This window comes from Saccharothrix sp. ALI-22-I, assembly GCF_001984175.1.
Classification (GTDB): Bacteria; Actinomycetota; Actinomycetes; order Mycobacteriales; family Pseudonocardiaceae; genus Actinosynnema.
The window spans coordinates 173015-288357 of sequence record NZ_MTQP01000069.1 but is presented as its reverse complement, the minus strand read 5'-3'; the positions used below and the strand labels follow the sequence as shown (position 1 = coordinate 288357).

Below are 115343 nucleotides of genomic sequence, written 5' to 3'. Positions count from 1 at the left end.
GCCTCCGCCCGCGTCCGCACGGCCGACATCCCGGTCGCGCCGCGCGACGGGGCGCTGCCGCTGTCGTTCGCCCAGCAGCGGCTGTGGTTCCTCGACCAGTTCGAACCCGGCGGCGTCGACTACCTGACGCCGTCGATCCTCCGGCTGCGCGGCCCGCTCGACGTGGCCGCGCTCGACACGGCGCTGACCGCGCTGGTGGCGCGGCACGAGTCGCTGCGCACCTCGTTCGACACCGTCGACGGCCGCGGCGTGCAGGTCGTGCACCCGCCGCAGCGCGTCCGGGTGCCGCTGGTCGACCTCACCGGGCGTCCCGAGGCCGAGTTGGAGCGCGTGCTCACCGAGGAGACGACCACCCCGTTCGACCTGCGGCACGCCCCGCTGCTGCGGGCGCGGCTGGTGCGGCTTGCCGACGACGACCACGTCCTGTCGCTGGTCCTGCACCACATCGTCACCGACGGCTGGTCCAACGGCGTTCTGCTGGCCGAGCTGGGCGCCTGCTACGAGGCCGCCACGCTCGGCACCGAGGCCAAGTTGCCGGAGCTGCCCGTGCAGTACGCGGATTACGCGGTGTGGCAGCGGCAGGCGTTGACCGAGGAGGCCCTGGAGCAGCACCTCGCCCACTGGCGGCGTGCGCTCGACGGCGTCCGGCCGCTGGAGCTGCCCACCGACCGGCCCCGGCCCGCGACGCGCGGAAAGCAGGGCGCGTTGGTGCACTTCTCGGTGCCCGCCGAGGTTGCCGGGCGGCTCAAGGCCCTGGCCCGGCAGCAGGACGGCACCCTGTTCATGGTGCTGCTGGCCGCCTGCCAGGTGTTGTTCTCGCGCTGGTCCGGGCAGCGGGACGTCGCCGTCGGCACCGTCGTGTCCGGCCGCGACCGCACCGAGCTGGAGGGCTTGGTCGGCTTCTTCGTCAACACGCTGGTGCTGCGCACCGAGGTCGACCCGCGGCGCCGCTTCACCGAGCTGCTGCGCGGGGTTCGGGAAACCGCGCTGGACGCCTTCGCCCACCAGGACGTGCCGTTCGAGCGCGTCGTGGACGAAGTGCACCCGGTGCGCGATCCCAGCCGCACGCCGCTGTTCCAGGCCATGGTGGTCCTGCAGAACACCCCGGACGACGGCCCCCGCCTGCCCGGCCTGCGCGTCGAGGAGGTGCCGCCGCCGTCGGTGGCCGCGGGCTTCGACGTGTCGTTCCAGTTCCAGGAGCACGAGGGCGGGCTGGAGGCGGTGCTCACCTACGACACCGCGCTGTTCGACGCCGCCACGGCCGAGCGGATGGCCGCCCACGTCGGCGTGCTGCTCGACGGTGTCGCCGCCGACGCCGACCGCACCGTGTCCGCCCTGCCCCTGCTGACCGACGACGAGCTGCGGCACGTGCTGGAGGACTGGAACGACACCGGTTCCGGCGGTGGCGCACCGGCCTACCAGGAGGTCTTCCAGGCGCAGGCCGCCCGCACGCCCGACGCGACGGCCCTGGTGTCCGGTGACCGGTCGTGGACCTTCGCCGAGGTCAACACCGACGCCAACCGCCTGGCCCGGCGCCTGGTCGCCGCCGGTGTCGGTCCCGAGTCCGTCGTGGCGCTGGCGCTGCCCCGCTCGCCGGAGGTGGTCGTGTCCGTGCTGGCCGTGCTCAAGGCCGGCGGGGCGTACCTGCCGGTGGACCCCGGGCACCCGGCCGACCGCGTCGCGCACCTGCTGGACGACGCGCGGCCCGTGCTGGTGGTCACCACCGGCGACGGCGGCAATGTCCCCGAAGGGCTGCTCCGCGTGGTGCTCGACGACCCCGCCACGCGCGCCGCCGTCGACGCCCTGCCCGCCACCGACCCGACCGACGACGACCGCGCCGCCCCGTTGCGGCCGGAGCACCCCGCGTACGTGATCTACACGTCCGGGTCCACCGGCAGGCCCAAGGGCGTCGTGGTCGAGCACCGCAACCTCGCCAACCTGGTCGCCGACCACCACGCTCGCCTGTTGCCCGGCGACGGGACGCGGCTGCGCGGCATCGCCACCGCCGTGTTCTCCTTCGACGCCTCGTGGGAGGGCCTGCTCCTGCTCGCCGCCGGCCACGAGCTGCACCTGGTGGACGACGCGGTGCGGCTCGACCCGCGGGCGATGGCCGAGCACCTGGTCCGGAACCGGATCGACTTCCTGAGCTGCACCCCGTCCTACTTCCGCCAGTTGCTGCCCGAGGGCGTGCTGACCCACCCGGACCACCGGCCGCGGCTGGTGGCCCTGGGCGGCGAGGCCGTGGGCGAGCCGCTGTGGCGGGCGCTGGCCGACGCCGACGGCGTCATCGGCGTCAACCTCTACGGCCCCACCGAGTGCACCGTCGACTCGGTGTGGAGCACGATCACCGACCGCGACCGCCCGGTGATCGGCGCGCCCGGCCGCAACCTGCGAGCCTACGTGCTGGACGAGGACTTCCGGCCCGTCCCGGTCGGCGTGCCCGGCGAGCTGTACCTGGCGGGCGACCAGGTGGCACGCGGCTACCTGAACCGGCCCGGCCTGACCGCCGAGCGGTTCGTCGCCGACCCGTTCGGCGCGCCCGGCAGCCGCATGTACCGCACCGGCGACGTGGTCCGCTGGACCGCGGACGGCGTGCTGGAGTACCAGGGCCGCGCGGACGACCAGGTCAAGGTCCGCGGCTACCGCATCGAGCCCGGCGAGATCGAAGCCGCCCTGACCGGTCACCCCGACGTGGCCGAGGCGGTCGTGGTCGCGCGGGAGGACGACCCCGGCCACCTGAGGCTGGTCGGCTACGCGGTACCCGCCGGCGCGACCGCGCCCACCGCCGACGACCTGCGGGCCTGGCTCAAGCGGGACCTGCCCGACTACATGGTGCCGTCGCTGTTCGTCGTGCTGGACGGGTTGCCCAAGACCGACAGCGGCAAGGTCGACCGCCGCGCCCTGCCCGCGCCCGACGCGCGCGGCGGCGTGCAGGAGGGCTACGTGCCACCCCGCACGCCCGTCGAGCAGGAGCTGGCCCGCGTGTGGGCCGAGGTGCTGCGCGTCGAGCGCGTCGGCGTGCACGACAACTTCTTTGGCCTCGGCGGCGACTCGATCCTGAGCATCCAGCTCGTCTCCCGGGCCCGTCAGGCGGGCCTGGAGCTGGTCACCAAGGACGTCTTCACCCACCAGACCGTCGCCGAGCTGGCCACCGTCGTGCGCACCCGCGCCGAGCGGACCGCCGAGCGGACCGCCGAGCGGCCCGACATCGCCGGACCCGCGCCGCTGACCCCGATCCAGCGCTGGTTCCTCGACTCGGCGCCGGACCCGCACCGCTTCACCATGTCGTTCCACCTGGAGCTGGAGGAGGACGTGGACCCGGCGGCGCTGTCGCGTGCCGTGGACGCGGTCGTCGCCCACCACGAGGCGCTGCGCACCCGGTTCACCCGGGTGGACGGCGAGTGGCGTCAGGAGCCCGCGCCGATCGGCCTCGGCGGGCACCTGAAGTACCACGACCTGTCCGGCCTGGACGAGAGTTCCCGCGCCGAGGCCGTGGCCGCTGTCGTCGAGGCGGCCCGGACCGGCCTGGACATCGCCCAGGGCCCGCTGCTGCACGCCCTGCTGTTCACCGGCGGGGACCGGCCGAGTCTGTTCCTCACCGTGCACCACCTCGTGGTGGACGGCGTGTCGTGGCGCGTCCTGCTCGGCGACCTGGAGACGGCCTACCGCCGAGTCGCCGCCGGCGAGGAGGTGGACCTCGCACCGGTCGGCACCCGCTTCACCCAGTGGGCGCACCGGCTGGCCGAGCACGTGCGTTCCGGCGCGTTCGACGACGAGCTGGCCCACTGGAGCGCCGTGCTCGACGGTGAGCCCGGTGCCGTGCCGGTGGACCGCGACGGCCCCAACACCGCCGGGTCCACCCGCGTCGTGTCGGTCCGGCTCGACCGAGACCACACCGACGCCCTGCTGCACCGGGTGCCCGACGCCTACCGCACGCAGGCCAACGACGTGCTGCTCAGCGCGCTGGGCCGGGCGCTGGCGGACTGGACGGGCCTGGACCGGGTGGCGGTCACCATGGAGGGCCACGGCCGCGAGGACGTGCTCGACGGCGTGGACACCTCCCGCACGGTCGGCTGGTTCACCACCCAGTACCCGCTCGCGCTCACCGTGCCCGACGGTGGCTGGGACGCGGTGCTCAAGTCGGTCAAGGAGCAGGTGCGGGCCGTGCCGCGCCGCGGCTTCGGCTACGAAGCGCTGCGGCAGCTCGGCCAGGTCGGCGCGGCGGTGCTCGGTGGCGCCCCGCTGCCGCCGGTCAGCTTCAACTACCACGGCCAGTGGGACGTGGCGTCGGCCGAGGGGAAGGGCCTGTATCGGGCCCGGCGGGACACCCCCGGCGACGAGGCGCCCGCCGGCAGCCCGCGGGCGTTCCTGCTCGACGTCGTCGGCGGCGTCGAGGACGGTGAGCTGGTCCTGTCGTGGTTCTACTCCGACAACGTGCACGACGAGTCGACCGTGCTCTCGGTGGCCGAGGCGACGATGACCGCGCTGCGGGAGATCGTGGAGCACTGCGCGCGGCCCGGTGCCGGTGGTCGCACGCCGTCGGACTTCCCGCTGGCCCGGCTGGACCAGGCCTCGGTCGACCGCCTGGTCGGCGACGGCCGGTCGGTCGAGGACCTGTACCCGCTGACCCCGTTGCAGGCGGGCATGGTGTTCCACACGCTCGTGGACGACACCTCCGACGCCTATTTCAACCGGTTCCGGCTGCGGCTGGCCGGCGTCACCGACCCGCACGTGCTGGCCGAGGCGTGCCGCCGCGTCGTGGACCGCACCACCGTGCTGCGCAGCACCGTCGTGTGGGAGGGCGTGGAGGAGCCGCTCCAGGTCGTGCACCGCCGCGTCGAGGTGCCGGTCGTCCACCACGACTGGCGCCACCTCTCCGAGCAGGAGAAGGACGCCGCGCACGACCGGGTGATCGCCGAGGACGCCGACGGGCTGGACCTGACCCGGCCGCCGCTGCTGCGCTTGGCCGTGGCGCGGCTGACCGACGACGAGGTCACCCTGTTCTGGACCGCCCATCACGTCCTGATGGACGGATGGAGCCTCGCCCAAGTGCTGGCCGAGGTGTGCGAGCAGTACGCCGCCCTCGCCGACGGACGGGCGCCGCGGTTGACCCCGCGCCGCCCGTTCCGCGACTACCTGCGGTGGCTCGGCGAGCAGGACACCGCGGCGGCCGAGCGGCACTGGCGGCAGGTACTCGCCGGCGTCGAGTCGCCCACCCCGCTGCCCTGGGACCGGCCGCCCGTCGAGGCGCACCGCGCCGCGTCCAGCGCCTCGGCCGGGGCCGAGCTGACCCCGGAGCGGTCGGCGACCCTGGACCGGGTCGCCCGCACCGCCGGGTTGACGGTGAACACGGTGGTGCAGGGTGCGTGGGCGTTGTTGTTGTCGCGTTACAGCGGTGAGTCGGATGTGGTGTTCGGTACGACGGTGTCGGGTCGTCCGGCGGAGTTGCCGGGTGTGGAGTCGATGGTCGGCCTGTTCATCAACACCGTGCCGACCAGGGTCCGGGTCGACGCGAGCCGGGGCGTGCTGCCGTGGCTGCGGGAACTCCAGGCCGAGCAGATCGAGTCCCGCCGGTTCGACTTCGTGTCGCTGGCCGATCTGAGGTCGTGGAGCGACGTGCCGGCGGGTGCGAACCTGTTCGACAGCGCCGTGGTGTTCGAGAACTACCCCGTCGACGAGCTCGTCGACGCCGAGCAGCAGGTCCGCGTCCTGGAGGTCGAGGGCGCCGACACCACCAGCTTTCCGCTCGCCCTCAGCGCCAACCTCGGCGACCGGCTGCGCTTGGAGCTGGACTACGACCCCCGCCTGTTCGACCCCGCGACCGCCGAACGCCTCGCCGCCCGCCTGATGGTGCTGCTGGAGGGCATCGCGATCGACCCCGACCGGCCAGTGGCGGAACTGCCGCTGATGACCGAGGAGGAGCGTCGGCAGGTCGTCGTCGAGTGGAACGACACGGCCGGCGACGTGCCGGTGGTGACGTTCACCGACGTGTTCGAGGCGCGGGTGCGGGCGACGCCGGACGCGACCGCCTTGGTGGTCGGCGACCGGTCGTTGACCTTCGCCGAGCTGAACGCACGCGCCAACCGCGTCGGGCGCTACCTGGTGTCGGTCGGTGTCGGCCCCGAGCGCGTGGTCGGGTTGTCGCTGCGGCGCTCGGTGGAGTTCGTGGTGGCGCTGTTGGCGGTGTGGAAGGCCGGCGGTGTCTACCTGCCGATCGACCCGGACCTGCCCGCCGACCGCGTGGAGTTCCTGACCACCGACGCGAACCCGGTGCTCGTGATCACCGAATCGCTGCTCGGCTCGCCGGAGGTCACCGCCGTCACCGACCTCTCCGACCTGACCGACGTGGACCGGCTGTCGCCGCTGTGCCCGGAGCATGCGGCGTATGTGATCTACACGTCGGGGTCGACGGGCAAGCCGAAGGGTGTGGTGGTGGAGCACCGCAGCCTGGTCAACCTGGTGGTCAACCACCGCGAGGGTTTCGTGGCCGACGCCGGTGGCGGGCGGTTGCGCGTGGCACTGTCGGCGGTGTTCTCCTTCGACACGTCGCTGGAGGGCTTCGTGCTCATGGCCGACGGCCACGAGCTGCACGTGCTGGACGAGGACCTGCGCCTGGACCCGCCGGCGCTGGTGGACTACGTCGTGGAGCGGCGCATCGACTTCCTCGACCTGACGCCGTCGTACGCGCAGCAGTTGTTGGCGGTGGGTCTGTTGGACCGTGAGCACCGGCCGAGGGTGCTGATGCTCGGTGGTGAGGCGATCGGGGAGTCGCTGTGGCGGCGGCTGGCGGAGGCGCCGGGCACGGCGAGCTACAACTTCTACGGTCCCACCGAGTCCACTGTGGACGCCCTGTCGTGCCGCATCGCGCCGGGCTCGCCCGTGGTGGTGGGCCGTCCGCTGCGCAACGTGCGGGCCTACGTGCTGGACGAGGACTTCCGGCCGGTACCGGTCGGTGTGCCGGGCGAGCTGTACCTGGCGGGCGCGCAACTGGCGCGCGGCTACCTCAACCGCCCCGGACTGACCGCCGAGCGGTTCCTGGACGACCCGTTCGGCGTGCCGGGCGAGCGCATGTACCGCACCGGCGACCGGGCGCGGTGGCACGCGGACGGTCGCATCGAGTACCTGGGCCGCACCGACGAGCAGGTCAAGATCCGCGGTTTCCGCATCGAACCCGGCGAGGTCGAGGCCGCCCTGACCCGGCACCCGGACGTGCGCGACGCGGTCGTGGTCGCCCGGGAGGACGGGGACCACAAGCGCCTCGTGGCCTACGTCGTCCCGGCCGGCCCGAGCCCGGCGGAACTGCGGTCGTGGCTGGCCGAGCGCCTGCCCGACCACATGGTCCCGACGGCGTTCGTGGGGCTCGACGCGGTGCCGATGACGCCCAACGGCAAGGTCGACCGCCGCGCGCTGCCCGCGCCGGACGTGCTCGCCGACGCGGGCACGGCGTACCGGGCCCCGCGCACGCCCGTCGAGGAACGGGTCTGCCGAGCCTGGGCCGACGTGCTCCGCGTGCCCCGCGTCGGGCTGGACGACAATTTCTTCGAGCTGGGCGGCGACTCCATCCTCAGCATCCGGGTCGTATCCCGGCTGCGCGCCGAGCTGGACGTGCCGGTGTCGCCGCGGGTGCTGTTCACCGCGCCCACCCCGGCCAGGCTGGTCGAGGCGCTGGCCGCCGAGACCGGGGCGGACGAGGTCATCCCACGCGCCCCGCGCGACGGGGCGCTGCCGCTGTCGTTCGCACAGCAGCGGCTGTGGTTCCTCGACCAGTTCGAACCCGGCGGCGCGGACTACCTCTCGCCGTCGATCCTCCGGCTGCGTGGCGAGCTGGACGTCGACGCGCTCGCCGGGGCGCTGACCGCGCTGGTCGCCCGGCACGAGTCGCTGCGCACCACGTTCGACACCGTCGACGGCCGCGGCGTGCAGGTCGTGCACCCGCCGCACCCGGTGGACCTGCCCGTGGTGGAGGTGCCCGGCGGCGAGGCCGGACTGGGCGGGGCGCTGGCGGCGGAGACCACGCGCCCGCTGGACCTGGCCCGCGGCCCGCTGCTGCGCCCGGTGCTGCTGCGCCTGGTCGACGACGACCACGTGCTGCTGCTGGTGATGCACCACATCGTCACCGACGGCTGGTCCGCCGGGGTGCTCACCTCGGAGCTGGGCGCCCTCTACCGGGCGGAGCTGTCCGGCGTGGACGCCGAGCTGCCCGAACTCCCGGTGCAGTACGCGGACTACGCGGTGTGGCAGCGCGAGCGGCTGGCCGGGCCCGAGCTGGAACGGCAACTCGGCCACTGGCGTGAGCGGCTGGCGGGCGTGCCGCCGCTGGAGCTGCCCACCGACCGGCACCGGCCCGCGGTCCGCGGCACCCGCGGCGCGGTGCACGCCTTCACCGTGCCCGCCGGGGTCGCCGACCGGCTCAAGGCACTGGCCCGGCAGCAGGACGGCACCCTGTTCATGGCGCTGGTCGCCGCGTGCCAGGCGCTGTTCGCCCGCTGGTCCCGGCAGGACGACATCGCCGTGGGCACCGTCGCCTCCGGGCGTGAGCGCACCGAGTTGGAAGGGCTGATCGGGTTCTTCGTCAACACGCTGGTGCTCCGGTCCTCAGTGGACGGTTCGAGTACCTTCCGCGAGTTCCTGGGGCAGGTGCGCGGCACCGCGCTGGACGCGTTCGCCCACCAGGACGTGCCGTTCGAGCGCATCGTCGACGAGGTGCGGCCCGAGCGGGACACCAGCCGCACGCCGCTGTTCCAGGTCATGGTGGTCCTGCAGAACAACCCCGAGCCGGCGTCCGACCTGCCCGGCCTGCACGTGGAGGACCTCGGGCTGCCGGTGGTCGCGGCGAACTTCGACCTCACCGTCGAATTCCAGGAGGCCGACGACGCCCTGTACGGCGCCGTCAGCTACAGCACCGACCTGTTCGACGCCGCCACCGTCGAACGGCTGACCGGCAACCTGGCCGTGCTGCTGGAGGCCGCCGTCGCCGACCCGGACCGCCCGCTGGCCGAGCTGCCGCTGATGGCCGACGACGAGCGGCGGCAGGCCCTGGAGGTCGGCAACGACACCGCGCACGCCGTCCCCGACGCCACGCTCCCCGAGCTGTTCCGGGCGCAGGTGGACCGCACGCCCGACGCGGTCGCGCTGGTCGGCGACGGCGTGGCGCTCACCTACGCGCAGCTCGACGCCCGCGCCAACCGGTTGGCGCGGCGGCTGGTCGACCGGGGCGTCGGCCCCGACCGGTACGTGGCGATCTCGCTGCCGCGCTCGGTGGAGCTGGTCGTGGCGGTCTTGGCCGTGCTCAAGGCCGGTGGCGCGTACGTGCCGATCGAGCCGGACCACCCGGCCGACCGGGTCGCGTTCGTGCTCGACGACGCCCGCCCCGTGCTGGTGCTGGACGACCCCGCGCGGGTGCGCGACGAGTCCGACTCCGACGTCCCGGACCACGACCTCACCGATCACGACCGCACCCGACCGCTCACCACCCGCGACGCGGCGTACGTGATCTACACGTCCGGGTCGACGGGCCGCCCCAAGGGCGTCGTGGTCGAGCACCGGTCCGTGGTCAACTACCTGACCTGGGCGGGCGAGGTATATCCGGGCCTGCGCGGTGCGGCGGTCCTGCACTCGCCGGTGTCGTTCGACCTCACCGTGACCACCCTGCTCGGCCCGCTGCTGGTCGGTGGGCGCGTCCTGGTCCAGGAACTGGCCGAGGACGCGACGCCGACCGAGCGGGCGACGTTCCTCAAGGCCACGCCCAGCCACCTGCCGCTGCTGGGCGCCGTCCCGGCGGAGCTGTCGCCGACCGGGGACCTGGTCGTCGGCGGTGAGCAGTTGCTCGGCGAGGTGGTCGACGAGTGGCGCCGGGCCAACCCCACCGCCGCCGTGGTCAACGAGTACGGACCCACCGAGGCGACCGTCGGCTGCATGGAGCACCGCGTGGAACCCGGCGCGCCGCTGGCACCCGGCCCGGTGCCCATCGGCCACCCCGCCTGGAACACGCGGCTCTACATCGTCGACGACCTGTTGCGACCGGTGCCCGTCGGCGTGCCCGGCGAGCTGTGCATCGCCGGTGCCGGGCTGGCCCGCGGCTACCTCAACCGGCCCGGCCTGACCGCCTCCCGGTTCGTGGCCTGCCCGTTCGGGGAGCCGGGGGAGCGGATGTACCGCTCGGGTGACCTGGTCCGCCGCCGCGCGGACGGCACGGTCGAGTACCTGGGCCGCATCGACGACCAGGTCAAGATCCGCGGTCACCGCATCGAACCCGGCGAGATCGAGGCCGCGCTGCTCGGGCACCCCCGTGTGGCCGAGGCCGCGGTCGTGGCCAGGGACACCGGCCAGGGCCACGACCGCCTGGTCGCCTACCTGGTCCACGCCGACGCCGAACCGGCGGCCGCGGAACTGAGGGAGTTCCTGGGCCGCACCCTGCCCGCCTACATGGTGCCCTCGGCGTTCGTGGCGCTGCCCGCGCTGCCGGTGACGCCCAACGGCAAGCTGGACCGGGCCGCCCTGCCCGCGCCGGAACCCTCCGCCGACGACGAGGGGCGCCACGTCGCCCCGCGCACCCCGGTGGAGGCGGCGCTCGCCGAGGTGTGGGCGTTCGTGCTCGGCGCGGACCGGGTCGGGGTGCGGGACAACTTCTTCGAGCTGGGCGGTGACTCGATCCTCGTCATCCAGGTCGTGTCCCGAGCACGCAAGGCGGGGTTGGCCCTGACGACCAAGGACCTGTTCCGCTACCAGACCATCGAGGCGCTGGCCCCCGTGGCCACCGAGGTCGCCGACACCCCGGCGGACACCGCCGAGGTCGTGGGCGACGTGCCGCTGACCCCGATCCAGCAGTGGTTCTTCGACACCCGCACGGTCGCGCCGCACCACTTCAACCAGTCCATGCTGCTGGAACTGGACCCCGAGGTGGACGAACGCGCCCTGGAGCGGGCACTGGACGCCCTGCTCAGCCACCACGACGCGCTGCGGATGCGCTACGAGCGGGTCGACGGGCGGTGGCGCCAGCACAACGCCCCGGTCGAACCGGTCACCGTCCTCGACCGGCACGACCTCACCGCCGTCGAAGGGCACGACCGCGAGGCGCGCATGGTCGAGGTGGCGGACCGGGCCCACACCGGCTTCGACCTCGCCCGCGGGCCGCTGCTCAAGGCCGTGCTGTTCCACGCCGACGGCGCACCGCCGCTGCTGTTCCTCGCGGTACACCACCTCGTCGTGGACGGCGTGTCGTGGCGCGTGCTGCTCGACGACCTCGACACCGCCTACCGGCAGGCCGCCCGCGACGAAGAGGTCGACCTGGGTGCCAAGACCACGTCGTTCCGGGAGTGGGCGCAGCGGCTGGGCCGGCACACCGCCGAAGGCGGCCTCGACCACGAACTGGAGCACTGGGAGGCCGCGCTGCGGGCGGAGCCGCTGCCGGTCGACCACGAGCAGCCACGGCCGGGCACCCCGGCCGGCACGGTGCACGTGGCCCTGGGCGCCGAGGACACCGACGCGCTGCTGCACCTGGCCCCGGCCGCCTACCGGACCAGGGTCAACGACGTCCTGCTCACCGCCCTGGCGCATGCCCTGGCCCGGTTCACCGGGCGCTCCACCGTGTCGCTGGACATGGAGGGCCACGGCCGCGAGGACGTCCTCGGCGCGGATCTGTCCCGCACGGTCGGCTGGTTCACCACGCTCTACCCGGTCGCGCTCACCGTGCCCGATGCCGACGAGCCGAGGTGGCGCGACCGGGTCAAGGCGGTGCGGCGGCAGTTGCGCACCATCCCCGGCAACGGCCTCGGCTTCGGGGCGCTGCGCTACCTGGGGTCGCCGCAGGCGCGCGAGCGGCTGTCCGGACCCGGCCCGCAGATCGTGTTCAACTACCTGGGCCAGTCCGACAGCGCCACCGACCAGACCGGCGACTCGCTCTACCGCGCGGTGCACGACCCGATCGGGCAGGACGGCGACCCGACCGACCGCGGACCGCACCTACTGGAGGTGGTGGGCGGCGTCGCCGCCGGCGAACTCCGCTTCACCTGGTACCACCAGCCGGACCGGCACGACGAGGCCACCGTGCGCCGGGTCGCGGAGGACTTCCTCGACGCGCTGCGCGGCATCGCCGCGGACTGCCGGGGCGGGAGGTGACCGCCCCGCTGTCGCGCAACCGCGACTACCGGCTGCTGTGGGTCGGCCAGGCACTGTCCGAGGCCGGCTCGAGCGCGTCCACCATCGCGCTCCCGCTGCTGGTGCTGGCGTTGACCGGTTCGGCGGCGGCGTCCGGCCTCGTGCTGGGCGCCGGCGCCGCCGCCCAACTCCTCGCCGGGCTCCCGGCGGGCGCCCTGGTGGACCGCTGGGACCGCCGGCGGGTGATGCTGATCTGCGAGGCGGTGCAGGCGCTCGCGGTGAGCGGGCTCGTCGCCGCCCTGTGGTTCGACCGCGCCGGCGTGCTCCTCGTGGTGCTCGTGATCGTCGTCCTCGGGGTGTGCCGGTCGCTGTCCGAACCCGCCGAGGACGCCGCCCTGCCCGCCCTCGTGCCGGAGAGCCAGTTGTCCACGGCCGTGGCACTCAACGCGGCCCGCGGCTACCTCGGCCAGCTCGCCGGCACCGCGCTGGGCGGCCTGCTGTTCGGGCTGCGCCGATGGCTGCCGTTCGCCGTGGAGGCGCTGGCGCACGTGGCGACGTTCGTCGCGCTGCTGTTCATCCGCATCCCCACCCGCACCAGGGAGCGCGCCCCCGCACGCCACTTCCGCCGCGAGGTGGCGGAGGGCCTGAAGTGGGTCTGGGCGCAACCGGTGGTGCGGGTGGTCGCGGTCTGCGCGATCGGCCTCAACCTGTTCTTCCAGGCGTTCTACCTGCTGGTCATCGCGGTCGCGCAGCAGCGCGGCGTCCCGGCCGGGCAGATCGGCGTCATGGCGGCCATGCTCGGTGCGGGCGGTATCCTCGGCGCGCTGGTGGCGCCGCGCCTGCACCGGGCGCTGCGCCCGCACACGTCCATCGTCGGCGTCTTCTGGGTGATCACCGCCCTGATGCCGCTGGCGGCGATCGCCGAGGGTGGTTACCAGACCGGCGCCCTGTTCGCCGCGATGGCGTTCCTCGCGCCCACCGCCAACACCACCATCACCACCTACCAGCTCCTGCTCACCCCCGACGAACTGCGGGGCAGGCTCAGCAGCGTCATGGGCGTGACCCTCGGCACCGCCGCGATCGCCGGTCCCGCAGTCGGCGGGTTCCTGGTGGAGCTGCTGCCCGCCACCCACGCCGTCCTGGCCTGCGCGGCCGGCACCGCCCTGCTCACCGTCTACGCGACCGCCAACCCCACGCTGCGCCGCCTGTCCCGCCACGAGCCCGCCGCTCCCGCCGCGGCGGGAGCGGGGGAGTAGCGGTCGGCTCTCGCGGGCGTCGCGGAACATGACCACGTGGATCCGACGAGGACCACCTCCTCGGACGACTCACGCGTAGACCTCGAACTCGTAGATGCGCGTGGTGGTGCTGCCGCCCTTGTTCCGCGGTCAGGGCGTCGAGCTTGCCGTAACGCCTGTGGGACGTCGAAGTCGGCCATGTGGTCTGACTGTGAGTATGGCCCGACCGGTCCGTTGATGGTGGGCTGGTAGCCGGAGGCAGTGGGCGTGACTCTTGGCCTGACTGGCGTGATGCCTTTGGCGGGACTTGTCCGCCCGCCGCTGTCGGTGCCGGCCCGATCCCGGCGTCCTCGGGCCGCACGGTGCGCCGCCGGCTCAACCGCTCCGGCGACCGCCAACTCAACCGCGCCCTGCACACCGTGGCCCTGTGCCGACTGCACCACGCCCCACGCCCCACGCACCCGCGCCTACGCCGACCGCCGCCGCGCCGAAGGCCGAACCGACCGCGAGATCAAACGCTGCCTCAAGCGCTATATCGCCCGACAGCTCTACCGACAACTCGAATCACCACCGGTCACCCCTTGACCGAACATAGGAGCGTCCTGCGCGTTGGACTGCCGCGGGTTCGTACTCGTTGATCAGTCCGAGGATGGGCCCCCGTAGAGCCCCGACAGGAGGTTCCCTCCCAGCCGGGATCGCCTTTCCACCCCGAGGGCCGGCGGTGGGACTTCGTCGAACCATCCGGGCGCACAACCGTTCATCCGTGGCATGTATCGGCGATGCAAGAACAGCCGCAGGTGGAGGAGACGGCCGCGGGCCGTGCGAGAGGCCGCTTGCCGGAGCGGAAGTGGTCGACGAACGCCTCGATCTCGGCGGCGGTCCCGTCCACGACGGTGATGACCTCGGCGACGCCGGCGCGTAGCGACGGGCCGAGCCATGCCAGGCAGCCGACCACGTGCCGTCAGCCGAGAGCGCGTACCCGTTCCAGCGGTGGTTGCCCGACCGCCGCCGCGCCCTACGCGACGACGCCGCTGGCCTGTGTACGGGCTCACAAGCCTGCAGACAACGGCCGCGACCGAATTGCCGCTCTCGGAGCCCTTGCGACCTCGCGGCATCGATTGGCGTAGCAGAGGGTGATTGAGGTTCACCCCGAACGGTGGACAGGGGCTTACGAGGTTCAGGCAGCCGCTCGGAGTGACTTCTCATAGTCGTCGGGACTGAGCATCCCCAGCGCGGAGTGCCGCCGCACACTGTTGTAGAACTCGATCCAACTGTCAACCGCGGCAACGAGTTCGGCCTTCGTGCTGCTCGGCTTCGCGGGCATCGCCCTGTTCGTCGGCATCTTCATCATCCTCAACACGTTCTCCGTCATCGTCGCGCAGCGCACCCGGGAACTGGCGCTGCTGCGGGCGATCGGCATGCGCCGCACCCGCCGCGCGGGCGATCTCACCGACCCGGTCGACGCCGTCGCACCGGTGGCGCGAGTTGGAGGGTGGTCAACTGTTCTCCTTCAGTCGCTTGAGGACGGAGGTGGTGATACCCGGTTCACCGGAGCCGGCGGATCTCCTGTGCGAGTACTGGCGGCGCCGACGCGGGCAACGCCTTGACATCGGCGGGACCCACGATCGCGTCCAGCAACGTCATCGTGTCCTCACCGCGGCCGGCAGGGTGAACTGGATGGTCTCCCGTGCCGTCTCGCGGATCTGCACGTCCCACGCGCCCAGCGCTTCGATCACCTCGTCCACCAGCCGCGGCGGCGCGGACGCCCCCGCGCTCACCCCGACCACCCGCGCCTCGACCAGCCACTCCGGCAGGATCTCGGACGCGTCCTCGATCAGGTGCGCGGGCGTGCCCACCCGGCGGGCCAACTCCACCAGCCGCACCGAGTTCGACGAGTTCGCCGAACCCACCACCAGCACCAGATCCGCCTCGCCCGCGACCTCGCGCACCGCGTCCTGCCGGTTCGTGGTGGCGTAGCAGATGTCCGCCGACGAAGGCCCCCGCAACTCGGGGAACTTCGCCCGCAACGCCGCCAACACCTCGGCCGTCTCGTCCATCGCGAGCGTCGTCTGGGTCAGGTAGGAGACCCTGGTCGGGTCCGGCACCTCCAGCGCCTCCACGTCCGCGACGCTCTCCACCAGCACCATCTGGCCGGGCGCCTCACCGAGCGTGCCGTCGACCTCCTCGTGCCCGGCGTGCCCGATCAGCACCACCGTGTCACCGCGCGCGGCGTACCGCTTCGCCTCCGCGTGCACCTTCGTCACCAGCGGGCACGTCGCGTCGACCACCTCCAGCCCACGCCGCGCGGCCTCCTCCCGCACGGCGGGCGACACCCCGTGCGCGGAGAACACCACCGTGGCCCCGTCCGGCACCTCGTCCAGCTCGTCCACGAACACCGCGCCACGCGCCTCCAACTCGGCCACCACGTGGGTGTTGTGCACGATCTGCTTGCGCACGTGGATCGGCCCACCGCGTTGGTCCAGCAGTCGATCGACGATGTCGATGGCGCGTTCCACCCCAGCGCAGAACGACCGGGGTGACGCCAGCAGCACAACAGGAAGGGCCATGCGAACGGCTCCTCGTCAAGTGGGCGGTCAAGTGGACGGTCGGGTTTGAGCGGCAGGCGGGGGCGAGGGGATCAGTGGTCGCGGCGGGTGGCTAGGCGGGCTACGGCGTCTAGTTCTTGGGCGGCGCGTTCGGTGGGTTGGGCGGCGCGGAGGTGTTCCCGTGCGCTTGCGAGTAGGTCGTCGGCTCGGCTCTGGGCCCATGCGCGTGCGCCGGAGGTCTCGATCAGGTCCGCGGCGTGGGCCAGGTCGGCGGGGGTGAGTTGGCTTTCGGTGTGGTAAAGGGAGTGCAGTTCGCGGGCGGCCGGTGTGTCGGAGGTCAGGGCGGCTACTACAGGTAGGGACTTCTTGCGGTTTTGGAGGTCCGAGTACACCGGTTTGCCGGTCACCTCGGGATCGCCCCAGATGCCGAGGAGGTCGTCCACGAACTGGAACGCCAAGCCGACCTGTTCGCCGAACGACCGCAGGTGCTCCACCTGGTCGGGCCGGCCGTCGCCGAACATCGCGCCCAACGCGCACGACGCGCCCAGCAGCGCGCCCGTCTTGCCTTCGGCCATCCGCACGCACTCCGCCAGCCGCACGTCCGCGCGCTCCTCGAACGCCAGGTCCGCGCTCTGCCCGTCCAACAGCCGCTGCACCGCGCCGGACATCACCCGGATCGCCTGCTGCGCCTTCGGGTGCCCACTACCGGCCAGCACGTCCAGCGCCAACGTCAGCAACGCGTCACCGGCCAGGATCGCCGGGTTCACGCCGAACGCGTGCCACGCCGTCGCCCGGTGCCGCCGGGTCGTGTCGCCGTCCATCACGTCGTCGTGCAACAACGAGAAGTTGTGCACCAACTCCACCGCCACCGCGGCCGGCAGCGCGGCGTTCACCGCGCCGCCCACCGCCTGCGTGCCCAGCAGCACCAGCGCGGGCCGGATCGCCTTGCCCGCGTCCGCGTCCGTCGGCCTGCCGCTCTCGTCCCACCAGCCGAAGTGGTAGCCCGCGATCGCCCGCATCGAGTCCGGCAACCGGTCCACCGCCGCCCGCATCGCGGGGTCCACCCCGGCACGGCTCCAGCTCAACACCTCGTGCGCGGACCGGTGCTCGAGGCTCACGTCCAGGTCGGTCATCGCCACAACTCCTGTTCGGGGGATGCGCCCGAGCCCGCAAGGCCGTGGGGACGGGCAGCGGAGGACGGGCAGCCGGGCGCGGCGGCCCGGCTGCCATCGACTCCGGCGTGGTCAGGACCGACCGATCTCCACGTGCTCCAGGATGCCGAGCGCGTCGGGCACCATCACCGCCACCGAGTAGTAGGCGCTGACCAGGTAGGAGACGATCGCCTTCTCGTTGATGCCCATGAACCGCACGTTCAGGCTGGGCTGCACCTCGTCCGGGATGCCGGGCTGGTGCAGGCCGATCACGCCGTTGTCCTGCTCGCCGACCCGCATGGCCAGGATCGAGCTGGTGCCCTGGCGCGTGATCGGGATCTTGTCCGACGGCAGCAGCGGCACACCCCGCCAGGTGACGACCTGCGTGCCGTCCACGAGATCCGTGCCGGGGTACAGGCCGCGCTTGCTGGCCTCCCGGCCGAACGCCGCGATGGTGCGCGGGTGGGCCAGCATGAACGCCGTCTTGCGCCGCCGGGACAGCAGTTCGTCCAGGTCGTCCGGAGTGGGGGGACCAGTCCGGGTGTGGATGCGCTGCTTGAGGTCGGCGTTGTGCAGCAGCCCGATCCGGCGGTTGTTGATCATCTCGTGCTCCTGCCGCTCGCGCAGGGCCTCGATGGTCAGCCGCAACTGCTGCTCGGTCTGGTTCATCGGGTGGTTGTAGAGGTCGGCGACGCGGCTGTGCACGCGCAGCACGGTCTGCGCGACTTCCAGCTCGTACTCGCGCGGCGACAGCTCGTAGTCCACGAACGTGGCCGGCAGGTCCGGCTCGCCCTCGTGGCCGGAGGCGATCTCGATCTCCGCCTCGCCGTGCTTGTTCTGCGGCTTGCCGTTGTTGCGCAGGACCGCCTCGATGTGCGCCCGCAACGCGTCGGCCTGCCCGTTCAGCTCCTGCACCGAACGCCACGGCAGCACCAGGGCGATCACCGGGGTGACCGCCTTGATGGTGAAGTCCCATTCGGTCGCGTCGCCGATCAGGACCTCGTCGCCGAAGCGGTCACCGTCGGCCAGCGTGTCCAGCACGGTCTGGGCGCCGTACTCGCCCTGGCCGATCTTGTTCACCTTGCCGTGCGCGATGAGGTAGACCTCGTCGGCCCGGTCGCCGGAGGTGACCACGACGTCGCCGGGCTGGAACTCGCGCTGCTGGAACCGGTCCGCCAACGCGACCAGCACGTCGTCGTCCGGGAAGTCGCGCAGCAGGGGCAGTTCGCGCAGTTCCTGCGGGATCACGCGGATCTCGGCGCCGGTGCTGGTGAAGCTCACCCGACCGTCGCCGAGCGCGTAGGTGAGGCGTCGGTTGACCCGGTAGGTGCCTGCCTGGGTGGACACCCAGGGCAACTTTCGCAGCAGCCACCGAGGTGAGATGCCCTGCATCTGAGGGGTGGACTTGGTGGTGCTGGCCAGGTTCCGCGCGCCCGCGGTGCTCAGGCTCTGCCGCTGCTGCTCGGCCTCTTCAGGGAGGAGGCCGGGGTCTGTCACGGTCACTTCAGCTGCCAATCTGGTCGAGGGACTAGTCTTCGCGGCCGATTTCGACGTGTTCCAGCACACCCACCGCGTCCGGCACGAGGATCGCGGTGGAGTAGTACGCGCTGACGAGGTAGGAGATGATCGCCTTCTCGTTGATGCCCATGAACCGCACCGACAGTCCGGGCTGGTACTCGTCGGGCAGGCCGGTCTGGTGCAGGCCGATGACGCCCTGGTTCTGCTCGCCGGCGCGCAGCAGCATGATCGAGCTGGTGCGGGTCTTGGTGACCGGGATCTTGCTGCACGGCAGGACCGGCACACCGCGCCACGCGGGCACGTGGTGCCCGTTGATGTCGATGGTGGACGGGTAGATGCCGCGCTTGCTGCACTCGCGGCCGAACGCCGCGATGACCCGCGGGTGGGCCAGGAACGCGGTCGGCTCCTTCCACACGGTGGCCAGCAGGTCGTCCATGTCGTCCGGGGTGGGGGGACCGCTGCGGGTGTGGATGCGCTGCTTGAGGTCCGCGCTGTTGAGCAGGCCGAACTCGCGGTTGTTCACCATCTCGTGTTCCTGGCGCTCGCGCAGCGCCTCGATGGTCAGCCGCAACTGCTGCTCGACCTGGTCCATCGGCTGGTTGTAGAGGTCCGCGACGCGGCTGTGCACCCGCAGCACGGTCTGCGCGACGCTGAGCTCCAGTTCGCGCGGCGCGACCTCGTAGTCGACGAACGTGCCGGGCAGGTCCGGTTCGCCGTCGTGGCCGGAGGCGATGTCGATCTCGGCTTCACCGTAGGCGTTGGACCGGCCGTTGCCGGTCGCCATCGCCCGCTGGATGTGCGCGCGCAGGCCGCCCGCCTCGCCGTTGAGCTGTTCGAACACGGCCCACGGCAGCACCAGGGCGATCACCGGGGTGACGGCCTTGATGGTGAACTCCCACTCGCCCTGCGGGCCGGCGAGCACCTGGCCGCCGAAGTGCTCCCCGTCGGCCAGCGTGCCGAGCACGGTCTGGGTGCCGTACTCGCCCTGGCCGATCTTGTTCACCTTGCCGTGCGCGATGAGGTAGACCGAGTCCTGCGGCTGTCCGGACTCCACCAGCACCGCGCCCGGCTCGAACTCGCGCTGCTCGAAGCGGTCGGCCAGCGCGGTGAGCGCTTCGACGTCCTCGAAACCGCGCAGCAGCCCCAGTTCGGTGAGTTCCTGGGGGATGACCCGCACGTCCGCGCCGATGTTGGTGAACGTCAGCCGCCCGTCGCCGACGTTGTAGCTGAGCCTGCGGTTGACCCGGAAGGCACCGCCCTTCGCCTCCACCCAGGGCAGGATCTTGAGCAACCACCGGGAGGTGATGCCCTGCATCTGGGGCACGGACTTGGTCGTGGTCGCGAGGTTCCGCGCCGCAGCCGTGCCGAGGCTGAGCCGAGGTCGCTCGGTGTCCAAGTCCGAATCGGTCACAGTCACCGCGTACACCGCCAATCGGATTTCGTTCATTGGTCCGGATCGACGGTAGTGAGGCCGAATGCATTACGGGAAGCGGCCGATGTGAGGACACTCCTGAGGGTCAATAGGTCCCCTAATGAGTACTCACTGTGAAAGTTGTCCACCTCAAGGGTGATAACGGGTGATCTTGCGGGCGCTGGTGAGACGATTCGTTATGGAGGGGAATCATTAGCTCGTTTGGCCCAGTGATTTTCACCGGAAAGTGGCCTTGACGACCATCTGGAGTATCGCTCCGGTGGTCATTCCGCATGTTTGCGGACAAAAGATCAGCCTTGGGCGGGTACGCCGACGCGGTGTCTCGCGCCTGTCTGTCGGCAAGTGTCCGCCCCGGTGGTTCCGCACCAAAAAATGGAACGGGCGTGCTGTCGCGAATGGTCACGGCAGCACGCCCAGGTCTTGCCTCGTGCGGATCAGGCAGTATGCGGACAGGTGTCCCGGTACTCCTCGATCAGCGTGCCGCGCGCCGGCGCCGGGCACAGGAACTGCTCGTAGCGGGTGTCGTTGTCGATGAACCGCTTGAGCCACGCGATGCTGTACTTCGCGATCGTGGTGTTGGAACTGCTCGGTGCCGAGTGGCTCGCGCCGTTCAGCTCCAGGTACGCTTTGTCCATTGTGGACGGCATCGAGGTGTAGAACGGCTCCGAGTGCGACGAGACCGGCGCGGTGGAGTCGTTCTCGGCGCCGATCACGAGCGTCGGCGTCTGCACGCCCGGCCACGTCTTGTCGGTGTGCCAAGGGGTCAGCGGGATGGCCGCTTGCAGGGCGGGCCGCTGCTCGGCGGCCCGCAGGCTGCCGCCGCCGCCCATCGAGTGGCCCATGACGCCCAGTCGGGACGCGTCGATCCGGGTCCGCACCGTGCTGCGCTGGGTCAGGTAGTCCAGCGCGGCCAGCAGCTGCGTCGCCCGGCTGTCGGGCGCGTCGAGGGTGGAGTTGGTGTCGATGGTGATCACCACGAAGCCGTGTGACGCCAGCCGGGGGCCGTACCACGAGATGCTGGACTGGGTGCCGGTGAAGCCGGGTGAGATGGCGACCGCGCCGAAGGTTCCCTCGGCGGTGCTCGTCGGGTAGTAGATCGTGCCGCCGCCGAAACCGGAGGCCGACGAGCGGGAGACCGTGGTGGTCTCCGCGGTGAACGGGCCTCGGGGGGCCTCGATGCCCGCCGTTGTCGGGTCGGGTCCGCGCCGGTACTCGGCCTCGGCCGCGGTCGCCGGCGTCACGCCGGCCAACGACAGGGCCAATACCGGTATCAGGGAAGGTATGAGTCTGCGGAGTCGCACGTCGGTGTACACCTCGCTTGGCAGGGGTTACGTACAGCGATGACCCTGCGCCACTGAGTGAGCACTCCGCATCGGTGCAACCACCGGTCCGACCCGGAAACCTAACGCTGGTAGATAATTTTCGGCCCACCCCTTCCGCCGCGCGTCGATCTCCGGCCAGACTGGCCGCATGCTGCGCGGACGTGAGCGGCAGCGCGTCGCCGTAGACGCGTTGCTCGCCCGCGCCCGGACCGGTCGCGGCGGGGCGCTGGTGCTGCGCGGCGCCCCCGGATCGGGCAAGACCGCGATGCTCGCCGCCACACGGGAGGTCGCCACCACGACCGGCCGGGAAGTGCTGCTGTGCGTGGACGACGCGCACCTGCTGGAGGACACCGACTGGCTGGTGGAACTGGCCGGGAACGTCGCCGACGAGCCGGTGGCCGTGCTGATCGCCACGGAACGTGAGCCCTACGGCCTGCCGTGGCTGCGGTTGGACCCGTTGGACCACGCCGACAGCCTGCGCGTGCTGCGCGAACTGCGGCCCGGCTTGGCGCCCGGTCTCGCCGACGACGTCGCCGACCTGGCCCGCGGCAACCCGCTCGCGCTCACCGAGTTGGCCCGCGCGCTGACCTCCCACCAGCTCGGCGGCACCGCGCCCGAGCCTGACGCGCTGCCCGAGGACAGCTCCCTGCGGGTCCGGTTCAGCGCCCGCTTCCACGACCTGTCACCGCAAGCGCGGTTCGCGACGGTGTTGAGCGTGGTGGACGACGAGGTCGACGTGGACACCCTGGCCCGGATGCCGGACCTCGACCTGGCCGCGATCGAGGAGGCCGACGCCCTGCTCGGCGGCGGGCCGCTGGTCCGGTCCGCGTTGAGCACCGAGATCCCGCCGGTCCTGCGCTACGCCGCGCACGCCGCGTTGGCCGATGCCCTGCCGCCCGGTCCGCGCCGCACCTGGCACGAGGCCGCCCGCGTACCCGGTGTGCGGGACGCGTTCGCCGAACGGCTGGTCGACTCCGCCGGCCGCGCCCGCCGCTGCGGCGACTACCGGGGCGCCGCCCGCGACCACGACCGCGCCGCCGCGTTGACCGCCGACCCGGACGCGCGGGCCCGGCACCTGATCGCCGCCGCCACCGACCACTGGGCGGCCGGCGCGCCACGCCGGGCCCGCGTCGCGCTCCGCACGGCCGCCCGGCTCACCCACGACGACGAACTGCGGGCGCGCACCGAACTGCTGCGCGGCGGCCTGGACCTGGGCAACGGCCTGCCGGACGTCGCGGTGCGCCGACTGCTGCGCGCGGCGGGCGAACTCGTCGGCACGCACCGCACGCTGGCCATCACCGCGCTCGGCTTCGCCGGTGAGGCGGCCAGCATCGCGGGCGACCACGTCCGGTACGCCGAGACCGCCGCGTTCGCCGCCGCCCTGCGCCGCCCCGACGAGCCGGACGAAACCCGGATCACCCTCGATCACCTCGCCGGCATGGCCGCCACGTTCGCCGGACGGCACGAAGAGGCACTGCCCGTGCTGCGCTCGGTGGTGGAGTTGGCCGAACGGATGCCGCACCCGCAGGCCAAGATCTGGGGCGGCCAGGCCGCCTACATCCTCGGTGACGCGACCAGGGCGCACGAACTGGGGACCAGCGCGGTGACCGCGGCACACGAGTACGGCCTGACCGCGCTGGTGCCGTGGGCGCTGGTCTACCGGGCGTTGTCGGCGTTATTGCTCGACCAGCACTCGGTGGCGCTGTCGGCCGCGTTCGAGGGCGTGCACGCGGCCACCGCCATCGGCCAGCACAACGCCGTGGTCGACCACCTCACGATCCTCGCCCTGCTCGCCGCGCTGCGCGGCGACACCGAGACCGCCGTGCACCGCATCGAAGCCGCCGCCGAGCAGATCGCCGAACGCGGTCTCGGCCGCTCCGGCACGTTCGGCGCGTGGGCGTTCGCCTGCGTCGACCTCGTGCTGGACCGCCCGGCCGACGCGCTGGACCGGCTGCGGCTGATGGCCGCCGGGTCGGGCGGCGTGCACACCGGCATCAAGGTGATGGCCGCGCCGCACGTGGTGGAGGCCGCCGTCGGCTGCGGCCGGCCGGGCACCGCGGACCGCGCGTTGCGCCGGTACGAGAAGTGGGCGGGCACCACCGGCAGCGCGGCGCGGCTGGCGTTGTCGCACCGCTGCCGCGGTCTGCTGGCCGACGGCCCGCGCGCCGACGAGCACTTCCGCGAGGCGATCCGGCTGCACCGGGCCAGCGGCACCGCCATGGAGATGGCCAAGACCGAGCTGTTCTACGGCCACCGGCTGCGCCGCGACCGCAAACCGCGGGCCGCGCGGGAACTCCTGCGCGACGCGGTGAAGATCTTCCAGCGCTACGAGGCCGACCGGTGGGTCGCGCGGGCACGGGCCGAGCTGCGCGCGGCGGGTGAGGCCATCGGGCCGTCGCAGGCCGACCGGACCGCCGACCGGGCGGCCAACCGCGCCGCCGGCCGGTCCGAGGTGGACCCGACCGCCGCGCTGACACCGCAGCAGGCGCAGATCGCCCGCCTGGTCGCCGAGGGCGCGACCAACCGGGAGATCGCCGCGCGGCTGTTCCTGAGCCACCGCACCGTCGAACACCACCTGCGCAACATCTTCGCCAGGCTCGAAGTGCGGTCCCGGGTGGAGCTGACCAGGATGCTGGACTGACACAGGAGGCTAGGTGAGCAAGGACTACCGGCACTGGCAGCGGATTCCGACCCGGTGGCACGACAACGACGTGTACGGGCACGTGAACAACGTCGTGCACTACGCCTTCATGGACACCGTGATCAACACGTGGCTGATCACCGAGGGCGGGCTGGACATCCACCACGGGCAGGCCATCGGGCTGTGCGTGGAATCCCACTGCAACTACCGCGCGTCCATCGCGTTCCCCGAAGCCGTCGACGCCGGTCTGCGGATCGGGCACCTCGGCCGCTCCAGCGTCCGCTATGAGATCGGCTTCTACCCCGAGGGACGGGACGACGTGGTCGCCGAAGGGCACTTCGTGCACGTGTTCACCGACCGGGGGACCCGCAAGCCGGTGGCGATCCCGGCCGGTCTGCGTGCCGCGATGGAAGGGCTGGTGGTCGCGTGAAGGGCGCCGTGTTGACGGAGGTCGGCGGTCCGCTCCAAGTGTTCGACCTGGAACTGGACCCGCCGGGGCCGGGTGAACTGCTGGTGCGGGTGCGCGCCACCGGGCTGTGCCACTCCGACCTGTCGGTGATCGACGGCTCCCGGATCCGGCCGCTGCCGATGCTGCTGGGCCACGAGGCCGCGGGCGAGGTGGTGGAGACCGGGCCGGGCGCGTCGGACTTCGCCGTCGGCGACCACGTGGTGCTGTCGTTCGTGCCCGCGTGCGGGTCGTGCCGGCGGTGTGTGTCCGGTCGGCAGGCGCTGTGCGAACCGGGTGCGGCGGCCAACCGTGACGGGACGTTGTTGAGCGGCGCGCGGCGGCTCCGGCTGCCCGACGGCACGCGTCCGCACCACCACCTCGGCGTGTCCGGGTTCGCCGAGTACGCCGTGGTGTCGGAGAAATCGGCCACGCTGGTGCCCGCCGACCTGCCGTTCGAGATCGCGGCCCTGTTCGGCTGCGCGGTGCTCACCGGCGCGGGGGCGGCGTTCTACAGCGCGGGCGTCACGCCGGGGGACCGGGTCGCGGTGTTCGGGCTCGGCGGGGTCGGGCTGGCCGCGCTGTTGGCGGCACGGGCGGCCGGGGCGTCGCAGATCGTCGCGGTGGACGTGGTCGGGCACAAGCGCGCGTTGGCGCGGAAGCTGGGTGCCACCGATGACGTCGCCGGTGGGCCGGACGCGGTGGCGGAGGTGCGCTCGTTGACGGGTGGCGGTGCGGACAAGGTCATCGACACGACCGGTGTCGCGGCGGTGCTGGAACAGGCGTACCTGGCCACCGGCGCGGGCGGCACCACGGTGACCGTCGGCCTGCCGCACCCGGACCGCACGATCACGCTGCCCGCGTTGAGCCTGGTCGCCGAGGAACGGACGTTGAAGGGCAGCTACCTCGGCTCGTGCGTGCCGCGCCGGGACGTGCCCCGGTTCGTCGACCTGTACCGGGCCGGCCAGCTGCCCGTGCACGAGCTGTTGTCGGGACAGCTCACGTTGGAGGAGATCAACACCGGATTCACCCGTTTGGCAGCGGGGGAAGCCGTCCGGCAGATCATCGTTTTGTGATCACGTAGCCGGTACGGTTGCCCGAATCGGGTGACAGTGCGGCAGAGGAGTGGTCGGCAGTGCGGAGACGGTCGATGCTCGCGGGTGTGGCTACGGCGGTGGGCGGCATGATCGCGGCGGGCAGTGGGTCGGCGGGCGCTTCGGGTCGGTCGCCGCTGTCCGGCTACCGGTTGGTGAACCTCGCGCACGTCAACGACCCGGATCGGACCAACGTCTACCCGGGCGACCCGGCGTTCACCCTGACCACGGTGACCACCGTGCCGGAACACGGGTTCTACCTGCAATACGCGCAGCAGGGCGAGCACACCGGCACGCACTGGGGCGCGCCCGCGCACTTCAACGACGACCAGCCGTACGCCGACGAACTCGACGCCGAGGACCTGTTCCTGGCCGCGGTGAAGATCGACGTGCGTCAGCAGGCCGCGCGTGACGCCGACTACGAGGTGAGCGTCGCCGACCTCCAGCGGTGGGAGAAGCAGCACGGCCGCATCCCGAACGAGGCCGCGGTGGTGCTGTGGACCGGCTGGGAGGACCGTTGGGGCACGCCCGCGTTCTTCAACTACGACGCCGCCGGCCAGATGCACCAGCCGGGGTTCTCCCTGGAAGCCGTGCAGTGGCTGGTGAACACCGGCCGCCTCGGGCGCCGCGGCGCGCTGGGCACGGACACGTTCAGCCCGGAGTCGGCGCTGGATGCCGAGTACCAGGTCTCCAAACTCCTGTACCGCGAACACCGGATCAGCCTGGAGATCCTGGCGAACCTGGCCGAACTGCCGCCGACCGGCGCGCACATCCTGGTCGGCGGCACGGTCAACCGCCGCGGCTCCGGCTCGCCCGCCAGCATCTACGCCTTCGTGCCCAAGCGCTGACCGGCCCGCGGGCCGACGAGTTGTCCACAGGCTCGGGTCCGACGGCCGGAAATGTCGGTGCCGACTGGCAGGATCAAAACAGGGGGACCCTCTGGCGGGGACGCCTGCGAAGCACTGCGTCCGCCGGAACCGATGAGCGTCGACTTCGTTTAGACGGAGTAATTCCCAACTGGGTCAGCGGTCGTAGGCGGTCGGGGATCGGGTGGCCGGTGGCGCGGTTGTGCCAGATGGCGGCGGTGAGGGCGAGGAGTCGTTGGGCGATACGGACTCCGACGCCGTCGAGTTCGGCGGAGACGTAGCCCTTGTCCGCGATGATCAGCAGTCCCGGCCGTTCGGCGGGCAGGTGGGGCTCGTGGTCGCAGATGGCCATGAGCACCTGCCGCTCGTCGATCTTCGGGTCGGCTAGGGCCCAGGTGATCGGCAGTCCGGCGGGGGGTGCAGGCGCAGGCCCCAGAACCAGCGGGAGTGCGAGCGGCAGTAGCTGTAACCGGCTCAGCCGGCCAACTCCGAGTGCTTCACCGTCGGCCGGGAGCGGGCGTTCCGCGCTTGGAATCTCACTCCATGGCGGTATGCCGTGCGTGCTGAAGACCGGTCGACGGACCCTGCCCCGGGCGGCGGGCCAGAGACGCGAGGACGATCTCCCGCGCCGCGCGGACCGTGGCCGCGAAGGCGGCCGGGTCCCGGCCGATGCGTTCGGCGCTCGCGCGCATGACACCGGACAGCAGCTCCACCGCGAGGTGCACGTCGCCGACGTCGCGGAACTCCCCGCGCGCGATGCCGTCCCGGACGCTGCGCGGGCTTCGAAGGGTGTTCAGGTCGGTCGTCGCAACTGATCTTGAACACCCTTCGTCCATCTCCGGCCGTCATCCCGACTTGCGCATTACTCGTCAGCGCTGGCGTGGCTCGAGCAACTCCCAGGACAGCCACGCGAGATTGGCGCAAAGGCTGAGAACGGCCGACCGCGGTGGTTGTGGTCTGTTCGCACCACACCGGGGCAGGGTCTTCGCTCCTAGGATGCGGTGCACTGGTTGTCGGGGGCGTCGCGGTGAGTGCGCCGTGGTCCCGATTCGTCGGCGTGTCTCGCCGTTGAAGGCAGCCCGTGCACCACTCGAAACCGCTAGAGGAACAATGTCTGTCTCGCCGTTCTTGCAGAAGTACTTCGCCAAGAGGTTGCGAAGCTCGGTCGTGTCGCTGCTGCTCTGGGCGGTGCTCGCCGGCTTCACCGTCTACCTCGGCAGTTCCGTCGTGGGCACGCTGACCGGCGACCGCGCCGAGGTGACGGCCACCGCCGTCGAGGAGACGACCACCTCCCAGACCACCGGATCGCGGCGGAACAGGAGCATCGACCAGGTCCGCGCCCTGCGGATCGAGTTCGAGCACGACGGGCAGCAGCGCCGGGAGACGGTGGTCGCCGACCAGCACGACGTCGGCGACACGTTCCCCGTCTACGTCGACGGCGAGGCCGTGGCCCTGGAGAAGCCGTCGGTCGCCACGATGACCTGGGTGCTCCTGGCCGTCCTGCTGATCGCCGCGGTGGTGTGGGCGTGGATCGCGATCGCCGGGCTCATCCGGACCTCGCGGTTGCGCGGCTTCGACCCGGAGTCCGCCGCCGAGCGGTTCGCCCTGACCGTCCAGCAGATCTCGCCGCGCAAGTCCAACAAGACGATTTTCCTGCGCGTCACGGGCGTGGTCAGCGGCAGCAACGCGGCCAACGATCAGTTCGCCGCGGGGCGGGTGGTGACGCTGGAGTCCTACGACAACACGATGCCGCCCGCCAACGCGTTCCCTGCCCAACTGGAAGCACGCCTGCTCCCGGGTGGTGGGGTCCTGACCACGGCTCTGGTCCACACTCTCGGCGCATCTGACTGGTGGGTCGCGACGGTGTCCGTGGACAACATCCACCCGGCGCCGCGAGCAAATAGCTCCTGACGCACGACTCGTGCCCGGTGCGCTGCTCGTTCGCGCACCGGGCACGGTCGTTGTTGCGGTTCGCTCGCAAGGCCAGGCCGACCAGCAACAGCAGGTCGACAACCGCCTGCTGTCCCAGCCCCGCTCCCTGGCGGTGTGGTGGGTGTCCACCACACCGTCGGTCGCTTCAGTCTCCGACGATGGTGACGCGCGGCCAGGCCGCGAGGTCCGGCGCGGCGACACGGACACCTTGACGGCGGCCTTCGCCAACCTGCGGGTGCTGCAGTCGGTCGTTCTCGACGCGCCGGGGCCGGCAAGACCAGCGCGGCGATCGTGCTCACCATGCAGCTGCTCGCACGGCGCGACGTCGACGAGCCCGCGTGCTGCTGTCCCTGCGGCGGTGGACGGAGCCGGTGACCTCGCCGGTGGCGACGTCGAGCGGGACAACCCGCTCTCGTCCGCCATCGAGGCCCGCGACCAGTGCGTGGCGTCGACCGGCGTCCGTTCCAGCGTGGCCACCACCACCTGTTCCACCCGCTCGTCGGTGATCTTGCGGGGTGCGCCGGGACGCGGCTCGTCCACCAACCCTTCCAACCGCTTGTCCAGGAACCGGCGCCGCCACTTGCCCACCGCCTGCGGCCAGATCCCCAACTCCGTTGTGTGCCACCAGATCTCCTCGTCTCGGTCGCGGCAACCGTAGGTGCGCGGCGGTGATCCGTTAAGGGCTGACCCGCGGGTAAGCGCCTCCGACTGGCCGGGTAGCCCCGCAGCCGACCGTTCGGTGAGCCGCCGAGCCCGGAACGCACGCTGCCTGCACGCGGATGAGCAGTACAGGCGGGGCTGGCCGCCGGTCCGCGAGGTGAACTCCTTCCGGCACTGATGTCGGACGCGAGTACACCGTGCAGTGGTGGTCCGGCCCCGAGGAGATGGTGATCGACTGACCGAAGGCGTGGGGTGGGGCGAGTCTGCCGGACCGCCCCACCCCGGCCTCCAGAGTGGATGACCGGGCCACGCCCGCCGTCGCGCTCGGCCCGGTACAAGGCAAGGCGTGGCCCGCGGTCCGGCCGCATGGCGCGAACCTGCCACCCGCCGCTGTCGTCCGCGGGGACGTGCGACCGTGGTTTCTCGTACGGGAGAGGCGCGGGAGGGCCGCTGTGGAGCGACTGTGGAAAACGCGATTGCGCTTGTGTGCCAAGGTTTTCGCCCTCGGTGCGGTGGCCCTGTTCGTCACCACGATGCTGCTCGGACAGGGCACCGGTGTGTCGGTCGTGGTGCTCGTGGCGGCAGTCGTCCTCGTCCTCGCCGTCGCCGTGGTGGACGGGATCTCCGCCGTGAACGCCAGGATCCGCGAACGCGAGTGAGCGCGCGTCGTGAGCCGTCGAACGGGTCCTAGGGGTGGATGACCAGACCCCGGCCGCCGTCGCGCTTGGCCTGGTACATGGCCTTGTCGGCGCGTTTGAGCACGGACGAGGCGGTGGTTTCCGGGTCGTGGTCGGCGCAGATCACCACGCCGACCGACGCGCTGATCTCGTCGCCCAACGCGTCCAGGACGCGGAACGCCACCTTCTCCGGCCCCTCCACGCCCTCGACCAGCACGCCGAACTCGTCACCGCCCAGCCGGGCCACCACGTCGGTGTCGCGGACGCACTGCCGCAGTCGTTGCGCGACCCGTTCGAGCATCGCGTCGCCGTGCGCGTGGCCGGAGAGGTCGTTGACCGCCTTGAAGTCGTCCAGGTCCACGAACAGCAGCCCGAACGACGTGCCGTCGCGGTGGTGGCGGGTCAGCGCCTCGTCCAGCCGGCTCTCGAACAGCGCCCGGTTGGCCAGGCCCGTCAACGGGTCGTGGTTCGCCTGGTGGGTCAGGGTGGATTCGGACTCCCGCAGCAGCAGGACCAGCTTCGTGTTGTCCACCAGGGTCACCAGCTGCCGCAGCATGACCGCGACGAACACGGTGAACCCGCAGGCGATCTCCACCCCGTCCAACGGCCGCAGGTCTCCGATGAGCGTGCGGCGCACCACCAGCACGCTGCTGATCAGCAACGGGACGTACGGCATCAGCAGGTAGGCCCACTGCCACGACCGGCGGTGGCGGCCCGAACCGGACAGCGGTGACCGCACCGGCGCCAGCGCGGCCAACGCGATCAGCGCGGGTCCGATCACGAACCCGGCGTTGGCCAGCGGCGGCACCTCGGGCGCCTGGATGCTGACCAGGTAGGCGAACGCGAAGTCGGACGCGGCCAGCCCGGCCAGGCCGAGCCCGAGCAGCCGGAGCTGGGGCCGCAGCACGACCTTCCGGTCCGCGCTCAACACCACCACGATCACCAGCAGCGCGAGGTCCGTCACCGGGTAGGCGATGGCCACCAGGAACTTCGTCGTGCCCGGGTTGCCGACCGCGACCAGCCCGCGCAGCGACGTCGTCCAGGTGAGCACGAACAGCGACCCGACCACGATCAGGCCGTCCAGCAGCAGCACCAGCCGGGTACTGCGGGACCGGCGGTCCAGCAGCGCGTCGGGCGAGTCGGAACGGCGGAAGCTGCCGATGACCAGCAGCGCGATGAACGCGAACGGCACGATGCTCAGGTACCCGGCGTCCGCCGGCGACGGTGACGGCACCGCACGGCGTTCGACCAGCTGGTACCACGTCCACAGGGCCTGGCCGGTGGACCAGCCCGCCATGCCCAGGCCGGTCACCAGCCGCCAGCGCCGGTCCGGCCCGGTCACCCGGCGGGCCGTCCACCAGCAGCAACCGGTCGCGAGCAGGCCGGTGGCGAGCTGGGCGAGGTCGTCCAGGACCACCGCGCCCTCGCCCTTGACGATGTCGAAACTCGCGGCCACGGACGCGGCGGTGGCGAGCACCAGCACGACCGTGGCCGTGATGGCGAATCGCCTGGTCCCGATCACGCGGTCAGTGTGCCGCATTCGCGTTCCGTCGGCCGGGTTGCCCTGGGAGGATCGAAGGGTGGCAGAGCAGGAGGTTCCCGTCGCCGACGATGTGGTGACGGAGCAGGATTACGAGCGGTTCGCACGGCACCGGATCGCCGAGTCGGGCGGCGACGCGGACGCGTTCGGCCTGTCGTACAACGTGCTGCACCTGGCGTACATGATGATCACCGACTACGAGGCCCTGGTGCACCGCGAGCAGGGGTGGACCATGCCGGGGTTCCGGCTGATGTTCAAGCTGTGGATCCTGGGGCCGACGCAGCCCGCGCGGCTGGCGGACCTGTCCGGGACGACCCGGTCGGCGATGTCCAACCTGATCAACACGCTGGAGCGGGCCGGGTTGGTGGAGCGGACCAGGGACGGCCAGGACCGGCGGGTGGTGTTCGTGGCGCTGACCGACGAGGGCCGCCGGTCGGTGGCCCGGGTCTTCCCGACCCAGAACGCGCGGGAGGCGCGCTGGTTCGAGGCGTTGGACGAGGAAGAGTGCGCACAAATGGTGCAGTTGATCCGGCGAGTGGTCGCCGCCCGACCGAAGTAGCGGCGGGCGACAGTAACGGCGGGCGGCCGTCCCATTTCGAAATGTAGCGAATTCGCCAAACGGGTCGGCTCGAAAAACTTTCGCGCATGTTCATTCCGGGTGCCTTCCGCGGCGCTGCCCGGAACGCGTCCACTCTAATGGCGGAACTCTGCCGGCGACGGCCTTGCGCTATCTTCCTGTGACCGCCGTCACAGTACCTCGCAGCGCCGCAGAGAAAGGCAATCCATGCTGACCACAGTGGCCGCGGCATTGTTGGCCATGTCCGCGATCGTCCCATCATCCGGTGAAACGCAGGTCGAGACCGCGCCGGATTCCGTCACGATCGAAGTCAAGACGGTGAACGGGTCCGGCTGCCCGGCCGGCACGTCGGCGGTCGCCCCCGCGCCCGACCGCACCGCGTTCACCGTGACGTACAGCCAGTTCCTCGCCCAGGCGGGCCCGGACTCGGACCCGACCGACATCCGGAAGAACTGCCAGCTCGCGGTCGAGGTGAACTACCCGCAGGGTTTCACGTTCGGCATCGCCAAGGCCGACTACCGCGGTTTCGCGCACCTCCAGGCCGGTGCCGTCGGAATGGAGCAGGGCAACTACTACTTCCAGGGCACATCGCCGACCGCGCGCAAGAGCCACACCTACAACGGGCCCTTCAGCGACAACTGGCAGGCTACCGACAGCACCGAATTCGGCGCCATCGTGTACGCACCGTGCGGTGAGCGCCGGCTGTTCAACATCAACACCGAACTCCGGGTCAAAGCCGGCCCCTCCACCGGCACGAGTTTCATGGTGATGGATTCGACGGACAGCAACGTGAGCACCACCTACCACTTCTCGTGGAAGCGGTGCTAGCCCTGTTCGAATAGGGCCGATCGATTCGACTTGCGTCAATTCGCCGCCGATTGCTGTGTTCAACGACGAGTCGGAAGGTGCTCCATGTTCAGTTTCCTGGCGGCTGCCACCATGGCAGCGGCGGTGATCGTCATTCCTCCCGGCGGGGCCCCCAACACCACGCCACCGCCGGATCACATGACGATCGACGTGGTGACCGTCAACGGTTCGGGTTGCCCGGCCGGGACCGCGGCCGTCGCGGTGTCACCGGACCACAAGGCGTTCACCGTCACCTACAGCCAGTTCATGGCGCAGGTGGGTGTCGGCGCCCTGCCCACCGATTTCCGGAAGAACTGCCAGCTCAACCTGAGAATCAACATCCCGCAGGGCTTCACCTACGGGATCGCCCAGGCCGACTACCGCGGCTTCGCCCACCTGGAGCGGGGCGCGACCGGCCTGGAACGGGCGAACTACTACTTCCAGGGCATGTCGCCGACGTCGTACAAGAACCACAACTACGCCGGCCCGCTCAGCGACGACTGGCAGGCCACCGACACCACCGAACTCGCCGCGATCGTCTTCCACCCGTGCGGTGAACAGCGGTTGCTCAACATCAACACCGAGCTGCGGGTGAACGCCGGCACCTCGGACCCGACCAAGACCACCAGCTTCATGTCGATGGACTCCACCGACGGCAGCGTCGAGACGACCTACCAGTTCTCCTGGAAGACCTGTCCGGCGGTCTGACGGACGCGGGACGGGAAGGCATCGCGGTGGGCGGACGGCGTTGGCCGCCCGCCGCGACGGGTCACACGAGCGGCCGGTCGGTGGGCTCGATCGGCCGCGGCAGGACGTGCCGGCCGGTGAGGTAGGCGTCCACGCCGGCGGCGGCCGAACGGCCCTCGGCGATGGCCCACACGATGAGCGACTGGCCGCGGCCCATGTCGCCGGCCACGAACACGCCGTCGACCGAGGTGGTGAAGGAGTCGTCGCGGGCGACGTTGCCCCGCGCGTCGAGGGTGACGCCCAACTCGGTGAGCAGGCCGTCCTTCTCCGGGCCGACGAAGCCCATCGCCAGCGTCACCAGCTGCGCCGGGATCTCCCGCTCACTGCCCGGCACCGGCTCGAACCGCCCACCGGACGCCTCGACCTCGACCAGCTTCAACGCCCGGACCGCACCGTCGTCGTCACCGAGGAACTCCACCGTGGACACCGAGTACAGCCGCTCGCCGCCCTCCTCGTGCGCCGACGTCACCCGGTAGAGCATCGGGTAGGTCGGCCACGGGTGGGCCTCGGCGCGCTTCTCCGGCGGCCGGGGCATGATCTCCAGCTGCGTCACCGAGAGCGCGCCCTGCCGGTGGGCGGTGCCCACGCAGTCCGCGCCGGTGTCGCCGCCGCCGATGACGACGACGTGCTTGCCCTCGGCGGTGATCGGCGGCGCGTCCAGCTCGCCCCGCGCCACCCGGTTCGCCCACGGCAGGTACTCCATCGCCTGGTGCACCCCGGACAGCGCCCGTCCGGACACCGGCAGGTCGCGCCACGCCGTCGCGCCGCCGGCCAGCACCACCGCGTCGAACGACTCCCGCAGTTCGGCGACCGTGACGTCCACGCCGACGTTCACGTTCGTCCGGAACTCGGTGCCCTCGGCCCGCATCTGGTCCAGCCGGCGGTCCAGCCGCCACTTCTCCATCTTGAACTCGGGGATGCCGTACCGCAGCAACCCGCCGATGGCGTCCGCCCGCTCCAGCACCACGACCGAGTGCCCGGCGCGGGTCAGCTGCTGCGCGGCAGCCAGGCCCGCGGGCCCGGAACCGACCACGGCCACCGAACGGCCGGTGCGCGTCACCGGCACCTGAGGCGTGACCCAGCCCTCGTCCCACGCCCGGTCGATGATGGAGATCTCGACCCGCTTGATGGTGACGGCATCACCGTTGATGCCGACCACGCACGCGGCCTCGCACGGAGCGGGGCACAACGTCCCGGTGAACTCCGGGAAGTTGTTGGTGGCGTGCAGGCGTTCCGACGCCAGCCGCCAGTCCTCCTTCCACACCAGGTTGTTCCACTCGGGGATCAGGTTCCCGAGCGGACAGCCCTGGTGGCAGAACGGGATGCCGCAGTCCATGCACCGACCGGCCTGCTTCTCCAGCTTGGGCCGCTCGAACTCCTCGTACACCTCGCGCCAGTCGCGCAGGCGCAGGAAAACCGGACGGCTGCGCGGAGTCTCACGCTCGGTGGTGAGGAACCCGCGGGGGTCAGCCATGAGACGCCTCCATGATCGCTTCGTTCACGTCCCGGCCCTCCAGCTCGGCCCGCGCCTGCGCCGCCAGCACCCGCTTGTAGTCCTTCGGCATGACCTTGGTGAACCGGTCCACCGCCAGGTCCCAGTCGGCCAGCAGCGCGTGCGCCACCGCCGAGTCCGTCTCCAGGTAGTGCTTCTCCACCGCGCGCCGCAGGAATTCGCGGTCCGACTCGTCCAACGGGTCCAGGTCCACCATCTCCGGGTTGACCCGCTGCACGGCCGCGTCCAGCACGTAGGCGATGCCACCGGACATGCCCGCGGCGAAGTTGCGCCCGGTCGCGCCGAGCACGACCACCCGCCCGCCGGTCATGTACTCGCACCCGTGGTCGCCCACGCCCTCGACGACGGCCAGCGCGCCCGAGTTGCGCACGCAGAACCGCTCGCCGACCTTGCCGCGCAGGAAGATCTCGCCACCGGTCGCGCCGTAGCCGATCACGTTGCCCGCGATGATGTGCTGCTCGGCGGCGAACTGCGCGTCGGCCACCGGCCGGATGGTGATCCGCCCACCGGACAGGCCCTTGGCCACGTAGTCGTTGCCGTCGCCGATGAGCCGCAACGTGATGCCGCGCGGCAGGAACGCGCCGAACGACTGGCCGGCGGTGCCGGTGAACGTGACGTCGATCGTGTCGTCCGGCAGCCCTTCACCGCCCCACCGCTTGGTCACCTCGGAGCCGAGCATGGTGCCGACGGTGCGGTTCACGTTGCGCACCGGCAGTTCCAGCCGCACCCGGTCACCGGAGGCGATCGCGCCCTCCGCGAGCTGGATCAGCGTGTTGTCCAACGCCTTCTCCAGCCCGTGGTCCTGGTCGGTGGTGCGGTGCCGGGCCGCGCCTTCCGGCAGCTCCGGCACGTGGAAGATCGGCGACAGGTCGAGCCCGGCCGCCTTCCAGTGGTCCACGGCGGCCCGCGTGTCGAGCAGGTCCGCGTGCCCGACGGCCTCGGCCAGCGTGCGGAAGCCGAGCTGTGCCAACAGCTCCCGGACTTCCTGCGCGATGAACTCGAAGAAGTTCACCACGTGCTCGGCCTTGCCCGCGAACTTCGCCCGCAGCACCGGGTTCTGCGTGGCCACACCCACCGGACAGGTGTCCAGGTGGCAGACCCGCATCATGATGCAGCCCGACACGACCAGGGGAGCGGTGGCGAAACCGAACTCCTCCGCGCCGAGCAGCGCCGCGATCACCACGTCCCGCCCGGTCTTGAGCTGGCCGTCGGTCTGCACCACGATCCGGTCGCGCAACCGGTTGGCCAGCAGCGTCTGCTGCGTCTCGGCCAGACCCAGCTCCCACGGACCGCCCGCGTGCTTGATGGACGACAGGGGTGACGCGCCGGTGCCGCCGTCGTGACCGGAGATCAGCACGACGTCCGCGTGCGCCTTGGACACGCCCGCCGCGACCGTGCCGACGCCGACCTCGGAGACGAGCTTCACGTGGATGCGCGCCGCCGGGTTGGCGTTCTTCAGGTCGTGGATGAGCTGCGCCAGGTCCTCGATCGAGTAGATGTCGTGGTGCGGCGGCGGCGAGATCAGGCCGACGCCGGGCGTGGAGTGCCGGGTCTTGGCGATCCACGGGTACACCTTCGCGCCGGGCAGCTGGCCGCCCTCGCCGGGCTTCGCGCCCTGCGCCATCTTGATCTGGATGTCGTCGGCGTTGACCAGGTACTCGCTGGTGACGCCGAACCGGCCGGAGGCCACCTGCTTGATCGCCGAACGCCGCGAGTCGCCGTTGGCGTCGGGGGTGAACCGCTCGGCGTCCTCGCCGCCCTCACCGGTGTTGGACTTGGCACCCAACCGGTTCATGGCGATGGCCAGCACCTCGTGCATCTCCTGCGAGATGGAGCCGTACGAGATGGCGCCGGTGGCGAACCGCTTGACGATCGACGAGACCGGCTCGACCTCGTCGATCGGTACCGGCTCCCGTACGCCTTCCTTGAACGCGAACAGCCCGCGCAGCGTCAACAGCCGCTTGGCCTGCTCGTCCACCGCCCGCGTGTACTCCTTGAAGATGTCGTAACGCCCGCTGCGGGTGGAGTGCTGGAGCTTGAACACCGTCTGCGGGTTGAACAGGTGCGCTTCGCCCTCGCGGCGCCACTGGTAGTCGCCGCCGACCTCCAGCTCCCGGTGGTGCGCCCGGACGCCGTCGGCCGGGAACGCCATCCGGTGCCGCCGCGCGACCTCTTCGGCGATGACGTCGAACCCGATGCCGCCCAGCCGCGAGGTGGTGCCGGTGAAGCAGGAGTCCACGACCTCGTCGCCGAGACCGATCGCCTCGAAGATCTGCGCGCCGGTGTAGGACGCGACGGTCGAGACGCCCATCTTCGACATCGTCTTGCGCACGCCCTTGCCCAGCGCCTTGATCAGGTTGCGGGTGGCGACGTCCGGCTCGACGTCCGGCAGCTCCTCCACCGACGCCATCGCCAGGTACGGGTTCACCGCTTTCGCGCCGTAACCGATGAGCAGCGCGATGTGGTGCACCTCGCGGGCGTCGCCCGCCTCCACGATCAGGTCCACCTGGGTGCGGGTCTTCTCCCGCACCAGGTGGTGGTGCACCGCGCCGGTCAGCAGCAGCGACGGGATCGGCGCGTGGATCTCGTCCAGGCCCCGGTCCGACAGCACGACCAGCCGCGCGCCATCCCGGATCGCCTGGGACACCTCGGCGCGGATCTCGTCCAGCCGCCGCACCAACGCCTCACCGCCGCCCGCCACCTCGTACAGGCCGCGCACGGTGAACGTGCGGAACTCCGGCAGCGTGCCGTCGTCGTCGACGTGCACGAGCTTGGCCAGTTCGTCGTTGTCCAGCACCGGGAACGGCAGCGAGATCCGCCGGCACGACGTGGCGTCCGCGCTCAGCAGGTTCGGCTCCGCGCCGAGGGTGGCGTGCAGCGAGGTCACCAGTTCCTCGCGGATCGCGTCCAACGGCGGGTTGGTGACCTGGGCGAAGAGCTGGGTGAAGTAGTCGAACAGCTGCCGCGGTCGGTCCGACAGCGGCGCGAACGGGGCGTCGTTGCCCATCGAGCCGATCGGTTCCGCGCCGGACCGGGCCATCGGGCCCAGCAGCAGCGCCATTTCCTCTTCCGTGTAGCCGAACGCCTGCTGACGACGCACCAGGGACGAGTGCGTCGGCGTCTCGCGCTCCCGCGCGGGCAGGTCGGCCAGGTGCAGGATGCCGTCGGCCACCCACTCCTGGTACGGGTGCTCGGCGGCCAGCTCGCCCTTGATCTCCTCGTCGTCGATGATCCGCCCCTGGGCGGTGTCGACCAGGAACATCCGGCCCGGCTCCAACCGACCCTTGCGCACGATCGTCGTCGGGTCGAACTCCAGCACACCAGCCTCACTGCCGAGCACGACCAGGCCGTCCTCGGTGACCCAGTACCGGGCCGGGCGCAGGCCGTTGCGGTCCAGCACCGCGCCGATCAGCGTGCCGTCGGTGAACGCCACCAGCGCCGGGCCGTCCCACGGCTCCATGAGCGTGGAGTGGAACTCGTAGAACGCGCGCCGCTGCGCGTCCATCTCGGCGTGGTTCTCCCACGCCTCGGGGATCATCATCAGCACCGCGTGCGGCAGGCTGCGCCCGCCCAGGTGCAGCAGTTCCAGCACCTCGTCGAACGTGGCCGAGTCGCTGGCGCCGCGGGTGATGACCGGGAAGATCCGGTCCAGATCACCGGGGATGAGATCGGTGGCGAGCACGGACTCGCGCGCGTCCATCCAGTTCCGGTTGCCGCGCAACGTGTTGATCTCGCCGTTGTGCGCCACGTACCGGTACGGGTGGGCCAGCGGCCACGACGGGAACGTGTTGGTGGAGAACCGGGAGTGCACCAGGCCGACCGAGCTCGTCACCCGCTCGTCGGTGAGGTCGGGGAAGAACTTCTCCACCTGGGGCTCGGTGAGCATGCCCTTGTAGACGATCGTCCGCGCGGACAGGCTCGGGAAGTAGACGTCCGTCGCGCGCTCGGCGCGCTTGCGCACCACGAACGCCAGCCGCTCCAACGCCAGACCGTCCGTGCCCGCTCCCGCCGTGCCCGCTCCTTCTGGGCCGGCTCCCTCTGGGCCGGCTCCAGCGGGACCGGTGAGGAAGAGCTGGCTGAACACGGGCATGGTCGTCTTCGCGGTCGGACCCACGTGATCGGTGTCCACCGGCAGATCGCGCCACCCGAGGACAGTCGCGCCCTCTTCCGCCGCGATCCGCTCGACCTCGGCCCTGACCTCGTTGTGACCCTCCGGGGGGAGGAACGCGGTGCCGACCGCGTAGCCGCCCGGCTCGGGCAGCGGGAAGCCGACGACCTCGCGGTAGAACGCGTCGGGCACCTGGATCAGGATGCCCGCACCGTCGCCGGTCTCCGGCTCGGCGCCGCGCGCGCCCCGGTGTTCGAGGTTGCGCAGCGCCACCAGGGCCTGGCGCACGATCGCGTGGTTTCTGCGACCGGCCAGATCGGCGACGAAGGCGACGCCGCAGGCGTCGTGCTCGTACTGCGGGTCGTACAGGCCTTGCGGCTTGTGGTGGGTCACAACGGGCCCTCCCGTGGCGTCGTCCGGGCATTCGTCCGGGCATACGGAGACGGCCGAACGCCCGCGCGCGGCGTTACGCGGGACCACTCGGCCTAGAGGTTCTTGCTGTGGATCCACGCCCGAGAGATCTTCGGCGTGGGGACCGCACTCCGTTGTGCGGGAGGAACTGCACTTCCTTGTGCGCGCGTTCCGCGGCCGGATGGGGTCGCGGGACGTGCCGAGCGGTGCACCGGGATTGCCGGGGTCTTGTGACGATAGTGTGAATTCGCGGTTATGGCTCTAGTCCGACAGGGCGTCGTGGTGAATCCCACCCCTACTTGACGCCATTACTATCAACGGGGTACGACCGGTCGGCCTAGGTTTTCGCCGGGTTTCGAGCCTTCAGTGGCGGATGAAGTCAGCCTCTGGTCCTTCTCGACTCTCTGACGCAGCCCGCCGCGACGATCAGGCACAGCGCCGCGACGCTGCCCTGCAGCCATCCCGCCTCGCTCACCGCGAGGATCACGTTGATGCCCGAGACCAGCGCGAACAGGGCTGCCAGGAAGGTCCAGAGCCGGCGTTCCGCCTTCTCGCCGCGAGGGATGAGCAGGAATGTGGGCGGGTGTGTCACGGCGCGCACCTCCGGTCCGGGCCTGCCGCGCTCGACGGCGACAAGTCGGCTGCGGTTACCCGCAGTTTGCGTACTTCACACCTCAAGGTGGTGACTTTTTTCGGCCGACTCCGGAGGGCGTGTGCACTGCGTGATCACCTCACCCGACCGTTACTCCGAACAGGAGACCCACGTAGTAGGTGACGATCATCGTGAGCGACCCGACGACCACGTTGCGCCGCACCGCGCGGCCGACGCGGCTGGACCCGAGCCGGGCGCTGATCACGCCGGTGAGCACCAACCCGACCAGCGCGGCCGCCGCACACGCCCACACCCGCCAGGCCGTGGGCGGCAGCACGATCGCGATCACCGGGATCAGCGCGCCGACCGCGAACGCCACCAGCGACGCCCACGCGGCCTGCCACGGGCTGGTCAGGCTGTCCGGGTCGATCTGGAGCTCGGCCTCGGCGTGCGCGCGCAGGGCGTCCTGCTCGGTCAGCTCGCGCGCCACCTGCGCGGCCAGCTCCTCGGACAGCCCCTTGTCCCGGTAGATCTCGGCGAGCTCGCGTTCCTCCGCCTCGGGCATCTCGCGCAGCTCGCGTTCCTCCAGCTTGAGCGCGGCCCGCTCGGTGTCCCGCTGGGTGCTGACCGAGACGTACTCGCCGCCCGCCATCGACAGCGAGCCCGCGACCAGCCCGGCGATGCCCGCGGCGAGGATGGTGGTGCGGTCCGCGGTGGCGCCCGCGACACCGACCACGAGGCCGGCCGTGGACACGATGCCGTCGTTGGCCCCGAGGACGCCGGCGCGCAGCCAGTTGAGCCGGCCGGAGAGGTCGTCGTGGTGCGGTTCGCCGGGGTGCGTCATGACGGTGATAGAACCACCACCCCGCTAACGAGTGGAGTCCCTGTCGCGAACGGGTGAGGGCCTGGACACGGTCGGGATTCCCCGCGGGAGCGCGTTCGTGATCCACTCCGGGCTGACGAATTGGGGGAGTGGTGGTCAGCAGACGCGCGGTGTTGCTCGGGGTGGGTGCGGTGGTCGGGTTGGGTGCGTCCACGTTGCCGCCGCGTGCCGTCCGACGGCGGATCGAGCCGTGCGCCGAGTGGGGTGCCCGGCCGCCGGTCGAACAGCCGGTGTCGTTGAGCCGCAAGCCGGAACGGATCATCGTGCACCACACCGCGACCGAGAACGTGGCGGACGGTTCGCGGCAGCACGCGCACGAACGGGCGAGGTTCTTCCAGGGGCTGCACATGGACGTCAACGACTGGGGCGACACCGGGCAGCACTTCACCATCACGCGGGGCGGTGTGCTGTTGGAGGGGCGGCACGGCAGCCTCGACGCGCTGCTGGCCGGTGACCGGATGGTGGAGGGCGCGCACGCGTTCGGCCAGAACCGGAACTCGATCGGCATCGAGAACGAGGGCACCTACATCGACCAGACACCACCCGCCGTCCAGTGGGACGCGTTGGTGTGGCTGTGCGCGGTCATATGCCGCCAGTACGGGATCGCGCCCGCGGAGATCCACGGCCACCGCGACTTCTGGGACGGCACCATGTGCCCCGGCGACGCCTTCCACGCGCTGCTGCCCCGCCTGCGCGCGGAGGTCGCCCTGATCTAGGCGTACTCCCCGGACCCGCCCCGACCTGCCCGGACTCCCCCGGATTCGCCTTGGACTAGCCGGCTTCGATGATCCGGAACTGCGGGCCGCGGACCCACGTCGCTTCCAGCCGGGACCGGTGGCCGGGGCTGGTGAACTCGACCACGACGGCGTCCGCGGGCTGTTCCACGGTGGCGGCGAAGCCCTGGCGCGGCGTGGCCGAGATCGGCTGCATGTCGCTTTCCGAGAAGCGGATCGCGGCCACCCCGCCCTGGAGGCTGAAGCTGCGCAGGTACACGGGCTCGCCGTCCTGCTCGGTCCACGTGCCTTCCTCCGACGGCAAGGGCTGCGTCGTCGTGGTGGGGACGACCGTCGTCGTGGTCGGCACGGTCGTTGCGACCACCTCCGCTGTGGTCGTGGTGGTGGTAGTCGTGACGGCGGTCGTCGTGGTGGTCGTGGGTATCACGGAGGACTGCGTGGGTCCGGCGACCACGAGCGGTCGTTGCGGAGCACCCGCGTCCAGCACGAACCGGATGCCCAGCCACGACAGCGCCACCGCGACCGCCGTCGACGCCGACCACGCGGCGAGGTACTGCAGGCCCCTGGTCACCCAGCCATCCTGCCAGCGCCACCCCAACCTCGAACCCCTGACCGCGAACCCGCCCCCACGCGCGTGTCCAACACCCAGAACGCGCGTGTCCAACGTTGGGAACGCGCGTGTCCAACACCCAGAACGCGCGTGTCCAACGTTCCGGTACCCCGAGTTGAACGCTCAGGTCGGTCGGCCCGTGTTCTGAGCGTTAAACTCGGGTGTTCTGAACGTTGGACACGCGTGACGCGAACGTTGGACACGCGCGTCCTGGAGGTAGGACACGCGCGTTCTGAATGTTGGACACGCGCGGGTGGGTACGGTGCGCGGCATGGTGTCGGTGCTGCTCGTCGAGGACGACCCGGTGGTGCGGTCGGCGGTGAGTCGGGCGTTGACGGGGCTGGGCCACGCGGTGCTGCCGGTGGGGACGGCGCTGGAGGCGTTGCGGGAGATCACGGGGGGCGCGTTCGACCTTGTGGTGCTCGATCTCGGTCTGCCCGATATGGACGGTGCGGACGCGTTGCGCATGATGCGCGGGGTGTGCGACGTGCCGGTCATCGTCGCCACCGCCCGCGATGACGAGAACGAGATCGTCCGTCTGCTCAACGCGGGTGCGGACGACTACCTGGTGAAGCCGTTCTCCAGTGAGCATCTCGCGGCCCGGTTGTCGGCTGTGCTTCGGCGGGCGCGGAAGGATGCCGCGCCCGCGCCGTTGCAGATCGGCAGCCTCACCGTTGATCCCGACCGGCGGGAGGCCCGGCTGGACGGGCGGGAGCTGAACCTGACCCGCAAGGAGTTCGACCTGCTCGCCTACCTCGCCGCCCGCGAGGGCAAGGTGGTGCCGCGCGCCGAACTGCTGGCCAACCTGTGGAACCTGCCCGGCCGGCACGACGACCAGACGCTGGACGTCCACCTGTCCTGGCTGCGCCGCAAGCTCGGTGAACGCGCCGCCCAACCCCGCTACCTGCACACCGTCCGCGGCGTCGGGTTCAAGCTGACGGCGGCCGAGTGAGGAAGTCGCTCGCGCTGGTCTCGCTGGCCGTCACCTCGATGGTGGCACTGGCGTTCCTGATCCCGCTGGCACTGGTCGTGCGCCAACTCGCCGAGGACCGCGCGCAGGCCGACGCCGAACGCCTGGCCGGCGCGCTCACCCCCGTCCTGGTGATCACCACCGACCCGGCGTCCGTCGGCCAAGCCCTCACCAGCACCGGCGGTGACGTCGCCGTGCACCTGGCGAACGGCCAGGTCGTCGGCGTGCCGGTGGCGACTGAAGAACAACTCAAGACCGCCCGCGAGAAGGGCCTCGCGTTCACCGACGTCGTCCCCGCCGGTCTCGTGCACCTCCAACCCGTGCTGCTGGACGAGGGCCGGGTGGCCGTGGTGGAGGCGTTCGTGCCCCAGTCCGAGCTGTCCCGGGGCGTCTGGCAGGCCTGGCTCGCGCTCAGCGGCGTCGCCGTCACCCTGGTGCTGGGCTCCGTGCTCGTCGCCGACCGGCTCGGCGCACGGGTCGTCAAAGCCGCCGCCGCCCTCGCCGAAGGCGCGCGCAAAATGGGCCAGGGTGATCTAGGCACCCGCGTCGCACCCAGCGGACCACCGGAATTGCTCGACGCCGCCGGCGCGTTCAACCGGATGGCCGATCGGATCGGCCAACTGGTCGCCAACGAACGGGAAATCCTGGCCGATCTGTCCCACCGGCTGCGCACACCGCTCACCGCGTTGCGGCTCGATTCGGAAACCCTCGGCCAGGACCCCAACGCCAACCGCGTCCGGCAGGCCGTGCACGCCTTGGAACGTGAGGTCAACGAACTCATCCGGGCCGCCCGCCGCGAACTCGACGACCCCGACGGCGGCCGGTGCGACGCCGCCCAGGTCGTGCACGACCGCCTGGTGTTCTGGTCCGCCCTGGCCGACGACCAGCAGCGGCTGTGGAACCTGCGCGGCACCGAACGCCCCGCGTTCGTCCCCCTGACCCGCAGCGACCTCGCCGCGGCGATGGACGCGGTGCTCGGCAACGTCTTCCGGCACACGGCCGAGGGCGTCGGTTTCGTGGTGGCGCTGTTCCACCAGGCCGACCGGGTGGTGATCGTCGTCGAGGACGCCGGGCCGGGCATCGACGACCTGGAGGCGGCGTTGCGGCGGGGGAGCAGCGGCGCGGGCTCGACCGGCCTCGGGCTCGACATCGCCCGCCGGGCGGCGGAGGCCACCGGCGGCTCGCTGGTGGTCGACCGCGGACCGCTGGGCGGCACGCGGGTGCAGCTGCGGCTGGGCCGCGCGGAGGAGCCAGTCTGACCGCCGATTCCTTTTCCGCACCTGATGCAAGGTTTAAATGTTCCTTAAATAAATAGTTGTTGACAGCTCTGCATTCCCGGATAAAGTAATTTCTGGAATTGAGGCAACCGAGGCGCTCCCATGTCCGGTGGCCCGGTTCTTCCTCCGGTGCGGCGACCGCAGCGCGCTTACCCTGCGAAGAAGCGCACACGCGGTCGCCGCGCCCGAAATGCCGTCGAATGCAGATTGAGGTTTTTCGCGTGTCGCGCAAGAGCAGTGTGCTGCCCATCGTCGCCGTCCTCGCCGGATTGGCCCTGACCGGGTGCGAGCACCCCGACGGGTTGGCCCTGGTCGCGGCGGGTGCCACCGCGACGATCCGCACCACGTCCGACGCCGACGTCCCACCGACCACCCCGACCACGTCGGACACCACCACCACCACGTCGCCGAGCACCACCACGACCACCGAGCCGCCGCCTGCTCCGGCCCCGGCTCCCGTGACGACGACCACGACCACCACCAAGCCGCCGGCGCAAGCCCCCGTGAAGCGGCCCGCCCCGCCTGCCCCGCCTGCCCCGCCCGCACCGGCCGTGCCGGCCGTGCCGCAGAAGACCGAGGTCGAGATCGCCGAGGCCAAGGTGGTCGAGCTGACCAACGCCGAACGCGCCGCGAACGGCTGCCCCGCGTTGGCCGCCGACGGCCGGCTCGCCGCCGCCGCCCGCGCGCACAGCGCCGACATGGCCGCGCAGAACTACTTCGACCACGTCTCCAAGGACGGCCGCACGTTCGTGGACCGGGTCAAGGCCGCCGGCTACCCCGCTCCCGGCGCGGAGAACATCGCCGCAGGTCAGCGCACCGCCGAGGCCGTGGTGAAGGGCTGGATGGAATCGCCCGGCCACCGGGCCAACATCCTCAACTGCAAGCTCAAGGCGATCGGCGCGGGCATGGCTCGCGGCGGCTCCTACGGCATCTACTGGACTCAGAACTTCGGCTGGTGACCGTCGCGGTCGTTACCGCCGGCGGGCAGTTCGTCGAGGATGAGCACGGTGTGGCTGGACGTCACGTCCGGCATCGTCTGCAACCGGGACAGCACCAGGTCGCGCAGGCTGTGCGCGTCCGGCGCCCGGACCAGCAGCACCAGGTCGTAGTCACCGGACACCAGCGCGCCGTGCCACACCTCCGGGATCTCCAGTACCCGCTGCCGCACCGCCTTCCACGAGTGCTGGCTGATCTTGAGGTAGACGTACGCGGAGATGCCGAAGCCGTAGCGCTCCGGGTCGACCACCGCCGTGTACCCGGTGACGACGCCGTCGCGGTGCAGCCGCTCCACCCGTGAGTAGACGCTGGCACGCGAGATGTGCAGCTTCTCGGCCAACGAGCGCATGGACATCCGGCCGTCCGCGCGCAGTTCCTCCACGATGCGCCGGTCGAGCGTGTCGAGCGGCGCCGAATGTCCAGCTCTCACCGTCATGTGGCCGACCATAACCCGGCTGCCCGGCCATTCGTCCGGATTGCGGGCCGGGATCTGGAACATTGGCCGGTGTGAGCTGGACCATGCCTTCACCTCGTCTTTTGAGACACCCGGAGGAGCCATGGTCCGGACCCGCGTGCCCGAGCGGGCGTTGCTGCCCAGCGAAGAACCGCTGTCGCTGCTGCGCAAGGACGGCTCGCCGGTGGACGACTCGCCGCTGGCCATGCCGGACGACGACGTGCTGGTCGAGCTGCACCGGCGGATGGTCGTCGGTCGCCGTTTCGACACCCAGGCCACCGCGCTGACCAGGCAGGGCAGGCTGGCGGTCTACCCGTCGTCACGCGGTCAGGAGGCGTGCGAGGTGGGCTCGGTGCTCGCGCTGCGCCCCGACGACTGGCTGTTCCCGACCTACCGCGACTCCGTCGCCCTGGTCACGCGGGGCGTCGACCCGGCCGAGACGCTGACCCTGCTCCAGGGCGGCTGGCACCTCGGTTACGACCCGTACGAGCACCGCGTCGGCCCCCAGTGCACGCCGTTGGCGACCAACACCCTGCACGCCGTGGGCTTCGCGCACGCGGCGCGGTTGAAGGGCGAGGACACGGCGGCGCTGGTGCTGCTCGGTGACGGCGCGACGTCCGAGGGTGACACGCACGAGGCGCTGAACTTCGCCGGCGTGTGGAACGCGCCGGTGGTGTTCCTGGTGCAGAACAACGGCTACGCGATCAGCGTGCCCATGTCCAAGCAGAACGCCGCGCCGTCGTTGGCGCACAAGGGCATCGGGTACGGCGTGCCGTCGGTGCTGGTGGACGGCAACGACGTGGCCGCCGTGTACGCGGTGGTGCGCGAGGCGGTCCTGTCGGGCGGGCCGACGTTGATCGAGGCGCTGACCTACCGGATCGAGGCGCACACCAACGCCGACGACGCCACCCGCTACCGCACGTCCGACGAGGTCGCGGCGTGGCTGGACCGGGACCCGGTGGACCGGCTGGAGGCGTACCTGGTCTCGCGGGGACTGTTGGACAACGCGCGGCGCGCGGCGGTGGCGGCCGAGGCGGAGGAGTTCGCGGCGTCCGTGCGGGCGAAGATGAACGCCGACATCGTGCCCTCGCCGGACGAGCTGTTCGAGCACGTCTACGCGTCCACACCCCGTCACCTGCGGGAACAGGCTGCGGCGCTGCGGGAGGAACTGGCATGAGGACGGTGTCGACCGGCGTTTCCATGGCGGGCGCGTTGAACCGGGCGTTGGCCGACGCGTTGGCCGCCGACCCGAGCGTGCTGGTGTTCGGCGAGGACGTCGGGGCGCTCGGCGGTGTGTTCCGGGTGACCGACGGGCTCGCGGCGCGGTTCGGTGAGCAGCGGGTGTTCGACACGCCGTTGGCCGAGTCCGGCATCGTCGGCACGGCCATCGGCATGGCGATGAACGGGCTGCGGCCGGTGGTGGAGATGCAGTTCGACGCGTTCGCCTACCCGGCGTTCGAGCAGATCACCAGCCACCTGGCCAAACTGCGCAACCGCACGCGCGGCCGGGTGTCGTTGCCGGTGGTGATCCGGGTGCCGTACGGCGGCGGGATCGGCGGGGTCGAGCACCACTGCGACTCGTCGGAGGCGTACTACACGCACACGCCGGGGCTGCGGGTCGTCACGCCCGGTACGCCGGATGACGCGTACCGGTTGTTGCGCGACTCGATCGCCTCGCCCGATCCGGTGATCTTCCTGGAGCCGAAGCGGCGGTACTGGGCGAAGGGTGATCTTTCGGTCGACTCTTCGGTCGACTCTTCGGACACGATCGGGTTCGACCGGGCTTTGGTGCGGCGTCCCGGGCGGGATGTCACGTTGATCGCGTACGGGCCGATGGTCGCGACCGCGTTGGAGACGGCCGAGGCGGCGGTGGAGGAGGGCTGGGACGTCGAGGTCGTGGACCTGCGGTCGTTGTCGCCGTTCGACGACGAGACGGTGTGCGCGTCCGTCCGCCGCACCGGGCGTGCGGTGGTCGTGCACGAGGCGTCCGGGTTCGGCGGGTACGGCGCGGAGGTCGTGGCCCGGGTGACCGAGCGGTGCTTCCACCACCTGCACGCGCCGGTGCTGCGGGTGACCGGGTTCGACATCCCCTACCCGCCGCCGAAGCTGGAGGAACACCACCTGCCGAGTGTCGATCGAATTTTGGACGCGATCGCCCGGCTGCAGTGGGACGACGAGGTCGTGGGGAGCTACGGTGCCTGACTTCCGGCTGCCCGACCTGGGCGAGGGGTTGACCGACGGCGAGATCGTCACCTGGCTGGTGTCGGTCGGGGACCACGTGTCCATCGACCAGCCGGTGGTGGAGGTGGAGACGGCGAAGGCCGTGGTGGAGGTGCCCTGCCCGTTCGAGGGCGTGGTGAGCGCGCGGTTCGGAGAGCCGGGGGAGAAGCTGGCCGTCGGGTCCGTGCTGCTGTCGGTCGGTGCACCCGATACCGAGTCCTCCGGCACCGAGTCCTCCGGCAACGTCCTCATCGGCTACGGCACGTCCGACACCCCGCGCCGCCGTCGCCGCCCCCGCGTGTCCAACGCTCAGAACGCGCGTGTCCAACGTTCAGAACACCCGAGTTCAACACTCGGGCACGCCGAACCGGCCACGATCCCGGCCGCCCGCACCGCTTCCGCGCCGGCCGCAACCGTTTCCGGTGGTGCGCCCGCTGTCATCTCGCCGCTGGTGCGGCAGTTGGCGCGGGAGAACGGCCTGGCGCTCGACCGCATCGACGGCACCGGGCCGGGCGGCGTCATCCGGCGTGCGGACGTGGAGCGGGAGCTGGCCGCCCGTGCCGCACCAACCCCAGCCCCAGCTCCGGCCCCGGTCGCTGCCGGTCGCCGCATCCCGTTGCGCGGCTTGCGCGGCGCGGTGGCGGAGAAGCTGAGCACCTCGCGTCGGGAGATCCCCGAGGCGACGGTGTGGGTGGACGTCGACGCCACCGACTTCCTGGCCGCACGCGCCGCGATGCCGTCGGTGTCGCTGCTCGCGCTGCTGGCCCGGTTCACCGTGCTGGGCCTCAAGAAGTTCCCCGAGCTGAACTCACGGGTCGAGGGCGACGAGATCGTGGTCCTCGACCAGGTGAACCTCGGCTTCGCCGCCCAGACCGACCGCGGCCTCGTGGTGCCGGTCGTGCGGGACGCCCAGTCCCTCACCACCACCGAACTCGCCACCGCCATCGCCGCCCACACCGCGTCCGCGCGCGAAGGCAAACTGGCACCCACCGCGATGACCGGCGGCACGTTCACGGTCAACAACTACGGCGTGTTCGGCGTCGACGGCTCGGCCGCGATCATCAACCACCCGGAAGCCGCGATCCTCGGCATCGGCCGCATCATCGACCGGCCGTGGGCGGTGGACGGACAGCTGGCGGTGCGCAAGGTCGCGCAGCTGACCCTGGCCTTCGACCACCGGGTGTGCGACGGCGGCACGGCGGGCGGGTTCCTGCGGTTCGTCGCCGACTGCGTCGAGTCCCCGATCACCGCCCTGGCCGATCTATAGATCGATCAGGTGACCTTCGACAGCGCGACGCGGCGGGCGTCCCTCGATCGGACCACGCGGAGCGAACGGCCGTAACAGCATCCTCCCGGTGGGCGAACTACGAAACGTAGTGAGGTGTGCCCCGGGGAGAAGGTGAACCGGCCGATGTCCCTGACCGTGTTCGACGAGCTGGTCGAGATCGCTCGGGAATCGCCCGGACCGGCCGCGGCGCGCGGCGTGGTCGCGGCCCTGTCGTCGTTGGCCGTGGAGGGTGACCGCGGTGCGGCAGTGGCGCTCGGCCGGATCTTCGCCGCGGACCTGGGCCTGCCCGACTTCGGGGCTACCGGCTCGCCGGAGGCCGTGCCGACCGCCGAGATGCCCGCGCTGGTCAAGCTGTACGTGACGGGGTTCGCCCCACGGCTGTTCCTGGCCGACCCGGAGACCGTCCGGCGGCTCGCCCGCGAGGTCGGGCCGGAGGTCTTCGAGCGGTTCCAGGCGATGGTGCGCCGGGACGCTCCCGGTCAGGACGCCGCGCTGACCGCGTTCATCCTGCTCGGCTTCGCGAACTTCGCCGGTGGTCCGGTCGGCGAGTCCATGAAGTCCAGTGCGCGGCAGCGCGTGTTGCGGGACATCACCCGGACGTCGAGGGTCGTTCCGGGGGACAGCGTCGACTCCACGTTCGCCGTCGGCCGAGACGTCGTGCTGGGCGTGGCATCGCTGGAGAGGTTCCTCGGCCCGATCTACCACGAGTTCGGGCACCACGTGACCAACGACCTGCGGTCCGGTCAGGAGGAGTCGTTCGGCCACGACCTGGCTCGCGGGATGGCGGGAGCGGTGCCGCGGCTGCTGGAGGAGTCGGCGCGACTGGCGGGTCGGCCGGTGGGCCCGGCCGACCCGCGCACGGCCGTGCTGCCTGCCGGTCTGGTGATCATCTGCACCACGCACGGGCAGTACACCCACCTGTCGCTGTCGCAGGCCGGCGGGCCGATCGACTTCGACTACGCGGTCGGCTGCGCCCTGCTGCTGGTGGAGCTGCTCGGCGTCCCGCCCGCGGACGTGGTGGTCGCCTACTCGCCCGGCGGGGTGTTCCACCTCGCCTGCACCGGTTTCCCGGCCGCGTTCAAGGTCCGGTTCCGGGCCGTGCGCAAGCCGGTCGTCACGCCGGACCTGCCGCAGCGGGCCGCCGCGTGGTTCGCGGAACTGGAGCGGACCGGCCGCGTCGGGCACGACGAGCAGGACGTCGCCGCGCTGGTCACCGGCGCGGAGCGGGCGGCGCGCGTCCATGCCGAGTCGCCCCGGACCGCGATGCGCGACCTCGCGATCCGCGGCAACCTGCGGGACGGGGGAGACCTCTCGCAGTTCGACGCCGAGACCCTGGTCCACGCGGCGGTCGCGTGCGGTGACCCGGTGGCGGTGCGCAATGCCCTGGCCGCCGACGTGCCGCTCCTCGGCCTGGCCGACCTCGGCCGGAGCCGCGCCATCGTGGTCGACGACGGCCTCACCCACGCGGGCACGTCACGCGACGACCTGTACGACGTGATCAGGGTGCTCCACGAGGCAGGGCGCGACGTGGACGAGGCGGTGAACGACCAGGGCGACAGCCTGCTGTCCGACGCGGCCGCCCGCAGCGCGGACCTCACGTCGTTCCTGCTGGCCCACGGTGCCGACGCGAACCACAAGAACCGCGACGGCGTCACCCCGCTCGTCCGTGCCGCGATGAGCGGCCAGTGGCGCGTGGTCGAGGCGCTGCTGCACGCCGGGGCACGGCTGGACGAACGGGACGTCGACGGCCGCACCGCGCTGCACCACGCTGTGTCGTCGGGCCACCCCGAAGTCGCGGCCCGCCTGCTCGCGGGTGGGGCAGGCGCCGATGTCGCCGACAGCACCGGGCGGACCCCGCTGATGAACGCGGTGACGCCGGCCCTGGTCACCTTGCTGTGCGAGCGGGGCGCCGACCCGAACACCGCCGACCACTCGGGGAACACCGCGCTGATCGGTGCGGCGGCGCGGGGGGACGTCGAGGTCGTGCGGGAGCTGCTGCGGCGCGGAGCCGACCCGTCGGCCGTGACCGATCGTGGCGACGCGGCCATCCACCACGCTTCGGTCGCCGGCATCGCGGACCGGCGGCTCGCCGTCGTGACGGCCCTGCTGGACGCCGGCGCGGACGTGGACGAGGAGAACAACGAGGGCATGACGGCGCTGATGGCCGCCTGCATGGACGCCCATCCCGAGACCGTGGAGCTGCTGATCAGCCGGGGAGCCGACGTGGAGGCGCGGACGGTGCAGGGCTTCACGCCCCTGATGCACGCCGCGGACGGCCGCAACCAGTGGAGCCGGGACCCCACGCACAACGACCGCGCCATGGAGTGCCTGCGGCTGCTGGCCGGCGCCGGGGCAAGCCTCGACGCCCGGAGCAACGACGGGTGGACCGCGCTGCACTTCGCGAGCCTGGGGTTCGACGCCGGACCGGTGGCGCTGTTGCTCGAACTCGGCGCCGACCCCAACATCGCGACCGACGCCGGCGTCACGCCCCTCGCCCAGGCCGAGGCGCAGGGCCACGGGAAGATGATCGAGGACCTGATCGGGGCGGGAGCGCGGGAGGACGTTCGGTGAACCGGGTTGCGGCCGCGCTGGAGTCGCGGAGTTGGGTCGGGACGGGCGTGCTGGACCTGCGCGGCCTGCGGCTGCGCGAGCTTCCCGACGACTTCCCCGCCGACCCGCGGCTGCGGCGGATCGACCTGAGCGGCAACCGGCTGACCGCGCTGCCGCCGTCGTTGTTCCGGTTGGCCGGGTTGGAAGAACTCGACCTGGGCAACAACCGGCTGACCACCCTCGGACCCGAGTTCGGCTCGCTCGTCGGGCTCGTCCGGCTCGACGTGTCGGAGAACCGCCTGTCGGCCGTCGCGCCCGAACTGGCCGCGTGCACGGCGCTGCGGCACGTCCACCTGTACGGCAACGCGTTGACCGAGGTCGTTCCGCTGCACGCGCCGGTAACGCTGGACATGTCCGGCAACCGGCTGCGCTCACTCGACGCCCTGGCCCCGACCCTGGAGTCGTTGGACGTCTCCGGCAACCGAATCACGGCGCTGCCCGACGACCTGCGCCCGCTCACCCGCCTGCGCCGCCTCGACCTGTCGGACAACCGGCTGACCTCGGTCGATTCCCTGGTCGGCTTGGCCCTGGACGAGCTGCACCTGGACGGCAACGCCCTGCCGGTCCGGCCGGACGCGTTGGCGGCGTCGGTGCGGCGGTTCTCCGACCACGGCAACCCTTACGACGTCCCGGTGGACGGGCTGGTCGCCGACGTCTACGAGGCGGTCGAGCGACACACCACCGGCCACGCCGATCCGACGAAGGAGTACTTCGACGCCGCCACGCTCGTCTACGCCTTCTCCCTGGCAGTCGGCGGGGCAATGGCCATCCGGACCGTCGTCGACCACTACTACAAGCGGTTCAAGGGCGTGGGCGTGGCGCTCACGTTTCCGGACGGCAGACGGATCGAGCTGACCAACCTCAGCCGCAAGACCGCGCTCCAACTCGTTGACGACATGCGGGAGCCCGCCGCGCAGCGGGCACTGGTGGACTTCCAGCCCACCAAGGACCGTGGTCTGCAACGGGCGACGGCGGAATTCGTCGTCGGGTCGGTGGCGCGACTGGACAACGCGGAGCTGGTGCCGAAAGGCCCCGGACCGGTCATCCACTTCCAGCAGATCAACATCAACAGCGAGGTCACGATGGGCGACAAGATCAGCTTCGAGAACGTCGTCAACTCCAACATCAACGTGAAGTCCGCGCTGACGAACGTCACCCAGACCGTCGGCGCGGCCACGACGCTCGACGACGGGGCCAAAGCCGAGCTGAACAGGTTGGTCGCGGAACTCGGCAGGGAGCTGGAGAAGCTCCCGCCGGAGCAGGCCGAAGACGCCGAGGCCGTCGCCACGACGACCGCCGACCTGGTGGAGAAGGCGACCAAGGAGAAGCCGAACAAGAAACTTGTGGAGACCTCCGCCAACGGGCTGCGCGCGCTGGTGGACGGCTTGGCCACGATCGCGCCCATCGCCCTGGGCATCATCGGGATCGTCACCAAGATCGTCGGTGCTTGACCGACCTGCGACGTTGGTCAGCCCCTCCCGCACCAGGCGATAGGCAACCGGCGTGAGCGGTGGGCGGGCAGTTGGCGGGCAGTTGGCGGTGCGCAGGTCATGCGGCTGACGCTGGCCTTCGACCACCGGATGTGCAGTGGCGGGCGGGTTCCTGCGGTTCGCCGCCGACTGCGTCGAGTCCCCGATCACCGCCCTGGCCGATCTATAGATTGATCAGGTGACCTTCGACAGCGCGACGCGACGGTAGCGGGACTGGCAGGAGAGCCCGTGGGGACGGCTGCGGTACACGCAGGCGGAGGCCAACTTGGCCCGCCACCTGCCGTCCGCGCCGTCGAAGGTGCTCGACCTGGCGGGCGGCGACGGGGCGGACGCGCTCCGGTTGGCCCGGCGCGGCCACGACGTGACCGTGGTGGACCGGTCGGCCGAGATGCTGGCCGAAGCGGAGCGGTCGTTCGCCTCCGCGGGACTGCCGGTCCGGGTCGTGCGGGCGGATCTGACCGATCCGGCCGAGGACGTGGGCGGTGAGTACGACGTGGTGCTGGTGCACAACGTCATCCAGTACACGGCCGACCAGGTCGTCGGGTGGCTCGACGGCTGTGCGGTGCTCGGCCACTACGGCATCTGCACGGTCACCGGTTACGTCGCCGACAACGCCCGCAAGCACGATCCGGCGTTCTTCGCCGATCTCGAACGCCTGGAACTGGCCCTGGCCGACCGCATGCCGTACCCGCTGATCGCCCGCTTCTTCCACCTGGTGGTCGGCCGGTGACCTGGGTGGCGTGGGACGAGGAGTCCTACCTGGAGCTGGTCCGCCGGGCGTGCTTCATCTGCGAAATGCTCGCCGGGAACCCCGACTACCCGCACCACGTCGCCCACCGCGACGAGCGGGCCGTGGTGTTCCTCAGCAAGTTCCCGTTCATGTGGGGGCACGTGCTGGTCGCGCCGGTCGAGCACCGCGAGCACGTCATCGGCGACTTCCCGCTGGACGACTACCTGGCCCTGCGGCGGGTCGTCCACGCGGCCGGCACCGCGCTGACCTCGATCGTCCCCACCGAACGCCTCTACCTGCTGAGCCTGGGCAGCCAACAGGGCAACCGGCACACGCACTGGCACCTGGCGCCCCTGCCGCCCGGCGTGCCGTACGAACAGCAGCAGTTCGCCGCGTTCTCGGCCGAGGGGGCTCCTACGACTTCCCCGACGGCGACCTCGCGGACCTGGCCGCGAAACTCGGAGGACGGCTGCGCGGGATCCTCGTAGATTGATCAGCGTGAGCAAGCCCGATTTCCCCATTCGAACCCGGCGGCTGACGCTGCGCCCGTTCACTCTCGACGACCACGCCGCGCTGCAGTCGTGGCAGTCACGCCCGGACGTCGTGCGTTACCTCTACGGCGACGTCCGCACGCCCGAGGACACCAGCGAGAGACTGGCTCGGGACATGTCGGTGACGTGGCCGGAGAAGGAGGGCGAGAACCTCGCGCTGGCCGTGGAGAAGGATGGCGAGGTCATCGGTGAGGTGGTGCTCAAGTACCGCAGCGAGGCGCACCGGCAGGGCGAGGTCGGCTACACCTTCCACCCCGACCACCACGGCAACGGGTACGCCACCGAAGCCGCCGCCGCGATGATCGACCTGGGCTTCAAGAACCTGGGCCTGCACCGGATCGTGGCGTCGTGCGACGCGTTCAACGAGCCGTCGTGGCGGGTGATGGAACGGCTGGGCATGCGCCGCGAAGCCCACTTCCGGCACAACGAGATCTTCAAGGGCGCGTGGGGCGAGGAGTTGATCTACGCCATCCTGGAGGACGAGTGGCACCGGATGGCGGACAGCCCGTGGGGGCCGGGCGGCGCATGATGTCCCGATGTACGAGTTCACCGTGGACAGCGGCGCCTACGAGCGGTGGTTGGCCGAACACCAGGACCAGTTCGTGGTCAACGCCGAGCGCAGCCTGAACCCGGACAACCTGATGCTGCACAGAGCGAGCCGCCACGCCATCAACGGCACACCGGCCCGCGGCACGACGTGGGTCGGCAGCTACATCAAGATCGTCGGCACCCGGCACGAACTGGAAACCGGACACCCGACCGCCACCCGGCGCTGACGTTCACCGCACCGTGGAGCGCGGCCGAGGTCGAGCACACCGCACCCTCGGCCGCCTACCTGACGATGCTCGCGTTCGGCCTGGCCGAGGCGCACCGGTGGACGGCCGAACGGATCGCCGCCTACCTCGCCCGCCGCACGCCGTTCTGGACGGCGGCCGAGATCGAGGTCCTGGTCAGTCCCGCGCCACGACCGCGCTGAGGTTCCCGTCGTCCCCGGCGACGCACGACGCCTCCGGCTCCGACGTGGCCAGGAATTCCGTCATGCACCGACCGAACTGCTCGTACCCCCGGTCGTTGGGGTGGAACGACTCCTGCAACGCGTGCCGGGCCCGCACCTCGTCCCGCAGGCCGTCGAAGTCGACCGTGAGCCGGGTGAACCACTCGTCCTCGGGCTTCTGCCCGCCCATGCACGCCTCGCGCTTCTCACCGGCCTGCGACAGGTCGAGGAACCGCGCCTCCACGGCCTTCGCCGCCGACCGCAGGCCGTCCGACAGCTGTTCGACCGCCGTGTCCCGCACCCACTCCAGATCACCCGTGCGCAGCGGACAGCCCGCCAGGTTCTGCAGGTCGAACGGCAGCCCCGGCGCGACCGGCGCCGCGTAGGACTGGAGGACCAGCGTGTACGAGCGGGGCGTGTAGCCCTCGTCCTGCAATACCCGGCGGATGTCGCGCAGCGCGCGCTCCACCTTGGGCACCATCCGCTCGACGCGGGCCTTCCACTCGTCGGCCATGGTCCGAGCGCAGTCGGTGCGGCGCTCGATCCACGCCCGCAGGCACGCGCCCAGCACGTCGGCGAACCGCGGGTCGTCGTTCGCGCCCACCGCGACCACGACCACCGACACCCGGTACTCGCGTGCGATCGCGGCCAGCTGCCTGGCCTGCGAGCCCTCGGTGTTGCGGACCTGGTCGGTGACGCCGACCTGCTCCGAGTTCGCGCCCGAACAGGCCAGGTTGAACACCCGGTCCACGCCCGCGACCCGCGTCTTGTGCACCGAGGCCTTCAACGACCGGTGGCACCAGTTGCCGTTCTCGCCGTCCGTGCCCGGCTCGTAGGTGCCCGCGCCCTCACCGGACATGGTGCTGTCGCCGAGCGCCACGATCGCCCGCGGGGCGTCGCGCTTGGGGCCCGGCATAGTCGGGTACGGCGAGTCGCTGACCACCACCAACAGGGCGAGCAGCGAGAAGACCAGGGTGACGGCTACTGATCGGCGCAACATCGGCACCTATCCTACGGAGATCCGCCCGCCGCTGAGCACCAGCGTGCGGTCAGCCGCCCGGTGCACCTCGTCGTGGTGGGTGGCGATCAGCACGGCCGCGCCCGCGTCGGCCGCCCGCCGCAACACCCGCACCGCCGTCGGGGCGCTGCGCTGGTCGAGGTGCGCGGTGGGTTCGTCGGCCAGCAGCACCTTCGGCGAGCCGACCACGGCACGCGCCAACGCGGCCCGCTGCTGCTGCCCGTACGACACCTCGGCGGGGTACCGGTCGGCGAGTTCCCCGACGCCCAGCTCCGCCAGCAACTCCATCACCCGAGTGAGTGACCCGCCGGTGCGGCCGAGCCGGATCGGCAGCGCCACGTTCTCCGCCAGCGTCAGTTCACCGGCCAGGCCCATCGCCTGCGGCAGCAGCGCGCACACCTTCCACGACGGCGCCGCAGTCAGCACCTCGCCGCACATCTCCACCGTCCCCGCGTCGGCCCGGTCGAACCCCGCCAGCACGGCCAGCAGCGCGCTCTTGCCCGACCCGGACGGGCCGGACAGTGTCACCAGCTCACCGGCCGCCACCTCCAGGTCCACCCCGCGCAGCACGTGCACCGGGCCGCCGGCGTGCCGGAACGTCCGCTCGATCCCCGCCGCCCGCAACGCCGTCATGCCGCCAACACCCCGTTCCGCAGGTCGAACCTGGTGTCCGCCAACGCGATCAGCCTCGGGTCGTGCGAGGCGACGACCACCGGCACACCCCGCCGCGCCAGGTCGGCCAACGTCTCCAGCACCAGGTCCGCCGAGGACGTGTCCAGCTGCGAGGTCGGCTCGTCGGCCAGCACGACCGTCGCCTGCCGCGCCAACGCGCACCCGAACGCCAGCCGCTGCTGCTGCCCACCCGACATCGCCGACACCTTCCAGGTGGCCGTGCCGGGCAGCCCCAACTGCTCCAGCAACTCCTCCACCGGCGCGTGCCGACCCGCCGCCTGCGCCGCGGCCCGCAGGTTGTCGCCCACGTCCAGGTGCCCGATCAGGTTGTCCGCCGGGTTCTGGAACACCAGCGCGATCTCCCGCCGCCGCAGCTTCCGCCGAGCCCGTGACGACAGCCGCGCCGTGCCCGTGCCGCGCAGCTCCACACCACCCGCCGTGGGCCGCTCCACCAGGCTCAGCACCCGCAGCAACGTCGACTTGCCCGACCCGGACGGCCCCGCCAGCACGGTCATCCCCGACGCGGGCACGTCCAGCGTCACGCCCGACACCGCCGTCACCGCCCCGGCGGGCGTGCGGTACTCCACACCCACCTCGCTCAGCCGCAACACGTGCTCAGCCACGGATCAACTCCCCGATTTTCGCCGAACGCACCGAGCGCACCGCGATCCACGCCGCCACCAGCACCACCAGCACGCTGCCCGCCACCGTCGTCACCAGGATCGGCAGGACGTTCGGGACTTCCGGTGCCGGGGTCAGGCGGGGTGCGGGATCGAGCTTGGGCACGGTGAAACCGGTGCTCACCGCGCTGGCGGATATCCCGACGACGACCGCCGCGGCGGCCACGGCGCCCAGTTCCAGCAGGTGGCTGCGCAGCATCGCGGCCGGTCCCAGACCCATCCGGGCGCTGAACGCGCCGGACAGCGCGTTCTGCCGCCGCCGCACCTCGACCGCCAGCAGCAGTGCGATCGCGGCCACCACGGCGAGCACCGCGCCGAGCGCCGTGACGAACCCGAACGTCCACTGGATCGTCAGGAACGGCAGGCCCCGCACCGCCTTCGACCTCTCGCCGACGTTGCGGAACTTCACGCCGGCCGCCGCCAACGCCTCGGTCAGCTCGCCCAGCGGCTTCCGCGACCACACGTACCAGGAGCCGACGTCCTTGCGGTCCTCGATCCGGTCGACCGGCACGACCCAGCCGGACCGGCCGAGCTTCGGGAACGACGGCACCCACGCCGTCGGGTTCACCGGCGGCAGGCCCGGCAGCCGGACTTCGCGGCGCGGCACGTTGCCGACCCGCAGCGGCTCGTTCAGCAGCGCCGGGTCGATCTCGAACGGGAACGCGCCGTCGCGGAACGTCTTCGGGTCCACCACCAGGGCGGTGCGGTCGTGCTGCTCGACGTAGCCGACGATGGCGGAGTCACCGCGCAACGAGGCCGGCAGCTCGGTGGTGTCCGGCTTGATCTGGGCGAAGCTGTTCGCGCCGGTGTACATGCCGGATTTCACGTCCAGCGCGGTCTTCTGCGACCCCGCGATGGCGGTGCCGACCGCGATGGTGCCGATCGCCAGTACGCCCACCAGCAGCACGCCGGTCACCGGCCCGGAGGCGGCGGCGAGCCGGCGGATGGCCAACTGCGCGACCGGCTTGGACCACAACCTCGCCCGGTGCGACGCGGCCAGCGCCCACCGCGCCAACCGGACCGTCACCAACGCCGCGGTGAGCACGACGAGCAGCGGGAACGCCAGAGCGGCGGCGTCGATGCGCGGCAGCCCGCCGATCTCCGTCGTGGTGGACAGACCGCTGTGCTGCACCCGGTTCCACGCCCACGCCGCGAGCGCGGCGGTGGCCAGTTCCCACGGCAGGGCGGTCAGCACCTTGCGCAGCCGGTTGCCGCGGTTCGCGACCTGGAACAGCCGGTGCGTGCGCAGTGCGCCGGTGGCGAACGTGACCGCGATGCTCAGCACCACGACCACCAGCACGGCCAGCGCCGCCATCGACCCGGTGCCCGGCGGCAGCGCGTCCGACGGCGCGTAGACGGGAAGGAGCAGGCGAGCCGTGCCCAACCCGGCCGCGCCGCCGACCACCAGCGGCAGGCCCAGTTCCAGCACGCCGCGACCGCCCAGCGCGAACGGGCCGGAGCCGCGCACCCAGAGCAACCGCAGTTCGTGCTGGCGGCGTTGCGCCCACTGGACGGTCACCGTGGCGATGCCGGCGAGGCCGATGAGCAGGCTGATCAAGGTGAGCGGGAGGACGGCGGAGCGGACGTTCCGCACGGTCTGGGCGGCGTTCTCCACCGGTAGGACCAGCGGTGACATCTCGCGGTTGAACCCGCCACGGATCGGGGCGATGCGGGCGGTGCCCTCGGTGAGCAGGGCCTGGGCCTGGTCGATCGTGCGCGGCGCGGCGGCGGGGAAGCGCACGGTGATGTCGGTGTCGTCAGCGGCCTCCGGCGGCAGCTCGGCGAACGACTCGGCGCTGGGCATCCACACCACGGCGGTCGCGAGTTCGTCGCGGTCCAGCACGTTGGGCACGACGAAGTGGCGTTCCGAGCACCACCACTCGGGCAGCGGGTCGATCACGTCGGCGTAGATCGCGGTGACCGGCGGCAGCCGCCCGCCCAGGCCGCGCTTGCCCAGTTGCAGATCGGTGGTGGCGGCGATGCTCTGCGGCACCCAGAGGCCGTCCTTCGAACCGCCCTGGAGCACCTTCAGGTGGTCGGTGGCGCCGGGCCGGTAGCCGAACTTGGCCTCGGTCGGCCTACCGCCGAAGTCGACCCTCTTCTCCCGCGTGTAGGTGCCGATCAACGGCCGCTTGTCCGGCACCGCGGCGGTGATCTCCCGCACGACCTCGGCGACGTGCTGGTGCGGGACCGCCCCGACCCCCGTGGCCTCCAGCGACGGGTGCAACGCCTCCTTGCACAACCGGTTCTGCTGGTAGTCGATCGCAGCGCTGCCGGAAGCGGCCGAGTGCATGGTGGCGGCGGCCACGACGAAGCTGAGCAACAGCGCGGTGACCACGCTGACCAGCAGCGTCAACGGGCTGGACAGGGCAGCGCGGGGTGCGGCTCTCCACGGGATCTGCACCAGCGAACGGTAACCGCCGGTTCGTCAACGCCGGAGCGTTTTCATGAACACCGTTCACTGACCTGACAACGTCCTGACAACGCCGTTCGTTGTCCGAAAACGCGCCGTCCGGATCGGACAACCGGCTGGCGTCGTGCTACGCCGAGATCACTTGCCGCGGCCGGTCTGCTCCTGCAACCGGTCGATCAGCTGCGAGGCCTCGACCTTGGTCAACCCCTCGGGCACCTCCTCGCCCGCCTCCTGCGCCAACGTGTGCAGGTAGGACTCCTGCGGACCGGTCATCGGCTCGTCGCCCGTCGTCCAGTCCTGCGGATCTTTCTCCGGGTTCCGGTTCACCTCGGTCTCCCTTCCGTCGAACGCGCGTTCGAGGTACCCGCTCCGGCGGCCGGTCAACCACCTTCGGTCCCTCGGTGGCCGCGATGTGATCCAGTCCAATTTTTCGACGCTGTGGATCGCGATGGCAGCAGGCCTGCCTGACTGAGTCACAGCCTGGGGAACAGGACCTGTGGCAGGGGGAGTTGGCCTGCGAGCGAGATGCACTGCGTGGAGATTTGTGCGGCCAACGCGGGCAGGAACGGCGTGAGCTGGGTGGCCAGGACTCGGCACGCCGTCAGCAGGGCGGTGATGACGGCGTCCAGCCGTTTGCCCGCCTCGGCGTCACCGCCGCGTTCGGCGCGGGACAGTTCCCACGGGCGCACCTGCTCGACGTAGCGGTTGGCCTCCTCGACGATCCGCCACACGGCCGCCGTCGCCCGTCTGAAGTCGAAGTCGGTGAGGGCTTCGTGGACGAGATCGGGCGCGTCACGGCACGCCGCGTCGAGCCGTTCCGCTTCCTTGTCGGGCTCGGTGGCGACGGGTGGTCGTCCGTCGCGGTAGCGGTGGACGATGACGGTCACCCGGTTGACCAGGTTGCCCAGGCCGTTGGCCAGGTCCTCGTTCGCGCGGGCGACGAGTCGGGCGACGGTGAAATCGGCGTCACCCACGCGCGGCACCTCGCGCAGCAGCCACCACCGCACCGCGTCGGAGCCGTACCGGTCGGCCAACTCGGTCGGGTCGACGGCGTCACCGGCCGATTTGCTGATCTTGCGGCCGTCGGTGGTGAGGTAGTCGTGCACCAGGACGTCGGTCGGCAGCGGCTCGCCGGCGGACAGCAGCATGGCGGGCCAGTACACGGCGTGGAAGCGCACTACGCCCTTGCCGATCACGTGCGCGCGCCGGTCGCTCTCCACCCACCAACGCCGGTAGTTCGAACTGTCCGTGCCGTAGCCGAGACTGCTGATGTAGTTGCCCAGCGCGTCCCACCACACGTAGACGACCTGGTCCGGGTCGCCCGGCACGGGGATGCCCCAGCCGTGGGCGCGGGCGCGTGATCGGGAGATGCTGAAGTCACGCAGCCCGGAGGCGATGAACCCGAGGACCTCGTTGCGGCGCGCGGCGGGCTCGATCCGGATCACGTTGCTGCTGATCAGGTCGTGGAGTCGGTCCTGGTAGCGGGAGAGGCGGAAGAACCAGTTCTCCTCGGCCACGAGCTGCGGCTCCACGTCGTGCTCGGGGCACTTGCCGTCCACCAGTTCGGCGGGCGGGTAGAACTGCTCGCAGCCCACGCAGTACAGGCCCTCGTAGTGCGTGCGGTAGAGGTCGCCGGCGTCCGCGCAGGCCCGCCAGAGCCGTTCGACGCCGGACCGGTGCCTGGCGTCGCGGCTCGTGCGGATGAAATCGGAGAACGACAACGCCAACGGGTCGCGCAGCGCGGCGAACGCCGCCGAGTTGCGGTCGACCAGCTCCTCCGGCGACAGCCCTTCCGCCTCGGCGGCCAGCACGTTCTTCAGCGAGTTGTCGTCGGTGCCGGTCAGGAACCGCACGCGGTCGCCGTGCAGGCGGTGGTGCCGGGCCAGCACGTCGGCCTGCACCAGCTCCAGCGCGTGCCCCAGGTGCGGGCGCGCGTTGACGTACGGGATGGCGGTGGTCACGTAGAAGCGCGACATCGGAACCTCCTGGTGCGGGGGCTCCCAGCGCTGAGGCCCCAGGGGTGAGGGGCCTCGGACTTCCGTCATCCGTCCAGCATCGGCAGGCCCGCGTGGCGGGGCACCATGGCCGAGGACGACGAGGACATGGCGGCGACGCTAGCAGCGCCGCCGCCCGGCCCGCGCCTGGTTTTTCGCGGTTGGAGCTAGCAGCCGATGCGGTCGGCGCCCAACGCGATGTCGTCCATCCAGATGTCGTAGCTGCCGTCGTTCGGCTGGTAGAGCTGCCAGCCGAGCTTGACCGTGTCGAACTTCGGGAACAGGAAGTCGACCTGGTTGCCGCCGTGCTCACGGGTGGAGACGGTCAGGTCCGGATTGGGCACGCCGTCGAACCACAGCGTGATCCGGTTGTCGGAGGCGTCCATCCGCCACTCGACGCACTGCCACACGTCGTCCTTCGCCGGCGCCGACTCGCGCCAGTTCGTCCAGTCGCCGGTCGGGCCGCCGTCCGCGCCGACACCCGTCAGCACCTTGTCCAGCGTGGGCACGTACTGGCCGCCCAGCGGGCGCACGATCTCCGGGCCGTCGCCGGTGGCCTCGATCAGCGTGTAGTGCGCCCAGTCCGGTTTGGTCGGGTACGCCTCGACCTTGACCCGGACCCGGCCGTAGAAGCTGTTGCCCGGCGCGGCGAAGTCGTCCACCTTGAGGAACGCGCGGCCGTTGCCCTCGGCGCGCACGTGCAGCGTCTTCTGGCCCCTTCGGTCGCGTTCGACCTCCAGCGAGCCGTTCTTGGTGTCGACGCCCCACTTCAGGCTGGTGCCCGCGCCGGTGGGCACGTTCTGGAAGTCCTCGCAGAACAGCAGGCCCGGACGGCAGGTCTTCAGCCGGTGGTCGGCCGGGCCGGAGGCCGCCGCGACCGGGAGGGCGACGAGCGACAGCAGGACGGCGAGGACCGCCGAGGACAACCGTTTCCGCACGGGTGAACTCCTTCTGCGCTGAGGGAGGGGTAGCGTCGAGCTACCCACTCTGGGAACGCTCCCATACCTCAGGGCGGCGCAAAAGTCTTGATCCCTAGGTGATTTACTCGAATCGGGACGGGTCGCCGGCACCGCGCCGGACGACCTCCGGCTCACCCTGCGAGAAGTCGACGACGGTGGTCGGCACGGTGCCGCAGTCGCCCGCGTCCAGCACGGCGTCGACCACGTGGTCCAGCCGCTCCTTGATCTCCCAGCCGTGGGTCAGCGGTTCTTCCTGGTCGGGAAGCAGGAGGGTGCTGGACAGCAACGGCTCGCCCAGTTGCTCCAGCAGCGCCAGCGCCACCGGGTGATCGGGGATGCGCGCGCCGACCGTCTTCTTCTTCGCGTGCATCAACCGGCGTGGGACCTCGGTGGTCGCCGGGAGGATGAACGTGTAGCTGCCCGGCGTCGCCGCCTTGATCGCCCGGAACACCGCGTTGTCCACGTGCACGAACTGCCCCAACTGGGCGAAGTCACGACACATCAGGGTGAAGTGGTGCCGGTCGTCCAGGTGCCGGATCTGCCGGATGCGGTCCAAGCCGGCTTTGTTGCCCAGCTGGCAGCCGAGCGCGTAACAGGAGTCCGTGGGGTAGGCGATCAGGCCGTCCGACTTGATCAGCGCCACCGCCTGATCGATGGACCTGCGCTGCGGATTCACCGGGTGCACGTCGAAGTACCTCGCCATGCCGGGCAGCGTAGTGCCGTTGCTCGAACGGGCGGCAGGCGTGGGTCTGTTTCACTTCCGTCATCACCTCCGTAGCCGACTCCCGCCCTTGACGTTCCGAACGTTCAACTCGCCCATTCCCAACGTTGGACACGCCTGTTCTGAACGTTGGACACGCCTGTTCTGAACGTTGGACACGCCGGGCTTGCCGACCGCGTAAAGGGAACGGGCGTTGATCCCGCGGTGGTCTTTTGTCCAGAAAGGATTCACGTGTGACCCGGGCCATCACACCATCGCGTGGAGGATCTGCACGGTCGGCTCTTGTCGATCATCCTAAGTGGCCACGGTTGGTGGGTGCGGTCAGGATGCGTTCAACACCAGGGAGTCGGACGCGGTGATCCTGCACCGCCCTGGGTGTTTCACGCTTGGTTCACAGTGAAAGCAGAACAACTTCTCATGTCTCGCACGACCGCAGATACACACCCGCCCGCCCACGACCGTGCTCACGGCCCGCTGCCCGTCCACCTCGTCGGCTCACTGCCGCGCCCGCTGTGCGACGACCCCGCCACCGCGATGGACTGGTACCTCCGTCACCGCGGCAACGCCCCGCTGACCGCCCTCCCGTACGACCGCGACCCGCGGTGGATCATCGACTGGCTCACGCACCACCTGGTCTCCCTGCGCGCTCTCGACCAGGTGCGCGGCGGCGAGAGCCGTGGCTACGACGACATGCCGTACTACCGGGTCCGGCCGGGCCACCGGCTGCGCCCCGAGGACGTCGGGCTCGCCCGGCTCGACCAGGCCGAGGCGGCGTTCGCGGCGTTGGAACGGCTGCAAGTACCCGACATGGGTGAACCGCTGCGGGTGCAGGTCGGCATTCCCAACGCGCTCGACCTGGCGCTGTTCGCTTTCGGCTCGGTGGAGGCCGCCCGGGAGTGGATGCCCACCATGCAGGCCGCCGTGCTGGGTGAGGTCGCCGGACTGGCCGCCCGGTGGGGCGATCGGGTGCAACTCCAACTGGAGACGCCCGCCGTGCTCGTGTCCTACAACAGCACCCCGCACCTGGCCTGGCCGTTGCTCACCGTCGAACTCACCCAGCAGGCCGCCGAGATCTTCGCCGCCGCGCCGCACACCCGGTGGGTGCTGCACCTGTGCTACGGCGATCTGGAGCGCGTGCCCGTGTTCACGCCGGTCGACCTGAGCCCGGCCGTGGAATTCCTCAACGGGCTGGCCGACCTGTTGCCCGGACGCGGCGTCCCGATGCCGATCGTGCACCTGCCCGTGGCCAGCGGTAAGAACCCGCCACCCACCAATCCCGTCTTCTTCGACGCGCTGCGGCACCTGCGGCGCGGAGTGGACGTGATCGCGGGTGTGGTGGCCGAGGACCACCCGGACGAGACCCGCGAAGCGCTGCAACTGACCGTGGACGCCCTGGGCGTACCGGTCGTCGGCATCTCCGCGGCCTGCGGGTACGGGCGCCGCACCGAGGACGCCGCTGCCGCGAACCTGGAGCTGGCCGCCCAACTCGCGGCGGAGTGGAGCGGGCGCCCCGTCTGATCGCCGGCAGGTGGGGCCGGACCGCCGCCGGCCTCACCGTTCCGCCACCGGCCCCCGCCGGTGACGGAACCCGGTGAACTCGACCGCCGCCTGAACGAACCGCGCCCGACCCCGCCGTCGGCGTCCCGACAACGGGATCGCGCCACCTCGACCTGGGAGCGGCCGAGGTGGCGCGACATGGGGGATTACGGTCCTGGTGGTACTACGCCGGCGCCCCGGACAAGGTCGACTCCTCGTCATCCGGTCGGGGCTCGTCCTGGAGGGGCGGGACGTCCTCACCGGCGAGCACGGCGCGCAGCCGGTCCCGGTCCAGCTGGCCTTCCCACCGCGCCACGACCAGCGTCGCGACGCAGTTGCCGAGCAGGTTCACCGACACCCGCATCGAGTCCATGATCCGGTCCGCGCCGAGCAGGATCGCGACCGCGGCCACCGGGATGGCGCCGTGACCGATCGCCGCGATCGTCGCGGACAGCGCGAGGAACGACGAGCCGGGCACACCGGCCATGCCCTTGGACGTCAGCATGAGCACGAGCACCGCGGTGATCTGCTCGCCCAGGCTCAAATCCACGCCGAGCGCCTGCGCCAGGAACAACGTGCAGATCGCCAGGTACAGGGTCGCGCCGTCGAGGTTGAACGAGTAGCCGGTCGGCACCACCAGCCCGGTCGTCGCCCGCGAGCAGCCCGCGTTGGTGAGCTTGGCCATGATCCGCGGCAGCACGACCTCGGTGGACGCCGTGCCGAGCGCGATGAACAGCTCGTCCTTGATGTACCGGACGAACTTCCACAGGCTCACCCCGGCCAGGTACCGCGAGATCGCGGCCAGCACGAGAATGAACAGCGCCGCCGCCAGATAACAGCAGGCGATCAGTTTGCCGTAGTTGCCCAGCGACGCGATCCCGTACTGCCCGACGATGTAGGCCATCGCGCCGAACGCGCCCAACGGCGCCACCCGCATGATCCAGCCGATGATGGTGAAAAAGAGCCGGCTGCCCTGCTCGATGAAGTCGACGACCGCCTGTGAGCGGTCCCGGAGCTTGGCCAGCGCCAGTCCGAACAGCACCGCGAAAAACAGCACCTGGAGCATCGCGTTGTCCGCGAACGCCTTGATGAACGACGTCGGGATGACGTTGACCAGGAACTGGACCGTGCTCGGCAACTCACCGTCGTTGGTCTTCTTGGCAACGGCTTCCGCGCCGGTGGCGAGCGTGGCGGGGTCGATGTCGAACCCGCTGCCCGGCTGCACCAGGTTGCCGACAAGCAGGCCGAACAGCAGCGCGAACGTCGTGACGACCTCGAAGTAGATCAGGGCCTTCACGCCGATGCGGCCGACCGACTTGAGGTCGCCGACGTGCGCGATGCCCAGCACGACCGTGCAGAAGACGATCGGCGCGATCAGCATCTTGATGAGGTTGATGAAAGCATCGGCCAACGGCTTGGCCGCCGCCCCGGCTTTCGGCCACAGCACCGCGACCAGAATGCCCGCCGATATCGCGATCATCAGCTGCACGAACAGCGACCGGTACCACGGCGTTCTGTTGGCGAGTCCCCGCATTTCACTGTTCGGCAGCGCGCCGGCGTTTGGCATGTGGGAAAAATAGGCGCGGCTCGTGGCGAGATCATTTCCGACCGGTTTCCGGTCGATGACGTGGATGATATATGTTCCGCTTCGCGGAATTCGGTGACCAGGTTCACCACCTTACTCGTGGGACACCTCTGGCGGGGGTGGCACGCACCGGGTATGCCGGACGGCCGCGGCCCGCGCCTCACGTACGGTGAAGAGGTCCCTGCGCCGTCGGAGTCACCTAGGAGTACGCGACATGGCCGAACGGTCCCGCGCCCGCGGCAAGAGCGGGCAGGTGATCCGCACGGAGTGGATCGCCCCTCAGATGATCCGCGTGGTGCTCGGTGGTGACGGACTCGCGGAGTTCGCCGTGGGGCCGTACACCGACAGCTACGTCAAGCTCAGCTTCCCCTTGGACGACGTGGTCTACCCCGAGCCGTACGACATCGGCACGATCCGCGACACGATGCCGCGCGACCAGTGGCCCCGGACCCGCACGTACACCGTCCGCAAGTGGGACGCTGAGGCGCGTGAGCTGTGGATCGACTTCGTCACGCACGGCGACTCGGGCGTGGCCGGGCCGTGGGCGGCCAAGGCGCAGCCCGGCGACGTGATCCACTTCGCCGGCCCCGGCGGCGGCTACGCGCCCGACCCGGACGTGGACTGGCACCTGATGGTGGGCGACGAGAGCGCGTGGCCGGCCATCGCGGCGGCCGTGGAGGCGTTGCCCGCGGGTGCTCGGGCGGAGGTGTTCGTCGAGGTCGACGGGCCCGAGGACGAGCAGGCCGTGGACGCGGACGTGGTGTGGGTGCACCGCGCCGGACGGCCGCGAGGCGAGAAGGTCGTCGCGGCGGTGAAGGCGTTGGACTTCCCGGACGGGATCGTCCAGGTCTTCGTGCACGGCGAGGCGAACATGGTCAAGGAGCTGCGCAGGCACCTGAAGGTGGAGCGGGGCATCGCGCGCGAGCAGATGTCGATCTCCGGCTACTGGCGGCTCGGCGCGGACGAGGACGGGTGGCAGTCGACCAAGTCCGACTGGAACCGGCAGGTGGAGCAGGAGCAGGGCTGACGTCAGCGCTGCTGCTCATCGGGGCCGACCAGCCGCACAACGGGCGGTCCGGCCCGATCACGCTGGTCCGGCCGATCGCTGCGGTCCGGCCGATCACGTTGGTCCGGCCCGATCACGCTGGTGGGGCGGTCCGTACGCTGGCGGGGGCGGCCGACTCACGCTGGCGGGGCGGTCCGGCCGATCATGCTGGTGTGGGCCGAGCGGTGGGCGGCGGCGGTTGATCGGCGTGGAAAGCTGGAAAGCTTGGAGCAGGCGATCCGATGTCCAGGTCCTGCCGCGCAGCCGCCTCCTTCTTCCCTACCGGCAACGTCAATGGTGCGCTGAAAGTTTCACGATGACGACCGATTTGCCCACGATTCGCCCAATAGAGTGATCTTGAGATCGTGCTCATCGCTGGTCGCCGGTCAGCGATCGACCTCGGGCACCTGTGACCGGAGCTGTGACCAACCGTTCCAGCAGCGGCACGGCTTGGGTGGGGTCGGGTAGGTCGAGCATTTCGGTCCGCACCCGTTCGGCGGCGCGTCGGTAACTCGAATCCGCCAACACCTCGGTCACTGCGGCCCGCACGTCCTGTGGGGTGACGGTGATCGGGTTCAGTTCCTTGCCCACACCGAGTCGCACGCACTGTTCGGCGTTGTGCGGCTGGTCGGCCCCGATGGGCAGCAGCACCGTGGGCAGGCCGTGCGCCAGCGCGCCGATCACGCTGCCCGAGCCGCCGTGCGAGACCACCAGGTCGCAGCGCGGCAGCACCTCGGCCTGCGGGAGGTAGCGGGCTATGCGCACGTTTGCCGGTTGCTCGCCGAACTCGGCCGGGTCGATGTGCCGGCCGACCGTGGCCACCACGTCGACCGGCAGGTCGCGCAGCCCGGCCAGCACCCGGGAGAACAGGTCGCCGGACTCGGTGTTGAACACCGTGCCCAGGGTGAAGTACACGGTGGGTGTGTCGGACCGGGCCGGTGGGCCGACCGGTGGGCGGATCGGGAAAGCGTTGTCCGGCAACGGAAAGCCCGGATCGCGGAAACTCGGCGGGAACGGCGAGAGCATCAGGTCCCGGTGCAGCATGACCAGGTCGGGATCGGGCGGCAGGCCGTGCTCGGCGCGCAACTCGGCCAGCGCTTCCCCGATCACCGCCGGCCGCACGAACGAACCCGACGCGATGACCTGCATGTTCGCATAGGGCAGCTCGAGTTTCTCGGCGGCCAGCACGCTGCCGAAGTCCACTTCCTCGCACACCACCACGTCCGGGCGCCACCGGCCGAACAGGTCCAGGTAGCGAGGCACCCGACGGCCGGCCCCGCGCCGGACGAAGCCCTCGCGCAGGTCGCGGTCCTCCCGCTCCCGGTCCGGTACCAGCAGCGGCAGGCGTTCCGGGGCCTCGTCACCGCTGCCCTCGTCCACCGCGAACGCGGTGAACCCGGCCGCTTCGATCGCCTCCCGCAGAGCCTGCCCGGCCGCGAACGCGACGGTGTGGCCGGCGGCGGCGACGGCCGAGGCGAGCGGGACCAGCGGCTGGAAGTGGCCCAGCCCGCCGGCGAAGGTGAACAGCACGCGCATCCAGCCATGTTATCGATTCGTCCGTAGGAGCGCGCGTGCTTATCCGACCCGCGACCACCGCTGCGAACTACCTCCGAACCCGCGAGGCCCGCACAAGTCAGTAGCCGCCTCAACGCCGGAGTGGTGAGCGGCGGTGTGGCGACGTGCCGGCGAGGTCCTCACACGAACGGGGTCACGGTGTTCTCCGCACCCACCAGAGCCGCGCCGTAGAGCTCCAGGTTGACTTGCGGGATGAGCATGCCGTGGCGGGCGGCCACGTTGGCGTCGCGCCAGATCCGTTGGAGAGGGCTGGCGTCGGCGAAGCCGCTGGAACCGTGGGCGGTCATGAGGGTCTCCAGGGCGCGGTTCACGTGGCGGGCGGCCACGGTCGCGTCGGCGCGGTAGCGGGCGCGGAGGAGCTCGGTGGGATGGACCACCTCGGTGGCGTGGTGGTCGAGGGCGTCGGCGGCGCGGTAGGCGTGCAGGTCGGCGGTGTCCAGGGCGGTGGCGGCCTCGGCGATCCGGAGCTGGAAGGCGACCGAGTCGCGTTGGCGGGCGAAGTCGGTGTAGGCGATGCCCTTGTGCTGGGCGGCGTCGATGACGTGGGTCAGGGCGGCGCGGCCCAGGCCGAGTTGGGGAGCTGCGACCATCAGCACGAGCGACGGCACGAAAGCGGCGCGGTAGGTGGGAGCGATGGCGGAGGTGGTGTTCGCGCCCGCCACCAGGGGGCCGAGCCGCAGCACGCGGTGGTCGGGCACGAACGCGTCCTCGACCACGAAGCGGTTGCTGCCGGTGGACTTCATCCCGGCCATGTGCCACTCGTCCACGATCTCGTAGTCCGCACGCGGCACCAGGAGGATCGCCGGGCCGTCGTCCAGGACGGCGGACGCGATGGCCCACGACGCGTGCCAGATGCCGGAGGCGTAGCTCCAGCCGCCGCTGAGCCGGTAGCCGCCCGGCACGCGGTGCACCGGGCCGCTGGGCTTGAGGGCGCCGCTGATCAGGGAGTCGGGAGTGTCGCCCCACACGTCGTCCTGCGCCTGTTCGGGGAACAGGGCGACGATCCAGCTCCCACCGTTCCACAGCGCCGTCACCCAGCCCGCGCCACCGTCGATCGCGGCCACGGCGGAGGCCACCTCCACGTGCGTGCGGATCGACGCCTCACCACCGCCGTACCGCGCGGGTGTGGCGGTGCGGAACACGCCCGCCTCGCGCATCGCGGCCACGGTGTCCTCGGCCAGTCGGCGTTCGGCGTCCGCCCGGCCGGCCGCGTCGGTCAGTCGCGGCGCCAGAGCGGCGATGGCGGTGAGGACATCGGAGCTCATCGCGGAACCTCCTGGGATCATGCCTCGACCGCTACTCGCGGTGACAAAGTGTCGCACTGTCGATAGCCGAACGGAGCGCCCATTCGCGTGGCCTCTCACTGCCCCGAACGGCAGTCCGCACCCGATGACAACCGAATGCGAGTGCCACCTCGTCGTGATGGCTGAGGAGGTGGACGGGTGAAGGACAAAGACGCCGCGTTCGTCGAGTTCGTGCGTGCCAAGCACCGCCATGTGCGGCGCACCGCGTTCCTGTTGTGCGGTGACTGGCACCTGGCCGAGGACCTGGCGCAGGCCACGCTGCTCAAGCTGTACCGGTCCTGGTCACGGGCGCAGCGGGCCGATTCGGTCGACGCCTACTGGCGCAAGGTGCTGGTGCGCACGGTGATCGACCACCGACGGCCGATGAAGCGCGGGGAGAAGCCGGTGGCCGAGCTGCCGGACCTGCCGGACGTCGAGGTGGAGCCCGGCCACGGTGTCGACGTGCAGCGCGCGTTGGCGACGCTGCCGCCTGGGCAGCGTGCGGCAGTGGTGCTGCGGTACTGGGAGGACCAGTCGGTCACGCAGACGGCGAAGTTGCTCAAGTGCAGTGAGGGAACGGTCAAGAGCCAGTGCGCGAGGGGGCTCGCCGCGTTGCGCCGCGAGCTGGAAGGCGTGCCGGCCAAAGGAGGAGTGGCGTGATGAACGACGTTGACGAGGGGCGTGACGTGCGGGGACTGCTGGACTCGGTGTTGGAGGGTGACACCGGGCCGCACTACTCGCCGGAAGAGGTGCTGAGGTCGGCGCGCAGGGCGACGGCGCAGCGGCGGGCGATCGTGACGAGCGCGTTGTCCGCGGGGCTCGTGGTGGCGGTCGGGGCAGGCGTGTTCCTCGGCGTGAACCGTCCGTCCACTGTGGAGGCCGGGTCGAGTTTGGTGCTCACGACCACGACGCCGGAGGCCGTGGTGTTGCCCACTGATGTGCCACCGGTGCCGAACACGCCCGAGCACGCCGCCGAACTGACCGCGAAGCTGGTCGCGGCGAACGTCATCCCCCAGGGCTTCGAGCTCACCCGGGTAGCCGGGGCGCAGGCCGGACCGATGGAGTTCTACCGCTTCGGTGAGGACAGTTCGGACGGCTACAAGGCCACCGCCGTGGTCGCGGATGCCAAGGGCCGGGCGACGTTGACGATGTTCGTGCAGTCGGTGTCCAAGCACCCCGAGTGCACGCCGGAGAACAACTGTGTGATGGGCACTCCGGTTTCGGGCGCGTCCCCCGTGGAGCCCAGCGTGCGGTACGTCGACGGAGTCGAGCTCACGGTGATCCGCAGCCCCGAAGCACGCGGGCCGGACGGGCTGACGGTGAAAGCGCACTTCCCCGACGGCACGGTCGTGTACGCCGGTGTGCGCAACGAGGTCGAGGTGATGGTGGACGGCGTGCCCATCGCGCAGCCGCCCACCCGGGACGAGGTGCCGTTCACCGAGCAGCAGCTGATCGACATGGTGGTCAAGCCCGGCTTCCACTACTGATCCTGTGGAAGGCGTTCGGTGAGGTGTCGGGGCGGTTCTACGCCGCTCCGACACCTTCTCACGCACTGACTTCGAGTACACCCATCATGCCCAGGTCCTCGTGCGAGGCGATGTGGCAGTGGTACACCGTCCGCCCCGCCTCGCCCCGGAACGGCACCGCGATCGTCACGGTGCTGCCGGGTGGGACGTTGACGGTGTCCCGCCAAGCCCGCAGCGGTTCCGGTCGCCCGTCGAGGGCCAGTACCTGGAACGAGTAGCTGTGCAGGTGGAACGGGTGGTCGGTGGTGTGCTCGTTGACCACCTCCCAGATCTCCAGCGTGCCGAGCCGAGCCTCCAAGTCGACGCGGTGGTGGTCGAACGTCTTGCCGTCCAACGTGAAGTGCTCGACCCCGTCGCCGCCGAACGCGATCCTCCTGCGCCGCACGGCTTTCGCCTCGTCCAGCGCCTCCACCTCGCGCAACCGCTCCGGCAACGCGACCGCCGCCAGGCCCTGCGGCACATCCAACGCCGCCAGCCGGAACCCGGTGCTCGTCTCGCCACCGTTCCCGTACACGGAGTACGACAGGGCGGTGAGTTCCAACCGTCCGGCCGCGGTGGTGTCGACCAGGACTTCGGCGCGTTCGCCGGGCGCCAGCAGGATCTCGGTGAGTTCGACCGGCTCGGCCACGAACCCGCCGTCGGTGGCGACGAGGTGCAGGGGAGTCCGGTTGCCGTCGCGCAGCACGCCGACCAGCAGGTGGTCGCCCGCGGTGGCGTTGAGCAGCCGCAGCCGGGTCCGGCCGCTGGTGGGCGTGAGCACGGGCCGGACCACGCCGTTGACGCTGATCTCCGAACCGGCGCGGGTGAACATCAGCAACCGGTCGTCGCACGCCTTCAGCAGCTCGTCGGTCGCGCCGGTGACCACGATCGGCCCGGCGAGGCCCGCCAGGAGCTGCCGCTCCACGTCGCCGTGGGCGTGAGGGTGGTACCAGTAGGTGCCGGCCACGCCTTCGGGCACGTCGAACTCCTGCGTGCTGGTCGTTCCGGGCGCCAGGTGGGTCAGCGGGGCGTCCACGGCCGGTGCCAGCGGCAGGCCGTGCAGGTGGAGGCTGCTGTCCGCGTCGAGGTCGTTGCGGAACTCCAGCCGCACCCGGTCGCCTTCCCGGAGCTTGACGAGTGGGCCGGGCGCGGTTCCGTTGTACTGCAAGGTGTTGCCAGCCGGTGCGGCGACGAGTTCGCCGCGCAGCACGCCGTCCGCGCCCGCGCGCAGCGGGAGGGTGGTGGGCTGGGGGAGTGCCGGGCCGTCGGCAGGGCCGGCCAGGGCGGCGCGTACGGCCAGCGCGCCACCCTGGCCAGTGCTCCGGCAGTCAGGCCGCCCGCGATCAGCAAGGTCCGTCGGGACACCTTCGACTCAGCCATGGTGGTGCGCCCCGGCAGGCTCGGACACGGCGGAGGCGGTGGTCGTGGACGTCAGCGCGCCGTCGGTGACGGTGAGCCGGCCGATCATGCCCTTCTCCTTGTGGTCACCCGCCGCGCAGTGCACCGCGTACTGGCCCGGCTTGGCGTCCACCACGGCGATCCGGGTGCGGCCACTGGGCACCTCGATGTCCACGCCCAGGTCCTCGATGGTGAACGTGTGGTTGTCGTCGGTGTCGTTGGTGAACTTGAACGCCACCGGCTGCCCCTGACCGACGCGCAGTTGGGCGGGGGAGAACTTGAAGTTCGTCATGTCCACGGTGGGCAGCGCGGCGAGCTGCGCGTCGGTCAACGACCCGGTGTCATCGGACTGGGGCCACACCACCAGCAGGGTCGCCGCCAGCAGCGCGGCCACCGCCGTGCCGCCACCGAGGCTGACGAGCCGTTCGCCGTTGCCAGGTCGCCCACGGCGCAACAGCATCACGAGCGCCGACACCAGGGCCACACCAGCCGCCAGCACCAACGCCACCGCGTTCGCGAACGGCAGCACGTCACCGGGGCGGATCAGGTCGAACGCCACGTCGGTCGGGTGGAAGAACACCGTCAGCGCCGCCGCCGGCATCGTGGCGACCGGGGCGATCCGGCTGCGCCGCCACAGCAGCACGGCTTCGGTGAGGAACTAGGCCCTGATCTGCTGCGCACACCGTTGGCGATCCAACGCGCCGCCATCCAGATCGGGCTGCGCGATCCGGACGAGCAGCGGTTGGCCGAGGTGCGCGAGCAGATGCTGGCCGCCAACCGCCGCACCGAGCAGCTGATCGACGGCCTGCTCGTGCTCGCCCGCAGTGACCGGGGGCTGGCCGACCGCGTGCCCGTCGACCTGGACGAGGTGGTGCGGAAGTGGTCGAGCAACACCGGGCGCCCGCCGCCGCCGGATCGATCACCGTGGACGTCGTGATCGGACCCGTGCGGGTCCTGGGCGACCGGGTCCTGCTCACGCAGCTGGTGGGCAACCTGATCGGCAACGCCGTGCGGCACAACGTGGACGGCGGCCGGCTGCGGGTGCGCCTGGACGACGACGGCCTGCACGTGGCCAACACGGGACCGGTCGTCGACCCCGCCGAGCTGCCGGCGCTGTTCGAACCGTTCCGCCGCGGCCCACGCCGCACCGGGTCCGCCGACGGGGGAGCCGGGTTGGGCCTGGCGATCCTGACCTCGATCACGCGTGCTCACGACGGTGAGGTGACGGCCCGCGCACGCCCCGAGGGCGGCCTGGACGTGCGGGTGGCCCTCCCGATGTCGACAGCCCGGATCTCCACGCCGTAACCCCGCGGTCCGCGAACCGACCGTCACCGATCCGCTACGCACCGCGTCCGGCGGTAACGCCTGGTGCACCCCACCGATGACCGGCGTACATCCGTACGGCGTCAGGGGAGTGCGCAGTGATCGAGAACTCGGCAGTCGGTCTGGACATGCTGGAGGCCGGGGTCTCCGTGACCGTGACCAGGGAGGAGAACCACCAGGACTGGCTGTCCCGGTACGCCGTCGCGCCCGGCGGGCAGCGGCACGTCGCCGTCGAACTGGCCTGGTGCACCATCGACTCGGGCAAGTACCGCGGCCAGTACGCCATCGAGGTCCGGCTGGACGGGCAGCGCGTCGGCGAGCTCACGTACCTGATGTCGCGGCGCTACGCCGACGTGCTCGGCCAGGTCATCAACCGTGGCGGCAGACCGGGCTGCGAGGCCGTGGTCCAGCTCGGGAACCGCGGCCTGGAGGTCGTGCTCCACCTGCCGCGCGACACGTCGGGCATCATCGCGGCGCCCCAGCAGCCCACGGTCTTCACCCCGCCGGCGAAACGCAAATCCCGCCGTCCGGTGTGGATCGCCGTAGGGGCCGTGGTGTCCCTGTTCGTCGTCATCGGCGCCCTGGCGGACGACTCAACACCCACCAACCCGGCCGCCGCCCTGACCACGACCAAGACCACCACACCCGTCACCACGACCACCACCGTGCCGACGACAACCACCACCACGACCACCACGACGACGACCACCACAACGACCACGACCGTCGCCCAGCCCGCCCCGCAGCCCCAGCCGCAGCCCAAACCTCAGCCGAACCCGCAGCCCAACCCCCAGCCGAACACCGCCACCCAGGCCCCGCCGCCCCCGGCGCCGCCCGCACCCGCCCAGGGCTGCCACACCAGCTACACCCCGTGCGTGCCCATCGCGTCCGACGTCGACTGCGCGGGCGGCTCCGGCAACGGTCCCGCGTACGTGCGCGGCCCGATCACCATCATCGGCCCGGACGAGTACGGCTTGGACGGCAACGACAACGACGGCATCGGCTGCGAGAACTGAGCGTCGGCCTCGCCGGATCGGCAACAGCGGCAAGGGGACGGGCGCGAACGCCGCGTCCCCGTCCGACATGATCGTGGGCCATGCGGCGTTTTCGGGTGCGCAGGTGGATGGTCGTGGTGGTCGTCGTCGTGGTGGTGCTGGTGCCGTTGAGCGGCTTCGGCTTGTGGCGTCTGGCCAACGCCCGCGACTTCCAGTTCTTCGGGGGCCTGACCAGCGCGGTCGACACCACGGAGAAGGTGGTCGCGCTGACCTTCGACGACGGGCCGCACCCGGCCGGCACGGCGGAACTGCTGGCGGTGCTGGCCGAGAAGGACGTGCCCGCGACTGGGGTGTGGTGGACCCGAGCCAGATCGGCGGGCCCACCACAACCACCACCACAACAACCACAACAACAACCACAACGACGACCACGACCGCGCCGCCGGCCACCTGCACGGTCGCGTACACGACCGTCGGCCAATGGCAGGGCGGTTTCCAGGGCGAGGTCCGCGTCACCAACCGGGGCACCACCGCCGTCACGCCGTGGACGGTCGGTTGGTCCTTTGCGGACGGTCAGCGGATCACCCACCTCCGGGGCGGTGTCCACCCGGGACGGCCCCGCGGTGAACGTGCGCAACGCGTTCTGGAACGGCACCATCGCGCCGGGCGGCGCGGTCTCGTTCGGGTTCATCGGCAGCTGGACGAGCGCCAACTCCAAGCCGACCGCGTTCACCCTGAACGGCGTGGCCTGCCAGACCGGCTGACGCTCAGTTCTCCACGATCCGGTGGTAGCGGATCGGCGTGTACTTGCTCGCCGTGGCCGCCGACCACTTCCGCTCCACGGGCGGCGCGCCGTCGGGGCCGGTCTGCTCGCGCACGACCGGCTCCGACCTCGCCCCGTCCGCCCAGCGCACGAACAGCGCCGCGTGGTAGGCGGACGTGAGGGCGTCACCGGGCCGCAGGTCGGCGCGGGCCACCACGGTGGAGATCTCGCGGAGCGTGGCCGTGGTGCGGGAGTGGGTCAGGCCCCACACCATCGAGATGTAGCCGGAGCAGTCGGTGCGGTAGCTGCCGTACTGGTTCTGGTAGCAGGCCCGCTGGCTGTAGGGCACCCGAGCGTCCAACCAGGACTGCGATCGGGCCTGTGTCTCACTGCGTGACGTCACGCGGTTCTCCGGCGTGGTGCCGCAGGCGGCCTTCGGGCCGGGGCCGTCGGCCGCGTGCGCGACCGGTGCCTGGAACGCCGCCGCGCAGGCCAGGACGGCGATCAAGGTGCGGTATTTCATCGAATCCCCTTCGGGGTCGGGGTGCCGCGGGACTGTGCCCGCGGCGTGGGCAAACCGCAGGTTCCCCGAAGTTCTCCGGAATAGCGCCAAAACCACTCGGCGGAGTGGTCTCTCGGACGTGGGCGCGCGTGACGCGGTTTCACGCGGTTTCATGCGGAGTGGCCCGGTTGGTCGGGTGGTGATCCAGACGGACGTGGAAGGGAACCGGCATGCGCATCGGCATCGGCATCGTCGTCGCCGCGCTCTGCGCCGCGGTGGGGTGCGGCGGCGAGTCCGAACCGGGGCGACCCCAGCAGACCACCAGGGTGTCCGAGCCGGAGGTGGGCACCCGGCAGATCGGGATCCTCGCCCCGGCCGAGGCGGCCGACACCGCGTTCACCTACGACACGGCCGCCGCGCCCCCTGGTGCGGAGTTGGAGCTGGAAGTGGTCGAGGCCGACGGCATGACGACCGTGCGCCTGTCCACCGAGCTGCTGCAACCCAACCGCGGCTACGCCGTCCACGCGCACACCGAGCCGTGCGGCCGCAACGGCGCCGACGCCGGTCCGCACTTCCAGCACGAGGTCGACCCCGCCGCCACACCGGACCGGCCGTCGGTCGACCCGGCCTACGCCAACCCGCGCAACGAGATCTGGCTCGACCTCACCACCGACGGCCAGGGCAACGGCTCGGCCGAGACCACGGTGCCGTTCGTCTTCGACGACCGCGTGCCGTCCTCGATCGTGCTGCACGAGCAGCCGACGACCGCGACCGAACACGGCCGGGCGGGCAGCGCGGGCGCGCGGCTGGCCTGCTTCACCGCCCCGTTCCGCTGAGACCAGCCCGGGCTCACGTGGCCGGTGGCCCGTCCTCGGCGGGGCGGAGAACCGTGTTGAACTTGGTGAGCGAGGCGATCAGCTTGTCCGCGCCGCGGCGCACCTGTTCGTCGGGGTCCTGGGTCAGCGCCGTGCACTCCCGCACCGCAGCGTCCCGTTCGCGCGAGGACAGGATGAACACGTCGAGCACCGCGGTGTGAATCCAATCCGCGTGGTTGTCGTCGGCGTCGGCGAAGGCCGAGGCGACCGTCTCGAACCCGGCCGCGTCCCGGCGTCGGAGCAGAGCTCCCGCCGTCACCCGGGTGACGAACGTGTTGCCGGCGTCGAGCACGAGTTCCCGCAGCGTCGGCCGGGCCTCGGGCATCTCGGCGAAGCCGGCCAGACCGTGGCCGGCGTCCGCCCGGTCGCGGTAGTCGGGGCTGCCCGCGAGTGCGGCCAGGGCCGCCACCGCGGCACGTCTCGCCTCGTTGCTCATGGGCGGATTCTGCCGCGACCGCGGCGAGAATCCCATCGGGTTTCCGCGGTCAGTCGACGGCGGTGGTGCTCGGGGTGCTGTAGACGATGTCCACGTACTCGCGGTGCCGCTCGATGTAGCCCTTGATGAACGGGCACAACGGCAGCACGCGCAGCTCCCACGCCCGCGCCTGGTCCAGCGCGGCACGGGCCAGGGCGCTGCCCACACCCTTGCCCTCGAACGCCGGGTCGACCTCGGTGTGGGTGAACACGATCAGCTCCGGCGTGCGGATGTAGACCGCCTTGCCGGCCGGCGTGCCGTCGACCACGGCGGCGAAGTGCTTCTCTTCGGGAACGTCGTGCACCTCGATGGCCATGACCTGATCCTGTCACAGCCCGCCGACCGGCCATCGCCCCGTGGGCACCGGTACTACATCAGCCACACGGCCCAGTCGCCGCTGGTGCGTTCCGACGGACACCCCGAGCGTCACCGCCACCTGTGCCTCGGTCAGGTCCTCGTAGAACCGCAGCACCAGTACCGCGCGAGCGCGGTCTGCAACAGGTCTTCGGCGTGCCCCATGTCCCTGGTCAGCAGGAAGGCCGTGCGCAGCAGGCGTGGTGACGCCCCGGCCACGAACTCCTCGAACCCCTCGGGTAATCCCACCACCACGGCCCCTCACCTCGTCCGACCCCGGTACTACCAGTCGGGAGCGGTGAATGGTTGCCGTGCCGCGTTAGAGAAATCGGTACGCCCCCGGAACATCGATCGGGCAAGCTGTCGCGATGGGGTACCAGGTGCGCGACTACGTTGCCGGGGACGAACCGTCGTGGTTGCGGTGTCGGGTGCTGTCGTTCCTCGGCGCGTCCTTCTACGACTCGGTCCTCCCGGCGAAACCCGAGGTGTCCGGCGTGGAACTGGTCGCGGTGGACGGCCCGGTGGTCGTCGGCGTCCTCGACGTGGCCGTCGAGGGTGACCTGGCCACCATCGACACGGTCGCCGTCCACCCCGATCACCAGCACCGGGGCATCGGCGGCGCGCTGCTGTCCCGGGCACGGGCCCGCGCCGGCGCGCTCGGCGCGACCACCCTCGACGCCTGGACCCGTGACGACCCGGCGACGCTGCGCTGGTACCGCGCCATGGGCTTCACCGAGAGCGACCACTACGTGCACGTGATCGCCGACCACTACACGCGTGCCGACGAACCGGCCCGTGCCGTCGCCGCCCAGCACCCCGGTCTGCGCCTGGCGAAGGCCTTTCTGCACGCCGACCTGGTCGACGAGGACCGGTTGCGGCGGGAGTTCGCGCGCGTGCACGTCTGCCGGCGGTTCGCGATGGCGTTAGGTGGTGAGTTCGGTCGGCGTGGCGATGACGTCGACCATCGCGCCGTTGCGCAGGACGGTGACCGGCAGCGGTAGGCCGATGGCCTCGGCGAACAGCTGCCGCTGGATGCCCTGGGCGTCGCTGACCGCCGTCCGCGCCACGCTCAGCACGAGGTCGCCGTCACGCAGTCCCGCCTGCTCCGCCGGACCACCGGGCACGACGTGCACCAGCCGCACCCCCGCGCTCTGCCCGGTGCGGGCGGCGACGGCCTCCGGCAGGGGAGCGGGAGCGCCGACGACACCCAGGTAGGCCCGACGCACACGGCCTTCGACCATCAGGGTGGACAGGATCCGCTGGGTGGTGTTGTTCATCGGGATCGCCAGCCCCAGGCCGATGCCCGCCAACGCCGTGTTGATGCCGACCACCTCGCCCGCCGAGTTGGCCAGCGCGCCGCCCGAGTTGCCCGGGTTGAGCGCCGCGTCGGTCTGGATCACGTCCTCGATCACGCGTCCCGCCCGGCCGCTGCTCACCGGCACCGCCCGGCCCAACGCGCTCACCACGCCCGCGGTCACCGAGCCGGCCAGGCCCAGGGGGTTCCCGACCGCGATGACGAGTTGGCCCACTTGGAGGCGGTCGGCGTCACCGAACTTCGCCGCACCGGGCGCGTCCGCCGCGGCCTTGAGCACCGCCAGGTCGGCCAGGGGATCGGTGCCGACCACCGTGAACGCCGACTCGGAGCCGTCCGCGAACACCGCCTTGCCCGCCTGCGCGCTGCCCACGACGTGCGCGTTGGTCAGCAGGTAGCCGTCGTCGGTGAACACCACCGCCGAACCCGTGCCGCGCGGCATCCGCAGGCTGGCCACGTGCGGCGTGACCGACTTCGCCACGGCGATGACCGCCTGCGAGTAGGCGTCCAGCGGGTCCATCGGCGCCTCCTGATTACACGATTACACCTCAATCGTGCGCTCAGGGCGACCGTGCTGTCCGGGACGTTCGCCGACAGCGGACTCCTCCCGGACAGCACGGCCGCATTCCGTCAACTCCGCAGCAGCATCGCCAGGTCGATCGCGTTCGCCATGGCTTCCGTGCCCACGTCGTTCGGGTGCAGGTGGTCGCCGCTGTCGTAGGCGGGGTCGAGGGTGGCCGGGTCGCCGGGGACGGCGGTCGCGGCGGCGAAGTCGACCACGCCGTCGAACTCGCCCGAGGTGCGGATCCAGTCGTTCAGCGTCCGCCAGGTCGCTTCGCGCTCCGCGGTCCAGATGAACGACCCCTTGAACGGCAGGATCGTGCCCCCGTACACCTTCACGCCCTTCGCCCGCGCCTGCGCGATGACGTTGCGGTGGCCCGCGATCAGGTCCTCGGCGGAGGCGCTGTAGCCGATGTCGTTGACCGCCTCCAGCAGGATCATCGCCTTCACGCCGGTCTGCGACAGCACGTCCCGCTGCACCCGCGTCACTCCCGCCACGCCCCAGTACGGCTCGTCGCGGTCGGCGATGAGGCGGTTGCCGCCCAGGCCCGCGTTCACCACGGACAGCGTCCTGCCGGGTACCGCGTTCAGCCGTCGGGCCAGGAAGTCCGGCCAGCGGCGGTTGGCGTTGCCGGTGGTGTTGGCGGTGTCGGTGATCGAGTCGCCGAACGCCACGACCGTGCCCGCGACCCGCTTGGCGGGCTTGACGTCCACGCCGTCCACGACCATCCAGCACGGCGTGCCCTGGAACCCGCCCGACAGCACGCCGGTCCGGTCGCCCGACGCCAGGTAGTTGCCCTGCGCGGTGAACGGGTGGTTGGTCAGCGGGCCGGTGGCGTGCGGCACGTACGCGCTGACCAGCAGGGTGGACAGCGCCTTCACTTCGAGCGGGACCGGGTCGCTGAAGATCTCCTGGCCGACCGGCACCGTGACGCCCCGCCTGCCCTTGAACGTCAACGTGCGCAGCGTGCCGGGCACCGCCGCGTCACCGGACGCCTGCACCGCGACCGACGCACGTCCGACCTGCAACGGCGTGGTGCCGAACGCGTTGGTCAACCGGACCCGGACCGAACCGCCGCCGGCGCTGAGGAACACCACGTTGCGCACGGTCTGGTCGGCGAGACCCTCGCCCGCCGGGCAGTCGCTCCACGGGATCTCGCTGCCGACCACGGGACTCGCCGCCCAACCGGCCACCCAGGGCCGGTCGTGCGCGGTGGCGGCCGGCTGCACCGCGGCGGTCGCCACGAGCGCGGCTATCACGGCCAGCTTCCCGACGTGTCTTGCCATCAGGGTCCTCCTACGCCGTCGTCATTGGTGGCGTCGCCGACGGTGGCAGCGATCAAATTAACCGGTCAAGTAAGCCACGACGAGCAGTGCGGGAGTTGCGATGAGTGGTTCGGCTTAACACTTAAGTAGTCGCCGCCGTGCCCGCCCGACCGCGACCCGAGCGGGCGCGGCCAGGCGGGCGGGCGGAGGGGATTCAGACGTAGTCGGGCAAGGTGCGGGCCACATCATGCGGTGACGGCATGGCGGCCACCTCGGCGGCGATCGCCTTGGCGGCACCGAACACGGCCTCGTCGGCGAGCAGGTGCCGGGCCTTGGCGGCGATCGCCTCGGCGGTCACGTCGTCACCCAGCAGTTGCTCGCCCGACCCGCCCTCGACCACCATCTTGGCGTTGCTGAACTGGTCGGCGCCCTGCGGCACGACGAGTTGCGGCACGCCGGCACCGAACGTGCCCATCGTCGTCCCGCTGCCACCGTGGTGCACCACGAGGTCCACGTGCGGGAGCAGGTCGGCCTGCGGAACCCACGGCAGCACGACGACGCTGTCGGGCAGCTCGCCGAGCGCGCCCACCTCGACCGTCGGACCGGCGGCCACGAGCACCCGCGCGTCCAACGTCGCCAGGCCCTCGATCGCGGTGCGCAGCACGCCCGCCTCGCCGAACGCCGTGCCCAACGTCAGGTACACCAACGGCTCGCGGTGTTCCACGACCCACGACGGCAGCTCACCGGAATCGGCGAACGGCACCGGCCGCAGCAGGATGCGGTTCGTCTGCGTGGCCAGGAACTCCTTGTCCTGCAACGACGGCGGGCAGATGTCGATGTACGGGTTGCCGAGGATCATGTGGTCGTCCTCGGCCAGCTCCACGCCGAGTTCGGCGGCGAAGTCGACCAGGTGCTTCAACGCGCCGTCGAGGACTACGTCGCCGTACCACATGCGGCCGAACGAGTGGCACAGCGCGGGTACACCCGCGATCTTCGCGGCCAGGCCCGCGCCGGGGTTGGCCAGTTCGTGCACGACCAGGTCGGGCTTGCGGTCGGCGAGGATCGGCTTGAGGTCGGCGGCGAAGCGGCGGGGCAGCACCGAGCCGAACACCATCGAGACCCGGTCCGGCGTGGCCTCCCGCGAGTGCTGCGGGTCGACGCCCGCGGCTGCGGCCACGTCGGCCATGTCCAGGCCGGCGGGGATGTGCTCGATGTCGCGCGCGTTGAACGCGTTGGCGAACGCTTGTCCGGTGACGAAGATGACGTCGTGGCCGAGTTCGCGGGCGGCGATCGCGAGTGGCACCAAGGGATAGGTGTGTCCGTGTAAGCCGAGGCTGGAGAAGATGATTCGCACTGGGTCGAGCGTAGCGAGATTTTTCTACGGCGGGTGAATTTCGTCCGTTCGGGCGGCCATTCGGGCGATGAGGTGAAGATCACTCCGGGCGATGTCACAGCCCGCGTCGCTCGATCGTCGGCACGCCGGCCCAAGCGCGGACGTGGTGTCGCGGACTGCCGGCTGCGGCGCCGCCACCAGGTTCACCCACTCCGTCACCCTCCACAAGGGACGGATCGGGGTGGACTTCGCGGTGGCGGCCGACGAGCTGTCGCGTGAGCCGGGGGTCTAGGGCGTGGGGCGGAGCAGGAGGGTGACGAAGCCGAGCACGCCGCGGTAGCCGTTGAGCCAGGTGTCGCGGTGGGCGGCGGACTTGGCCAGCGCCTCCGCGCTGTCCGGGTGGTCGGGGTGGTCGAGTGCCCAGGCGGCCAGCGAGCCGGTCCAGCTCCACTCGTACTCGTCCCACTCCGCCACCGTGCTCACGTGCCCGTACACCGGCGTCCACCCGTCGGCGACGACGCGGGCGACCGTGGTCGGCAGGTCCGCGTACTTCTGCGGGCCGTCCTCCAGTTCCGCCCGCAGCCCGGGCTCCGGTTCGCGTTCCCAGAAGCAGTCGCCGAGCACCACCACGCCCTCCTCGGCCAGGTGACGGCGTGCGGCGGCGAGCGCGGGCAGCAGCTCACCGAAGGCGTACGCGGCGCCGACGCTGAGCACCACGTCCGCCTGGCGGGGCGACCGGTACTCGACCACGTCCTGCTGGATCAGGTCGAGCCGGTCGGCCACGCCGAGCCGGGCGGCCTCCGCGCGGGTCCGGTCGAACCCCGCATCGGAGATGTCCACGCCCACCGTGGTGATGCCGTCGTGCAGCTGCGCGGCGCGCAGGAGCCAAGCGCCTTCACCACAGCCCAGGTCGAGCACGTGGGCGTCCGGTCGACGGATCGCCCGATCGAGGAGGTCCGTCACCGTGAGGTCGCTGACGGGCGCGGCGATCGGGTGATCCGCGTGCGTCAAGGCGCTGAGTGTTCGTCGATCCATGACCGAGTGCCTAACACACCTCCCGGACGCCCCGCGCCTCAATTAGCCGCCGGCGGACTACCCGCAGACCGCGCCGTTGGACGCCGAGCCGACCAGCTTGGCGTACTTCGCCAGCACACCGCGCTGGTAACGGGCGGGCAGCGGCTCCCAGCCCTCGCCGCGGGCGGCCAACTCGGCGGCGTCCACACCGAGGTCCAACGTGCCGTCGGCGACGTTGAGCGTGATCGGGTCGCCGTCGCGGACGAACGCGATCGGCCCGCCGTCCGCCGCCTCCGGCGCGACGTGGCCGACGCACAGGCCGGTCGTGCCACCGGAGAACCGGCCGTCGGTGAGCAGCAGGACGTCCTTGCCCAGCCCCGCGCCCTTGATCGCCGCGGTGATCGCGAGCATCTCCCGCATCCCCGGCCCGCCCTTGGGGCCTTCGTAGCGGATGACCACCACGTCGCCCGCCGTGATCGTGCCGTCCTCCAACGCGTCCATCGCGGCGCGTTCCCGGTCGAACACCCGCGCGGTGCCGGTGAACACGTCCGAGTCGAACCCGGCCGACTTCACCACCGCGCCGTCCGGCGCCAGGGAGCCACGCAGGATCGTGATGCCACCGGTCCGGTGGATCGGCTCGGACATCGCGCGCAGCACCGTGCCGTCCGGGTCCGGCGGGGCGATGTCGGCCAGGTTCTCGGCGACCGTGCGGCCGGTGACGGTGAGGCAGTCGCCGTGCAGCAGACCGGCGTCCAGCAGGGCCTTCATCACCACGGGCACGCCGCCGATGCGGTCGACGTCGGTCATCACGTGCCGGCCGAACGGCTTGACGTCCGCCAGGTGCGGCACCTTCGCGCCGATCCGGGTGAAGTCGTCCAGGCTCAGCTCCACCTCGGCCTCGTGCGCGATGGCCAGCAGGTGCAGCACCGCGTTGGTGGACCCGCCGAACGCCATCACCACCGCGATCGCGTTCTCGAACGCCTCCCGCGTCATGATCTGCCGGGCGGTGATGCCCTTGCGCAGCATCTCGACCACCGCCTGACCGGACTTCCGGGCGAACCCGTCCCGCCTGCGGTCCGTCGCGGGCGGTGCCGCGCTACCCGGCAGCGACATGCCCAACGCCTCGGCCGCGCTCGCCATCGTGTTCGCCGTGTACATCCCGCCACACGCGCCCTCACCAGGGCAGATGGCCCGTTCGATGAGGTCGACGTCTTCGCGGCTCATCAACCCCCGGGCACACGCCCCGACCGCCTCGAACGCGTCGATGATGGTCACCTCGCGCTCGCTGCCGTCCGACAGCGTGACCCGGCCGGGCAGGATCGAGCCCGCGTACAGGAACACGCTGGACAGGTCCAGCCGGGCGGCGGCCATCAACATCCCGGGCAGCGACTTGTCGCAGCCCGCGAGCAGCACCGACCCGTCCAGCCGCTCGGCCTGCATGACCGTCTCCACGCTGTCCGCGATCACCTCGCGCGACACGAGCGAGAAGTGCATCCCCTCGTGGCCCATGGAGATGCCGTCGGACACCGAGATCGTGCCGAACTCCAACGGGTACCCGCCCGCCGCGTGCACGCCGTCCTTGCTCGCCTTCGCGAGCCGGTCCAGCGACAGGTTGCACGGCGTGATCTCGTTCCACGACGACGCGACACCGATCTGCGGCTTGACCCAGTCGTCGTCGCCCATGCCGACCGCCCGGAGCATCCCGCGCGCGGCGGTGCGCTCCAGGCCGTCGGTGACGTCGCGGCTGCGGGGCTTGATGTCGGGGGTCTCGTTCATGCGCCGAACCTAACCTCCCGGTGCGGGCGACGCATCGGTGGCCCGTGTGCCGTAGACCGTCGCTCGACCGACGCCGGGTTGTCCCCGCTGCGGGTGTTGCGCGCCGCCACCACCGTGGCCGCCGAACTCTTGTGCCGTCCCGACCTCGGGCGCCTGGCCCCCGGCGCCACGGCGGACCTGATCGCCGTCCGCGGCGACCCGTTCACCGACATCACCGCAACAACACGCCCTCCGTCATGCAGATGGCCGGGCTGGACCTCTGGGACCGGGCCAGCAACGAGATGGGGTGGACGGCGCTGCTCGGCGAGCAGCGGGGCGGCCCGGACGTGTCGCCGCACGCCGCTCCCGCCCGTGCCACCGACCTGTCCGATCTGCCGCCCGCGTTCATCGACGTCGGCTCGGCGGAGACATTCCGCGACGAGGACGTCGCCTACGCCGTGCGGCTGTGGCAGGCGGGTGGTCGGGCGGAACTGCACGTGTGGCCGGGCGGGTTCCACGGCTCACCAGACCCGACCGAACCGTGCATCACCACACCTGAGCGTCGAATTCGGCGCACCTGAACGTTGGACACGCCTGTTCTGAACGTTGGACACGCCGAACCTGAAGGTAAGACACACGCGCGTGTCCAACGTGAGGGGTCGGTAGCGCTTATCCGCGTGGTGCGCGGTGGTCGAGCCAGTGGCGCAGGGCCCACCAATGGCGCAACGTGGCCAGCACGGTGGACGGGTCCGACGCGGTGTTGTCGTCCCACGGTGTGCAGGTGATCTCGGCGAGCCGGTCGAGCCGGTACCGGACGGTGTTGGGGTGCACGTGCAGTGCGGCGGCCGTGTGCCCGAGGCGCTGCCCGTGGTCGAGGTAGACCAGGGCCGTGGAGACCAGTTCGCGGTGGAAGTCGTCGTCGTGGTGCAGGCCGACGAGCGTGCCGCGCAGCAGGTCGGCGAGCACCGGTTGGGCGGCCAGCGCGACCTCGCCGGACAGGTCGGTCAGGTCGCGCACGCCGCGCAGTCCCGATCGGCTCGCGATCCGCAGGGCCGCCACGCACAACGGGTGGACGTCACGCATGAGCGCGAGTCCGGTGGCGGGCGCCGCCACCAGCAGCACGTCCGGGGCGACGTCGGCCGCGGCCGGTGGGCGTGCGGCCAGTCCGGTCAGGCGTCCCTCGACCAGCCCGTAGACGCCGCCGCAGCCCAGCAGCCGTTGTTCCAGGGCGCGCGCCTGGTCGGGTTGCGCGACGTCGGAGACCAGGCAGTGGTAGAGCCCGTCGGACGACAGGCCCGCGCGGCGTATCTCCTCCGGTGCCGGTGGCGTGCCGTCGCCGTGCAGGAGCAGCCGCCGCAGCAGGTGCGTGTTGACGTCCCGGTTCGTGCGGGACAGCTCCAGTTCGGCGGTGTGGTAGCCGTTGATGACGTGGCGCTCCAGAGCGCCGGTGTAGCGGTCGAGGTCGACCATCCCCTCCAGGATCACCTCGTCGGGCACGCCCGCGTCCCGGCTCCGGGCGATGGCGATCCGCATGGCCTGGGTGCGTCCCGCCTGGACGCCGCGCAGGAGGCTGTCGATGGAGATGCCCTGGGCCGCACGATCGGCGCCGAGCGTCGCGGCGGCTTCGAAGTCCTGTTCGTCGGGTTCGCCCGACCGTTCGAAGAAGTCCAGGCCGGTGGCGAGCAGGACCTCGACGTGACGGCGGTTCTCCGCTTCGGGCAGGCTGGCGACTTCGGGGGAGTGGCTGCGGGCGGCCCGGACCAGTTCGTCGACGACGTGCCCGTCGGTGGCCATGCCCCGGAGCACCTGCCCGAGCAGGCGACCGCTGTCGTGCGCTGTCGACACGACACCCTCCTCGCGCCTCGTCGTTGTGGTGGTGGCATAACGGGCAACCGACTCGTTGGCCATCGGCCCCTACCACCGGCGTGCGGCGAACCGGTATCTATTGCTACTGAACGGTAACAGCTCGACCGCGACTCGGCCGTCACGAGTTCGGAATGGAAGGCCTGCCCGAAAGATTCAACCCTGCACGGATGTGACAATTTCCGCATCCGGTTTGGAGCTCTGGTGAGCAATAAATCCGTTTCGAAAGGGCGGAAGCACCTTCGCGGAACGCGTCTGCTCGGCGTTGTCGCCACCTGCGTCCTCGCCTCCACGGTCGGGCCTGCCATGGCGGCGCCCGCCGCGAGTGCCGCCCCGCCTTCGGGTGCCGCGCTGCGCGAGGTGATGTTCGTCGGCAACAACTGGGACGGCACCGCCGACGTCATCGCGTCCAGCGGGAACTTCGCCCGCATCGGCCGGGTGAACATCATCCCGGACAAGGACGAGCGGCTGTGGGAGATCTACCTCAACCCGATCAAGCTGGCGTTCTTCCTCGGCATCCGGTCCGGCCCCGGTGAGGGCCACGACCAGTTCGTCGACGACATGTACACCACCCCGGACGGCAGCGCGGTGGTCGCGTCCCGCCCGAGTTTCGCCGACGTGGTCTCCATCGACCTCGCCACCGGCCGCGTCAAGTGGCGCTTCCCGGTCTCGGGTTACCGCTCCGACCACATGGCCGTCTCCCCGGACGGACGACGGGTGGCGGTGTCCGCCTCGACGTCCAACACAGTGCACGTGCTCGACATCGAGACCGGCCGCCAGGTCGGTTCGTTCGGCACCGGCGACAAGCCGCACGAGAACGTGTTCACCGACGGCGGCCGGTACCTGTGGAACATGTCCATCGGCGAGGTCAACACCGCGCTCGACGATCCCGGCATGGACTGGACCAAGGGCGACCGCCGCATCACCGTCGTCGACGCCGCCACCTTCCAGCAGGTGAAGGTGATCGACATGCGGCAGCGGCTGGACGCGTTCGGGCGTTCGGACCTGTCCGATTCCGTGCGGCCGGTGGCGTTCACGCCGGACGAGTCCAGGCTGTACTTCCAGGTGTCGTTCTACAACGGTTTCCTGGAGTACGACGTCGCCACCGACCGCATCACGCGCGTCAAGGAGCTGCCGAAGAACCCGAACACCAGCCTGGACCGCACCACCTGGGTCAACGACTCCCGCCACCACGGCATGTCCATGAGCCCGGCCGGCGACAAGCTGTGCATCGCCGGAACCATGGACGACTACGCCGTGATCGTGGACCGCGCGACCCTCCGCGAAGCCACGCCGGTGACCGCCTCCAAGCCCTACTGGGCCACCGTCAGCGGTGACGGGCGCAGTTGCGTGATCTCCGAGAGCGGTTCCGACCAGGTGACCGCGATCGACTTCGCCACCGGCCGCAAACTGGTCTCGGTACCGGTGGGCGACCACCCGCAGCGAGTGCGCATCGGCCACGTCCCCACCGGCTGGACCGGCCCCGCGACCCGCTGACCGAACGGTCGCAGGCCACCCACCCCGTCGCCTTCGACCGTTCGGATCGCAAGAAGCCCGGCCTCGAAATGGAGGACCGGGCTTCTTGCGTTTCGGCAGAGTGCCGCCTCCGCCCGGCCCTCTCCGCTTGCGCGCTGCTGCCGTTGGTGTGAAACGCTTGCCGACTTTCTGCATTGCCCTGGTCAGGGCGCTGTTCCTGGCCGTGGGACAGTGGTGTCAGGGGGGCGGTATGGCGGTGGAGTTCGGTCTGCTGGGCGAGGTGACCGCGCACGTCCACGGGCGGCCGGTGGAGCTGGGGCCGGCGAGGCAGCGGTGTGTGCTGGCTGCGTTAGCGGTGGACGCGGGCCGGTTGGTGCCGGTGGAACGGCTGGTCGAACGGGTGTGGGGTGCGGACACGCCGCCGCGGCGGGGGCGGGCGACGCTGCACAGCCACATCTCACGGCTGCGCCGCGCTCTGGCCGACGACGCGGAGATCGTCCTGCGCTCGGGCGGCTACACCCTGGTGGCGGACCAGCTCGGCCAGGCAGTGGACCTGCACCGGTTCCGCGATCTGTGCGCACGGGCCCGCGTCGCCGACGACCGGCAGGCCGCGGTGCTGCTGGAGGAAGCCCTGGGACTTTGGCGCGGGGAGGCGTTGACCGGGCTCGACGGCGACTGGGCGCAGGTCGAACGCGACCGGCTGCGTCAAGAGCGGCTCAGCGCCGAGCACGATCTCACCGACGTCCGGCTGCGGCTGGGACACGGCGAGGACCTGCTGGCCGACCTGTCCGCCCGCGACGCCCAGTGGCCGTTGGACGAACGGGTGGCGGGCCAGTACATGCTGGCCCTGCACCGCGCCGGGCGCACTGCCGGCGCACTGGCCCACTACCGCCGACTCCGGCAACGACTGGTGGAGGGCCTGGGCACCGACCCCGGCACCGCGCTGCAAGACCTGCACTGGCAGATCCTGGCCGCCGACCCCGCCCTCACCGCCGTGAGTACCCGGACGACACCGCCCGCCACACCGCCGGCGCCGAACAACCTGCCCCGTGACATCCCCGACTTCACCGGCCGCGAACAAGAACTCGACGAGCTGATCACCACGGTCGAGCGCGCCGCGGAAGCCACCGCGATCGCCATCCACGCCATCGACGGTATGCCGGGCGTGGGCAAGACCGCCCTGGGTACCCACGCCGCGCACAAACTGGCCCCCCGCTTCCCCGACGGCCAACTGTTCCTCGACCTCTACGGCCACACCCCCGGTCAGAAGCCCGTCACCCCGTACGACGCCCTGCACTCGCTGCTGCTGGCCATCGGCGTGCACGCCGACGTGCTCGACAGCCACAAGACCGTCGAGGACCGGGCACGCCTGTGGCGCACCCTCGTGGCCGACCGCAAACTGCTGCTGGTGCTCGACGACGCCGCCGGCCACGACCAGATCAACCCCCTGCTACCAGGGGCACGGGACTGCCTGGTGCTGATCACCAGCCGCAACCGACTCCCCGAACTCGACGGCGTGCGCCCCCTGACCGTGACCGTTCTCCCGCCCGACGACGCCGCCCGGATGCTGCTGTACCTGGCCGGACGCGCCGCCGACCCCGGTGAGGCCGACGAGGTGGCCCGCGTGGTGGAACTGTGCGGGAACCTGCCGTTGGCCATCGCGATCACCGCGTCCCAACTGCGTGCCCACCCCACCTGGCCCGTGCGCACCCTCGCCGACCTGCTCGCCGACCAACTCGCCCAGGCGGACGACAAGCTCGGCGAACTCGAATACGGCGGCCGCTCGGTGAAGGCCGCGTTCGACATGTCGTTCCGCGACCTGCCCGTCGACCAGCGCGAGATGTTCACCCTGCTCGGCGTCCACCACGGCCCCGAGATCGACGCCCAAGCCGCGGCGGCCCTGGCCGACACCACCCCCGCACGAGCCCGCCGCGCACTCGACGCCCTGCACACCCGACACCTGATCCAGGAGAGCAGCCCCGGCCGCTACCGACTCCACGACCTCCTGCGCGCCTACGCCAACACCCATGCCGCACAACTGGACCCGACCCACTACGAGCGGGCCACCACGAGAGTCCTCGACTACTACCTGCACACCGCCCACACCGCCACCCGACACCTACCCGCCCACCGCACGCCCAGCACTCCCATCACCCCGACCACCCCCGCGCACCCCACGGCGATCACCGACATCGACCACGCCCTGACGTGGCTCACCATCGAACTCCCCACCCTCGCCACCGCCATCGACCACACCAACACGACACACCCCGCCCACGCCCTCCACCTCGCGACCACCCTCCACTCCTACTTCCGCACGGCCGGGCACTGGCAACAGGCCCACACCATCCACCACACCGCACACACCACCGCCACCCGAACCGGCGACCCGCACACCCGGGCCACCGCGCTCAACGACCTCGGCTACGTGTACGAGCGGCGTGGTGATCTCGACGCGGCGGCGGATGCCCAGTCGCGCGCGTTGGAGCTGTTCAGCAGCAGCGGAAGCCTGGTGGGGCAAGGCAACGCGCTCAACACCCTCGGCCGCGTGTACGAACGGCGTGGTGATCTGGACGCCGCGGCGGATGCTCAGACGCGTGCGTTGGACCTGTTCACCCGCAGTGGTGACCTCCTGGGGCAGGGCAACGCGCTCAACAACCTCGGCCGCGTACTTGAGCGGCGGGGCGATCTGGACGCGGCGGTGGATGCGCAGATGCGTGCGCTGGAGCTGTTCACCAGGAGCGGCAGCCTGGTAGGACAGGGCAGGGTGCTCAACAATCTCGGCCACGTGTATGAGCTGCGGGGTGATCTCGACGCGGCGGTGAATGCCCAGACGCGTGCGCTGGACCTGTCCACCCGCAGTGGTGACCTTCTGGGGCAGGGCAACGTGCTCAACAACCTCGGCTACGTGTACGAGCGGCGTGGTGATCTGGACGCCGCGGCGGATGCTCAGACGCGTGCGCTGGAACTGTTCACCCGCAGTGGTGATCTTTTGGGACAGGGCAACGCGCTCAACAACCTCGGCCGCGTGTTCGGACGGCGTGGTGATCTCGACGCGGCGGTGGACGCCCAGACGCGTGCGCTGGAGCTGTTCACCCGCAGTGGCAGCCTGATGGGGCAGGCCAACGCACGCCTCGGCCTCGGCATCGCCCACCACCGCAAGCACGACCTCGACACCGCCATCGCCGACCTCACCGAGGCCCTGCACCTGTTCACCCGCGCCGAGGACCCCGACGGCCGAGCCGAAACCCACAACGCGCTGGGCGACCTCTTCCTGGACCACTCCGACAGGGCGGACGCCCACACCCACTACACCGCCGCACTCACCCTCTCCCGCACGTGCGGCAGCAGACTCCACGAAGCCAACGCCCTCGTCGGCCAAGCCCAATGTCTCCACCGCACCGGCTGCACGCCCCAAGCCGTTCCGCTCCTACAACAAGCACTCACCATCCACCGCGCCATCAACGCCCCCGAAGCAACCCACACCGCCCAACTCCTCGCCACCCTCGCCCCCGACCAGCCACACCAGGGCTGACCGGGCTCTGCGGCGGGCGGGTGCTTGCGCTTACTCGTCGGTGCCGCGGCCGCGGTCGTCCAGGACGAGTGGGGCGCGCCCGTTGACGGTGTAGCGGATGTGGGTGACGTCAGGGGTGTGCAGGACCCTGGTGGGGGTCAGTTCGATGCCCTCCTTGTCGCCGAGGCCGAGGTCGGCGTCCAGCAGTCGCATGCCGGTGCCGAGCACGACCGGCACGATGTGCAGGTCCAACTCGTCGAGCAGGCCGGCCGCGAGGACCTGTCGCAGCAGGGTGCCGCCGCCGGCGACCGCGACGTTCTTGCCGCCGGCGGCGGCCTTGGCCTGTTCCACCGCGCTCGCGATGCCGTCGGTGACGTAGGTGAAGCTGGTTCCGCCCTTGCGCACCAGGGTCTGGCGCGGGCGGTGGGTCACGACGAACACGGGTGCGCGGAACGGCGGCTCCTCGCCCCACGGCACCTCACCGCCGTCGGCCATGCGCCGACCCATCACATACGCCCCGGCGGCCTCGAACGTCTCGGCCATGATCTCCGAGTTGACGTCCTGCTCCCCACCGGCGAAGCCCTGCCGCTCCCGCCACGCCATCGCGTTGATCACCCAGCGGGTGACGCGGAAGAACGCCAAGGACTCCGCCGACCCCAGCCAGTCGCCGTCGCCGTCGTGGCGCGGTCCGGCGTAGAAGCCGTCGAGGGACACCGACATCTGTGCGGTCACCTTGGTCATGTCGCTTTCCTTCCTCCCGGCGATGCCCGACGGGCTCGCTCGGAAGGGATCGGAGCCGGCGACCGGATTTCTACGTCACCGCGACAAGATTTTTCCGGCGGTTTCGCGGCCTCACCCGGCAGACGCGCAGCGGGCCGCTCGCAGCAGCAGGAACCGCTGCTCAGGCACGCTGCCGGCCAGCCGTGCGGCCTGGCGGAACGTCTCGCGCGCGGCGGCCAGGTCACCGACCCGTTCGAGCAGGTGGGCGCGCACGGCGAGCAGTCGGTGGTTGCCGGCCAGCACTCCCCGCTCCAGTTCCGCGACGACGTCCAGGGCGGCTTGGGGACCGCGCACCTCGCCGAGGGCGACGGCCCGGTTCAGCGCGGTGACGGAGTTGGGTGCCAGGCGCTCCAGCACGTCGTACAGCGCGAGGACCTGCGGCCAGTCGGTGTCCTCGGTCGAAGCCGCTTCGCTGTGCACGGCCGCGATCGCCGCCTGCACCTGGTACGGGCCCACGGGGTGGACCGCCAGGCTGCGGGTCACCAGGTCGGTGCCCTCGGCGATCGCCGTCCGGTCCCACCGGGATCGGTCCTGCTCGGCCAGCGGGACCAGGATGCCGTCCGGTCCGGTTCGCGCCGCGCCGCGCGCCTCGGTCAGCAGCATCAACGCCAGCAGTCCGGCGACCTCGCCGTTGTCGGGCAGCAGGTGGTGCAGCCGGCGCGTGAGCCGCACGGCCTGCACGGTGAGGTCGGGACGGCGCAGGTCGGGTCCGGCGCTGGCGCTGTAGCCCTCGTTGAACAGCAGGTACAGCACGTGCAGCACGACCTGGAGCTGCGGCCCCCGTTCGGGGTCGGGCGAGGACTCGAACCGGGCGCCGACCTCCCGCAGCCGCTGCTTGGCGCGGGAGATCCGCTGGCCCATCGTCTTGTCGGGGACGAGGAACGCCGCGGCGATCTCGGTGGTGGTCAGCCCGGCGACCGCCCGCAGCGTGAGCGCCATCTGCGAGGGCGCGCTCAGGGCCGGGTGGCAGCACAGGAACAGCAGTTCCAGCAGGTCGTCACGGGGTGGCTCGGCGTCCGGCGGCGCGGCGAGCAACTCGTCACGCGGCACGGCGTCGAACACCGCCTGCTCCCGGCGTTCCCGGGCGGCGTCGGAACGCACCTGGTCCACGTAACGGCGCGCGGCGACCGTGGTGAGCCACCCCAGCGGGTGCTCCGGGACGCCGTCCCGCGACCACGTGCCGGCGGCGTCGATCAGCGCCTCCTGCACGGCGTCCTCACAGCGGGCGAAATCGCCGTGACGACGGACGAGAATGCCGAGCACCTGCGGCGTGAGGGCGCGCAGGAGGTGCTCGACCGGCTCGCCGGAGGTCAAAGGTCACCGCCACCCTGGTTCATCAGCGGCCACACCTCGATGCCGCCGCCCAGGCCCCGGCTGTACCGCAGGGCCGGGTACGACTGCGCGATCTGCATCGCCCGTTGCTCGCTGTCGACGTCGACCACGAAGTACGAGCCGACGTACTCCTTGGCCTCCAGGTAGGGGCCGTCGGTGACCACCGGCGCGTCCCCGACCACGCGCACCGCCCGCGGGCGGTCGATCAGGCCCTGGGAGTCGACCAGCTCACCGGACTCCCGCAGGTCCGCGTTGAACGCGTCCACCTCGCCGACCAGCTTCGCGAACATGTCCGCGTCGACGCTGTTCCACACCTCGTCGTTGCCGTAGATCAGCATCAGGTACTTCACCGCGAGCCCCTGTCATCAGTCCTGTTCGGACACCCGATTCTGCCGGCGTCGGGCGATTGTCGGTGGTCGGGTCTACGGTGGGCGGCCATGAGCGATGGTGATTACCCGTGGGAGCCGCCTCTGGCCGGCACGGAGGTCGAGCACCTCGTCGGCGCGTTGGACCGTTTGCGCACGACGTTCCGGTGGAAGGCCGACGACCTCGACGCGGTCGGGCTGCGGACTCGGATCGGTGCTTCGGCGCTGACCCTGGGCGGTCTGCTCAAGCACCTGGCTTTCTGCGAGGACAACATGTTCGCCACCAAGCTGCGCGGGGAGTCGCCCGGCCCGCCATGGGACAGCGTGGACCGAGGCGTCCGCCGCGAGTGGTCGTTCACTTCCTCCTCCGCCGACACGCCCGAACAGCTCTATGCCTTGTGGGATGCCGCCGTGCAGCGGTCCCGTGCCCGGCTGGAGGCGGCACTGGCGAACGGCGGGCTCGACCAACCCGCCCACGTGTCCGGTTCCGACGGCCGCCACGCGAGTCTGCGCAGGCTCGTCTGCGACCTGATCGAGGAGTACGGCCGGCACACCGGGCACGCCGACCTGCTCCGCGAGGCCGTGGACGGGCGCGTCGGTGAAGACCCGCCCGCCGGGTGGCGTCCTCGGAGCGGATCGGGAAGCCTCTGGCCCTGACCAGAGCCGGTCAGGGACTCAGGTTCCGCAGAAGGTCTGGTAGGCGGTGCCGAAGTCCTCCGGGGCGGGTTCGGCGTAGCGCTCGTAGCCGGGGCGTTCGTCGTAGGGGGCGGTCACGGCGTCCAGGAGTCGTTCGAGGGGAGCTTGGTCGCCCTCTGTCGCGGCGGTGAGGGCTTCCTCGACGAGGTGGTTGCGGGGGATGTAGACGGGGTTGACCTGCCGCATCGCGTCGGCGTCCGGTCCCAGGGCCCGCCAGCGGGTCATCCAGTCGTCGATCGCGGCGAGGTCGAGGAACAGTTCGCGTGCGGGCTCGGTGCCGCCGCGGGCGGCCGTGCCGAGGCGGCGGTAGAACGACGTGTGGTCGACGTGGTTGTCCTGGAGGAGGGTGAGCAACTCTTCGACCAGCGGTGAGGTCACCGCGTCGTCGAGGCCGTCGGGCAGGCCGAGTTTCGCCCGCATACCGGCCGACCAGGCGGCGTTGTACTGCCTGCGGAACGCGCCGAGCGCCTCGACCGCCAGTGCGATCGCCTGGTCCTGGTCGTCGGAGAACAGGGGGAGGAGGGCTTCGGCGAGCCGCGCGAGGTTCCACTCGGCCACGAGCGGCTGGTTGCCGTAGGCGTAGCGCCCGCCGTGGTCGATCGAGCTGTAGACGGTGGCCGGGTCGAACGCCTCCATGAACGCGCAGGGCCCGTAGTCGATGGTCTCGCCCGAGATCGTCATGTTGTCGGTGTTCATGACCCCGTGGACGAAGCCCACGAGCATCCAGCGGGCCACCAGCGACGCCTGGGCGGTGACGACGGCCTCGAACAGCGCGAGATGGGGGCGTCCGGCGTTCGCGGCGGCGGGGTGGTGGCGGGCGATCGCGTGGTCGGCGAGACGGCGCAGGAGATCGACGTCGTCCGTGGCGCGGGCGTACTGGAAGCTGCCGACCCGCAGGTGGCTCCGCGCGACCCGTGCGAGCACGGCTCCGGGCAGGAGGGTGTCGCGGCGCACCGGACGTCCGGTCGCCACCACGGCCAGGGAGCGGGTCGTGGGGATGCCGAGGGCGTGCATCGCCTCGCTGACGACGTACTCGCGCAGCATCGGACCGACCGCCGCCAGGCCGTCGCCGCCACGGGAGAACGGCGTGCGCCCGGAGCCCTTGAGGTGCAGGTCGCGCGGGTGGCCGTCGGCGTGGACGACCTCACCGAGCAGCAGCGCGCGACCGTCGCCGAGACGCGGGGAGTACTGCCCGAACTGGTGCCCGGCGTAGGCCTGCGCCACCGGAGTCGCCCCGTCGGGGACGTGGTTGCCGAGGAGCAGCCGCAGTCCCTCGGAGCCGCGCAGCCAGTCGGTGTCGAGACCGCACTCCGCCGCAAGTTGCTCGTTGAGCACGAGCAGGTGCGGCGCGGGAGCCTGTTCTGCCTGCCAGGGAAGTGCCATCTCCGGGAGCGTGCGGGCGAAGTGGTCGCTCAGCGTGACGGTCGGTGGCGGTGCGGTGCTCACGTCGTCAACGGTACGTGGTGCGAGCCGGGTCGGGCCGCGAGCGTTTCCGGTCCTGCACAGAAAACGTCGCCGACGTGATTTCCTGAGGCGTGGACCCGACGCATGAGCCGGAGCAGCCGAGAGAGTCCGGGCTTCCGGACGATGCCCGGTGGGCACGAGTCGAGAACGACGTATCCGGGACCGTGACGGGTCCGGTGGTGCAGTTCGGTGCTCTGTACGGCGATCTGCACGTGCACTCGATCTCTTCATCCGGTGCTCAGGCTGTCACGGGTGCGGGGGAGAGCAGGCGTTTCATGCGCCGGATTCCGGCGCGGGCGGGGTGCTTCCAGGACCGCGCGTCGATCGGTCTGGTGACCGGGGGACCCGTCGAGGAGACGTTGCGGGTGCTCACCGGCATGGGCGGGGTGGGCAAGACCCAGTTGGCGGCCGAGTACGCGCGCCGCGGCATCGCGTCCGGCGAGGTCGACCTGGTGGTGTGGGTCGCCGCCTCCTCGCGTGACGCGATCGTCTCCCGGTACGCCGAGGCCGGTGTCGAGTTCGCCGACGCCGACCCGGGTGACCCCGAACTGGCCGCCGAACTGTTCCTCGGGTGGTTGGAGACGACGCCGCGGCGGTGGTTGGTCGTACTGGACGATCTGACCAGCCCCGCCGACCTGACCGGGCTGCGGCCGCCCGCGGAAGTGCCGTCGGGACGGACCGTGATCACCACTCGCCGCCGTGACGCCGCGGTCGCCGGGCTGGGCGGCCGGCGGGTCGAGATCGGGGTCTTCACCGAGGCCGAGGCGAACGCCTACCTGCACGCCGCGCTCGACGGGAAGCCGGCCGACGACGTCGCCGGGGTCGTCGCCGATCTCGGGCGACTGCCCCTGGCCCTCGGGCAGGCCGCCGCTTACATGCTCGACCAGGACGTGTCCTGTGCCGACTACCGTCGGCGCTTCGCCGATCGCACCAAGCGCCTGGCCGATCTGGTGCCGGCGTCCGACGCGCTGCCCGACCAGTACCGCAAGACCGTGGCCGTGACCTGGTCGCTGTCGATCGAGGCCGCGAACGCCGAACGCCCCACCGGCCTGGCCGGCCCCGTGCTGGAACTGGCCGGCGTGCTGGACCCGGGCGGAATCCCCACCGCCGTGTTCACCACTCAAGCCGCCCGCACCTGGCTGGGCCACACCCGCACTGCCGACACCGACGCGGAGTGGGAAGAGCCCGACGCGGACACCGTCCACGCCGCGCTGCGCCGCCTGCACCTGTTCAGCCTGGCCACCATCGGCTCGGGAACGGTCCGCGTGCACGGTGTGGTCCAGCGCGCCGTTCGCGACCACCTGCCACCCGGACGCCTGGACGACCTGGCCTGGGTTGCCGCCGACTCCCTGGTCGACCTCTGGCCCGACGGCGGCCGTGAGCCGGAACTCGGCCAGACGTTGCGCGCCAACGCCGACGCCATCGACCGGTGCGCCGGTGAGCACTTGTGGACCCCCGACGAGTACCACCCGGTCCTCGCCGTGGCGGGCAACAGCCTCGGCCTCATCGGTCGGTTCTCCGCCGCCGCCGCGTACTTCGCGCGGCTGCACGCCACCGCCGCCGAACGGCTCGGCCCGGATCACCGCTTCACCCTGGGCGCCCTCGGGAACCTGGCCACCTGGCAGGGCGAGGGCGGCAACCCGGAAAGCGTGCTGATCGCGCGGCGGCTGGTGGCCGATCGGCGGCGGGTGCTCGGTCCACGCCACCCCGACACCCTCACCGCCCGGCACACCCTCGCGCGCCAGCTCGACCTCGTCGGCGCTCCGGCGGATGCCGCGGCCGAACTCGACCGGCTGCTCGCCGATCGCGTGGCGTTGCTGGGAGCCGACCACCCCGACACGCTCACCACGCGGCACAACCTGGCCACGAACCGGGGCGAGGCGGGCGACGTCGCCGGAGCCGTCGCGGCGTTCGAGGCGTTGCTCGTCGATACCGAACGGGCTCTCGGCGCGGACCACCCCAACACCCTCAGCACCCGCCACGAGCTCGCCCGGTGGCGGAGCGCGGCAGGCGATCCGGCCGGTGCCGCCGCCGCGTTCGCGCAATTGTTCGCCGACCGGGTCCGCGTGCTCGGGCCCGACCACCCGCTCACCCTGACCACCCGCAGCGAGCTGGCCCTGACCACCGGGCTGGCGGGGGACCCCGCCGGTGCCACCGCCGCGCTCGAATCGCTGCTGGCCGATCGTCTGCGGGCATTGGGCCCCGACCACCCCGATACCCTGGAAACCCGTCTCAGCCTCATCGTTTCGGGTGCCGAGGACGGACCGCCGGACGGCATCGCCGAAGTCGAGGTGCTGCTCGGCGACATGCTGCGGGTACTCGGGCCGTACCACCCCAGCGCCTGGCACACCTGTGTGCACCTCGCCGTCTCGCGGGGAGGACCGGGCGACCCGATGGTGACCGCCGCGGACGAGCTGTTCGCCGCATGCCTGCGCGTCCTCGGCCCGGACCACCCCGACCTCTGGCGGATTCGCGCCCAAGTCGTGTTGACCCGCAGCAAGGCCGGCGACGCCGTCGGCGCCGCGGAAGCCTATGAAGGGCTGGTATCCGACGTCGCCCGCCAGTTCGGCCCCGACCACCAGAACACACTCCGGGCTCGACGCGAACTCGCTCGCCGCCGCGCACTCGCCGGCGACGCCGCCGCGGCCGTCGCCGTCGCGCAGCAACTGCTCGACGACCGACTACGGCTCCTCGGCCCCGACCACCCGGACACCCTCGCCTCTCACGCCGACCTCGCCACCTATCGCAGCCTGGCCGCCGCTCCCGAAGCGTCGACGTAGCTCGACGACTGTTGGGTGCGGTCAGTGCTCGAAGTCGATCCGCATGACGACCCGTCGCAGGGTCGGGTGGCTGATCTGGGTGAACCCGGCCTCCTCGAAGACCTGGCGGGCGCCGACGCGCATTTCGCCCCAGATGACGTCCCGGCCCGGTTCGGTGATCATCGGGTAGGCCTCCAGGGCGTGGGCGCCGCGTTCGCGGGCGAAGTCGACTGCCGCGCGGGCCAACAGGTAGGTCAGGCCGCGTGCCCGGAAGCCCTTGCGGACCACGAAACAGGTCACCGCCCACGTCGTGCTGTCGTCCTTGTCCTCCTCACGTCCCTTCCACGGGATGCGGGACGTGCGCAGCTTCGGGTACGCCGTGCGCGGCTCCACCGCGACCCAGCCGGCCGGATCGTCGTCCACGTAGGCCACCAGGCCGCTGGTGGTCTCGGCGTCCGAGGTGTCGCAACCGGTCTGCTCGCGGAGCATCGCGTTCCGCTCCTCCTGGGTGGTGTCGCGCCAGAACCAGCCGGGCACCTTCAACCGCTGGCACCGGCACTGCCCCGGTTCGGACGTGCCGAACACGTCCCGCAAGTCGTCCCACGACGCCTCGTTGGCGGGGACGACTCGGACCTGCGCCTCGGTGATCGGGTGCGGCATCCCGATCCCCGGTTCGCGGAGTGAGGTGTCGTCGGTCATTCGGGGCAGGCTAGCGCGATGCGGGAGGGCGCCACGCCCGACCTCGAACACCGGGGTCGGCGGGTCACGGGGCGGATCGACCACGTCGAGTTCACCCACGACTGGGGATGGGGAACCCGCGGTTCCGGGTGCGCGTCTCCTATCCGGGAACGGTCGGCCCGCGCACCGCGGTGGCTACCATGATCTCCTCGGTGTTCCAGGCGCCGGTGGTCGGAGGCGCGGTCGACGTGTTCTACGACCCGGACGACGACGAGTCGGTCATCGTTCGAGCACGGCCCGACCAGCCTGCGCGGTTTCCGTTCTGATGCCGGAGGTGAACGTCGTGAACACGGTGGACCCGGCCCGGTCCTCGCACGGCCGTGTCGAGCGCCGGCGGGGAAATCCGGTGGTGCTCGCCGTCGCGGTAATCGCTTCGTTGGCCATCCCGGTCCTGGGGTATCTGGGCGGGACCGGTATCGGCGAACTCGTCGAGCAGTACCGCACCAAGGCCATCGACAGCGTCTTCGACGACCGCGGTGACGAAGTACCGCCGTTTCAGGCGATGTGGGGCACGTTCGGCTTCATCGGCTGCATTCTCGCGGCCAACCTGGCCGCGGGCGCCGCGCGGTGGTACCGGGGAGGGGCGTCGACTCCCGTGTTCCCGGTCGCCTTGGCGTTCGCGGGGAACACCGCCGGAGTGTGGGTGTCGTCCAGGGAATGGCTTCCGCCGCTCGCCGTCGGCGCCCAGATAGACCCGGTCTTCCACCGGGACGAAAAGTGGGGACTCTGGGCGTGGACGATGTACTACGCGGACCGGTGGGTGCCCGCGACGATGATCGTGATGACCGTGGTCGCGGTCCTCGTGACCTACCGGATCGCCCGTCGGCGCGCCAACGTGGTCCGGGATGTGAAGCGCCTGCTGGCGCACGGGCGCCGCGTGCCGGCGGACGTCGTCGAGGTGAAGCCGAGCGGCTCGCCCGGTGAGCCGGACAGCCACGCGATCGTCACGGTGTCCTTCGTCGACCCCGCCGGATTCCGGCACCGGGTGACCCGCCGTGCCCCGGAAACGGGGATGACGACCGGCGCCGGCCTCGCGGAAGTGCTGTTCGATCCCGCGCGTCCGACCCACGAGAAGTCGGTCTACGTCGCATTCCGGCGCGACCCGGCCCTCGTCGACTGGCTACCCGCGGACTGAAACCGATTCCGCTCTATTCCGCATTGGCAGGCGGCAGGCGGCAGGCGGCAGGCAGCAGGCAGCAGGCAGCAGGCAGCAGGTCGTGCGGTTACATTTTGTTACGCCGACCATTGAATGCCTGAATGGGGCGACCCGCGGTTCCGGGTCAGTGTCCGCCGGCGGCCATGGCCAGCAGCATCAGCGAGAGCAGGAGTTGGAGAGCGCCGATAGTGGTGCCGGTGATGGCGGTCCAGTCGAGTCGGTACTCGGTCCTGGTGGTCATCGACAGCGTGCCGCAGATCACGGCGCTGACCGCCAGGATCGGACCGCCGGCCGGTGTCGGCCAGCTGAGCAGCCCCAGGCACAACGAGATCGGTCCCAGCCAAGCGGCTTTGCCCGGGCGGTCCTTCGCGGGCAGGTACCGCGTCACGCCGTTCATGTTCCCCCAAGTCGCCCGTCGGACCCGCCCGTCACGACCACGATAGCGACGAGATCGGCCGTGGAGACGTGACGGACTTGGGTATGCGCTTCGGAGCAGTCCGCTAGCCTGGTTGCGCCGAGACGTCAAGGGCTCCGGGGGTGCGTGCGGTGGTGGATGGGCAGCAGAGGCTGCAGGCGATGATGCGTTCGTTCCAGGAGCAGGCGGCCAAGGCCGGCCAGTTGCAGGAAGCGATGAAGGACCTGCGCGGGGTGGGGCGCAGCCGGGACGGGTCGGTCACGGTGACCGCCGCGCCGTCCGGGGCGGTGCTGGGACTGCAACTGTCGCCCGCGGCCATGTCCCGGTCGCACGTGGCGTTGCAGCAGGAGATCCTGGACGCGATCCGGATGGCCACGCAGAACGCCGCGCAGCAGCTCGACGCCGCGGTGGCGCCGATCCTGGGCGATCGGTTGCAGGAGTTCAAGCAGGGGATGGCGGCGTCCGGGGTGCAGCCGATCATGCCGTCCGCGCCGCCGCCCCCGGGAGCGCCTCCCGCGCCGCAGACCGCTCCACCGGCCGCCGGGCCGCCTGCTGGGCCGCCTGCCGGGCCGCCGCAGCCGTTCCAGCCGTTCCAGCCGCCGACTCAGATGCCAGGGAACCGTCCGCCCCGTCCGGTGGTCGAAGACGACGAGGAACCACCGAGCACGTACCTGCGCTGAGGGGGACAGGGTGACATTTCACGTCATGCCGGAGGCGTTGACCGCCTTCGCCGAGGGCAGCGAGAGCCTGGCCGAGAAGTTCGGCACGTTGGCCGGGCTGCTGGAGCAGGCCAGGGTGGACGACCAGTGCTTCGGGCCGATCGGTGACGCGGTGGGGCTGAGCAGCGGCTACTTCTCCAGCCTGGACGAGTGCCGGCAGCTGGCCACCGATGCGCAGGAGTTCCTGAAGCAGACCGGTGACCAGCTCAGGCAGAGCTTCGAGGTGTACCAGGGTGTCGACGACGGCATCTCGCAGGCGTTGACGCAGATCGGTAACGGCCTGGGCGGTGGCCGGTGAACGCCGGGCCGGGCACGTTCGCCGACCTCAACGGCGGCGAGCAGAAGAACTGGTTCGAGCAGGCGGCCGGGCGCGGCAGCTCCGGTATCGGGGCCGTGCAGGACCTGGCCGACGCCACCAGCCCGCCGCAGATGGCCGCGGCGACGATCTCCGGCCGGATGGAGCTGCTCCAGACCATCGCCAGCCCCGGCCAGGCGCTGCTGGACAACGGCCTGGGTTTCCTGGTGTCGATCGTGCTCAGCCCGTTGATCGAGATCGCCGAGTGGGCGATCGGCGATCCGGAGCAGATGCGCGCCACCGGCAACGGCTGGGAGCAGGTGGCGACCTGGTTGGACGAGGTCGCCGAGGCCGAGCAGAAGCGCGCCGACACCACCAGCGGCATGTGGGTCGGCTCGGCGGGCGACGCGTTCCGCAACCAGATCACCGAGTTCAGCGGCGGGGTCTCGGCGCTCGCGGAGGACGTGCGCGGGCTCAAAGAGACCCTGGACATGATCGCCGACCTGTTCGACATGTTCGTCGAGTTCGTGATCCAGATCCTGACCGAGCTGATCATCGGCCTGATCGTGCAGTGGCTGGCCGCGCTGGCGGCGTCGTGGATCACCGCGGGCGGGTCGGTCGCCGCGGCGGGCGCCACGACCACGGTGCAGGTGGGCAGCACCGGCGTCCGGATCACCATGCGGGTGACGAAACTCCAGATGGAGTTGTTCAAGATCATGAAGAAGCTGGAGGCGTTGCTGGTGCGGCTGCGCGGGCCGCTGCGGCAGGTCATCCAGCGGATGAACGGCCTGCGCGGCGGCAACATGGCCCAGCAGTGGGCGGCCCGCCAAGCCGGCAGCACGGCCAACATCGTGACCAGGGCGGACGACCTCACGTTGGCTTCGACCACGGGGAACCGGTTCATGCAGGGCGTCACCGGCGAGGGCGCGTTGGCGGGCAACATCAGCCAGACCGTCCTGACCGGCATGCTCGGCGGCAGCACCACGTTCGGCACGGCCGCGACCAAGGCCGGGGTGGACGCCGCGATCGACGGCGGCATCAAGTTCGGCACCCAAGAGGCGTACGACGCCGCGCAGAACAAACCGTCCGAAGAGGAACGCCGGGAAACGCAGGAACGCGGGTTCAACTGGTGAAACTGGATGGGGCGTTGGCCCTCCGGCAGTCGTGGTGCGCGCCGGACGAGCCGATCCTGCTGTGCACTTTCGTCGGCTCGACCAGTTCCCACTTCGACGTCGGCGGTCTGGACTGGTGGGGGAAGCCGGAACGCGGTCTCGGCGGCAAAGCACTGCGCGCGTTGGGCACGGCGACGGCGGCCGTGGCCTCCGGTGGCCCTCGCGACCGCAACGAGCTCGCGTCGCCACCGAGTGCCGTGGTGTTCGGGCCGAGCCCCGACACGGTGGCGGTCGGAGCGGGATTGGCCGTGCGGGACTCCACCTTCGCCTGGTGGGTGCTGACACCGCGCCGGATGGCCTGGGTCCGCACCGAACCCGAAAGCGCGGTGACCGGGTCGGAACCGGAGAAGTCGCTACTCGACCAGGTCTGGGGCTTCGCGAAGAACGCGCGTGACGCATTGGCGGGCAAGAGCCCGTATCCGCCTCACGTCCCGATCGAAACGGCCGGCGTCGTGTCCGTGGTCGAGGTGCCGCGTGACCGGATCACCGGGGTCGCCGGCGCGGAACGCAAGCTGCCCCACGACTACGCGGACGGTCGGGTTCACGTGCTGCGGGTGTCGCTGGTGGACGGATCGGGCATCGACGTCGTCGCCGGGCACGAGCCCGCGCACGCGCAGCGGTTGCTCGCCCTGGTCAACGGCCGGTAGAGGACGGGACGTGCCCAAGAACAGGCTGAAGATCGGTGAGATCGCCCAGCAGCGCTGGGTCGGGCCCGGCGAGCAGGTGGTGTGGGTGGTCGACCCCGAGGGCCACGTCGGCAGCACGGTCGGACCGTCCCGCACGGTGCCGCACCGGACCGGCGCGGCCGCGCTGGAGGTGCCCGAGCCCGAGTGGCCGTTGCCGACCCGTGCGGTCGGGGAGGGGCGGTTCCACAACGACGAGTGGGTGCACGACCCGGCGGTGTGGGCCTGGGCGCACGCGCAGCGCCCGGACCAGGCGGCCGTCCGTTGGGCCGACCTGTTCACGGCGGGCCGCGACGAGTGCCGGCTGGTGCTGACCAACCGGCGGCTGGCGCTGGTCGTGGACGGCGAGGTGACCAGGCCCGCCGCACCGGCGTCGGGCGGCCTGCTGGGCCGCGTCCGCGCGCTGGGCCAGTCACAGCCCGACGTCGCGCCGCTGGTGACCTGGTGGGACGCACCGGTGGGCACGGCACGCCTGGAGGCCGTGCCGCTGGGGCGGCAGGTCGGGCCGGAGTGGTTCGTGCGGATCGGGTTCCCGGACGGCTCGACCTTCGAGTTCCGCGACGCCCAAGCCGAGCAGTCCATCCGCACCGCCCACGCCAACCTCTGATCCACCGCTGACCGGCCGTAATCACTACGGCTCGGTGACGACCCCGCGTCGGCTTCCGGAGGGCGTTGGAGCACGCGTCGGCGCCGTGCCGGTCCGGTACTCGGTCGGGCTGATGCCGCGTTCCCTCTTGAACGCCGCGCTCAGCGCGAAAGGTGTGGAGAACCCGACGTGACCGGCCACGGCGGCGAGCGTCACCTCGGGCTCGCGCAGCAGGTCTGCGGCCAGGGTGAGGCGCCATTCCCGCAGGTAGGCCATGGGTGGTCGGTCCATCAGCGCGGTGAAGCGCCGGACCAGGTTCGCCTTGGACACGCCGGTCTTCGCGGCCAGTGACTCCAGTGTCCACCGGTGGGCGGGCGGTGAGCTGCGGCTGCCGGCCGGGGACGGCAAGGAGGCGTTCATCGATGCCGAGGACATCGCGGAGGTGGCTGTCGCCGCGCTGACCGAGGACGGGCGGCGCGTCCTCGGTCGGCCTCTCCGGAACTTCTCCGACTACGCGAAGGCCGCTGCCGCGCAGGGCGCCTGGCACGTCTGACCGTTCCGGGGAGGCGCGATCGATTCTGATCGCTTTTGATCGAAGGAACGCGTCCGTGAGTCAAGAATTCAGGACGACGAGCGGACGATCAGCTGCGGCTCTATCACGATGCGGTGCGCGGGTCGGTGCGGATCGGGGTCGTGGAGTCGGGCGGCGAGCAGCGTCACGGCGGCCCGGCCGACGGCGGCCTTCGGCGGCCGGACCGCGGTCAGCGGCGGATCGGACAGTTCGGCCCATTCGTCGTCGTAGGTGACCAGCGCCAGGTCCTGCGGCACCCTGATCCCGCGTTCCTGACACCGCTCCACGAGCGAGATCGCCTCCGGGTCGGAGTGCACGAGCAGCGCCGTCGTGCCGGAGGCGAGGCAGGAGTCCAGCAGGGCGTCGAGGTCGGCCGGCCAGGCGGTGTCCCATCGGTCCACCGTGCGCACGTCCGGGGTGCCGTCGAGCGGGAGTCCGAACCGTTCGCACGCGTCACGCCAGCCCTGCCGGATGTGCGGCGCGGTCGGGCTGGCCAGCGTGGTGCTCAGGCCGATGCGCCGGTGGCCGCGTTCGGCGAGGTGGCGCACGGCCATCGCGGCGCCGCGTGCGTGATCGCTGACCACGGACTCGACCGCGTCGTGGTAGCTGTCGGCCGGTGTGCGCTCTATCAGCACGACCGGCACGTCCACCGACCGCAGCCACCGCACCAGGGCCTCGCCCTCGTCACCGGTGGTCGTCGGGACCACGAGCAGTCCGTCCACGCCGACCGTCTCGACCAGCGCGGCGAGTTGGCGGCGCTCGTCGGCGGCCTCGTAGGTGGCGCCGCGCAACACGATCCGCACGTCCGCCTCGGCCGCCGCCTCGCGCGCGCCCTTGATCACGTCCGGGTAGTAGTAGTCCAGCGACGGGACGACCATGCCCAGGGTCAGTTGCGCGGGGCGGTCCCGGGGTTGTGGCGCGGGTTGACGGCGCTCGGTGATGAGCAAGGCGCTGCTGTTCGGCTCGGCCGGGTACGCCGCCGGCCGGACGCCGACCGGTGCGGCCGCGGTGACCGTGGCGCCGCCCCGGACGCGCCGGACCAGGCCTTGCTCGGCCAGCAGGGAGATGTCGCGGCGCACGGTGATCGCCGAGACGTCCAGCTCGTCGGCGAGATCGTGCACGCGCACGGTGCCGCGCCTGCGCAACAGCTCCACGACCTTGGCGCGCCGCTCCGACGGGAGCATGGCGGACGACTCCGACGTCGTCATGCGGACACCTCCACTGTGATCACGAGGCCACCTCGCGCCGTGTCGGGCAGGTGCAGCTCCAGCCGGGTCAGCTTCTCCCCCCAGACGGTCGTGAGCAGCGGGTCGTCCAGTTCGCGCAACGTCAGGTCGGCCGAGGCCAGGCTCGGATTCCAGGCGATGAGCGTAGCGCGCGTCTCACCTGGTGGATGGACGAACAGCCGTCCCGGTGAGTCGAGCGTGACGCGGCCGGCGAGCAGGTAGTGCAGCGTCGACGGCACACCGCCGTCGTCAGCGTCGTCAGCGCCGTCGGCGAAGTCCCACTCGTCCTCGATCGTCACCCGGTGCCGGTCGCGGTGCAGGGTCGCGGTGCGCCACCAGGACCGCAGTGCCGGCACGGGGTAGGCGGGGGCGAGGTCCATCCGCACCCGGTACCGGTCGGGGGTGTCCTCGACGGTGACGTCCCGGGCGTGGTGGGCGCGCCCGGTGCCCTGGGGTGTGCCGCGCACTTCAGGGACGTTGTGCCAACTGCTCTGCATCGTCCAGATGTCGTAGCGGTCGGGGCTGAACGTCTGCTTGGTGTAGGTCGGGCGGCCGGCGTCGACCACGACGGGCACGCCGTCCACCGCCACGATCACGCTGCCGACGTCGTTGTGGTTGTGGTTCTCGCCGTTGTGGCCGCCCTTGACCACCAGCGTCGGCCCGGCGTTCGACCCGGCGGTGGGACGGGCGACACCGACCTGCGTGCCGGGCAGCCACACGCTCCCGACCAGCGGTTCACCTGCCCGTTCGATCACCGGGGTGGCCAGGTCGCGCAGGGCCCGCCCCAACTCGGTGTGGTCGGGGACCGCGTCGGCCCGCTGGGCGGCGGCGTGGCGTTCGGCGTCCCGGTCCCCGATGCGCCCGGCCCACTGCTGCGGCACGTGCCACGGCTGACCGCCGGGCGGCCGGGCGCGGGCGTCGGCGAGGTTGACGTACCAGGGGCCGCCGAGGTGCATCCGGTGCGGGAAGCCGACGGTCTCGCGCACGACGGGCACCGCCGTCGCGGACAACGCGCCGCCGGTGGCGTGCTCCAGGACGTCGAGCGCCTCCAACGCGCGGCACGCGCCGTTCCACCAGTACTCGTAGCCCTCGTCGATGGAGCCGTCGGCGGGCAGCGCGGCGAGGTAGCGGTCGATGCCGCGCACGGTCTCGGCGACGATCCCGGCCCGGTCGGCGACGTCGTCGACCAGGCGCAGGGCCGCGACCAGGACGTTGCCGCAGATCCACGGGCACCAGTTGTGCACGTCGCCGTCGAGGCCGAGCCAGTGCCAGTCGCGGCGGTTGGTGAAGGGGTCGAGCACGCGGGTGCGGACCTCGCGGCGCACGCGGGCGCGCAGGCCGGGCCAGCGGACGTCGAGGCGGTCACCGAGGACGTGGTCGAGCCAGGCCAGCTGGGCGGCGACGCCCGCCGCGCCGAGGTCCAGGTAGGGGATGTCGGGGTCGGGCACGACGGCGCCGCGGGTGCGGTGGTGCTCCTCGTGGGCGGACCAGCACCAGGTGCTGCGTTCGCACAGGAGGACGACGCCGTCCGCTACCTCGTCCAGCCAGTCGTCGTTGTCGAGGACGAGGGCGGCGAGGGCCGCGCGGGTGAGGCGGTCGTCGTGCTCGAACACGGGAGTCTCGTAGGCGGTGCGGTTGCCGTCGCGGAAGAAGCGGGCGTAGTGGGAGGCGGTCGGCTGCGGCCACGGCGTGCCGCGTTCGGCGCGGGCCTGGTCGAGCACGGCGGCCAGTCGAGCGGCGGCGTTCGGCCACGCTCCCGGATCACCGAGCGGGGGGAGGGCGGTCGGAGCCGGCCGGAGCACGTCGACGAGAGCCGGTGCCTCCGCCCTGGTGCCCCAGGCCGCTGACAACGGACCCGCCGCGGTCGGGGCGGACCCCGACCAGTGGGTGCTCGATCCGGCGTTGATCATCTCGGCCCGCTTTCGGTCACTCTCGCGATCATTCTGATCGTAACTGTTCGAAACAAGTCTTGACTTGAAAAATTTGATCACACATGATTCGGCCCACTGTTCGAGTGTTCCGGCCCACAAAGGACTCCGCGTGACCGAGGGACAACGACGACCTCAGGCGTTACTGGTCATGGAACCGGCCCACTTCGAGGTCCAGTTCCAGCAGGCGCAGTTGGACCGGCTCGACCGGCTCGTCGGCTTGGCCGACCCGATCTCGACCGACGAGCTCGACTCGCCCGCCGTGCGGCGCAGGCTGCACGACGTGGACTTCCTGCTGACCTCCTGGGGCTGCCCGCCACTGACCGCCGAGCGCCTCGCCGCGGCACCCCGCCTCCGCGCGATCTTCCACTGCGCGGGCACCGTCCGGCCCCTGATCACCGACGAGGTGTGGCGGCGGCAGCTGCTCGTCACCAACGCGGCCGACGAGAACGCCATCCCGGTCGCCGAGTTCACCCTCGCCGCGATCGTCTTCGCCGGCAAGAAGGCGCCGTTCCTCGCGCAGGACGCCCGCAAGCACCGCGACGACTGGTCCTACGTGTCGCAACGCGGCGAACTGACCAACCGGGACCGCACGATCGGCGTCGTCGGCTTCTCCCGCGTCGGCCGCCGGGTGGTCGACCGGCTGCGCACGCTCGACGTGACCGTCCTGGTCTCCGACCCGTACGCGGACCCGGCGCGGGTGGCGGCGGCCGGGGCGCGGCTGGTCGAGCTGCCCGAGCTGCTGCGGGCCAGCGACGTGCTCACGCTGCACGTGCCCGCGCTGGGCTCCACCCGCCACCTGATCGGAGCCGCCGAGCTGGCGCTGCTGCGCGACGGTGCGACGGTCGTGAACACCGCGCGCGGCGCCGTCGTGGACACCGCGGCCCTCGAACGGGAGTGCGCCACCGGCCGGCTGGACGCGATGCTCGACGTCACCGACCCGGAACCACTGCCCGCCGACTCGATCCTCTACGACCTGCCCAACGTGATGATCACCCCGCACATCGCGGGCTCGCTCGGCTCGGAGACCCGGCGGATGAGCGACAGCGCGATCGACGAGGTGGAGCGCTACCTGTCCGGTCGTCCGCCGCGCGCCGCCGTCACACCGGACACCCTCGGGATGAGCGCGTGAACGCCGGGCTGTCGCCGATCACCGGCTGGACCCGTGACCGGTGGGCCGCGCTCGCCGACCGGATGCTGCTCGACGTCCGCCCGTACGCGTCACCGAAGCACGCCCGCATCACACCGCCCGGCGCGCCCGGCGGCTACGGCACCGCCGTCGACGGGCTGGAGGGGTTCGCCCGCACGTTCCTGCTCGCCGGTTTCCGGCTCGCGGGCGAGAACGGCCGCGACCCGCTCGGGTTGGCCGAGTGGTACGCGCAGGGTCTCGACGCGGGCACCGACCCGACCTCGGACGAACGCTGGCCACGTCCGGAGGAGCACGCGCAGGCCAAGGTCGAGGCCGCCTCGATCGCGCTGATCCTGGACCTGACCCGGCCCTGGCTGTGGGACCGGCTGACCGACTCCGTGCGCGACCGCGTGGTCGACTACCTCTCCGCCGTGGTCGGCGACGACACCTACCCCCGGTGCAACTGGGTGTGGTTCCGGATCGTGGTGGAGACGTTCCTGCGGTCGGTCGGCGGACCGTGGCGGGCCGAGGACATCGAGTCCGACCTGGCCGCGCACGATTCGTTCTACCGGGGTGACGGCTGGTTCGCCGACGGCGACGAGCGCTCGTTCGACCACTACTGCGGCTGGGCGCTGCACCTCTACCCGGTGCTCTGGGCACGGATGCGGGGCGCGGCGGACCTCGCCGGCGACCGGACGGCCCTCGACGTCGGCAGGCTCGACCGCTTCCTCGTGGACTACGTGCGCCTCATCGGCGCCGACGGCGCACCACTGGTGCAGGGCCGCAGCCTGGCCTACCGGTTCGCGGCAGCCGCGCCGCTGTGGGCGGGCGCGATCGCGGGCGTCGACTCGACCGCGCCGGGCCTGCTGCGCCGTGCCGCCTCCGGGGTGGTGTCGCACTTCGCCGACCGGGGGGCACCGGACGAACGCGGTCTGCTGACCCTCGGTTGGTACGACGAGTGGCGTCCGTTGGCGCAGAGCTACTCGGGGCCGTCGTCGCCGTACTGGGCCGCGAAGGGCATGCTCGGTCTGGCGCTCCCGGCCGACCATTCCGTGTGGGCGGCGGTCGAGGAACCGCTGCCCGTGGAGCGGGACGACAACACGTGGATCGCTTCCCCGCCCGGCTGGCTCGTCTCGGCCACGCGCGCGGACGGTCTCGTGCGGGTCGTCAACCACGGCACCGACCACGCGGTCGTCGGCGCGCCGGTCGGCGACTCCCCGCTCTACACGCGCCTCGGGTACTCGACCGCCACGGCACCGCTGCTGTCGGAACGGGCGTGGACGTCGCCCCTGGACCAGTCGGTGGTCCTGCTGGACGCGGCGGGCACGGCCACGCATCGCGCGGGCATGCGGACGCTGTCCGTCGAGCAGATCGGGGACGCCGTGGTCGGCGCGTCGGCGGCCCGCGTCCACTGGCTCGACCCGGAACCCGGCCAACGCGACCACGGGTCCGGACGCCAAGGCGTGGCGCGGGACGTCGCCGTGGTCACCACCCTGTCGGTGCTGCGCGGGCCCTGGGAGGTGCGGTGCGTGCGGGTGGACGCCCTACCCGACCCACTGCCCGACGCCCCGCCCGACCCGTTGGCCGACTCGCTGAGTTATCCACAACCGGCCGCTGACGGCCCGGATTTGTCGGACGCCACTGGCAGGATAAAAGCAGGGGTCCCCTTGGCGAGTACCCCTGCGAAGCCGTCGCCGCCGGATGCCTTCGGTGCGGCGACCGCGTTGGCGAGTACCCCTGTGGAGCCGTCGCCGCCGGACCCCCTGCGTGAGGTGACCGCGCTGCGGATCGGCGGTTGGCCGTTGGCCGGTGACGGGCCGGCCGTGCTGCGGGAGTCGGGTCGGGTCGAGGTGCGGTCCGGGAACTTGCGTTCGACTCTCGTGGCCGGACCCGGGTTGGGCCGGGTCGGGGTCGACACGGAGGATGCCGCGAGCCCGTTGGGCGCGCACAGCGCCACCCCGTGGGCGGCGGGAGAGGTGACGCCCGGCAGGTGGACTGCCGTGGCCATCGGACTGGGCGCGGGCAGTCTGCCCGACGGCGTCCCGGAGATCGTGCTGGACGAGGCGGCCCGCCTAGTGGTGGTTCGTTGGCCGGACGGTAGCTCGACCGCGGCGGACCTGCCGCACCACGACTGAACGGTAGTTGGAAGGAGACGGGATCAATGGTGACTCCGAACAAGCCTCGCGAGGGCGGGCGACGGGGCCGGGTCCGCAAGGCGCTGGTCGCGCTCACCGCGGTGGCACTGGTGACGGCGGGCTGTGGCTCGGGCGGCGCCGCGGACGAGACCGGACCGGTCACGCTGACCGTGTCGGTCTGGAACCTGGCGGCGACGCCGGAGTTCCAGGCGGTGTTCGACGCCTTCGAGGCGGCCAACCCCGACGTGACGGTGGAGCCGGTCGACATCCTCGCCGAGGACTACCCGGCGAAGGTCACCACGATGCTCGCGGGCGGTGACACCACCGACGTGATCACCATGAAGAACGTCACCGACTACTCCCGCTACGCCAGTCGCGGCCAGCTCGCCGAGGTCACCGACCTGGTGCAGGCCAAGGGCGACGCCAAGCTCGCCGGTCTCGACGCGTTCGACGTGGAGGGCAAGTACTTCGCGCTGCCGTACCGCAACGACTACTGGGTGCTGTACTACAACAAGAAGCTGTTCGACGCGGCGGGCATCGCCTACCCGGAGAACCTGACCTGGGACCAGTACGCGGACGTCGCCAAGAAGCTCACCAAGGGTGAGGGCGAGCAGAAGGTGTACGGCACCTACCACCACACGTGGCGCTCGGTCATCCAGGCCATCTCGGCGGCGCAGACCGACAGCGACCAGATCACCGGTGACTTCGAGTTCTTCGCCGACCAGTACAAGATGGCGCTCGACCTGCAGCAGGCCGGTGCCACGCTCGACTTCGGCAGCGCCAAGCAGGCCAGCTACCGCACCATGTTCGAGACCGAGAAGACCGCGATGATGCCGATGGGCACCTGGTACGTGGCGGGCGTCCTGAAGAACAAGGCCGAGGGCAAGACCGCCGTCGACTGGGGCATCGCGCCCATGCCGCAGCGTCCCGGCGCCTCGGGCATCACCACGTTCGGCTCGCCGACCGCGTTCGCGGTGAACAAGAAGGCCAAGCACGCGGCCACCGCGAAGAAGTTCGTGGAGTTCGCGGCGGGCATGGACGGCGCGAAGGCGATCACGAAGGTCGGCGTCGTGCCGTCGTTGCAGAGCCCCGAGATCACCGAGGCGTACGCGGCGCTGGAGGGCATGCCCCGCGACGAGCTGGCGGTGAAGTCCCTCGCGCCCGACACCACCGCCCTGGAGATGCCGGTCAGCGAGCACACCTCCGACGTGGACACGATCCTCAGGGAGGAGCACGAACTGATCATGGTGGGTGAGAAGTCGGTCGAGGACGGCATCAAGTCCATGCGCGACCGCGTGAAGAAGGTCCTCGACTAGCACCGGCTCCACGTCGAGCAACGAGCACCGCCGACACCAGCACGAGGACGAGCATGGCCAACGCAGTAACCGAGGCGCCGCGGGGAGCACCACCCCGCGGCTCGGCTCAGAAGCGCCGGACACGACGCAACACCCTCATCGGGTGGAGCTTCATCCTCCCGAACTTCGTCGGGTTCGCCCTGTTCACCCTCGTGCCGGTGATCGCGGCGTTCGCCCTGGCGTTCCTGGAATGGGACTCCTACCGGCCGCCGGAATGGGTCGGCCTGGACAACTTCACCCAGATGCTGGAAGACGAGAACTTCCGCGTCGCGCTGGGCAACACGCTGTACTACGCGGCGGGGCACATCCCGCTCACGC

The 115343-nt window shown here is 71.2% G+C and carries 99 protein-coding genes and 8 pseudogenes (2 of these 107 running past the window's edge); 58 read left to right on the top strand and 49 right to left on the bottom strand.

From position 1 onward, the window contains the following. The 3 genes and pseudogenes from ALI22I_RS43545 to ALI22I_RS43535 all read left to right on the top strand — a co-directional run. Positions 1-12117 carry the 3' portion of a non-ribosomal peptide synthetase gene (locus ALI22I_RS43545; RefSeq protein ID WP_077011439.1) on the top strand. 7701 nt of this gene lie to the left of the window's left edge, so the window shows 12117 of its 19818 coding nt (coding positions 7702-19818); the start codon falls outside the window, past its left edge; it ends in the stop codon at positions 12115-12117. Beyond that, positions 12114-13352 (top strand): MFS transporter, encoded by a 1239-nt coding sequence (locus ALI22I_RS43540; protein WP_077011438.1) that lies wholly within the window; start codon positions 12114-12116, stop codon positions 13350-13352. Before ALI22I_RS43545 ends, ALI22I_RS43540 begins: the two co-directional genes overlap by 4 nt. Before the next feature lie 305 nt (positions 13353-13657). Continuing rightward, positions 13658-13916: pseudogene (locus ALI22I_RS43535) on the top strand (transposase); the annotation flags it as partial. Positions 13917-14508: 592 nt separating this feature from the next. On the opposite strand, the gene ALI22I_RS55805 reads toward ALI22I_RS43535, so the two are convergent. After that, the gene (locus ALI22I_RS55805) at positions 14509-14655 is read right to left on the bottom strand and encodes an integrase core domain-containing protein (RefSeq protein ID WP_179118549.1); all 147 of its coding nucleotides are present in this window, start codon (positions 14653-14655) and stop codon (positions 14509-14511) included. Here ALI22I_RS55805 and ALI22I_RS51645 point away from each other — a divergent pair. After that, positions 14633-14938: an FtsX-like permease family protein gene (locus ALI22I_RS51645; RefSeq protein WP_179118548.1), complete on the top strand. Its 306-nt coding sequence runs from the start codon at positions 14633-14635 to the stop codon at positions 14936-14938. The two genes, ALI22I_RS55805 and ALI22I_RS51645, sit on opposite strands and share 23 nt — an antisense overlap. Positions 14939-14971: 33 nt before the next feature. On the opposite strand, the gene ispH is transcribed toward ALI22I_RS51645, so the two are convergent. The 5 genes from ispH to ALI22I_RS43495 all read right to left on the bottom strand — a co-directional run bounded on the left by ispH (position 14972) and on the right by ALI22I_RS43495 (position 21279). After that, positions 14972-15898 carry a 4-hydroxy-3-methylbut-2-enyl diphosphate reductase gene (ispH, locus tag ALI22I_RS43515; RefSeq protein WP_077011436.1) on the bottom strand — a complete coding sequence of 309 codons (927 nt, stop codon included), beginning with the start codon at positions 15896-15898 and terminating at the stop codon, positions 14972-14974. Between the two features lie 71 nt (positions 15899-15969). Then, positions 15970-17010 carry a family 2 encapsulin nanocompartment cargo protein polyprenyl transferase gene (locus ALI22I_RS43510; RefSeq protein ID WP_077011435.1) on the bottom strand — a complete coding sequence of 347 codons (1041 nt, stop codon included), beginning with the start codon at positions 17008-17010 and terminating at the stop codon, positions 15970-15972. 111 nt (positions 17011-17121) lie between these two features. Beyond that, positions 17122-18531, bottom strand: coding sequence for a family 2B encapsulin nanocompartment shell protein (locus tag ALI22I_RS43505; protein WP_077011434.1), 1410 nt, complete (start codon positions 18529-18531; stop codon positions 17122-17124). 25 nt (positions 18532-18556) lie between these two features. Then, on the bottom strand, positions 18557-19963 hold the full coding sequence (locus ALI22I_RS43500) for a family 2B encapsulin nanocompartment shell protein (protein WP_077012035.1): 1407 nt from the start codon (positions 19961-19963) through the stop codon (positions 18557-18559). A 449-nt stretch (positions 19964-20412) separates the two neighbouring features. Then, entirely contained in the window at positions 20413-21279 is an 867-nt protein-coding gene (locus ALI22I_RS43495) for a poly(ethylene terephthalate) hydrolase family protein (protein WP_077012034.1), read from the bottom strand. Positions 21280-21448: 169 nt separating this feature from the next. Here ALI22I_RS43495 and ALI22I_RS43490 point away from each other — a divergent pair, with 169 nt between their 5' ends. The 4 genes from ALI22I_RS43490 to ALI22I_RS43475 all read left to right on the top strand — a co-directional run bounded on the left by ALI22I_RS43490 (position 21449) and on the right by ALI22I_RS43475 (position 26328). Continuing rightward, the gene (locus ALI22I_RS43490; RefSeq protein ID WP_077011433.1) at positions 21449-23941 is read left to right on the top strand and encodes a helix-turn-helix transcriptional regulator; all 2493 of its coding nucleotides are present in this window, start codon (positions 21449-21451) and stop codon (positions 23939-23941) included. 13 nt (positions 23942-23954) lie between these two features. Beyond that, positions 23955-24371 (top strand): acyl-CoA thioesterase, encoded by a 417-nt coding sequence (locus tag ALI22I_RS43485; RefSeq protein WP_077011432.1) that lies wholly within the window; start codon positions 23955-23957, stop codon positions 24369-24371. Next, the gene (locus ALI22I_RS43480) at positions 24368-25462 is read left to right on the top strand and encodes a zinc-binding dehydrogenase (protein WP_077011431.1); all 1095 of its coding nucleotides are present in this window, start codon (positions 24368-24370) and stop codon (positions 25460-25462) included. Before ALI22I_RS43485 ends, ALI22I_RS43480 begins: the two co-directional genes overlap by 4 nt. An 86-nt stretch (positions 25463-25548) precedes the next feature. Further along, positions 25549-26328, top strand: coding sequence for a cyclase family protein (locus ALI22I_RS43475; protein ID WP_238598869.1), 780 nt, complete (start codon positions 25549-25551; stop codon positions 26326-26328). A gap of 73 nt (positions 26329-26401) precedes the next feature. Here ALI22I_RS43475 and ALI22I_RS54260 read toward each other — a convergent pair. Continuing rightward, positions 26402-26865, bottom strand: a pseudogene (locus ALI22I_RS54260) (hypothetical protein); the annotation flags it as partial. Positions 26866-26882: 17 nt separating this feature from the next. Continuing rightward, positions 26883-27182, bottom strand: a complete 300-nt coding sequence (locus ALI22I_RS43465; protein WP_202971192.1) for a hypothetical protein — start codon at positions 27180-27182, stop codon at positions 26883-26885. 274 nt (positions 27183-27456) lie between these two features. Here ALI22I_RS43465 and ALI22I_RS43460 point away from each other — a divergent pair, with 274 nt between their 5' ends. Next, positions 27457-28257: a hypothetical protein gene (locus ALI22I_RS43460; RefSeq protein ID WP_077011428.1), complete on the top strand. Its 801-nt coding sequence runs from the start codon at positions 27457-27459 to the stop codon at positions 28255-28257. A 423-nt stretch (positions 28258-28680) separates the two neighbouring features. Here the strand turns inward: ALI22I_RS43460 and ALI22I_RS54255 are convergent. After that, a pseudogene (locus tag ALI22I_RS54255) lies at positions 28681-28866 on the bottom strand (helix-turn-helix domain-containing protein); the annotation flags it as partial. Positions 28867-29420: 554 nt separating this feature from the next. Between ALI22I_RS54255 and ALI22I_RS51635 the strand changes: the two are divergent. Further along, positions 29421-29597 carry a hypothetical protein gene (locus tag ALI22I_RS51635; RefSeq protein WP_179118546.1) on the top strand — a complete coding sequence of 59 codons (177 nt, stop codon included), beginning with the start codon at positions 29421-29423 and terminating at the stop codon, positions 29595-29597. Positions 29598-29625: 28 nt separating this feature from the next. Here ALI22I_RS51635 and ALI22I_RS43445 read toward each other — a convergent pair whose 3' ends face one another. Continuing rightward, entirely contained in the window at positions 29626-31137 is a 1512-nt protein-coding gene (locus ALI22I_RS43445) for a GGDEF domain-containing protein (protein ID WP_238598868.1), read from the bottom strand. A 58-nt stretch (positions 31138-31195) separates the two neighbouring features. On the opposite strand from ALI22I_RS43445, the gene ALI22I_RS43440 reads away from it, so the two are divergent. The 3 genes from ALI22I_RS43440 (at position 31196) to ALI22I_RS43430 (ending at position 33286) form a co-directional block, all read left to right on the top strand. Further along, positions 31196-31714, top strand: coding sequence for a MarR family winged helix-turn-helix transcriptional regulator (locus ALI22I_RS43440; RefSeq protein ID WP_077011425.1), 519 nt, complete (start codon positions 31196-31198; stop codon positions 31712-31714). 225 nt (positions 31715-31939) lie between these two features. Next, positions 31940-32560: a DUF4360 domain-containing protein gene (locus ALI22I_RS43435; RefSeq protein WP_077011424.1), complete on the top strand. Its 621-nt coding sequence runs from the start codon at positions 31940-31942 to the stop codon at positions 32558-32560. Between the two features lie 111 nt (positions 32561-32671). Continuing rightward, a complete protein-coding gene (locus tag ALI22I_RS43430; protein WP_202971223.1) occupies positions 32672-33286 on the top strand; it encodes a DUF4360 domain-containing protein in 615 nt (204 codons plus the stop codon). 61 nt (positions 33287-33347) lie between these two features. Here ALI22I_RS43430 and ALI22I_RS43425 read toward each other — a convergent pair whose 3' ends face one another. The 4 genes from ALI22I_RS43425 to ALI22I_RS43410 form a co-directional block, all read right to left on the bottom strand. Continuing rightward, positions 33348-34799, bottom strand: a complete 1452-nt coding sequence (locus ALI22I_RS43425) for a glutamate synthase subunit beta (RefSeq protein ID WP_077011422.1) — start codon at positions 34797-34799, stop codon at positions 33348-33350. Further along, a complete protein-coding gene (gene gltB / locus ALI22I_RS43420; protein WP_077011421.1) occupies positions 34792-39339 on the bottom strand; it encodes a glutamate synthase large subunit in 4548 nt (1515 codons plus the stop codon). Before gltB ends, ALI22I_RS43425 begins: the two co-directional genes overlap by 8 nt. Before the next feature lie 397 nt (positions 39340-39736). Beyond that, on the bottom strand, positions 39737-39949 hold the full coding sequence (locus ALI22I_RS43415) for a hypothetical protein (RefSeq protein ID WP_077011420.1): 213 nt from the start codon (positions 39947-39949) through the stop codon (positions 39737-39739). 139 nt (positions 39950-40088) lie between these two features. Further along, positions 40089-40793, bottom strand: coding sequence for a VIT1/CCC1 transporter family protein (locus ALI22I_RS43410; RefSeq protein ID WP_077011419.1), 705 nt, complete (start codon positions 40791-40793; stop codon positions 40089-40091). Between the two features lie 131 nt (positions 40794-40924). On the opposite strand from ALI22I_RS43410, the gene ALI22I_RS43405 reads away from it, so the two are divergent. Continuing rightward, a complete protein-coding gene (locus ALI22I_RS43405) occupies positions 40925-41548 on the top strand; it encodes a peptidoglycan recognition protein family protein (RefSeq protein WP_238598867.1) in 624 nt (207 codons plus the stop codon). A 55-nt stretch (positions 41549-41603) separates the two neighbouring features. On the opposite strand, the gene ALI22I_RS43400 is transcribed toward ALI22I_RS43405, so the two are convergent. After that, positions 41604-42137 (bottom strand): hypothetical protein, encoded by a 534-nt coding sequence (locus tag ALI22I_RS43400; RefSeq protein ID WP_077011417.1) that lies wholly within the window; start codon positions 42135-42137, stop codon positions 41604-41606. A gap of 310 nt (positions 42138-42447) precedes the next feature. On the opposite strand from ALI22I_RS43400, the gene ALI22I_RS43395 reads away from it, so the two are divergent. The 3 genes from ALI22I_RS43395 (at position 42448) to ALI22I_RS43385 (ending at position 45382) form a co-directional block, all read left to right on the top strand. Beyond that, entirely contained in the window at positions 42448-43128 is a 681-nt protein-coding gene (locus ALI22I_RS43395; protein ID WP_077012033.1) for a response regulator transcription factor, read from the top strand. Continuing rightward, the gene (locus ALI22I_RS43390; RefSeq protein ID WP_077011416.1) at positions 43125-44405 is read left to right on the top strand and encodes a sensor histidine kinase; all 1281 of its coding nucleotides are present in this window, start codon (positions 43125-43127) and stop codon (positions 44403-44405) included. The genes ALI22I_RS43395 and ALI22I_RS43390 overlap by 4 nt, the downstream gene beginning before the upstream one ends. 239 nt (positions 44406-44644) lie before the next feature. Further along, entirely contained in the window at positions 44645-45382 is a 738-nt protein-coding gene (locus ALI22I_RS43385; protein WP_077011415.1) for a CAP domain-containing protein, read from the top strand. On the opposite strand, the gene ALI22I_RS43380 is transcribed toward ALI22I_RS43385, so the two are convergent. Continuing rightward, positions 45364-45855: an Lrp/AsnC family transcriptional regulator gene (locus ALI22I_RS43380; RefSeq protein ID WP_077012032.1), complete on the bottom strand. Its 492-nt coding sequence runs from the start codon at positions 45853-45855 to the stop codon at positions 45364-45366. The genes ALI22I_RS43385 and ALI22I_RS43380 overlap by 19 nt on opposite strands. A gap of 121 nt (positions 45856-45976) precedes the next feature. Between ALI22I_RS43380 and pdhA the strand changes: the two genes are divergently transcribed. From pdhA to ALI22I_RS54950, 10 genes are all read left to right on the top strand, one after another. Further along, positions 45977-47050: a pyruvate dehydrogenase (acetyl-transferring) E1 component subunit alpha gene (gene pdhA, locus ALI22I_RS43375; protein WP_077011414.1), complete on the top strand. Its 1074-nt coding sequence runs from the start codon at positions 45977-45979 to the stop codon at positions 47048-47050. Beyond that, positions 47047-48075 (top strand): alpha-ketoacid dehydrogenase subunit beta, encoded by a 1029-nt coding sequence (locus ALI22I_RS43370; protein ID WP_077011413.1) that lies wholly within the window; start codon positions 47047-47049, stop codon positions 48073-48075. The genes pdhA and ALI22I_RS43370 overlap by 4 nt, the downstream gene beginning before the upstream one ends. Then, the gene (locus ALI22I_RS43365) at positions 48068-49360 is read left to right on the top strand and encodes a dihydrolipoamide acetyltransferase family protein (RefSeq protein ID WP_077011412.1); all 1293 of its coding nucleotides are present in this window, start codon (positions 48068-48070) and stop codon (positions 49358-49360) included. Before ALI22I_RS43370 ends, ALI22I_RS43365 begins: the two co-directional genes overlap by 8 nt. A 144-nt stretch (positions 49361-49504) precedes the next feature. Next, the gene (locus ALI22I_RS43360; RefSeq protein WP_143532744.1) at positions 49505-51952 is read left to right on the top strand and encodes an ankyrin repeat domain-containing protein; all 2448 of its coding nucleotides are present in this window, start codon (positions 49505-49507) and stop codon (positions 51950-51952) included. Then, positions 51949-53442: a leucine-rich repeat domain-containing protein gene (locus ALI22I_RS43355; RefSeq protein WP_077011410.1), complete on the top strand. Its 1494-nt coding sequence runs from the start codon at positions 51949-51951 to the stop codon at positions 53440-53442. Before ALI22I_RS43360 ends, ALI22I_RS43355 begins: the two co-directional genes overlap by 4 nt. Positions 53443-53746: 304 nt before the next feature. Beyond that, a complete protein-coding gene (locus ALI22I_RS43350) occupies positions 53747-54211 on the top strand; it encodes a class I SAM-dependent methyltransferase (RefSeq protein ID WP_077011409.1) in 465 nt (154 codons plus the stop codon). Then, positions 54208-54699: an HIT family protein gene (locus ALI22I_RS43345; protein WP_083752448.1), complete on the top strand. Its 492-nt coding sequence runs from the start codon at positions 54208-54210 to the stop codon at positions 54697-54699. Before ALI22I_RS43350 ends, ALI22I_RS43345 begins: the two co-directional genes overlap by 4 nt. Positions 54700-54709: 10 nt before the next feature. Beyond that, on the top strand, positions 54710-55291 hold the full coding sequence (locus ALI22I_RS43340; RefSeq protein ID WP_077012031.1) for a GNAT family N-acetyltransferase: 582 nt from the start codon (positions 54710-54712) through the stop codon (positions 55289-55291). A gap of 7 nt (positions 55292-55298) precedes the next feature. Beyond that, entirely contained in the window at positions 55299-55538 is a 240-nt protein-coding gene (locus tag ALI22I_RS43335) for a hypothetical protein (RefSeq protein ID WP_077011408.1), read from the top strand. A gap of 65 nt (positions 55539-55603) precedes the next feature. Continuing rightward, on the top strand, positions 55604-55738 hold the full coding sequence (locus ALI22I_RS54950; RefSeq protein ID WP_274523052.1) for a hypothetical protein: 135 nt from the start codon (positions 55604-55606) through the stop codon (positions 55736-55738). Here the strand turns inward: ALI22I_RS54950 and ALI22I_RS43330 are convergent. The 8 genes from ALI22I_RS43330 to ALI22I_RS43295 form a co-directional block, all read right to left on the bottom strand. Then, positions 55713-56756 carry a GDSL-type esterase/lipase family protein gene (locus ALI22I_RS43330; RefSeq protein WP_077012030.1) on the bottom strand — a complete coding sequence of 348 codons (1044 nt, stop codon included), beginning with the start codon at positions 56754-56756 and terminating at the stop codon, positions 55713-55715. The two genes, ALI22I_RS54950 and ALI22I_RS43330, sit on opposite strands and share 26 nt — an antisense overlap. A 6-nt stretch (positions 56757-56762) precedes the next feature. Continuing rightward, positions 56763-57407 carry an ABC transporter ATP-binding protein gene (locus tag ALI22I_RS43325; RefSeq protein ID WP_077011407.1) on the bottom strand — a complete coding sequence of 215 codons (645 nt, stop codon included), beginning with the start codon at positions 57405-57407 and terminating at the stop codon, positions 56763-56765. Then, positions 57404-58069, bottom strand: a complete 666-nt coding sequence (locus ALI22I_RS43320) for an ABC transporter ATP-binding protein (RefSeq protein WP_083752447.1) — start codon at positions 58067-58069, stop codon at positions 57404-57406. The genes ALI22I_RS43325 and ALI22I_RS43320 overlap by 4 nt, the downstream gene beginning before the upstream one ends. Continuing rightward, positions 58062-60530, bottom strand: a complete 2469-nt coding sequence (locus ALI22I_RS43315) for an ABC transporter permease (RefSeq protein ID WP_143532741.1) — start codon at positions 60528-60530, stop codon at positions 58062-58064. Before ALI22I_RS43315 ends, ALI22I_RS43320 begins: the two co-directional genes overlap by 8 nt. A 147-nt stretch (positions 60531-60677) precedes the next feature. Beyond that, entirely contained in the window at positions 60678-60866 is a 189-nt protein-coding gene (locus ALI22I_RS43310) for a DUF3072 domain-containing protein (protein ID WP_143532801.1), read from the bottom strand. A 146-nt stretch (positions 60867-61012) separates the two neighbouring features. Next, positions 61013-62515 (bottom strand): methionine--tRNA ligase, encoded by a 1503-nt coding sequence (metG, locus tag ALI22I_RS43305; RefSeq protein ID WP_077011405.1) that lies wholly within the window; start codon positions 62513-62515, stop codon positions 61013-61015. 185 nt (positions 62516-62700) lie between these two features. After that, entirely contained in the window at positions 62701-63471 is a 771-nt protein-coding gene (locus ALI22I_RS43300) for a hypothetical protein (RefSeq protein ID WP_077011404.1), read from the bottom strand. Positions 63472-63574: 103 nt separating this feature from the next. After that, positions 63575-64195 carry an L-threonylcarbamoyladenylate synthase gene (locus ALI22I_RS43295; RefSeq protein WP_077011403.1) on the bottom strand — a complete coding sequence of 207 codons (621 nt, stop codon included), beginning with the start codon at positions 64193-64195 and terminating at the stop codon, positions 63575-63577. Positions 64196-64630: 435 nt separating this feature from the next. Between ALI22I_RS43295 and ALI22I_RS43290 the strand changes: the two genes are divergently transcribed. After that, positions 64631-65731 (top strand): hypothetical protein, encoded by a 1101-nt coding sequence (locus ALI22I_RS43290; protein WP_143532740.1) that lies wholly within the window; start codon positions 64631-64633, stop codon positions 65729-65731. A 202-nt stretch (positions 65732-65933) separates the two neighbouring features. Here ALI22I_RS43290 and dctA read toward each other — a convergent pair whose 3' ends face one another. Then, the gene (dctA, locus tag ALI22I_RS43285; RefSeq protein WP_179118544.1) at positions 65934-67316 is read right to left on the bottom strand and encodes a C4-dicarboxylate transporter DctA; all 1383 of its coding nucleotides are present in this window, start codon (positions 67314-67316) and stop codon (positions 65934-65936) included. Between the two features lie 232 nt (positions 67317-67548). On the opposite strand from dctA, the gene ALI22I_RS43280 reads away from it, so the two are divergent. Then, positions 67549-68361: a siderophore-interacting protein gene (locus ALI22I_RS43280; protein ID WP_077011401.1), complete on the top strand. Its 813-nt coding sequence runs from the start codon at positions 67549-67551 to the stop codon at positions 68359-68361. 387 nt (positions 68362-68748) lie between these two features. Here ALI22I_RS43280 and ALI22I_RS43275 read toward each other — a convergent pair whose 3' ends face one another. Continuing rightward, positions 68749-69915: a glycosyltransferase gene (locus ALI22I_RS43275; protein WP_077011400.1), complete on the bottom strand. Its 1167-nt coding sequence runs from the start codon at positions 69913-69915 to the stop codon at positions 68749-68751. A 158-nt stretch (positions 69916-70073) separates the two neighbouring features. Further along, complete coding sequence (locus ALI22I_RS43270; RefSeq protein WP_083752445.1) at positions 70074-71219, bottom strand: acyl-CoA dehydrogenase family protein; 1146 nt, start codon at positions 71217-71219, stop codon at positions 70074-70076. A 177-nt stretch (positions 71220-71396) separates the two neighbouring features. Here ALI22I_RS43270 and ALI22I_RS43265 point away from each other — a divergent pair, with 177 nt between their 5' ends. Together ALI22I_RS43265 and ALI22I_RS43260 are read left to right on the top strand one after the other, a co-directional pair. After that, complete coding sequence (locus tag ALI22I_RS43265) at positions 71397-71897, top strand: SigE family RNA polymerase sigma factor (RefSeq protein WP_077011398.1); 501 nt, start codon at positions 71397-71399, stop codon at positions 71895-71897. Next, positions 71897-72724: a hypothetical protein gene (locus ALI22I_RS43260; protein ID WP_077011397.1), complete on the top strand. Its 828-nt coding sequence runs from the start codon at positions 71897-71899 to the stop codon at positions 72722-72724. The genes ALI22I_RS43265 and ALI22I_RS43260 overlap by 1 nt, the downstream gene beginning before the upstream one ends. Positions 72725-72782: 58 nt before the next feature. On the opposite strand, the gene ALI22I_RS43255 is transcribed toward ALI22I_RS43260, so the two are convergent. Next, the gene (locus ALI22I_RS43255; RefSeq protein WP_143532738.1) at positions 72783-73952 is read right to left on the bottom strand and encodes a multicopper oxidase family protein; all 1170 of its coding nucleotides are present in this window, start codon (positions 73950-73952) and stop codon (positions 72783-72785) included. A gap of 162 nt (positions 73953-74114) precedes the next feature. Continuing rightward, positions 74115-74783: a cupredoxin domain-containing protein gene (locus tag ALI22I_RS43250; protein ID WP_077011395.1), complete on the bottom strand. Its 669-nt coding sequence runs from the start codon at positions 74781-74783 to the stop codon at positions 74115-74117. A gap of 42 nt (positions 74784-74825) precedes the next feature. Between ALI22I_RS43250 and ALI22I_RS43245 the strand changes: the two genes are divergently transcribed. From ALI22I_RS43245 to ALI22I_RS54940, 6 genes and pseudogenes are all read left to right on the top strand, one after another. Beyond that, complete coding sequence (locus ALI22I_RS43245; protein ID WP_077011394.1) at positions 74826-75077, top strand: hypothetical protein; 252 nt, start codon at positions 74826-74828, stop codon at positions 75075-75077. Beyond that, positions 75074-75445, top strand: coding sequence for an ATP-binding protein (locus ALI22I_RS43240; RefSeq protein WP_179118543.1), 372 nt, complete (start codon positions 75074-75076; stop codon positions 75443-75445). Before ALI22I_RS43245 ends, ALI22I_RS43240 begins: the two co-directional genes overlap by 4 nt. 116 nt (positions 75446-75561) lie before the next feature. After that, positions 75562-76479, top strand: a complete 918-nt coding sequence (locus tag ALI22I_RS43235; RefSeq protein WP_077011392.1) for a hypothetical protein — start codon at positions 75562-75564, stop codon at positions 76477-76479. 80 nt (positions 76480-76559) lie between these two features. Next, positions 76560-76796 (top strand): annotated as a pseudogene (locus ALI22I_RS54245) (polysaccharide deacetylase family protein); the annotation flags it as partial. 14 nt (positions 76797-76810) lie between these two features. After that, positions 76811-76990 (top strand): annotated as a pseudogene (locus tag ALI22I_RS54945) (glycoside hydrolase family 6 protein); the annotation flags it as partial. A gap of 67 nt (positions 76991-77057) precedes the next feature. Then, on the top strand, positions 77058-77222 hold the full coding sequence (locus ALI22I_RS54940; RefSeq protein ID WP_274523058.1) for a cellulose binding domain-containing protein: 165 nt from the start codon (positions 77058-77060) through the stop codon (positions 77220-77222). 3 nt (positions 77223-77225) lie between these two features. On the opposite strand, the gene ALI22I_RS43225 is transcribed toward ALI22I_RS54940, so the two are convergent. Beyond that, a complete protein-coding gene (locus ALI22I_RS43225) occupies positions 77226-77744 on the bottom strand; it encodes a hypothetical protein (RefSeq protein ID WP_077011390.1) in 519 nt (172 codons plus the stop codon). Between the two features lie 209 nt (positions 77745-77953). Here ALI22I_RS43225 and ALI22I_RS54235 point away from each other — a divergent pair, with 209 nt between their 5' ends. After that, entirely contained in the window at positions 77954-78559 is a 606-nt protein-coding gene (locus ALI22I_RS54235; RefSeq protein ID WP_238598866.1) for a superoxide dismutase family protein, read from the top strand. A gap of 13 nt (positions 78560-78572) precedes the next feature. Here ALI22I_RS54235 and ALI22I_RS43215 read toward each other — a convergent pair whose 3' ends face one another. The 4 genes from ALI22I_RS43215 to ALI22I_RS54225 are packed head-to-tail and all read right to left on the bottom strand — an operon-like array spanning position 78573 to position 79676. Beyond that, positions 78573-79034, bottom strand: coding sequence for a hypothetical protein (locus tag ALI22I_RS43215; RefSeq protein ID WP_083752442.1), 462 nt, complete (start codon positions 79032-79034; stop codon positions 78573-78575). A gap of 49 nt (positions 79035-79083) precedes the next feature. Further along, entirely contained in the window at positions 79084-79389 is a 306-nt protein-coding gene (locus ALI22I_RS43210; RefSeq protein WP_077011389.1) for a GNAT family N-acetyltransferase, read from the bottom strand. A gap of 12 nt (positions 79390-79401) precedes the next feature. Continuing rightward, positions 79402-79545 (bottom strand): hypothetical protein, encoded by a 144-nt coding sequence (locus ALI22I_RS54230; protein ID WP_238598865.1) that lies wholly within the window; start codon positions 79543-79545, stop codon positions 79402-79404. After that, positions 79521-79676, bottom strand: coding sequence for a hypothetical protein (locus ALI22I_RS54225; RefSeq protein WP_238598864.1), 156 nt, complete (start codon positions 79674-79676; stop codon positions 79521-79523). The genes ALI22I_RS54230 and ALI22I_RS54225 overlap by 25 nt, the downstream gene beginning before the upstream one ends. 119 nt (positions 79677-79795) lie before the next feature. Between ALI22I_RS54225 and ALI22I_RS43195 the strand changes: the two genes are divergently transcribed. Beyond that, entirely contained in the window at positions 79796-80428 is a 633-nt protein-coding gene (locus ALI22I_RS43195) for a GNAT family N-acetyltransferase (protein ID WP_077011388.1), read from the top strand. On the opposite strand, the gene ALI22I_RS43190 is transcribed toward ALI22I_RS43195, so the two are convergent. The 3 genes from ALI22I_RS43190 to ALI22I_RS43180 all read right to left on the bottom strand — a co-directional run bounded on the left by ALI22I_RS43190 (position 80351) and on the right by ALI22I_RS43180 (position 83920). Beyond that, on the bottom strand, positions 80351-81259 hold the full coding sequence (locus ALI22I_RS43190) for a S1C family serine protease (protein WP_077011387.1): 909 nt from the start codon (positions 81257-81259) through the stop codon (positions 80351-80353). The two genes, ALI22I_RS43195 and ALI22I_RS43190, sit on opposite strands and share 78 nt — an antisense overlap. Before the next feature lie 110 nt (positions 81260-81369). Then, the gene (locus ALI22I_RS43185) at positions 81370-82587 is read right to left on the bottom strand and encodes an SGNH/GDSL hydrolase family protein (RefSeq protein ID WP_077011386.1); all 1218 of its coding nucleotides are present in this window, start codon (positions 82585-82587) and stop codon (positions 81370-81372) included. A 193-nt stretch (positions 82588-82780) separates the two neighbouring features. Further along, on the bottom strand, positions 82781-83920 hold the full coding sequence (locus tag ALI22I_RS43180; protein WP_077011385.1) for a glycosyltransferase: 1140 nt from the start codon (positions 83918-83920) through the stop codon (positions 82781-82783). 145 nt (positions 83921-84065) lie between these two features. Here ALI22I_RS43180 and ALI22I_RS54935 point away from each other — a divergent pair, with 145 nt between their 5' ends. Next, positions 84066-84191 (top strand): hypothetical protein, encoded by a 126-nt coding sequence (locus ALI22I_RS54935; RefSeq protein ID WP_274523051.1) that lies wholly within the window; start codon positions 84066-84068, stop codon positions 84189-84191. On the opposite strand, the gene ALI22I_RS43170 is transcribed toward ALI22I_RS54935, so the two are convergent. Next, positions 84188-84910, bottom strand: coding sequence for an SAM-dependent methyltransferase (locus tag ALI22I_RS43170; RefSeq protein ID WP_238598863.1), 723 nt, complete (start codon positions 84908-84910; stop codon positions 84188-84190). The two genes, ALI22I_RS54935 and ALI22I_RS43170, sit on opposite strands and share 4 nt — an antisense overlap. An 81-nt stretch (positions 84911-84991) precedes the next feature. Further along, positions 84992-86689 carry a dihydroxy-acid dehydratase gene (ilvD, locus tag ALI22I_RS43165; protein WP_077011382.1) on the bottom strand — a complete coding sequence of 566 codons (1698 nt, stop codon included), beginning with the start codon at positions 86687-86689 and terminating at the stop codon, positions 84992-84994. Between the two features lie 93 nt (positions 86690-86782). Here ilvD and ALI22I_RS55800 point away from each other — a divergent pair. After that, a pseudogene (locus ALI22I_RS55800) lies at positions 86783-86851 on the top strand (hypothetical protein); the annotation flags it as partial. A gap of 53 nt (positions 86852-86904) precedes the next feature. Further along, positions 86905-87249 (top strand): annotated as a pseudogene (locus tag ALI22I_RS51625) (alpha/beta hydrolase); the annotation flags it as partial. Between the two features lie 88 nt (positions 87250-87337). Here ALI22I_RS51625 and ALI22I_RS43150 read toward each other — a convergent pair. After that, positions 87338-88513 carry a PucR family transcriptional regulator gene (locus tag ALI22I_RS43150; protein ID WP_238598862.1) on the bottom strand — a complete coding sequence of 392 codons (1176 nt, stop codon included), beginning with the start codon at positions 88511-88513 and terminating at the stop codon, positions 87338-87340. Positions 88514-88837: 324 nt separating this feature from the next. Here ALI22I_RS43150 and ALI22I_RS43145 point away from each other — a divergent pair, with 324 nt between their 5' ends. Next, on the top strand, positions 88838-90028 hold the full coding sequence (locus ALI22I_RS43145) for a YncE family protein (RefSeq protein WP_179118542.1): 1191 nt from the start codon (positions 88838-88840) through the stop codon (positions 90026-90028). 229 nt (positions 90029-90257) lie between these two features. Continuing rightward, positions 90258-93542, top strand: coding sequence for an AfsR/SARP family transcriptional regulator (locus ALI22I_RS43140; RefSeq protein WP_077011380.1), 3285 nt, complete (start codon positions 90258-90260; stop codon positions 93540-93542). A 30-nt stretch (positions 93543-93572) separates the two neighbouring features. Here the strand turns inward: ALI22I_RS43140 and ALI22I_RS43135 are convergent, their stop codons facing one another. From ALI22I_RS43135 to ALI22I_RS43125, 3 genes are all read right to left on the bottom strand, one after another. Further along, positions 93573-94262, bottom strand: coding sequence for a dihydrofolate reductase family protein (locus ALI22I_RS43135; protein WP_077011379.1), 690 nt, complete (start codon positions 94260-94262; stop codon positions 93573-93575). 111 nt (positions 94263-94373) lie between these two features. Next, positions 94374-95615: an RNA polymerase sigma factor gene (locus tag ALI22I_RS43130; protein ID WP_077011378.1), complete on the bottom strand. Its 1242-nt coding sequence runs from the start codon at positions 95613-95615 to the stop codon at positions 94374-94376. Next, a complete protein-coding gene (locus tag ALI22I_RS43125; RefSeq protein ID WP_077011377.1) occupies positions 95612-95983 on the bottom strand; it encodes a YciI family protein in 372 nt (123 codons plus the stop codon). Before ALI22I_RS43125 ends, ALI22I_RS43130 begins: the two co-directional genes overlap by 4 nt. 87 nt (positions 95984-96070) lie before the next feature. On the opposite strand from ALI22I_RS43125, the gene ALI22I_RS43120 reads away from it, so the two are divergent. Further along, positions 96071-96655 carry a mycothiol transferase gene (locus ALI22I_RS43120; protein ID WP_077011376.1) on the top strand — a complete coding sequence of 195 codons (585 nt, stop codon included), beginning with the start codon at positions 96071-96073 and terminating at the stop codon, positions 96653-96655. Between the two features lie 18 nt (positions 96656-96673). Here ALI22I_RS43120 and ALI22I_RS43115 read toward each other — a convergent pair whose 3' ends face one another. After that, positions 96674-98140 (bottom strand): protein adenylyltransferase SelO, encoded by a 1467-nt coding sequence (locus ALI22I_RS43115; protein ID WP_077011375.1) that lies wholly within the window; start codon positions 98138-98140, stop codon positions 96674-96676. A 293-nt stretch (positions 98141-98433) separates the two neighbouring features. On the opposite strand from ALI22I_RS43115, the gene ALI22I_RS43110 reads away from it, so the two are divergent. Further along, the gene (locus tag ALI22I_RS43110; protein ID WP_143532737.1) at positions 98434-100938 is read left to right on the top strand and encodes a tetratricopeptide repeat protein; all 2505 of its coding nucleotides are present in this window, start codon (positions 98434-98436) and stop codon (positions 100936-100938) included. A gap of 21 nt (positions 100939-100959) precedes the next feature. Here the strand turns inward: ALI22I_RS43110 and ALI22I_RS43105 are convergent, their stop codons facing one another. Beyond that, the gene (locus tag ALI22I_RS43105; protein ID WP_083752530.1) at positions 100960-101616 is read right to left on the bottom strand and encodes a GNAT family N-acetyltransferase; all 657 of its coding nucleotides are present in this window, start codon (positions 101614-101616) and stop codon (positions 100960-100962) included. A 107-nt stretch (positions 101617-101723) separates the two neighbouring features. Here ALI22I_RS43105 and ALI22I_RS43100 point away from each other — a divergent pair, with 107 nt between their 5' ends. Next, positions 101724-101921: a hypothetical protein gene (locus tag ALI22I_RS43100; RefSeq protein WP_077011373.1), complete on the top strand. Its 198-nt coding sequence runs from the start codon at positions 101724-101726 to the stop codon at positions 101919-101921. 17 nt (positions 101922-101938) lie between these two features. After that, positions 101939-102790, top strand: a complete 852-nt coding sequence (locus ALI22I_RS43095) for a hypothetical protein (RefSeq protein WP_077012022.1) — start codon at positions 101939-101941, stop codon at positions 102788-102790. 145 nt (positions 102791-102935) lie between these two features. Here ALI22I_RS43095 and ALI22I_RS43090 read toward each other — a convergent pair whose 3' ends face one another. Next, positions 102936-103199 carry a hypothetical protein gene (locus tag ALI22I_RS43090; protein ID WP_143532736.1) on the bottom strand — a complete coding sequence of 88 codons (264 nt, stop codon included), beginning with the start codon at positions 103197-103199 and terminating at the stop codon, positions 102936-102938. 188 nt (positions 103200-103387) lie between these two features. Between ALI22I_RS43090 and ALI22I_RS43085 the strand changes: the two genes are divergently transcribed. From ALI22I_RS43085 to ALI22I_RS43065, 5 genes are read left to right on the top strand one after another with little or no spacing between them, the layout of a single operon-like run. Beyond that, entirely contained in the window at positions 103388-103906 is a 519-nt protein-coding gene (locus ALI22I_RS43085) for a YbaB/EbfC family nucleoid-associated protein (RefSeq protein ID WP_077012021.1), read from the top strand. A gap of 10 nt (positions 103907-103916) precedes the next feature. Next, positions 103917-104243, top strand: coding sequence for a hypothetical protein (locus ALI22I_RS54220; protein ID WP_238598861.1), 327 nt, complete (start codon positions 103917-103919; stop codon positions 104241-104243). Continuing rightward, positions 104240-105373: a WXG100 family type VII secretion target gene (locus ALI22I_RS43075; protein WP_077011370.1), complete on the top strand. Its 1134-nt coding sequence runs from the start codon at positions 104240-104242 to the stop codon at positions 105371-105373. Before ALI22I_RS54220 ends, ALI22I_RS43075 begins: the two co-directional genes overlap by 4 nt. Continuing rightward, positions 105370-106059: a hypothetical protein gene (locus ALI22I_RS43070; RefSeq protein ID WP_077011369.1), complete on the top strand. Its 690-nt coding sequence runs from the start codon at positions 105370-105372 to the stop codon at positions 106057-106059. The genes ALI22I_RS43075 and ALI22I_RS43070 overlap by 4 nt, the downstream gene beginning before the upstream one ends. Before the next feature lie 10 nt (positions 106060-106069). Then, positions 106070-106702, top strand: a complete 633-nt coding sequence (locus ALI22I_RS43065; protein ID WP_077011368.1) for a hypothetical protein — start codon at positions 106070-106072, stop codon at positions 106700-106702. Positions 106703-106726: 24 nt separating this feature from the next. On the opposite strand, the pseudogene ALI22I_RS43060 reads toward ALI22I_RS43065, so the two are convergent. Further along, positions 106727-107056, bottom strand: a pseudogene (locus tag ALI22I_RS43060) (helix-turn-helix transcriptional regulator); the annotation flags it as partial. Here ALI22I_RS43060 and ALI22I_RS50075 point away from each other — a divergent pair. Beyond that, positions 107004-107234 (top strand): hypothetical protein, encoded by a 231-nt coding sequence (locus tag ALI22I_RS50075; RefSeq protein ID WP_202971245.1) that lies wholly within the window; start codon positions 107004-107006, stop codon positions 107232-107234. The pseudogene ALI22I_RS43060 and the gene ALI22I_RS50075 sit on opposite strands and share 53 nt — an antisense overlap. A 68-nt stretch (positions 107235-107302) precedes the next feature. On the opposite strand, the gene ALI22I_RS43050 is transcribed toward ALI22I_RS50075, so the two are convergent. Both ALI22I_RS43050 and ALI22I_RS43045 read right to left on the bottom strand, forming a co-directional pair. Continuing rightward, positions 107303-108460, bottom strand: coding sequence for a substrate-binding domain-containing protein (locus ALI22I_RS43050; protein ID WP_238598860.1), 1158 nt, complete (start codon positions 108458-108460; stop codon positions 107303-107305). Next, positions 108457-110388 (bottom strand): heparinase II/III domain-containing protein, encoded by a 1932-nt coding sequence (locus tag ALI22I_RS43045; protein ID WP_077011366.1) that lies wholly within the window; start codon positions 110386-110388, stop codon positions 108457-108459. Before ALI22I_RS43045 ends, ALI22I_RS43050 begins: the two co-directional genes overlap by 4 nt. Positions 110389-110518: 130 nt before the next feature. On the opposite strand from ALI22I_RS43045, the gene ALI22I_RS43040 reads away from it, so the two are divergent. The 4 genes in view from ALI22I_RS43040 to ALI22I_RS43025 are tightly spaced (at most 53 nt apart) and all read left to right on the top strand, a layout consistent with a single transcriptional unit that may run on beyond the window. Beyond that, entirely contained in the window at positions 110519-111538 is a 1020-nt protein-coding gene (locus tag ALI22I_RS43040; RefSeq protein WP_238598859.1) for a hydroxyacid dehydrogenase, read from the top strand. After that, the gene (locus tag ALI22I_RS43035) at positions 111535-113670 is read left to right on the top strand and encodes a DUF2264 domain-containing protein (RefSeq protein ID WP_238598858.1); all 2136 of its coding nucleotides are present in this window, start codon (positions 111535-111537) and stop codon (positions 113668-113670) included. Before ALI22I_RS43040 ends, ALI22I_RS43035 begins: the two co-directional genes overlap by 4 nt. 26 nt (positions 113671-113696) lie before the next feature. After that, entirely contained in the window at positions 113697-114986 is a 1290-nt protein-coding gene (locus tag ALI22I_RS43030) for an ABC transporter substrate-binding protein (RefSeq protein ID WP_077011364.1), read from the top strand. 53 nt (positions 114987-115039) lie between these two features. After that, positions 115040-115343 carry the beginning of a carbohydrate ABC transporter permease gene (locus tag ALI22I_RS43025; RefSeq protein WP_077011363.1) on the top strand. The gene runs 626 nt beyond the window's last position, so only the first 304 of its 930 coding nucleotides appear in the window; the start codon lies at positions 115040-115042; the stop codon falls past the right edge of the window.

Excerpts from the sequence above, each read along its gene's own strand:
- ALI22I_RS43105 (WP_083752530.1), bottom strand. The coding sequence starts at position 101,616 with ATGACCGACGACACCTCACTCCGCGAACCGGGGATCGGGATGCCGCAC.
- ALI22I_RS43135 (WP_077011379.1), bottom strand. The coding sequence starts at position 94,262 with ATGACCAAGGTGACCGCACAGATGTCGGTGTCCCTCGACGGCTTCTAC.
- ALI22I_RS43330 (WP_077012030.1), bottom strand. The coding sequence starts at position 56,756 with ATGTTGCGCCGATCAGTAGCCGTCACCCTGGTCTTCTCGCTGCTCGCC.
- ALI22I_RS43140 (WP_077011380.1), top strand. The coding sequence starts at position 90,258 with ATGGCGGTGGAGTTCGGTCTGCTGGGCGAGGTGACCGCGCACGTCCAC.
- ALI22I_RS43050 (WP_238598860.1), bottom strand. The coding sequence starts at position 108,460 with ATGACGACGTCGGAGTCGTCCGCCATGCTCCCGTCGGAGCGGCGCGCC.
- ALI22I_RS43030 (WP_077011364.1), top strand. The coding sequence starts at position 113,697 with ATGGTGACTCCGAACAAGCCTCGCGAGGGCGGGCGACGGGGCCGGGTC.
- ALI22I_RS43275 (WP_077011400.1), bottom strand. The coding sequence starts at position 69,915 with ATGCGCGTGCTGTTCACCTTCGCCGGCGGGCTGGGCCACTTCCAGCCG.
- ALI22I_RS43085 (WP_077012021.1), top strand. The coding sequence starts at position 103,388 with ATGATGCGTTCGTTCCAGGAGCAGGCGGCCAAGGCCGGCCAGTTGCAG.
- ALI22I_RS43290 (WP_143532740.1), top strand. The coding sequence starts at position 64,631 with ATGTCTCGCACGACCGCAGATACACACCCGCCCGCCCACGACCGTGCT.
- pdhA (WP_077011414.1), top strand. The coding sequence starts at position 45,977 with ATGGTCCGGACCCGCGTGCCCGAGCGGGCGTTGCTGCCCAGCGAAGAA.
- ispH (WP_077011436.1), bottom strand. The coding sequence starts at position 15,898 with ATGGCCCTTCCTGTTGTGCTGCTGGCGTCACCCCGGTCGTTCTGCGCT.
- ALI22I_RS43465 (WP_202971192.1), bottom strand. The coding sequence starts at position 27,182 with ATGGACGAAGGGTGTTCAAGATCAGTTGCGACGACCGACCTGAACACC.
- ALI22I_RS43395 (WP_077012033.1), top strand. The coding sequence starts at position 42,448 with ATGGTGTCGGTGCTGCTCGTCGAGGACGACCCGGTGGTGCGGTCGGCG.
- ALI22I_RS43335 (WP_077011408.1), top strand. The coding sequence starts at position 55,299 with ATGTACGAGTTCACCGTGGACAGCGGCGCCTACGAGCGGTGGTTGGCC.
- ALI22I_RS43295 (WP_077011403.1), bottom strand. The coding sequence starts at position 64,195 with ATGGCGAGGTACTTCGACGTGCACCCGGTGAATCCGCAGCGCAGGTCC.
- ALI22I_RS43360 (WP_143532744.1), top strand. The coding sequence starts at position 49,505 with ATGTCCCTGACCGTGTTCGACGAGCTGGTCGAGATCGCTCGGGAATCG.
- metG (WP_077011405.1), bottom strand. The coding sequence starts at position 62,515 with ATGTCGCGCTTCTACGTGACCACCGCCATCCCGTACGTCAACGCGCGC.
- ALI22I_RS43210 (WP_077011389.1), bottom strand. The coding sequence starts at position 79,389 with ATGGCCATCGAGGTGCACGACGTTCCCGAAGAGAAGCACTTCGCCGCC.
- ALI22I_RS43195 (WP_077011388.1), top strand. The coding sequence starts at position 79,796 with ATGGGGTACCAGGTGCGCGACTACGTTGCCGGGGACGAACCGTCGTGG.
- ALI22I_RS43260 (WP_077011397.1), top strand. The coding sequence starts at position 71,897 with ATGAACGACGTTGACGAGGGGCGTGACGTGCGGGGACTGCTGGACTCG.
- ALI22I_RS43460 (WP_077011428.1), top strand. The coding sequence starts at position 27,457 with ATGTCTGTCTCGCCGTTCTTGCAGAAGTACTTCGCCAAGAGGTTGCGA.
- ALI22I_RS55805 (WP_179118549.1), bottom strand. The coding sequence starts at position 14,655 with ATGCCCGCGAAGCCGAGCAGCACGAAGGCCGAACTCGTTGCCGCGGTT.
- ALI22I_RS43435 (WP_077011424.1), top strand. The coding sequence starts at position 31,940 with ATGCTGACCACAGTGGCCGCGGCATTGTTGGCCATGTCCGCGATCGTC.
- ALI22I_RS43215 (WP_083752442.1), bottom strand. The coding sequence starts at position 79,034 with ATGAGCAACGAGGCGAGACGTGCCGCGGTGGCGGCCCTGGCCGCACTC.
- ALI22I_RS54950 (WP_274523052.1), top strand. The coding sequence starts at position 55,604 with ATGCTCGCGTTCGGCCTGGCCGAGGCGCACCGGTGGACGGCCGAACGG.
- ilvD (WP_077011382.1), bottom strand. The coding sequence starts at position 86,689 with ATGAACGAGACCCCCGACATCAAGCCCCGCAGCCGCGACGTCACCGAC.
- ALI22I_RS43185 (WP_077011386.1), bottom strand. The coding sequence starts at position 82,587 with ATGGCAAGACACGTCGGGAAGCTGGCCGTGATAGCCGCGCTCGTGGCG.
- ALI22I_RS43190 (WP_077011387.1), bottom strand. The coding sequence starts at position 81,259 with ATGGACCCGCTGGACGCCTACTCGCAGGCGGTCATCGCCGTGGCGAAG.
- ALI22I_RS54235 (WP_238598866.1), top strand. The coding sequence starts at position 77,954 with ATGCGCATCGGCATCGGCATCGTCGTCGCCGCGCTCTGCGCCGCGGTG.
- ALI22I_RS43110 (WP_143532737.1), top strand. The coding sequence starts at position 98,434 with ATGCGCCGGATTCCGGCGCGGGCGGGGTGCTTCCAGGACCGCGCGTCG.
- ALI22I_RS43225 (WP_077011390.1), bottom strand. The coding sequence starts at position 77,744 with ATGAAATACCGCACCTTGATCGCCGTCCTGGCCTGCGCGGCGGCGTTC.
- ALI22I_RS43045 (WP_077011366.1), bottom strand. The coding sequence starts at position 110,388 with ATGATCAACGCCGGATCGAGCACCCACTGGTCGGGGTCCGCCCCGACC.
- ALI22I_RS43280 (WP_077011401.1), top strand. The coding sequence starts at position 67,549 with ATGGCCGAACGGTCCCGCGCCCGCGGCAAGAGCGGGCAGGTGATCCGC.
- ALI22I_RS43370 (WP_077011413.1), top strand. The coding sequence starts at position 47,047 with ATGAGGACGGTGTCGACCGGCGTTTCCATGGCGGGCGCGTTGAACCGG.
- ALI22I_RS43410 (WP_077011419.1), bottom strand. The coding sequence starts at position 40,793 with ATGACGCACCCCGGCGAACCGCACCACGACGACCTCTCCGGCCGGCTC.
- ALI22I_RS43120 (WP_077011376.1), top strand. The coding sequence starts at position 96,071 with ATGAGCGATGGTGATTACCCGTGGGAGCCGCCTCTGGCCGGCACGGAG.
- dctA (WP_179118544.1), bottom strand. The coding sequence starts at position 67,316 with ATGCCAAACGCCGGCGCGCTGCCGAACAGTGAAATGCGGGGACTCGCC.
- ALI22I_RS43430 (WP_202971223.1), top strand. The coding sequence starts at position 32,672 with ATGGCAGCGGCGGTGATCGTCATTCCTCCCGGCGGGGCCCCCAACACC.
- ALI22I_RS43145 (WP_179118542.1), top strand. The coding sequence starts at position 88,838 with ATGGCGGCGCCCGCCGCGAGTGCCGCCCCGCCTTCGGGTGCCGCGCTG.
- ALI22I_RS43425 (WP_077011422.1), bottom strand. The coding sequence starts at position 34,799 with ATGGCTGACCCCCGCGGGTTCCTCACCACCGAGCGTGAGACTCCGCGC.
- ALI22I_RS43510 (WP_077011435.1), bottom strand. The coding sequence starts at position 17,010 with ATGACCGACCTGGACGTGAGCCTCGAGCACCGGTCCGCGCACGAGGTG.
- ALI22I_RS43490 (WP_077011433.1), top strand. The coding sequence starts at position 21,449 with ATGCTGCGCGGACGTGAGCGGCAGCGCGTCGCCGTAGACGCGTTGCTC.
- ALI22I_RS43270 (WP_083752445.1), bottom strand. The coding sequence starts at position 71,219 with ATGAGCTCCGATGTCCTCACCGCCATCGCCGCTCTGGCGCCGCGACTG.
- ALI22I_RS43100 (WP_077011373.1), top strand. The coding sequence starts at position 101,724 with ATGGGGAACCCGCGGTTCCGGGTGCGCGTCTCCTATCCGGGAACGGTC.
- ALI22I_RS43325 (WP_077011407.1), bottom strand. The coding sequence starts at position 57,407 with ATGACGGCGTTGCGGGCGGCGGGGATCGAGCGGACGTTCCGGCACGCC.
- ALI22I_RS43380 (WP_077012032.1), bottom strand. The coding sequence starts at position 45,855 with ATGACGGTGAGAGCTGGACATTCGGCGCCGCTCGACACGCTCGACCGG.